The organism is Bacillus nakamurai (genome assembly GCF_001584325.1).
Lineage (GTDB): Bacteria > Bacillota > Bacilli > Bacillales > Bacillaceae > Bacillus > Bacillus nakamurai.
Genome location: NZ_LSAZ01000004.1, coordinates 1 through 115,343, shown reverse-complemented (window position 1 = coordinate 115,343; position 115,343 = coordinate 1). Strand labels below are relative to the sequence as shown.

At 45.3% G+C, this 115,343-nt stretch carries 106 protein-coding genes and 15 pseudogenes (1 of these 121 running past the window's edge); 83 read left to right on the top strand and 38 right to left on the bottom strand.

The genetic code is table 11. The features are described 5' to 3' along the window. The 3 genes from AXI59_RS02835 to AXI59_RS02825 form a co-directional block, all read left to right on the top strand. Nucleotides 1-1,046, top strand: the 3' portion of a protein-coding gene (locus tag AXI59_RS02835) for an ABC-F family ATP-binding cassette domain-containing protein (protein WP_061527324.1). 844 nt of this gene lie to the left of the window's left edge; the window shows 1,046 of its 1,890 coding nt (coding positions 845-1,890); its start codon lies off the left edge, out of view; its stop codon occupies nt 1,044-1,046. A 121-nt stretch (nt 1,047-1,167) separates the two neighbouring features. Continuing rightward, a complete protein-coding gene (locus tag AXI59_RS02830) occupies nt 1,168-1,590 on the top strand; it encodes a MerR family transcriptional regulator (RefSeq protein ID WP_061527323.1) in 423 nt (140 codons plus the stop codon). 63 nt (nt 1,591-1,653) lie between these two features. Further along, nucleotides 1,654-2,844, top strand: a complete 1,191-nt coding sequence (locus tag AXI59_RS02825) for an MFS transporter (protein WP_061527322.1) — start codon at nt 1,654-1,656, stop codon at nt 2,842-2,844. Between the two features lie 99 nt (nt 2,845-2,943). Here the strand turns inward: AXI59_RS02825 and AXI59_RS02820 are convergent, their stop codons facing one another. Continuing rightward, entirely contained in the window at nt 2,944-4,500 is a 1,557-nt protein-coding gene (locus AXI59_RS02820) for an ABC-F family ATP-binding cassette domain-containing protein (protein ID WP_061527321.1), read from the bottom strand. A 168-nt stretch (nt 4,501-4,668) separates the two neighbouring features. Here AXI59_RS02820 and AXI59_RS02815 point away from each other — a divergent pair, with 168 nt between their 5' ends. Next, complete coding sequence (locus AXI59_RS02815) at nt 4,669-5,799, top strand: DEAD/DEAH box helicase (protein ID WP_061527320.1); 1,131 nt, start codon at nt 4,669-4,671, stop codon at nt 5,797-5,799. Nucleotides 5,800-5,831: 32 nt separating this feature from the next. Here AXI59_RS02815 and AXI59_RS02810 read toward each other — a convergent pair. After that, a pseudogene (locus AXI59_RS02810) lies at nt 5,832-6,807 on the bottom strand (NADP-dependent oxidoreductase). A gap of 135 nt (nt 6,808-6,942) precedes the next feature. On the opposite strand from AXI59_RS02810, the gene AXI59_RS02805 reads away from it, so the two are divergent. Continuing rightward, the gene (locus AXI59_RS02805) at nt 6,943-7,488 is read left to right on the top strand and encodes a GNAT family N-acetyltransferase (protein WP_061527346.1); all 546 of its coding nucleotides are present in this window, start codon (nt 6,943-6,945) and stop codon (nt 7,486-7,488) included. 112 nt (nt 7,489-7,600) lie between these two features. Here the strand turns inward: AXI59_RS02805 and AXI59_RS02800 are convergent, their stop codons facing one another. Continuing rightward, nucleotides 7,601-7,942, bottom strand: coding sequence for a DUF3212 family protein (locus AXI59_RS02800; protein WP_061520291.1), 342 nt, complete (start codon nt 7,940-7,942; stop codon nt 7,601-7,603). A gap of 198 nt (nt 7,943-8,140) precedes the next feature. Here AXI59_RS02800 and AXI59_RS02795 point away from each other — a divergent pair, with 198 nt between their 5' ends. The 11 genes and pseudogenes from AXI59_RS02795 (at nt 8,141) to nosA (ending at nt 20,000) form a co-directional block, all read left to right on the top strand. Continuing rightward, entirely contained in the window at nt 8,141-8,488 is a 348-nt protein-coding gene (locus tag AXI59_RS02795; RefSeq protein WP_061527319.1) for a YflT domain-containing protein, read from the top strand. A 296-nt stretch (nt 8,489-8,784) separates the two neighbouring features. Next, a pseudogene (locus tag AXI59_RS02790) lies at nt 8,785-10,051 on the top strand (pectate lyase). 124 nt (nt 10,052-10,175) lie between these two features. Then, a complete protein-coding gene (locus AXI59_RS02785; RefSeq protein ID WP_061520294.1) occupies nt 10,176-11,612 on the top strand; it encodes an anion permease in 1,437 nt (478 codons plus the stop codon). A gap of 625 nt (nt 11,613-12,237) precedes the next feature. After that, nucleotides 12,238-12,414: a hypothetical protein gene (locus AXI59_RS19935; RefSeq protein WP_167348356.1), complete on the top strand. Its 177-nt coding sequence runs from the start codon at nt 12,238-12,240 to the stop codon at nt 12,412-12,414. 74 nt (nt 12,415-12,488) lie between these two features. Then, nucleotides 12,489-12,968 carry an exosporium glycoprotein BclB-related protein gene (locus AXI59_RS19095; RefSeq protein ID WP_276203555.1) on the top strand — a complete coding sequence of 160 codons (480 nt, stop codon included), beginning with the start codon at nt 12,489-12,491 and terminating at the stop codon, nt 12,966-12,968. 247 nt (nt 12,969-13,215) lie between these two features. After that, nucleotides 13,216-14,820 (top strand): sensor histidine kinase, encoded by a 1,605-nt coding sequence (locus AXI59_RS02775; protein WP_061527317.1) that lies wholly within the window; start codon nt 13,216-13,218, stop codon nt 14,818-14,820. Then, nucleotides 14,817-15,497, top strand: coding sequence for a response regulator (locus AXI59_RS02770; RefSeq protein WP_061527316.1), 681 nt, complete (start codon nt 14,817-14,819; stop codon nt 15,495-15,497). The genes AXI59_RS02775 and AXI59_RS02770 overlap by 4 nt, the downstream gene beginning before the upstream one ends. A gap of 12 nt (nt 15,498-15,509) precedes the next feature. Continuing rightward, nucleotides 15,510-16,472 (top strand): tripartite tricarboxylate transporter substrate binding protein, encoded by a 963-nt coding sequence (locus tag AXI59_RS02765; protein WP_061527345.1) that lies wholly within the window; start codon nt 15,510-15,512, stop codon nt 16,470-16,472. A gap of 196 nt (nt 16,473-16,668) precedes the next feature. Then, complete coding sequence (locus AXI59_RS02760) at nt 16,669-17,967, top strand: Mg(2+)/citrate complex secondary transporter CitM (protein WP_061527315.1); 1,299 nt, start codon at nt 16,669-16,671, stop codon at nt 17,965-17,967. A 51-nt stretch (nt 17,968-18,018) separates the two neighbouring features. After that, a pseudogene (locus AXI59_RS02755) lies at nt 18,019-18,784 on the top strand (MBL fold metallo-hydrolase). Nucleotides 18,785-18,872: 88 nt separating this feature from the next. Continuing rightward, nucleotides 18,873-20,000 carry a nitric oxide synthase gene (gene nosA / locus AXI59_RS02750; RefSeq protein WP_373688993.1) on the top strand — a complete coding sequence of 376 codons (1,128 nt, stop codon included), beginning with the start codon at nt 18,873-18,875 and terminating at the stop codon, nt 19,998-20,000. On the opposite strand, the gene AXI59_RS02745 is transcribed toward nosA, so the two are convergent. Continuing rightward, nucleotides 19,994-20,266, bottom strand: a complete 273-nt coding sequence (locus AXI59_RS02745) for an acylphosphatase (protein WP_061520298.1) — start codon at nt 20,264-20,266, stop codon at nt 19,994-19,996. The two genes, nosA and AXI59_RS02745, sit on opposite strands and share 7 nt — an antisense overlap. Nucleotides 20,267-20,332: 66 nt before the next feature. Here AXI59_RS02745 and AXI59_RS02740 point away from each other — a divergent pair, with 66 nt between their 5' ends. Then, nucleotides 20,333-20,995: an MOSC domain-containing protein gene (locus tag AXI59_RS02740; RefSeq protein ID WP_061527314.1), complete on the top strand. Its 663-nt coding sequence runs from the start codon at nt 20,333-20,335 to the stop codon at nt 20,993-20,995. A 40-nt stretch (nt 20,996-21,035) separates the two neighbouring features. Here AXI59_RS02740 and AXI59_RS19090 read toward each other — a convergent pair whose 3' ends face one another. The 4 genes from AXI59_RS19090 to map form a co-directional block, all read right to left on the bottom strand. Next, on the bottom strand, nt 21,036-21,170 hold the full coding sequence (locus AXI59_RS19090) for a YflJ family protein (RefSeq protein WP_064485271.1): 135 nt from the start codon (nt 21,168-21,170) through the stop codon (nt 21,036-21,038). A 179-nt stretch (nt 21,171-21,349) separates the two neighbouring features. Next, the gene (locus AXI59_RS19930; RefSeq protein WP_167348355.1) at nt 21,350-21,505 is read right to left on the bottom strand and encodes a hypothetical protein; all 156 of its coding nucleotides are present in this window, start codon (nt 21,503-21,505) and stop codon (nt 21,350-21,352) included. Between the two features lie 82 nt (nt 21,506-21,587). Next, nucleotides 21,588-21,899: a DUF3243 domain-containing protein gene (locus tag AXI59_RS02735; RefSeq protein ID WP_061520300.1), complete on the bottom strand. Its 312-nt coding sequence runs from the start codon at nt 21,897-21,899 to the stop codon at nt 21,588-21,590. 56 nt (nt 21,900-21,955) lie between these two features. Next, entirely contained in the window at nt 21,956-22,705 is a 750-nt protein-coding gene (map, locus tag AXI59_RS02730) for a type I methionyl aminopeptidase (protein WP_061527313.1), read from the bottom strand. A 164-nt stretch (nt 22,706-22,869) separates the two neighbouring features. On the opposite strand from map, the gene nagE reads away from it, so the two are divergent. Next, nucleotides 22,870-24,246: an N-acetylglucosamine-specific PTS transporter subunit IIBC gene (gene nagE / locus AXI59_RS02725; RefSeq protein ID WP_061527312.1), complete on the top strand. Its 1,377-nt coding sequence runs from the start codon at nt 22,870-22,872 to the stop codon at nt 24,244-24,246. Nucleotides 24,247-24,378: 132 nt separating this feature from the next. After that, nucleotides 24,379-24,825: a YfmQ family protein gene (locus AXI59_RS02720; protein ID WP_061520303.1), complete on the top strand. Its 447-nt coding sequence runs from the start codon at nt 24,379-24,381 to the stop codon at nt 24,823-24,825. A gap of 38 nt (nt 24,826-24,863) precedes the next feature. On the opposite strand, the gene ltaS is transcribed toward AXI59_RS02720, so the two are convergent. After that, nucleotides 24,864-26,801 (bottom strand): lipoteichoic acid synthase, encoded by a 1,938-nt coding sequence (ltaS, locus tag AXI59_RS02715; protein ID WP_061527311.1) that lies wholly within the window; start codon nt 26,799-26,801, stop codon nt 24,864-24,866. 234 nt (nt 26,802-27,035) lie between these two features. Between ltaS and AXI59_RS02710 the strand changes: the two genes are divergently transcribed. Continuing rightward, complete coding sequence (locus AXI59_RS02710) at nt 27,036-27,413, top strand: DnaJ family domain-containing protein (RefSeq protein WP_061520305.1); 378 nt, start codon at nt 27,036-27,038, stop codon at nt 27,411-27,413. A 10-nt stretch (nt 27,414-27,423) separates the two neighbouring features. Here AXI59_RS02710 and AXI59_RS02705 read toward each other — a convergent pair whose 3' ends face one another. From AXI59_RS02705 to AXI59_RS19085, 3 genes and pseudogenes are all read right to left on the bottom strand, one after another. Continuing rightward, the gene (locus AXI59_RS02705) at nt 27,424-27,855 is read right to left on the bottom strand and encodes an Hsp20/alpha crystallin family protein (RefSeq protein WP_061527310.1); all 432 of its coding nucleotides are present in this window, start codon (nt 27,853-27,855) and stop codon (nt 27,424-27,426) included. Between the two features lie 14 nt (nt 27,856-27,869). Next, nucleotides 27,870-28,112 carry a spore germination protein gene (locus AXI59_RS02700; protein WP_061527309.1) on the bottom strand — a complete coding sequence of 81 codons (243 nt, stop codon included), beginning with the start codon at nt 28,110-28,112 and terminating at the stop codon, nt 27,870-27,872. Nucleotides 28,113-28,125: 13 nt separating this feature from the next. Continuing rightward, nucleotides 28,126-28,384: pseudogene (locus tag AXI59_RS19085) on the bottom strand (spore germination protein). A 276-nt stretch (nt 28,385-28,660) separates the two neighbouring features. Between AXI59_RS19085 and treP the strand changes: the two are divergent. The 4 genes from treP to AXI59_RS02680 all read left to right on the top strand — a co-directional run bounded on the left by treP (nt 28,661) and on the right by AXI59_RS02680 (nt 33,376). Beyond that, on the top strand, nt 28,661-30,076 hold the full coding sequence (gene treP, locus AXI59_RS02695) for a PTS system trehalose-specific EIIBC component (protein ID WP_061527308.1): 1,416 nt from the start codon (nt 28,661-28,663) through the stop codon (nt 30,074-30,076). Nucleotides 30,077-30,150: 74 nt separating this feature from the next. After that, complete coding sequence (treC, locus tag AXI59_RS02690) at nt 30,151-31,836, top strand: alpha,alpha-phosphotrehalase (protein WP_061527307.1); 1,686 nt, start codon at nt 30,151-30,153, stop codon at nt 31,834-31,836. A 23-nt stretch (nt 31,837-31,859) separates the two neighbouring features. After that, the gene (treR, locus tag AXI59_RS02685) at nt 31,860-32,576 is read left to right on the top strand and encodes a trehalose operon repressor (RefSeq protein WP_061527306.1); all 717 of its coding nucleotides are present in this window, start codon (nt 31,860-31,862) and stop codon (nt 32,574-32,576) included. Between the two features lie 134 nt (nt 32,577-32,710). Continuing rightward, nucleotides 32,711-33,376 carry an NAD(P)H-dependent oxidoreductase gene (locus tag AXI59_RS02680; protein WP_061527305.1) on the top strand — a complete coding sequence of 222 codons (666 nt, stop codon included), beginning with the start codon at nt 32,711-32,713 and terminating at the stop codon, nt 33,374-33,376. Between the two features lie 55 nt (nt 33,377-33,431). On the opposite strand, the gene AXI59_RS02675 is transcribed toward AXI59_RS02680, so the two are convergent. The 3 genes and pseudogenes from AXI59_RS02675 to AXI59_RS02665 all read right to left on the bottom strand — a co-directional run bounded on the left by AXI59_RS02675 (nt 33,432) and on the right by AXI59_RS02665 (nt 40,003). Then, nucleotides 33,432-34,208: a YibE/F family protein gene (locus tag AXI59_RS02675; protein ID WP_061527304.1), complete on the bottom strand. Its 777-nt coding sequence runs from the start codon at nt 34,206-34,208 to the stop codon at nt 33,432-33,434. Then, the gene (locus tag AXI59_RS02670; RefSeq protein WP_420806827.1) at nt 34,205-35,341 is read right to left on the bottom strand and encodes a YibE/F family protein; all 1,137 of its coding nucleotides are present in this window, start codon (nt 35,339-35,341) and stop codon (nt 34,205-34,207) included. The genes AXI59_RS02675 and AXI59_RS02670 overlap by 4 nt, the downstream gene beginning before the upstream one ends. Before the next feature lie 387 nt (nt 35,342-35,728). Beyond that, nucleotides 35,729-40,003, bottom strand: a pseudogene (locus AXI59_RS02665) (multifunctional 2',3'-cyclic-nucleotide 2'-phosphodiesterase/3'-nucleotidase/5'-nucleotidase). Between the two features lie 221 nt (nt 40,004-40,224). Here AXI59_RS02665 and AXI59_RS02660 point away from each other — a divergent pair. Next, the gene (locus AXI59_RS02660) at nt 40,225-40,740 is read left to right on the top strand and encodes a type 1 glutamine amidotransferase domain-containing protein (protein ID WP_061520312.1); all 516 of its coding nucleotides are present in this window, start codon (nt 40,225-40,227) and stop codon (nt 40,738-40,740) included. Nucleotides 40,741-40,963: 223 nt separating this feature from the next. Here the strand turns inward: AXI59_RS02660 and AXI59_RS02655 are convergent, their stop codons facing one another. From AXI59_RS02655 to AXI59_RS02635, 5 genes and pseudogenes are all read right to left on the bottom strand, one after another. Beyond that, complete coding sequence (locus tag AXI59_RS02655) at nt 40,964-41,974, bottom strand: LacI family DNA-binding transcriptional regulator (RefSeq protein WP_061527303.1); 1,011 nt, start codon at nt 41,972-41,974, stop codon at nt 40,964-40,966. 130 nt (nt 41,975-42,104) lie between these two features. Further along, nucleotides 42,105-42,988: pseudogene (locus AXI59_RS02650) on the bottom strand (shikimate dehydrogenase). Between the two features lie 46 nt (nt 42,989-43,034). Continuing rightward, a complete protein-coding gene (gene aroD / locus AXI59_RS02645) occupies nt 43,035-43,796 on the bottom strand; it encodes a type I 3-dehydroquinate dehydratase (protein WP_061527302.1) in 762 nt (253 codons plus the stop codon). Nucleotides 43,797-43,822: 26 nt separating this feature from the next. Beyond that, a pseudogene (locus tag AXI59_RS02640) lies at nt 43,823-44,995 on the bottom strand (MFS transporter). Between the two features lie 310 nt (nt 44,996-45,305). Beyond that, on the bottom strand, nt 45,306-45,521 hold the full coding sequence (locus tag AXI59_RS02635) for a DUF1128 domain-containing protein (protein ID WP_082791708.1): 216 nt from the start codon (nt 45,519-45,521) through the stop codon (nt 45,306-45,308). 155 nt (nt 45,522-45,676) lie between these two features. Here AXI59_RS02635 and AXI59_RS02630 point away from each other — a divergent pair, with 155 nt between their 5' ends. The 3 genes from AXI59_RS02630 to AXI59_RS02620 are packed head-to-tail and all read left to right on the top strand — an operon-like array spanning nt 45,677 to nt 47,342. Continuing rightward, on the top strand, nt 45,677-46,147 hold the full coding sequence (locus AXI59_RS02630; RefSeq protein WP_061527301.1) for a low molecular weight protein-tyrosine-phosphatase: 471 nt from the start codon (nt 45,677-45,679) through the stop codon (nt 46,145-46,147). 14 nt (nt 46,148-46,161) lie between these two features. Beyond that, nucleotides 46,162-46,491: a hypothetical protein gene (locus AXI59_RS02625; protein ID WP_061520318.1), complete on the top strand. Its 330-nt coding sequence runs from the start codon at nt 46,162-46,164 to the stop codon at nt 46,489-46,491. 11 nt (nt 46,492-46,502) lie between these two features. Beyond that, entirely contained in the window at nt 46,503-47,342 is an 840-nt protein-coding gene (locus AXI59_RS02620; protein ID WP_061520319.1) for a YihY family inner membrane protein, read from the top strand. Between the two features lie 185 nt (nt 47,343-47,527). Here the strand turns inward: AXI59_RS02620 and AXI59_RS02615 are convergent, their stop codons facing one another. Then, nucleotides 47,528-48,706 carry an MFS transporter gene (locus AXI59_RS02615; protein WP_061520320.1) on the bottom strand — a complete coding sequence of 393 codons (1,179 nt, stop codon included), beginning with the start codon at nt 48,704-48,706 and terminating at the stop codon, nt 47,528-47,530. Nucleotides 48,707-48,864: 158 nt separating this feature from the next. Between AXI59_RS02615 and cax the strand changes: the two genes are divergently transcribed. Then, nucleotides 48,865-49,917, top strand: coding sequence for a calcium/proton exchanger (gene cax / locus AXI59_RS02610; protein ID WP_061520321.1), 1,053 nt, complete (start codon nt 48,865-48,867; stop codon nt 49,915-49,917). Nucleotides 49,918-49,987: 70 nt separating this feature from the next. Further along, the gene (locus AXI59_RS02605) at nt 49,988-50,782 is read left to right on the top strand and encodes a YfkD famly protein (RefSeq protein WP_156476214.1); all 795 of its coding nucleotides are present in this window, start codon (nt 49,988-49,990) and stop codon (nt 50,780-50,782) included. Nucleotides 50,783-50,809: 27 nt separating this feature from the next. On the opposite strand, the pseudogene AXI59_RS02600 reads toward AXI59_RS02605, so the two are convergent. Then, nucleotides 50,810-51,643, bottom strand: a pseudogene (locus AXI59_RS02600) (mechanosensitive ion channel family protein). Between the two features lie 6 nt (nt 51,644-51,649). Then, nucleotides 51,650-52,771 (bottom strand): radical SAM/CxCxxxxC motif protein YfkAB, encoded by a 1,122-nt coding sequence (yfkAB, locus tag AXI59_RS02595; RefSeq protein WP_061527299.1) that lies wholly within the window; start codon nt 52,769-52,771, stop codon nt 51,650-51,652. A gap of 145 nt (nt 52,772-52,916) precedes the next feature. Between yfkAB and AXI59_RS02590 the strand changes: the two genes are divergently transcribed. Both AXI59_RS02590 and pdaA read left to right on the top strand, forming a co-directional pair. Then, complete coding sequence (locus tag AXI59_RS02590) at nt 52,917-53,102, top strand: SE1561 family protein (protein WP_003155558.1); 186 nt, start codon at nt 52,917-52,919, stop codon at nt 53,100-53,102. A 99-nt stretch (nt 53,103-53,201) separates the two neighbouring features. Next, nucleotides 53,202-53,993, top strand: a complete 792-nt coding sequence (pdaA, locus tag AXI59_RS02585; RefSeq protein WP_061520325.1) for a delta-lactam-biosynthetic de-N-acetylase — start codon at nt 53,202-53,204, stop codon at nt 53,991-53,993. 36 nt (nt 53,994-54,029) lie between these two features. Here pdaA and AXI59_RS02580 read toward each other — a convergent pair whose 3' ends face one another. The 3 genes from AXI59_RS02580 to corA form a co-directional block, all read right to left on the bottom strand. After that, nucleotides 54,030-54,890 carry an NAD(P)-dependent oxidoreductase gene (locus AXI59_RS02580; RefSeq protein ID WP_061520326.1) on the bottom strand — a complete coding sequence of 287 codons (861 nt, stop codon included), beginning with the start codon at nt 54,888-54,890 and terminating at the stop codon, nt 54,030-54,032. 52 nt (nt 54,891-54,942) lie between these two features. After that, nucleotides 54,943-55,590 carry a hypothetical protein gene (locus AXI59_RS02575; protein WP_420806828.1) on the bottom strand — a complete coding sequence of 216 codons (648 nt, stop codon included), beginning with the start codon at nt 55,588-55,590 and terminating at the stop codon, nt 54,943-54,945. A 67-nt stretch (nt 55,591-55,657) separates the two neighbouring features. Then, nucleotides 55,658-56,617 carry a magnesium/cobalt transporter CorA gene (gene corA, locus AXI59_RS02570; RefSeq protein ID WP_061520328.1) on the bottom strand — a complete coding sequence of 320 codons (960 nt, stop codon included), beginning with the start codon at nt 56,615-56,617 and terminating at the stop codon, nt 55,658-55,660. 109 nt (nt 56,618-56,726) lie between these two features. Here corA and AXI59_RS02565 point away from each other — a divergent pair, with 109 nt between their 5' ends. After that, the gene (locus tag AXI59_RS02565) at nt 56,727-57,602 is read left to right on the top strand and encodes a DNA-3-methyladenine glycosylase family protein (protein ID WP_061527297.1); all 876 of its coding nucleotides are present in this window, start codon (nt 56,727-56,729) and stop codon (nt 57,600-57,602) included. A 107-nt stretch (nt 57,603-57,709) separates the two neighbouring features. Beyond that, nucleotides 57,710-59,110, top strand: a complete 1,401-nt coding sequence (rlmD, locus tag AXI59_RS02560; protein WP_061527296.1) for a 23S rRNA (uracil(1939)-C(5))-methyltransferase RlmD — start codon at nt 57,710-57,712, stop codon at nt 59,108-59,110. A gap of 229 nt (nt 59,111-59,339) precedes the next feature. Here rlmD and AXI59_RS20260 read toward each other — a convergent pair whose 3' ends face one another. Together AXI59_RS20260 and AXI59_RS20255 are read right to left on the bottom strand one after the other, a co-directional pair. Beyond that, nucleotides 59,340-59,576 carry a hypothetical protein gene (locus AXI59_RS20260; protein ID WP_240491478.1) on the bottom strand — a complete coding sequence of 79 codons (237 nt, stop codon included), beginning with the start codon at nt 59,574-59,576 and terminating at the stop codon, nt 59,340-59,342. Continuing rightward, complete coding sequence (locus tag AXI59_RS20255; RefSeq protein ID WP_231878400.1) at nt 59,573-59,782, bottom strand: helix-turn-helix domain-containing protein; 210 nt, start codon at nt 59,780-59,782, stop codon at nt 59,573-59,575. The genes AXI59_RS20260 and AXI59_RS20255 overlap by 4 nt, the downstream gene beginning before the upstream one ends. 460 nt (nt 59,783-60,242) lie before the next feature. Between AXI59_RS20255 and AXI59_RS02550 the strand changes: the two genes are divergently transcribed. Then, on the top strand, nt 60,243-60,611 hold the full coding sequence (locus AXI59_RS02550; RefSeq protein ID WP_061527295.1) for a hypothetical protein: 369 nt from the start codon (nt 60,243-60,245) through the stop codon (nt 60,609-60,611). A 139-nt stretch (nt 60,612-60,750) separates the two neighbouring features. Here the strand turns inward: AXI59_RS02550 and AXI59_RS02545 are convergent, their stop codons facing one another. After that, complete coding sequence (locus AXI59_RS02545) at nt 60,751-62,148, bottom strand: S8 family serine peptidase (protein WP_061527294.1); 1,398 nt, start codon at nt 62,146-62,148, stop codon at nt 60,751-60,753. A gap of 456 nt (nt 62,149-62,604) precedes the next feature. On the opposite strand from AXI59_RS02545, the gene AXI59_RS02540 reads away from it, so the two are divergent. The 18 genes and pseudogenes from AXI59_RS02540 to AXI59_RS02490 all read left to right on the top strand — a co-directional run bounded on the left by AXI59_RS02540 (nt 62,605) and on the right by AXI59_RS02490 (nt 78,935). Next, nucleotides 62,605-64,377, top strand: a complete 1,773-nt coding sequence (locus tag AXI59_RS02540) for an ABC transporter ATP-binding protein (RefSeq protein ID WP_061527293.1) — start codon at nt 62,605-62,607, stop codon at nt 64,375-64,377. A 26-nt stretch (nt 64,378-64,403) separates the two neighbouring features. Then, nucleotides 64,404-67,001: a class III lanthionine synthetase LanKC gene (lanKC, locus tag AXI59_RS02535; RefSeq protein ID WP_061527292.1), complete on the top strand. Its 2,598-nt coding sequence runs from the start codon at nt 64,404-64,406 to the stop codon at nt 66,999-67,001. A gap of 91 nt (nt 67,002-67,092) precedes the next feature. Then, on the top strand, nt 67,093-67,212 hold the full coding sequence (locus AXI59_RS20810; RefSeq protein ID WP_197464666.1) for a class III lanthipeptide: 120 nt from the start codon (nt 67,093-67,095) through the stop codon (nt 67,210-67,212). 52 nt (nt 67,213-67,264) lie between these two features. After that, on the top strand, nt 67,265-67,393 hold the full coding sequence (locus AXI59_RS20145) for a class III lanthipeptide (protein ID WP_197464667.1): 129 nt from the start codon (nt 67,265-67,267) through the stop codon (nt 67,391-67,393). Between the two features lie 27 nt (nt 67,394-67,420). Continuing rightward, nucleotides 67,421-67,540, top strand: coding sequence for a class III lanthipeptide (locus AXI59_RS20140; protein ID WP_187265387.1), 120 nt, complete (start codon nt 67,421-67,423; stop codon nt 67,538-67,540). 20 nt (nt 67,541-67,560) lie between these two features. Further along, complete coding sequence (locus AXI59_RS20135; RefSeq protein ID WP_205632580.1) at nt 67,561-67,692, top strand: class III lanthipeptide; 132 nt, start codon at nt 67,561-67,563, stop codon at nt 67,690-67,692. Between the two features lie 143 nt (nt 67,693-67,835). Continuing rightward, a complete protein-coding gene (locus AXI59_RS20130) occupies nt 67,836-67,967 on the top strand; it encodes a class III lanthipeptide (protein WP_205632580.1) in 132 nt (43 codons plus the stop codon). A gap of 233 nt (nt 67,968-68,200) precedes the next feature. Further along, nucleotides 68,201-68,365: a class III lanthipeptide gene (locus AXI59_RS20805; RefSeq protein WP_373688984.1), complete on the top strand. Its 165-nt coding sequence runs from the start codon at nt 68,201-68,203 to the stop codon at nt 68,363-68,365. Between the two features lie 62 nt (nt 68,366-68,427). Continuing rightward, entirely contained in the window at nt 68,428-68,712 is a 285-nt protein-coding gene (locus tag AXI59_RS02530; RefSeq protein WP_061527291.1) for a YfzA family protein, read from the top strand. Nucleotides 68,713-70,046: 1,334 nt separating this feature from the next. After that, nucleotides 70,047-71,030 (top strand): tRNA dihydrouridine synthase, encoded by a 984-nt coding sequence (locus tag AXI59_RS02525; protein WP_061527343.1) that lies wholly within the window; start codon nt 70,047-70,049, stop codon nt 71,028-71,030. A 266-nt stretch (nt 71,031-71,296) separates the two neighbouring features. After that, nucleotides 71,297-71,749 carry a DUF6884 domain-containing protein gene (locus AXI59_RS02520; RefSeq protein WP_061527290.1) on the top strand — a complete coding sequence of 151 codons (453 nt, stop codon included), beginning with the start codon at nt 71,297-71,299 and terminating at the stop codon, nt 71,747-71,749. Between the two features lie 33 nt (nt 71,750-71,782). Next, nucleotides 71,783-71,911: pseudogene (locus tag AXI59_RS20800) on the top strand (hypothetical protein); the annotation flags it as partial. 238 nt (nt 71,912-72,149) lie between these two features. Next, nucleotides 72,150-73,151, top strand: a complete 1,002-nt coding sequence (gene acoA / locus AXI59_RS02515) for an acetoin:2,6-dichlorophenolindophenol oxidoreductase subunit alpha (protein ID WP_061527289.1) — start codon at nt 72,150-72,152, stop codon at nt 73,149-73,151. Between the two features lies 1 nt (nt 73,152). Then, nucleotides 73,153-74,181, top strand: coding sequence for an acetoin:2,6-dichlorophenolindophenol oxidoreductase subunit beta (gene acoB / locus AXI59_RS02510; protein ID WP_061527288.1), 1,029 nt, complete (start codon nt 73,153-73,155; stop codon nt 74,179-74,181). Between the two features lie 14 nt (nt 74,182-74,195). Beyond that, on the top strand, nt 74,196-75,377 hold the full coding sequence (locus AXI59_RS02505) for a dihydrolipoamide acetyltransferase family protein (protein ID WP_061527287.1): 1,182 nt from the start codon (nt 74,196-74,198) through the stop codon (nt 75,375-75,377). Between the two features lie 15 nt (nt 75,378-75,392). Next, on the top strand, nt 75,393-76,772 hold the full coding sequence (gene lpdA / locus AXI59_RS02500; protein ID WP_061527286.1) for a dihydrolipoyl dehydrogenase: 1,380 nt from the start codon (nt 75,393-75,395) through the stop codon (nt 76,770-76,772). Nucleotides 76,773-76,877: 105 nt separating this feature from the next. Beyond that, nucleotides 76,878-78,686, top strand: a complete 1,809-nt coding sequence (locus AXI59_RS02495; protein ID WP_061527285.1) for a sigma-54-dependent Fis family transcriptional regulator — start codon at nt 76,878-76,880, stop codon at nt 78,684-78,686. 66 nt (nt 78,687-78,752) lie between these two features. Further along, nucleotides 78,753-78,935 (top strand): H-type small acid-soluble spore protein, encoded by a 183-nt coding sequence (locus tag AXI59_RS02490; protein WP_061520338.1) that lies wholly within the window; start codon nt 78,753-78,755, stop codon nt 78,933-78,935. 28 nt (nt 78,936-78,963) lie between these two features. On the opposite strand, the gene AXI59_RS02485 is transcribed toward AXI59_RS02490, so the two are convergent. Continuing rightward, nucleotides 78,964-79,290: a YnfA family protein gene (locus tag AXI59_RS02485; RefSeq protein ID WP_061520383.1), complete on the bottom strand. Its 327-nt coding sequence runs from the start codon at nt 79,288-79,290 to the stop codon at nt 78,964-78,966. 119 nt (nt 79,291-79,409) lie between these two features. Between AXI59_RS02485 and AXI59_RS02480 the strand changes: the two genes are divergently transcribed. From AXI59_RS02480 to cyoE, 11 genes and pseudogenes are all read left to right on the top strand, one after another. Next, on the top strand, nt 79,410-80,405 hold the full coding sequence (locus AXI59_RS02480) for a zinc-dependent alcohol dehydrogenase family protein (RefSeq protein WP_240491477.1): 996 nt from the start codon (nt 79,410-79,412) through the stop codon (nt 80,403-80,405). Nucleotides 80,406-80,579: 174 nt separating this feature from the next. Then, nucleotides 80,580-81,929, top strand: coding sequence for a maltose-6'-phosphate glucosidase (gene glvA, locus AXI59_RS02475; RefSeq protein WP_061527284.1), 1,350 nt, complete (start codon nt 80,580-80,582; stop codon nt 81,927-81,929). A 68-nt stretch (nt 81,930-81,997) separates the two neighbouring features. Continuing rightward, the gene (locus tag AXI59_RS02470; protein WP_061520340.1) at nt 81,998-82,759 is read left to right on the top strand and encodes a MurR/RpiR family transcriptional regulator; all 762 of its coding nucleotides are present in this window, start codon (nt 81,998-82,000) and stop codon (nt 82,757-82,759) included. Nucleotides 82,760-82,773: 14 nt separating this feature from the next. Then, complete coding sequence (locus AXI59_RS02465) at nt 82,774-84,360, top strand: alpha-glucoside-specific PTS transporter subunit IIBC (RefSeq protein WP_061527283.1); 1,587 nt, start codon at nt 82,774-82,776, stop codon at nt 84,358-84,360. A 149-nt stretch (nt 84,361-84,509) separates the two neighbouring features. Then, on the top strand, nt 84,510-86,243 hold the full coding sequence (locus tag AXI59_RS02460; protein WP_061527282.1) for an ABC transporter ATP-binding protein: 1,734 nt from the start codon (nt 84,510-84,512) through the stop codon (nt 86,241-86,243). Next, a complete protein-coding gene (locus tag AXI59_RS02455) occupies nt 86,224-88,041 on the top strand; it encodes an ABC transporter ATP-binding protein (RefSeq protein ID WP_061527281.1) in 1,818 nt (605 codons plus the stop codon). Before AXI59_RS02460 ends, AXI59_RS02455 begins: the two co-directional genes overlap by 20 nt. A gap of 167 nt (nt 88,042-88,208) precedes the next feature. Next, a complete protein-coding gene (locus AXI59_RS02450) occupies nt 88,209-88,613 on the top strand; it encodes a DoxX family protein (protein ID WP_061520344.1) in 405 nt (134 codons plus the stop codon). 16 nt (nt 88,614-88,629) lie between these two features. After that, nucleotides 88,630-89,487, top strand: coding sequence for a catechol 2,3-dioxygenase (catE, locus tag AXI59_RS02445; RefSeq protein WP_061527280.1), 858 nt, complete (start codon nt 88,630-88,632; stop codon nt 89,485-89,487). A gap of 118 nt (nt 89,488-89,605) precedes the next feature. Beyond that, the gene (locus AXI59_RS02440; RefSeq protein ID WP_061527279.1) at nt 89,606-90,523 is read left to right on the top strand and encodes a helix-turn-helix domain-containing protein; all 918 of its coding nucleotides are present in this window, start codon (nt 89,606-89,608) and stop codon (nt 90,521-90,523) included. A 128-nt stretch (nt 90,524-90,651) separates the two neighbouring features. Next, nucleotides 90,652-90,933: pseudogene (locus tag AXI59_RS20120) on the top strand (MFS transporter); the annotation flags it as partial. Between the two features lie 448 nt (nt 90,934-91,381). Further along, a complete protein-coding gene (gene cyoE, locus AXI59_RS02430) occupies nt 91,382-92,323 on the top strand; it encodes a heme o synthase (RefSeq protein ID WP_061527278.1) in 942 nt (313 codons plus the stop codon). A 37-nt stretch (nt 92,324-92,360) separates the two neighbouring features. Here the strand turns inward: cyoE and AXI59_RS02425 are convergent, their stop codons facing one another. Continuing rightward, entirely contained in the window at nt 92,361-92,912 is a 552-nt protein-coding gene (locus AXI59_RS02425) for a PadR family transcriptional regulator (RefSeq protein ID WP_061527277.1), read from the bottom strand. Nucleotides 92,913-93,118: 206 nt separating this feature from the next. Between AXI59_RS02425 and AXI59_RS02420 the strand changes: the two genes are divergently transcribed. From AXI59_RS02420 to bstA, 4 genes are all read left to right on the top strand, one after another. Then, nucleotides 93,119-93,721: an NAD(P)H-dependent oxidoreductase gene (locus tag AXI59_RS02420; RefSeq protein ID WP_061527276.1), complete on the top strand. Its 603-nt coding sequence runs from the start codon at nt 93,119-93,121 to the stop codon at nt 93,719-93,721. Then, entirely contained in the window at nt 93,712-94,803 is a 1,092-nt protein-coding gene (locus tag AXI59_RS02415) for an acyltransferase family protein (RefSeq protein WP_061527275.1), read from the top strand. Before AXI59_RS02420 ends, AXI59_RS02415 begins: the two co-directional genes overlap by 10 nt. A gap of 112 nt (nt 94,804-94,915) precedes the next feature. Continuing rightward, the gene (locus AXI59_RS02410; RefSeq protein ID WP_061520351.1) at nt 94,916-95,188 is read left to right on the top strand and encodes a ribonuclease inhibitor Barstar; all 273 of its coding nucleotides are present in this window, start codon (nt 94,916-94,918) and stop codon (nt 95,186-95,188) included. A 34-nt stretch (nt 95,189-95,222) separates the two neighbouring features. After that, a complete protein-coding gene (gene bstA, locus AXI59_RS02405; RefSeq protein WP_061527274.1) occupies nt 95,223-95,765 on the top strand; it encodes a bacillithiol transferase BstA in 543 nt (180 codons plus the stop codon). Here the strand turns inward: bstA and AXI59_RS02400 are convergent. Continuing rightward, nucleotides 95,725-97,055 (bottom strand): annotated as a pseudogene (locus AXI59_RS02400) (MFS transporter); the annotation flags it as partial. The gene bstA and the pseudogene AXI59_RS02400 sit on opposite strands and share 41 nt — an antisense overlap. A gap of 105 nt (nt 97,056-97,160) precedes the next feature. Here AXI59_RS02400 and mprF point away from each other — a divergent pair. The 3 genes and pseudogenes from mprF (at nt 97,161) to AXI59_RS02385 (ending at nt 101,374) form a co-directional block, all read left to right on the top strand. Next, nucleotides 97,161-99,734, top strand: a complete 2,574-nt coding sequence (gene mprF / locus AXI59_RS02395; protein WP_061527273.1) for a bifunctional lysylphosphatidylglycerol flippase/synthetase MprF — start codon at nt 97,161-97,163, stop codon at nt 99,732-99,734. A gap of 96 nt (nt 99,735-99,830) precedes the next feature. Beyond that, nucleotides 99,831-100,713, top strand: a pseudogene (locus AXI59_RS02390) (PhzF family phenazine biosynthesis isomerase). A 76-nt stretch (nt 100,714-100,789) separates the two neighbouring features. Then, the gene (locus AXI59_RS02385; RefSeq protein WP_061527272.1) at nt 100,790-101,374 is read left to right on the top strand and encodes a nitroreductase family protein; all 585 of its coding nucleotides are present in this window, start codon (nt 100,790-100,792) and stop codon (nt 101,372-101,374) included. A gap of 38 nt (nt 101,375-101,412) precedes the next feature. Here the strand turns inward: AXI59_RS02385 and AXI59_RS02380 are convergent, their stop codons facing one another. The 3 genes and pseudogenes from AXI59_RS02380 to AXI59_RS02375 form a co-directional block, all read right to left on the bottom strand. After that, entirely contained in the window at nt 101,413-101,604 is a 192-nt protein-coding gene (locus tag AXI59_RS02380) for a YfhD family protein (RefSeq protein ID WP_003155508.1), read from the bottom strand. A 68-nt stretch (nt 101,605-101,672) separates the two neighbouring features. After that, nucleotides 101,673-101,783 (bottom strand): YfhE family protein, encoded by a 111-nt coding sequence (locus AXI59_RS19075; RefSeq protein ID WP_003155504.1) that lies wholly within the window; start codon nt 101,781-101,783, stop codon nt 101,673-101,675. A 30-nt stretch (nt 101,784-101,813) separates the two neighbouring features. After that, nucleotides 101,814-102,736 (bottom strand): annotated as a pseudogene (locus tag AXI59_RS02375) (TIGR01777 family oxidoreductase). 92 nt (nt 102,737-102,828) lie between these two features. On the opposite strand from AXI59_RS02375, the gene recX reads away from it, so the two are divergent. The 3 genes and pseudogenes from recX to AXI59_RS02360 all read left to right on the top strand — a co-directional run bounded on the left by recX (nt 102,829) and on the right by AXI59_RS02360 (nt 105,269). Beyond that, on the top strand, nt 102,829-103,620 hold the full coding sequence (gene recX, locus AXI59_RS02370) for a recombination regulator RecX (RefSeq protein ID WP_061520356.1): 792 nt from the start codon (nt 102,829-102,831) through the stop codon (nt 103,618-103,620). Between the two features lie 6 nt (nt 103,621-103,626). Beyond that, nucleotides 103,627-103,941, top strand: coding sequence for a YfhH family protein (locus tag AXI59_RS02365; protein ID WP_061520357.1), 315 nt, complete (start codon nt 103,627-103,629; stop codon nt 103,939-103,941). A gap of 139 nt (nt 103,942-104,080) precedes the next feature. Then, nucleotides 104,081-105,269, top strand: a pseudogene (locus tag AXI59_RS02360) (MFS transporter). A 134-nt stretch (nt 105,270-105,403) separates the two neighbouring features. Here the strand turns inward: AXI59_RS02360 and AXI59_RS02355 are convergent. Next, the gene (locus tag AXI59_RS02355; RefSeq protein WP_061520358.1) at nt 105,404-105,556 is read right to left on the bottom strand and encodes a small, acid-soluble spore protein K; all 153 of its coding nucleotides are present in this window, start codon (nt 105,554-105,556) and stop codon (nt 105,404-105,406) included. A 123-nt stretch (nt 105,557-105,679) separates the two neighbouring features. Between AXI59_RS02355 and AXI59_RS02350 the strand changes: the two genes are divergently transcribed. From AXI59_RS02350 to AXI59_RS02325, 6 genes are all read left to right on the top strand, one after another. Beyond that, nucleotides 105,680-105,949: a YfhJ family protein gene (locus AXI59_RS02350; RefSeq protein ID WP_061520359.1), complete on the top strand. Its 270-nt coding sequence runs from the start codon at nt 105,680-105,682 to the stop codon at nt 105,947-105,949. 135 nt (nt 105,950-106,084) lie between these two features. Continuing rightward, complete coding sequence (locus AXI59_RS02345; protein ID WP_061527271.1) at nt 106,085-106,618, top strand: SH3 domain-containing protein; 534 nt, start codon at nt 106,085-106,087, stop codon at nt 106,616-106,618. Between the two features lie 101 nt (nt 106,619-106,719). After that, nucleotides 106,720-107,028: an SdpI family protein gene (locus tag AXI59_RS02340; protein ID WP_420806826.1), complete on the top strand. Its 309-nt coding sequence runs from the start codon at nt 106,720-106,722 to the stop codon at nt 107,026-107,028. Then, nucleotides 107,021-107,881, top strand: a complete 861-nt coding sequence (locus tag AXI59_RS02335) for an alpha/beta fold hydrolase (RefSeq protein WP_061527270.1) — start codon at nt 107,021-107,023, stop codon at nt 107,879-107,881. The genes AXI59_RS02340 and AXI59_RS02335 overlap by 8 nt, the downstream gene beginning before the upstream one ends. A gap of 216 nt (nt 107,882-108,097) precedes the next feature. Further along, nucleotides 108,098-109,078, top strand: a complete 981-nt coding sequence (locus AXI59_RS02330) for a glycosyltransferase family 2 protein (RefSeq protein WP_061527269.1) — start codon at nt 108,098-108,100, stop codon at nt 109,076-109,078. 36 nt (nt 109,079-109,114) lie between these two features. Further along, nucleotides 109,115-111,700: a YfhO family protein gene (locus AXI59_RS02325; protein ID WP_061527268.1), complete on the top strand. Its 2,586-nt coding sequence runs from the start codon at nt 109,115-109,117 to the stop codon at nt 111,698-111,700. Here AXI59_RS02325 and AXI59_RS02320 read toward each other — a convergent pair. After that, nucleotides 111,697-112,680, bottom strand: coding sequence for a metal-dependent hydrolase (locus AXI59_RS02320; protein WP_061527267.1), 984 nt, complete (start codon nt 112,678-112,680; stop codon nt 111,697-111,699). The genes AXI59_RS02325 and AXI59_RS02320 overlap by 4 nt on opposite strands. Nucleotides 112,681-112,904: 224 nt before the next feature. Between AXI59_RS02320 and mutY the strand changes: the two genes are divergently transcribed. After that, nucleotides 112,905-113,999: an A/G-specific adenine glycosylase gene (mutY, locus tag AXI59_RS02315; RefSeq protein WP_061520365.1), complete on the top strand. Its 1,095-nt coding sequence runs from the start codon at nt 112,905-112,907 to the stop codon at nt 113,997-113,999. On the opposite strand, the gene AXI59_RS02310 is transcribed toward mutY, so the two are convergent. Continuing rightward, nucleotides 113,990-114,214, bottom strand: coding sequence for a hypothetical protein (locus tag AXI59_RS02310; RefSeq protein WP_061520366.1), 225 nt, complete (start codon nt 114,212-114,214; stop codon nt 113,990-113,992). The two genes, mutY and AXI59_RS02310, sit on opposite strands and share 10 nt — an antisense overlap. An 85-nt stretch (nt 114,215-114,299) precedes the next feature. Here AXI59_RS02310 and fabL point away from each other — a divergent pair, with 85 nt between their 5' ends. Both fabL and AXI59_RS02300 read left to right on the top strand, forming a co-directional pair. Next, the gene (gene fabL, locus AXI59_RS02305) at nt 114,300-115,052 is read left to right on the top strand and encodes an enoyl-[acyl-carrier-protein] reductase FabL (protein WP_061520367.1); all 753 of its coding nucleotides are present in this window, start codon (nt 114,300-114,302) and stop codon (nt 115,050-115,052) included. An 85-nt stretch (nt 115,053-115,137) separates the two neighbouring features. Beyond that, nucleotides 115,138-115,290: pseudogene (locus tag AXI59_RS02300) on the top strand (gamma-type small acid-soluble spore protein); the annotation flags it as partial. Between the last annotated feature and the right edge of the window lie 53 nt (nt 115,291-115,343).

The window sequence follows — 115,343 nt, the reverse complement described above, 5'->3', positions numbered from 1 at the left end:
AACAAAAAGCGAGAGTGGACAGAGCGGAGGCGCTTAAGGAGCAAAAAGGGCCCGCCGTATCCGGTTCACTCGACTTTGCAATAGGCTCCCACCGTCTCGGCAAACAGGTGATTGAAGCCGAGAACGTGACGATAACCTATAACGGACAAGCGCTCATCAGCCAATTTAACGAGCTTGTCATACCGGGAGAACGAATCGGCATCATCGGGCCGAACGGCATCGGAAAAACAACGCTCTTAAACAGCCTCGCCGGGCGGATTGAGCCTGACATCGGCCGCATCATCATCGGGCAGACGGTAAGAATCGGCTACTACACCCAAGACCATAGTGAAATGAACGGTGACATGAAAGTCATTGAGTATATAAAAGAAACCGCAGAAATCGTCAAAACGGCCGAAGGCGATATCATCACCGCGGAACAAATGCTCGAACGATTTCTGTTCCCGCGACCGATGCAGCAGACGTATATCAGAAAGCTGTCAGGCGGGGAAAAACGGCGTCTGTACTTGCTGAACGTTTTGATGCAGGAGCCGAATGTGCTGTTTTTAGATGAGCCGACCAATGATCTGGACACAGAGACATTAAGCGTGCTTGAAGATTATATCGGCCAGTTCCCGGGCGTCGTCATTACAGTATCCCATGACCGCTACTTCCTTGACCGCGTCGTCGACCGCCTGATCGTGTTTGAAGGACAAGGCATCATTTCCCGTTTCCAAGGTTCGTACAGCGAATTTATGGAAGAAATGAAAACGAAGAAAACGGCGGAAAAACAGCCCGCTGAAGAGAAAAAAACTGAGGAAGAAACGAAGAAAAAGCGTAAAAAGCTTTCTTACAAGGATCAGATTGAATGGGACGGCATCGAAGACAAGATTGCCGGACTTGAAGAAAAGCATGAGCGTCTGGAAGCGGAAATCGCCGAAGCGGGAAGCGATTTCGGAAAGATTCAAGAACTGATGGCGGAGCAGGCTAAAACGTCTGAAGAACTTGAAGCGGCAATGGAACGCTGGACCGAATTGTCACTGATGATTGAAGAGCTCGAGAATTAAAAGGAGCCGGTATGACCTAAGCCAGGGACATACCGGCATTTTTTTATTCCAAAAGTTTACGTTTACGTTAAGGTTCAAATGGTGTATAATGATAACAGATACGACAAGAGGGGGATTCACCTTGGAATGGATGAAGATTGATCAAGTTGCCAAAAGAAGCGGATTGACAAAACGAACCATTCGTTTTTACGAGGAGATTGGTTTAATTCCTGCTCCTAAACGGACAGAAGGCGGCGTGCGGCTTTACTCTGAAGATGACATGGAGGAGCTTGAAAAAGTCACCAGCACAAAAGAGGTGCTCGGTTTTTCACTTCAGGAGCTTCAGCAGTTTATGGAGATGAGCCGTCAGCTGGAATTAAACAAAGAGGGGTACTTGTTGTCACTGGATCCGAAGGAACGGAAAGAAAAGCTGGAAGAGATTCAGCACGCTTTGAATCACCAGCTCGATATGATTGATGAGAAAATCAGCACATTCCAAAGTTTTAAAGAGCGCCTTCACGGGATGAAAGACAAAGCTGATCGTGCGATTCAATCAATCGAATGATGCTGCTGCAAACGCTATGTGTATAGCGTTTCTTTTAATGGATCAAATTGGAGGTCTGATAAAATGGATAAATCACCAGAAGTCAATCAGAAAACAGGTTTGCTGAGCCAGCCGAAAGCAGTCTGGGCTGTCGCTTTTGCCTGTGTAATTTCGTTTATGGGAATCGGCCTGGTCGATCCGATTCTTCCGGCAATCGCCGCACAGCTGCATGCTTCACCTAGTGAAGTATCTCTGTTATTTACAAGTTATTTGCTCGTCACCGGATTTATGATGTTTTTTTCCGGCGCGATTTCAAGCCGGATCGGTGCGAAATGGACGCTGCTTCTCGGACTTATTTTTATCATTGTGTTTGCGGGGCTTGGCGGAAGCTCAGGCTCGATTGCTCAGCTTGTCGGCTATCGCGGCGGCTGGGGACTGGGGAACGCCCTCTTTATTTCAACCGCGCTTGCCGTCATCGTCGGCGTATCTGTCGGAGGAAGCGCGAACGCCATTATTTTGTATGAGGCGGCGCTTGGACTCGGTATTTCTGTAGGACCTCTGTTAGGCGGCGAATTGGGCAGCATGTCATGGCGCGCTCCGTTTTTCGGCGTTTCCGTCTTAATGTTTATCGCCTTATGCGCGATTTCTTTGATGCTGCCGAAAATCCCTAAGCCGGCTAAGCGCGTCGGTGTGTTTGACGCAATGAAGGCGCTGAAATATAAAGGCCTGCTGACCATGGCGGTATCCGCGTTTTTATACAACTTCGGATTCTTTATTTTACTTGCGTATTCACCATTTGTGCTTGATTTGGATGAACACGGACTCGGTTATGTCTTTTTCGGCTGGGGATTATTGCTTGCCATCACGTCTGTATTTACAGCGCCGGCCTTGCATAAAGCACTCGGCACCGTCCGCTCGCTCGTCGTCTTATTTATCGCTTTTGCTGCGATTTTAATGATAATGGGCATCTGGACGGAGCACATGGTGCTTATCATTACCTGCATTGTCGTCGCCGGCGCGGTGCTCGGTATGGTCAATACGATTATGACTACGGCCGTCATGGGTTCAGCCCCTGTCGAGCGCTCCATCGCATCTTCAGCCTACAGCTCTGTCCGCTTCATCGGCGGAGCGATTGCGCCGTGGATTGCAGGAATGCTGTCAGAACACTTTACAGCCCACACACCGTACCTCGTCGGAGGCGTTGTCGTGCTGGCCGGTATGCTTGTCCTGCTTACGGGACGCAAGCACCTTGCCGGAATAAAAGCCGGACATTAAGAAAAAAAGGAACTTCCGCAGAGCGGGGGTTTCTTTTTTATAAACGGAATAAGCCGCAGTAAAAAACCCGCCCTTTAAGCAGGGCGGGTTTTCATGTGTTTATAGCACTTTCGTCGTCCAAGATTCACAGTTCCACGTTTCCGTCGCGATGTCCATGTAGAAGTCCGGTTCGTGGGAGATGAGCAGAATGGAGCCTTTATATTCTTTCAGTGCGCGTTTCAGCTCTTCTTTCGCATCGACATCCAAGTGGTTTGTCGGTTCGTCAAGCACAAGCAGGTTTGTTTCTGAATTGATCAGCTTGCATAGTCTGACCTTTGCTTTTTCTCCGCCGCTGAGGACAGAGACGCGGCTTTCAATGTGTTTTGTCGTCAATCCGCATTTTGCAAGAGCGGCGCGGATTTCATATTGGGTAAAGGAAGGAAATTCACTCCATACCTCTTCGATGCACGTATTGTTGTTTGTCTCTTTCACTTCCTGCTCGAAATAACCCGTGTATTGATGCTCGCCTCGTTCGACCGTGCCTCCAAGCGGCTGGATTTCCCCGAGCAGGCTCTTTAACAGCGTCGTTTTCCCGATGCCGTTTGCGCCGTACAGGGCGATTTTCTGGCCGCGCTCCATTCTGAGGTTCAGCGGCCGGGAAAGCGGGGCATCGTAGCCGATGACTAATTCCTTCGTTTCAAAAATGAGCTTGCCTGAAGTTCTCGCAGGCTTGAAATGGAATTCGGGCTTCGGTTTTTCCGCCGCCAGCTCAATCATATCCATCTTATCAAGCTTCTTCTGGCGGGACATCGCCATGTTTCTCGTGCTGACGCGCGCTTTGTTGCGGGCGACGAAATCCTTCAGCTCAGCCACTTCCTGCTGCTGTTTTTTGTAGGCGGCTTCAAGTTGCTGTTTTTTCACTTCATATACTTCCATGAACTGATGATAATCCCCGACATAACGGGTCAGCTCCTGATTTTCAACATGATAAATCAGATTGATGACGCTGTTTAAAAACGGAATGTCGTGAGAAATTAAGATAAACGCGTTTTCGTATTCCTGCAAATAGCGTTTCAGCCATTCAATGTGCTGTTCATCAAGGTAGTTGGTCGGTTCATCCAACAGCAGAATTTCCGGTTTTTCCAAAAGAAGCTTGGCGAGAAGCACCTTCGTGCGCTGGCCTCCGCTTAAATCGGTGACGTCACGGTCAAGCCCGACTTCGTGTAAACCCAGGCCCCGGGCGATTTCCTCCACTTTACTGTCGATGACATAAAAGTCGTTATTCGTCAGGGCATCCTGAATGACACCGACTTCTTCAAGCAATTGCTCAAGCTCATCGGGGTCTGCTTCGCCCATTTTGTTGTAAATCTCATTCATTTCCGCTTCCATGGCAAACAAGTAATGGAACGCGTCTTTCAGAACGTCGCGGATCGTTTTGCCCTTTTCAAGCACAGTATGCTGGTCAAGATAGCCGACGCGGACGTTTTTTGACCATTCGACTTTTCCCTCATCAGGCTCAAGTTTTCCGGTAATAATATTCATAAACGTTGATTTTCCTTCGCCGTTTGCGCCGATTAAGCCGACGTGTTCCCTTTTTAAAAGACGGAACGATACATTGTTGAAAAGCGCGCGGTCACCGAAACCGTGGCTTAAATCCTTAACAGATAAAATACTCATTTTTACACCTCTATCGTTATCGAACACGCTGATGTCACGTGTATTTCTCATTTATGATTATAAAGGAGGAAGCCGTTTGTTAAAAGGCTTGGAAGGAAAAAGAAAATTGCGTTTGCAGCGCGCATTTGAGATACTATGGAGTAGATTTTAAGAATTGAGGAGAACGACATGACGCAAACTTGGCCATTTTTACAACATACACAATCATTCATCACCGAAAACTGGGAAGCATCAGGTTTTCAGGAGCCGACCGCCATTCAGGAAAAAGCGGCACAGGTGATCATGGAGGAAAAGGACGTCATCGCCGAGTCCCCGACGGGAACGGGAAAAACTTTGGCGTATACACTTCCGGTTTTGGAACGGATCAATCCGGAGCAAAAGCATCCGCAAGCCGTTATTTTAGCGCCTTCACGCGAGCTTGTCATGCAGATTTTTCAAGTGATTCAAGATTGGAAAAAAGGTTCAGAGCTGCGGGCTTTGTCTTTAATCGGCGGGGCAAACGTGAAGAAGCAGGTGGAAAAGCTCAAAAATAAACCTCACATCATTGTGGGGACACCGGGCAGGGTGTTTGAATTAATCCGGGCGAAAAAGCTGAAAATGCATGAGGTCAAGACGATCGTCCTTGATGAAGCCGACCAGCTCGTCACGCCAGAGCATAGGGAGACGATGAAAAACATCATTAAAACAACGCTGAAGGATCGCCAGCTTTTATGCTTCTCAGCCACGTTAAAACAAGACACAGAAGAGGTGCTCAAAGATATCGCCCATGAACCGGCCGTGCTGAAGGTTGAACGGAATACGGCAGAAAAAGGGCAGGTCAAGCATCAGTATATCGTTTGCGATCAGCGGGATAAGGTCAAGCTTCTGCAAAAGCTGTCACGGCTTAACGGCATGCAGGCGCTCGTGTTTGTCAGAGATATCGGGAATTTAAGCGTGTATGCGGAAAAGCTAACCTATCACCACGTCGATCTCGGCATTTTGCATGGAGAAGCGAAAAAAATGGAGCGGGCCAGCATTTTATCAGCGTTTGAACAGGGTGAATTTCCGTTGCTTTTGGCGACAGACATCGCAGCGCGCGGCCTTGACATTGACGATCTCCCGTATGTCATTCACGCGGACATTCCGAATGAAGACGGGTATATTCACAGATCGGGCCGGACGGGACGAGCGGGCAAAAAAGGAACCGTACTCAGCCTTGTTACGCCGATGGAAGAATCCAAACTGAAAAAAATGGCCAAATCACTCGGAATTGAGCTGAACGAGGCTGTCTATTCAGGCGGAAAGCTATCGGAGAAATAAAAAACGGGGGGCGCACTGCCCTCCGTTTTTTATTATACTTTGATAAGCTGCTTGCCTTTATTTTCTCCTTTAAATAAGCCGAGGAACGCGTCGGGAATATTGCTGAAGCCTTCTGTCACCGTTTCTTCATCATGCAGCTTTCCGTCCTTCAGCCATTCAGCTAATTGCTTTGCGCCTTCAGAAAAGCGGTCTGAGTAATCACTTGCGATAAATCCTTGCATGAGCGCTTTTGATTTAATCAGCTTCGCTTTTGGCATTGTAGGAAGAAATGGCTCCGCAAACCGGGATGCGGGCAAAGTCGTTCAAAAGGTTCATGACCGCATCTGAAATCGGCCCGCCGACATTGTCAAAATATACATCGACCCCGTCAGGACAAGCGTGAGCCAGCGCTTTTTGAATATCCTCCGCGGTTTTATAATTGATGGCTTCATCAAACTGCAGCTCATTTTTTAAATATGAAATTTTTTCATCAGAGCCGGCAATGCCGACGACCTTCGCGCCTTTTATTTTGGCGATCTGCCCGACAGCTGATCCGACGGCTCCGGCAACGCCTGAAACGACAACGGTTTCTCCCTTTTTCGGACGGCCGATGTCCAAAAGGCCGAAGTAAGCGGTTAATCCGGTCAGCCCTAAAATACCGAGATACGCTTGAGCCGGCGCGATGCCGGTGTCAACTTTGCGGAGGGCGGACTCACTGACTGCTGAATACTCCTGCCAAGCAAGAGTTCCTATGACAACATCGCCTTTTTTCAGCTTGGCGCCGTCTGAGATGACCTCTGCAATGACGCCGCCTGTTAAAGCCTCATTTAAGGCAAACGGTTCGACATATGATTTTGTATCCTGCATACGACCGCGCATATACGGATCAACAGAGACATAAAGCGTTTTTACAAGCACTTCGCCGTCTTTCGGTTCAGGGACGGAAATGGTTTCAAAACGGAAATCGTCATGAACGGGAACGCCTTCAGGCCGTCTTGCCAATTGAATTTGCTGTTGGGTTTCTGGCATACTGCATCCTCCTGTCAAAACGTGTATTTACCCCAAATGTAACATGGATCGTTTTCGGAATACAAAAAATAAACCGTCTGGAGACATGAAAAGAAGGGTGATAATTTGTTAATATGTGTAAAAGGTGAAGGTTACATGTTTCCATCATTAGAAACTGAAAGACTGATATTAAGAGAAATAGAAAAAGATGATGCGGAACAGATTTTCGCATGTTTTTCAAATTCAGATGTAACACGCTATTATGGACAAGAACTTTTTGAATCAATTGAGCAAGCTGAAAAATTGGCCGAACTGTTTAAACATCAGTTTAACGAAAAAAGAGGAATACGGTGGGGGATTGGAAGAAAAGATGCTGAAGGAATAATAGGTACAGTTGGTTTTCATGCTTGGGTGCCTAAGCATAGAAGGGCTCAAGCAGGCTATGAGATCCACCCGGAGTATTGGAGGAACGGATATGCTTTTGAAGCGGTGTCGAACGTTCTTTCTTATGGGTTTGAAGTTATGAAATTATGTCGAATAGGCGCTGTTGTATTCCTTGATAATGCTCCCTCTCACAAATTATTAACTAAGATGGGGTTTCAAATGGAAGGTGTCTTAAGGGGATATATGAATCAGAACGGTATGAGCCATGACACGAATGTTTACTCATTACTTAAAGAGAATCATCCATCCCTGCCATAACAGCTGGTTTTTTATTACATAAAAAAGAAGCTTCAGAGAGCTTCCTAATGATTCGTATGCAAAGCTGTCATGGTCATGATCTATCATCAGGCAATGGTTTTAACCGAAAAATTTATAGAAATAATTGATAGACATCGGTGTATTTCTCATGTTCTAAATACGCGTAGGCGTTTGCCTTTGAAGAATCGAGCATATCAAGGGTGATAAAAGGACGGAGCGCGGCCAGATAGGCTGACAGTTTTCCTTGGATTTCATTCGGAAGAACGAATTCGATATCACCAATATTCATAATAATCGAGAAAACAAAGTCAATATTAATATGAAAGGTTTCCTCAGCAAAGTCTGCAAGCTCCTGTACGCCATCAGGACAGAGGGTCTGCCGGCGGAATACCTGTTTCACTAAATCACTCACAACCCAAGCGTTGAATTGCTGTTCCGGTGAAAAATATTGGATAGGGAACCACCTCCTGCTTGATTAGCGCGTGAGAAATTTTATTTTTCTGATAAAAATTGCTTCCTCAACTGTAACATGTCCTGAAGACAAATATCCACTGACAATCTGCCCGTTTTTTAACGGAACTCTCTTTCTCCTGTTTGATTAATGACGGAGCGGGTAAACACCTAATATACAAAACATAAGGGAGGACTTACAATGAAACCGGTAGTAAGAGAATATACAAATGATCAAAAGCTGATGCAGGATGTGAAAGAGCTGCAGCAATTGGGTGTCGCAAAAGAGGATGTATATGTGCTTTCTCACGATGATGACAGAACGGAACGCCTGGCTGACAACACTGACGTCAACACCATCGGCGCTAAAGAAACAGGCATTAAACACGCGGTCGGCAACATGTTTAATAAAAAAGGCGACGAGCTTCGCAATAAAATGCACGAAATCGGCTTTTCAGAAGAGGAAGCGTCTCAATTTGAAAAGCGCCTAGATGAAGGAAAAGTGCTTCTCTTCGTAACGGATAATGAAAAAGTAAAATCATGGGCGTAAGCTGATCCAATCCCAAGGGGTTTTTCTATCCCTTGGGATTTTTTTGCGGTTTCCGCAAAAAACGAAATTTACATTTGGCAAGGTTTGCGGTTGGAAATATGCTGCAATAACATTCATGAAATCGGTTTCAGAAGAGAAAAAGTCTCAATTTGTGGGGATTTTATTGCGGTAACCGCAATAAAATCGAAATTCAATTTCAGTAAGTTTTCGGTGATGATTTCAATGTTATTTGGTACAATTCGATTGCAATAAATTGGAATAAGCTTTTACAAGGAAGCTTGGGGGGAACACAATTCATGAAAAAAATGCTTTTTATGCTGGCGGTTTGTTTATGTATGATTCCTGCGGGTGTCCATGCCGCTGATCCGGACCGGCAGACGTTAGGATCAAATGACGGCTGGGGAGCTTATGCCGGCGGAACAACCGGCGGTGCGAAAGCCTCTTCATCCAATGTGTATACTGTAACAAACAGACAACAGCTTGTTTCTGCATTAGGGGGAAGCGCCAACAGCACGCCGAAAATTATTTACATACAAGGTACAATCAATCTGAATACGGATGATCATAACAAAGCGCTTGGTTTTAACGAATATAAAGATGCGGCTTATGATTTCAATGCCTACCTGAAAGCGTACGATCCGGACAAATGGGGGAAAAAAGCGCCGTCAGGCACTCAGGAAGATGCCAGAAAGCGATCACAAAAAAAACCAGAAGGCAAGAGTCGTGATTGACATTCCTTCAAATACGACCATCATCGGTTCAGGCTCAAATGCCAAGGTGACAGGCGGGAATTTTAATATAAAAAGCGGAGTCGATAATGTCATCATCCGCAACATTGAATTTCAAGACGCTTATGATTATTTTCCGCAATGGGACCCGACTGACGGCGACAGCGGCAACTGGAATTCGGAATATGACAATATCACCATTAACGGTGCCACGCACATCTGGATAGACCATTGTACATTTAATGACGGATCGAATCCCGACAGCGGTTTTCCCCACTATTACGGACGAAAATATCAGCACCATGACGGCCAGACGGATATATCCAACGGGGCGAACTATATTACACTGTCCTATAATAAATATAATGACCATGATAAAGGCTCCGTCATCGGAAATAGTGACAGCAAGACGTCAGATGACGGAAAATTAAAGGTGACCATTCACCATAACTATTACCAGAACATCGTCCAGCGCGCACCGCGGGTCCGATTCGGTCAGGTTCATATTTATAATAATTTTTACGAAGGCAGCAAAAGCGCTGCATATCCCTTCAGCTATGCATGGGGCGTAGGCCATTCGTCAAAAATTCACGCCCAGAATAACGCTTTTGAAGTTCCGGGACTATCTGCCAATAAAACAATCAGCGTCTTCAGCGGCGGAAAAGCGCTTCATGAAGACGGCACCCTTTTGAACGGCGCAGCGATTAACGCGTCAGCCGCCAACGGATTAAGCCAGTTTGTCGGTTGGGCACCGTCACTGCACGGCTCAATCGGTTCAGCTGCAAATGTGAAATCAGATGTTATATCTCAAGCGGGTGCGGGTAAACTAAAATAAGAAACAAGAAACACAAAGGAAAATATTCCTTTTTGTTTTTTAATTAACAAAAACGTTTATTAACTTAGTTAAGTAGTAAAATGGGATAGGGGATGGAAGTTAACAAAATAGGAGGAGACCTGTAATGGCTTCAGAAAAAGACGCAAAAAAACAGCAGGCAGTGAAATTAATTCCTTTACTTATTACTGTTGCTGTGGGATTAATCATTTGGTTTATTCCCGCGCCGTCCGGACTTGAACCTAAAGCATGGCATTTGTTCGCTATTTTTGTCGCAACAATTATCGGCTTTATCTCCAAGCCCTTGCCAATGGGCGCAATTGCTGTTTTTGCATTGGCAGTTACCGCGTTAACGGGAACGTTATCAATCGAAAATACGTTAAGCGGCTTTGGAAACAAAACAATCTGGCTGATTGTCATCGCCTTTTTTATTTCCCGGGGATTTATTAAAACCGGACTGGGCGCCAGAATTTCTTACGTATTCGTACAAAAGTTCGGGAAGAAAACACTCGGGCTTTCTTACTCACTGCTTTTCAGTGATTTAATTTTATCACCTGCCATTCCGAGCAACACGGCACGGGCGGGCGGCATTATTTTTCCTATTATCAGATCATTATCCGAAACATTCGGATCAACACCGGCAAACGGAACAGAACGGAAAATCGGAGCTTTCTTATTAAAAACCGGTTTTCAAGGGAACTTGATCACGTCTGCCATGTTTTTAACGGCAATGGCGGCAAACCCGCTGATCGCAAAGCTGGCCCACGATGTCGCAGGGGTGGACATCACATGGACAAGCTGGGCTATTGCGGCAATTGTACCGGGATTGGTGAGCTTAATTATTACGCCGCTTGTGATTTACAAGCTGTATCCGCCGGAAATTAAAGAAACACCGGATGCGGCCAAAATCGCAACAGAGAAACTGAAAGAAATGGGCCCTTTTAAAAAATCCGAGCTGTCCATGGTCATCGTCTTTTTATTGGTTTTGGTGCTTTGGATTTTCGGAGGAAACTTTAATATCGACGCGACGACAACGGCTTTAATCGGTTTATCCGTATTGCTTTTGTCTCAGGTATTAACTTGGGAGGACATCAAAAAAGAACAAGGCGCATGGGATACGCTGACTTGGTTTGCGGCGCTTGTGATGCTGGCGAATTTCCTGAATGAGCTCGGCATGGTGTCCTGGTTCAGCAATATGATGAAATCTTCCGTTTCCGGTTTCTCATGGATTGTGGCATTTATGATTTTAATCATTGTGTATTATTACACCCACTACTTCTTTGCGAGTGCAACCGCACATATCAGTGCCATGTATGCAGCATTTTTAGCTGTGATCGTGGCGGCAGGCGCTCCGCCGCTTTTGGCAGCGCTCAGCCTGGCGTTTTTCAGCAACCTTTTCGGTTCAACGACGCATTACGGCTCAGGAGCGGCTCCGGTCTTTTTCGGAGCGGGCTATGTATCGCAAAGCAAATGGTGGTCCATCGGATTTATTCTGTCGATCGTCCATATCATCACATGGCTTGTGATCGGCGGTTTATGGTGGAAAGTATTAGGTTTGTGGTAAGAAGAAAAAGGCAGACGCGGTCTGCCTTTTTTTTTTTGAACGAAGAGATTGATGCATTCACAATGTATAAACCGCCTGAGTACCATAAGGTATGAGGTGATTTTATGAGTACGAAACGAAACAATCCGTTCAATGGGCAAAGCTCTCATTATAAATATATGAGTCGTCATGTGAAGAGCAGGTACAAAGAGCATTCGCATAGATATAATGAAAAAAATTCTGATAGCTATTCTCACATAGAAAGTGATAAAACCCCTGTCTCTGCAGAAAAGTATCCTGCACTTTGCTCTCCTAATTGTGTATAAGGACCTCCGGGGAAGAGAAACAACAGCAACAGCTCTCAATATCGATTTTAACAGCATTCATTTTCCGACAAGCTTATGAAAATAGCAGACTGATATTTTGAAGGTGAAAGGCCTGACTTATGCATGGTTAGGTCTTTTTTTCTTTAAATGCTGTGCAGCATGCAACCTTAAGACCAGTTAAAAATTCAAACATTGGAATAGGGATTTTGCCACACCATTTTTCTTTGTGAAAAAATTATGCAAGAAGAGGTGGTTAATAAGAAAAGGAGACAGTTGGTATAACAGACACGATTCTTGGGATTGCGACTGCCGGCATTGTAATGATTGTTGCTATCATTCTCAAAATGAAAGAAGAAATCAAAGGTGCAGTTACCGTAATCGAGCACATTGCTGTGAAGGATGCTGTTGCGGAAACTCTTGCAGTCATGAAAGATGGTGTCCGTGCTGTCATCCACATCATTATCATGCAAGAGGAGCCACGGGATCCACTGGTGTAACCGGAACAACCGGAGCCACGGGAGCCACCGGATCAGGGGCAATCATCCCGTATGCATCGGGCCTTCCTACCGCCTTGACAACCATTGCCGGCGGATTAATCGGGACTGTCAGTCTTGTCGGTTTCGGAAACTCCGTAACAGGGGTTTCTGTCGGAGGGGGAGGTGCAATCGACCTTACCGGAGCCGGAGGGACGCTTCTTAACTTTGCGTTTTCAGCTCCGAGGAGCGGAACGATTACCTCAATCGCCGGATATTTCAGTACCACCGCAGCTTTATCACTAGTCGGTTCGACGGTCACAATAACGGCACAATTATATAGTTCCACTGTTCCGAACAATACGTTCACACCCATTCCCGGAGCGGCCGTCACCTTATCTCCTCCTCTCACCGGTATATTATCTATAGGCACCATCAGCAACGGAATCACGACAGGATTAAATATATCGGTAACACCGCAAACCCGGTTGTTAATGGTGTTTTCAGCAACTGCGACAGGTCTTTCTCTTATTAACACAGTAGCAGGATACGCAAGTGCCGGGGTTACGATTACTTGAGTGAGGATGTCCATCTTCATAGAAATTCTTCTTAAGACTGACTTTGTTCAGTCTTTTTTGATGGGTACATATTGATATCAGCCTAGGTGATTCCAGTTGAAATAATCAGTTTTATTCCTAAAGTAAAAATATACCTTTCAACACTCTTTTGAAAAATCACAAGAGAAAAAGATCACGAAGATTCTTAAAAATGAGAAAAAACGTTTAAAAAATGGTATCATTTTAGGAAGAAAGGACGGCTGGTGCTGTGATAGAAGAGAAGCGGTTTTATGTCTCTCTGCAAATGAAAATCGCCGGTTTAATCGCGGCTTTATTAATACTTGTTATCGGTACTCTTACTGTCATTTTTGCCTTTCAGCAATTAAACGAGGGCCAAAAACAGGCTGAACAGCTGGCGGTACAAACGGCCAAAACCATTTCATACATGCCGCCTGTAAAAGAGGCCTTTCAGCTTGCGGATAAAAATGCTTTTCAAAAATTAGACGTAATAGAACAAATGAAAGAGCAGGCAGGCGCGCATGCCGTCTATATCACTGATCAAAAGGGAAACATTACATTTCATTCGGCCCGCAGCAGCATTCCTGACGGGAATGAAAAGCTGCAAAATAAAACCGTCATGTTCGGCGGATCACCCGTATCAGACGGGATGAAGGCTGTGAGGGGAAGCGCGCCGGTTATTTTGGAAGAACAGGATCATAACGAAGTCGTCGGAACGGTAACGGTCGAATTTTTACAAGATGAAATTGAAAAAGGAATCAAGGAGCATCTTTGGAACTTAAGCTATTTTGCATGTTTGGTGCTCCTCATCGGAATCGGGGGAGCGGCTGCGCTCGCAAAAAGTATCCGCAAAGATACACTCGGCCTTGAACCGCATGAAATTGCATCGCTGTACAGAGAGCGTAATGCGATGCTTCTTGCCATAAAAGAAGGCATTATCGCCGTAAACAAAGACGGGGCGGTAACGATGATGAATTTATCGGCCGCCGGCATGCTGGATCTTCCCATGCCGCTGATCGGCCGTCATATAGAAGAGATCATGCCTGACGCAAAGCTGTTGCCGGTTTTGGCCGGGGGAGAAGCGGCTCCGAATCAGGAGGTGCGTGTCGGTGATAAAGTATTGATATTGAACATCAAAGAAATGAGACAGGCCGGACAAGATTATGGGGCGGTCATAAGCTTCCGTGAAAAAACAGAGCTGAAGAAACTGATCGGCAAGCTGACTGAGATGAAAAAATACTCAGAGGATCTGCGTGCGCAAACGCATGAATTTTCGAATAAGCTTTATGCCATACTTGGTCTGCTGGAGCTTGGGGAATACGAAGAAGCCATTGAGCTGATCAAGGAAGAGTACGCCATTCAAAATGAGCAGCATGAAATCCTGTTTCAAAACATTCATTCACAGCGGGTCCAAGCCATATTATTAGGAAAAATGGGAAAGGCCTCTGAGAAAAAAGTTCAGCTGTCCATTGATGAAAACAGCTTTTTGGAATCGCTGCCAAAGCATGTAGGCTCTTCCCAGCTCATTACCATCATCGGAAATGTAATCGATAACGCATTCGAAGCCGTCGCTGATAAAAAGGTGAGAAAGGTCTCCTTTTTCATTACCGATATCGGCAGGGATATCGTCATAGAAGTATCCGACTCAGGTGACGGCGTGCCGCAGGATAAAATACAAACCATTTTTCAAAAAGGGTACTCTTCAAAGGGGACGAAGAGGGGTTACGGTTTAGCCAACCTGAAGGAAGCCGTTAATGAATTGCAAGGATGGATTGAAATTTCGAATCAAAAAAGCGGCGGTGCAGTATTTACAGTGTTTATACCGAAAGAAAGGCACAAGGGGGAATCCATGTGATTAACATCGCGATTGCGGAGGACGACTTTCGAATAGCGCAAATCCATGAAAAATTTATCGAACATCTCGATGGATTCAGTGTTATCGGAAAAGCCGTAAACGCCAAAGACACTATGTCGTTACTTGAGAAACAGCAGCCGGATCTGCTGCTTTTGGACATTTATATGCCTGACGAGCTGGGCACCGCTTTGCTTCCGCTGATCCGCCGCCGGTTTCCTGCCGTTGATATTATCGTGGTAACCGCGGCGACCGAAACCCGGCTGCTGCAAGAAGCACTCAGATCTGGCATTTCTCATTATTTGATTAAACCGGTCTCGGCACATAAATTTACACAAGTGCTCCTGCAATATCGTGAGAAAAGAAAATGGCTTCTCTCGCAAACGGAGCTGAGCCAGTCCGTTGTTGATCTGTATTTCGGGAGTGACGCAAAAGAACAAAAGCAGCTCCATGATCTGCCCACAGGGATTAATTCGATCACACTTCAGAAAATAAAAGAAGCGCTCCGCACGGCTCAAAAAGGGATGACGGCCGAAGAGCTGGGCGAAAAAATGGGGGCGTCCCGGACAACGGCGCGGCGTTACGCCGAGTTCCTCGTTTCCCAAGAAGAAGCGCTCGCGGAATTGGAGTACGGCATTATCGGCAGGCCGGAACGGAAGTATTATTTAGCAAATGAGTAAGGGATGGGAGAAATGAAGCGGTTGGGATTGCTTCTCATCATGATAATGGCGCTGGTCTCTTTTGACGGACGAAAAACCGCAAGCATCCATTTAGCCGACGGGCCGATTGAGATTGTCGTTCCGGCTGATCCCCAAGGGGGATGGGACGCAACGGCAAAAGCCGTGCAATCGGTAATCGAGCACGAAGATATGTTAGGCCGGCCGGTAAGGATCGTCTACAAGCCGGGCGGGGGCGGCGACATCGGCTGGAAGTATGTAAACGAACGAAAAACCAATATTGTCAGTATGAACTCAAGCCTGCTTTTGAGCAATGAAATTCTGGGACAGAGCCGGCTGAAGGCCGCCGATTTTACACCATTAGCAATTATTGCAAAGGAATGGCAGACTGTCGCGCTTCCGAAAGATTCAAAGTTCAAAAGCGGAAAACAGCTGCTGGATGAAATTAAGAAACATCCCGGCGCCGTAAGAATCGGCTTTGCGCCGGGGCTTGGAAATGATGATCAGCTTTCCTTTGCCAGAGCCGCAGAAATGGCTGGCATTTCTGCGTTTGATATCCGCTTTTTTCAATACGGAAGCAGTAAAGATGTCATTAAAGCGCTCATCAGGCACGACATAGATGCCGCTTCAATGACGATCTCAGAAGCAAGAGACTCCTCTAAAAAAGGCGATATCACGTTAGCTGCCGTCACATCTGACAAAAGGCTCTCCGGCTTTAGCGATATTCCGACATGGAAAGAACAGGGGGTGCCGTTTGTCTTCGCACACTGGCGAGGCATCATGGGGCCGAAAGGGATGACAGAAGGTGAAATAGCCTATTGGGATCAGGCTTTTAAAAAGGTTGCCTCATCGGCAGAGTGGAAGCAAAGGATGAAAAGGGAGGATTGGGAAAGCTTTTATAAAAACAGCAGCGAAGCAAAACATTTTTTAGAGGAGCAAACGGAGTTTTATAAAGAAATGATGAGCAGTGAAAAATGAGCATTCGCATTGCAAGCGGAATGCTTTTTTCATTTGGGAATGAACAAAAAGAACAAAAAGGTTATAAAAAATTAAAAATCTTTAAAACCCAAAATATTTACTTCAATATCTAAATTTCATAAGATGACAAAAAGGCAGGATAAAGGGGAATCGGGCCTTTGGAATGTAAGCGTATTCATAATAAGGGGGATATACTGTGTTAGCAATCTTAGGCTTTCTTATGATGGTTGTCTTTATGGTCCTGATCATGACAAAACGGCTCTCGGTTTTAACGGCGCTTGTATTGACACCGATCATCTTTGCATTAATCGCCGGATTTTCATTTCATCGTGTCGGCGAGATGATGATCTCAGGTATTGAACAGGTTGCGCCGATTGCAGTCATGATTATGTTTGCAATTCTTTATTTCGGCATTATGATTGATACCGGTTTATTTGATCCGATGGTTGCCCGTATTTTAAAGCTTGTTAAAGGCGATCCGTTAAAAATTGTTGTCGGGACCGCCGTGCTGACAATGCTTGTCGCGCTCGACGGCGACGGCTCAACGACGTATATGATCACCACAAGCGCAATGCTGCCTCTATACTTAATGCTCGGAATCCGTCCGATCATTTTAGCGGGAATCGCCGGCGTCGGCATGGGGATCATGAATACGATTCCATGGGGCGGAGCGACGCCGCGCGCGGCGAGTGCGCTTGGGGTGGACCCGGCTGAGCTGACAGGGCCGATGCTTCCGGTCATTGCCAGCGGCATAATATGCATGATCGCGGTTGCTTATGTGCTTGGAAGGGCTGAACGGAAACGCCTTGGGGTCATTGAACTGAAGAAGCCGTCGCATACAAATGAAACCGCAGCGGCAGTGGAGGGTGAATGGAAGCGGCCGAAATTATGGTGGTTCAATTTATTGTTAACGCTTTCTTTAGTCGGGTTTTTAGTTTCCGGAAAAGTAAATTTGACGGTGCTCTTTTTGATTGCATTTTGTGTCGCGCTGATTGTGAATTATCCGAAGCTTACTGATCAAAGGGAACGCATATCAGCCCATTCCAGCAATGTGCTGGCGATCGGTTCCATGATTTTTGCGGCAGGTGTGTTTACCGGAATTTTAACGGGAACAAAGATGGTTGATGAAATGGCCATTTCACTCGTATCGCTCATTCCGGAGCAAATGGGCGGATTTATTCCGGCGATTGTGGCCTTAACGAGCGGCATCTTCACCTTTCTGATGCCGAATGACGCGTATTTTTACGGCGTGCTTCCCATTTTGTCAGAAACAGCCGTGGCATACGGTGTAGACAAGGTGGAGATTGCGAGGGCTTCTATTATCGGCCAGCCGATTCATATGCTCAGTCCGCTCGTGCCGTCTACGCATTTATTATGCGGGCTTGTCGGGGTATCCATTGACGAGCATCAGAAATTTGCGATGAAATGGGCGGTTCTCGCCGTAATTGTGATGACGGCGTGTGCGCTTATCATCGGTTCGATCACGATTTTTTAACATAAAACAAGCGGTTCGTCACACACTAAAGGCATCATAGGAGGTGCCATGATGAGTGATCCGTTTATGCCGCTCTTTTCGGCCAGAAGCGGCGCCGGTTTTCAAGCCGCAGAAGGTGTTCACGGGCTGACCGTGCAAATTGCGAATGTCTATTTTATTCAAAACCCCGCTGCTCCCAATGAAGTGATCTTGGTTGACGCGGGAATGCCGCAATCTGCGGATATGATAACAAAAGAAGCAAAACGGCTGTTCGGCAGCGATTATCAGCTGAAAGCCATCATTCTGACACACGGCCATTTTGACCATGTCGGGGCTATGGAAGAGCTGCTGAAGCTTTGGGATGTGCCGGTGTACATTCATGAGAAGGAGCGGCCTTATGTCACGGGGAAAGCGGATTATCCGCCTGCCAAGCCGGACGCTAAAAAGGGACTTGTCGCAAAGCTGTCGCCGCTTTTTCCGCGCCATGCGATTCAGATCCAAATGTTCAAACGCTGTCCCCAGACGGATCTGTCCCGTTTCTGAAAGAGTGGAAATGGGTGTATACCCCCGGCCATATTTCGTTATTTCGAGAGAAGGACCGTGTCCTGCTTGCCGGCGATGCCGTGATCACAGTCGAACAGGAATCGCTTGCAGACGTTGTCACTACGGGCCTCCAGCCTACTTCACCATAGATACGAAGACGGCGGCAGCTTCTATTCAGAAGCTGGCGGAGCTCAAGCCGGAAGCGCTCCTTACAGGGCACGGCATACCGATGACGGGAAAAAACTACCGTGAGGAATTGCTTACATTAGCAAAAAATCTTGCATCTGTTTTGTAAAACCACCTGCGTTTATCACAGGTGTTTTTCTAATATCTTTCCAGTATGATACAAAAAAACCATTGTGTTCACTCCTAAAAACGGTACAATGAAAAGCAGATGTCAATTGAAGGAGAGAGTTTTTTTGAAACATACGGAATTACTCTGGAATGAGGCAAAGGCGTTTATAGACGTTTGCTATCAGGAGCTGGGAATAGAATCGCAGATTAATACGCGCCTTCACGCGGTTAAAGATGAAATAGTACGGACGGGAAGTTATGTTCATACGCCGGAAGAACTTGCACACGGGGCAAAAATGGCATGGCGGAACAGCAACCGCTGTATCGGACGTTTGTTTTGGCAATCGCTGAATGTTATTGACAAACGCGGCGTGAAGACGAAAGAAGAGGTGCGTGACGCCTTATTCGAACACATTGAAACCGCCACAAACGGCGGGAAAATAAAACCGACGATTACTATTTTTCCCCCTGAACGCCATGGCGAAAAACAGGTTGAAATTTGGAATCATCAGCTGATCCGCTATGCGGGGTACGAGACGGAAGAGGGGAGAATCGGCGACCCTGCTTCGGCCGTGCTGACTGCTGTTTGTGAAAAGCTCGGCTGGCGCGGAAAACGGACTGATTTTGACATTTTGCCGCTGATTTTCCGGATGAAAGGGGACGAGCAGCCTGTTTGGTATGAGCTGCCTCAGTCACTCGTGAAAGAAGTGCCGATCACACATCCGGAAATCGAAGCCATCGCTGATCTGAATTTAAAGTGGTACGGCGTGCCGATCATCGCTGATATGAAGCTGGAAATCGGCGGATTGGTTTACAACGCTGCGCCTTTTAACGGCTGGTACATGGGAACCGAAATCGGCGCGCGGAATCTCGCCGATGAAAAACGATACGATATGCTGAAAAAAATCGCTTCAGTTATAGGGATTTCATCAGACTTGAATACCGATCTGTGGAAGGATCAGGCTCTTGTGGAGCTGAACAAGGCGGTGCTGTATTCATATAAGAAGCACGGAGTCAGTATCGTGGATCATCATACGGCGGCAAATCAATTTAAGCGTTTTGAAGAACAGGAGGAAGACGCGGGCAGAAAACTGACGGGAGACTGGACCTGGCTGATTCCGCCGATCTCGCCGGCCTCCACCCACATCTTCCACAAATCATATGACAATACGATTGTGAAACCGAATTATTTTTATCAGGATAAACCTTATCAGTAACTGATGGTAAAGGTGCGGTATCCTTCGAGGCTGCGTGATTCTGTGACCGTTACGTTTGTGACGTTAGAGAAGGGGCTCCCTTTTCTGACTGCCTTGACAAAGGTTTTTAACGATTCTTCAGGACCTTCAGCCAATATTTCGACACGTCCGTCATCGAGGTTTTTGACCCAGCCGGCTAACTTTTGTTTGTCAGCTTCCATCTGTACGAAATATCGAAAACCTACGCCCTGAACCCGGCCGTCTGCAATCATACGATATTGAAGCATGGAAAAACCACCTTTTTCTTACTATGATAAAGAAAGCTTTTTATTTTCGCAAAGGATGTGAATGAGATGCGGCCTGTTTCTTACTCTGTATTATCTATCAATCTCGGAAAACCCGAGCTTCATGAATTCGCCGGCAAACAAGTCGAATCCGGCATCGTCAAGCGTCCAGCGGCCTCGCCCGTGATGCTGTTGAAAACGCATTTTGAAGGGGACGGACAAGCTGATCTGAAGCATCACGGCGGTCCTGATAAAGCGGTTTGTGTGTATCCGGCCGAGCATTACCCCTATTGGGAAAACGCCTTGGGGAGAAAACTCCCGGCTGCCGCATTTGGCGAGAATGTAACGGTAAAAGGGCTGCCAGAGCAAGACGTGTGGATCGGTGATGTGTTTCAGCTGGGCGAAGCGGTTGTCCAAGTGAGCCAGCCGCGCCAGCCTTGTGTCAAGCTCGCGCTGAAATATGAAATAAAGGACATGGTGCTCCAAGTCCAGAAAACGGGCTTTACCGGCTTTTATTTCAGAGTGCTTGAAGAAGGGCGCGTCGATCCCCGTCCTGAGCTGAAACGGTTGTCCAGGGGGAAAGAAGGCATTTCCGTTTGGTATGCGAACGAAGTGAACTATCGTGGTAAACATAATCTGTCTGCGATCGAAGAGATATTAAGGGAAGAGGCACTGTCAGAAAGCTGGAGGGCATCTTTTCTGAAAAAAAGGGACAGGCTGCTCGAAGTATAAATGAAAAAAGCCGTGCTGTTAAAAGCACGGCTTACACACGTTATGATTGTTTTTTCGTTTCGAGCAGAGTGGCAAGAAAATAGGTTTTAAAGCTTTGAAGCTTTCTTCCTTCATAGTGGGTAATCCCTTTTTTCTTTAATTCTGCTACATACCAGCCTTTACTGCCATAATGCATGTCAGAAAACTCCTTTCCCCGCTCTCCCGTACAGGAGAGTTTCTTCAGTTTTTGCCAAACTTTTGGCATTGTAACATCTATAAAAAGACGCTGAAAACGGATGAAGCAAAAACTGAGACTTTCGATTCAGAGATGGTAAGCTTTCTTACATATATATGTGAAGGGCTGTCTTTTCATGCTTAATGGCCGGTTAATTTTAACAGCACCGTACCGAGAGTCATAATGCCGAAAACGACGCCGAAATAAATCAGCAGCCCCTTCTTTTTTTTAACCCCGTAAACGGTCAGAATGATGCTTTCGATAAAGAAAATCAATCCGAAGATAATAAACCACATGTTGAGAAATGGCTCCTTTCGCAGACATATATCCAGTGTAGCACATCTCTTGTCAAGGAGCATAAAAAGCCGGACACTGTCATCAGTGCCCGGCAAGTTTGACTAAAAGCTGCGCTAAATGCTGTTTTTCGTTTTCATCCGCAATCCGCCACAGCTCCTGTAATAGCTTTTCTTCCGCATTATGGGGCTCCTCGTGCTTTGCGAGATAGTCCCCGAGGATGGCGGCGCTTTTTGTGATTTTACTGTCATCTAAGCCTAATTTTTTGCCGACAGAAATTTTCTGGTGCAAGTATGCCTTGAACTCCTCGAAATCCTCTAATATCTGCTGTTTCGTCACGCCGTGCATGGCGTGTATCTCGTTTTCAATTTGGATTTTTTCTTTGTCTTTTTTCATGCGTCTCCCTCCTTCGGGTTAGTTGTTGTATACCTGTTTCGGAGGGAGATCAAACATTATAGCGCTGTTAAAATGATCGGTTTGTCTTTTGTAATCACGATTGTATGCTCCACTTGGGCGACAAGGCTTTTATCCGGCGTTTTATAGGTCCAGCCGTCTCCCGCTTCCACAATCGTTTCGGCCTTTGTTGAGATAAACGGCTCAAGCGCGATGACTGTGCCGTTTTTGAACAGCGCGTTATCAAACGGATCATAGTAATTCATAATGTGGTTCGGCGCTTCATGCAGGCTTCTGCCGATGCCGTGGCCCGTCAGCGTTTTGATGACCGTAAAGCCGTTAGAGCGCGCTTCATGATAGACGGCTCTGCCGATTTGGTTTTGCCGCTTGCCGGCTTTCGCCTGTTCAAGCCCTTTTTCAAACGCAGAAGCTGCGCAATTGCAGAGCTTTTGCAGGAGTTCGTCACCTTCGCCAAGCACAAACGAAATACCCGTATCAGAGTAAAAACCGGCGAACTCCGCTGAAATATCAATATTAACGAGATCTCCCGCTTTTAATATTTTGGAGGCGCTCGGAATGCCGTGCGCCACCTCATCATTTACGCTGATGCACGTGACGCCGGGAAAGTCGTACTCCTTCTCCGGAGCGGAAGCGGCACCGTGCTCGTCAAGCACCGCCTTTCCAATCAGGTCAAGGTCTTTTGTGCTCATGCCGGGCTCCGCTTTTTTCTTCATTTCTTCGCGTGCCAGCGCCACGATTCTGCCGATTTTTTTTAGGCCTTCTAATTCTTGATCGTTTGTTACAATCATTGTCATTCCCGCTTTCTATTTTTAATCATCTGATTCAAGCTTACCACAACTGCTTTATAAATAGAAAACCAACAAGACTTGTCACAAAAAGATAAGGAAAATTGGTATAGATAACTAGTTATCTTATATGGTATATTTGAGAAAAAAGAAGGGGGATGGGAGTTATGCTTCATTTTTTGCAAAAACTTGGGAAATCTTTTATGCTTCCGATTGCTGTTCTGCCCGCAGTGGGCATCATTTTGGCCATTGGCAGGGAGGACTTATTAAATATTCCGTTTATTTACGCGGCGGGGACAGCGGTATTTGATCATTTGCCTTTAATTTTCGCGATCGGTATCGCCATCGGCATTTCCAAGGACAGCAACGGGGCTGCTGCTTTATCAGGAGCAATTTCCTATACTATGCTGGATGCGGCTGTTAAATCAATTAACAATACGAATAACATGGCCGTTTTTGGGGGAATTATCGCGGGATTGATCGCGGGGTACACGTATAACCGTTTTAAAGATACGAAGCTGCCTGAATATCTCGGGTTTTTCAGCGGACGCAGGCTCGTTCCGATTGTAACGGCCGTTATCACCATCATTTTGGCGGGGCTTTTAGGGTTTGTCTGGCCGCCGGTTCAGTCGGTCATTACGTCATTTGGAGAATGGATGATCGGGCTTGGCGGAATCGGAGCGGGAATTTTCGGATTTTTTAACAGACTTTTAATTCCATTCGGGCTTCATCATGTGCTCAACAATATTTTTTGGTTTCAGTTTGGCGAGTTTCACGGAAAGACGGGGGACTTGGCCCGCTTTTTTGCCAAAGATCCGACAGCCGGCACATATATGACGGGATTCTTCCCGATTATGATGTTTGGGCTTCCGGCTGCATGTCTTGCGATGATTGCGGCGGCTAAGCCAAGTAAACGCAAGGCGACGGCGGGAATGATGATCGGTCTCGCGCTGACCGCGTTTATCACCGGAATTACAGAACCGATTGAATTCGCGTTTATGTTTTTATCTCCGCTCTTATACGGGGTGCATGCTTTATTAACCGGTTTTTCGTTATTTATCGTAAATGTTCTCGGTATACGGTCCGGTTTTTCATTTTCAGCGGGGGCGATTGATTATCTGCTCAGCTACGGCATCGCGGAAAAACCGCTGCTATTGCTCGTCGTCGGACTTTGTTATGCGGTATTATATTTTGTCGTTTTCTACGTGCTGATCAAAACGTTAAATCTTAAAACGCCGGGGCGGGAAGATGATGAAGATGAAGAAGAGGTGCTCGGCGAGGATACGGCCGGTGCTGTTCAGGAGAATGTAATGCTCAAGGGGCTCGGCGGAAGACAAAACCTCGAGACCATTGACCACTGTGCGACACGTCTCAGACTGACAGTGCGGGATACGTCCCTCATTGATGAAGGTGTTCTTAAAAAAGCCGGGGCAAAAGGGGTTATCAAAACCGGAAATAAAACGGCACAGGTCATTATCGGGCCGAACGTTGAATTTGCCGCGGAGGAACTGAGAGAGGCTGTGCGGCGTGCCGATCAGCTGTAATACACAAGCCGGATCATCCATTTGATCCGGCTTTTTTCTTTGGAAGCCATATTAAGTTTCACAAAATGTACAAAAAACAACTGACCGTCCTATGTTACGATTCATGTAGAAACATAATGGAGATGATGAAAGGTGACATGGATTGCAGTAGTTTCTATTATTGTCATTAGTCTTATTAAGATAGTGCTGACGTGCCTTCCGACCGGCGCTGTGGAGTGGATTCTCCGTAAATTTGAAATTCATTCGAAGCTCACTGAAGCGTCTGCCACCGTATCCTGCGGCGGAAAACGCTTAGAAGGCGAAGACAAAAGCAAGGTTATTCATGATTTGAACGAAGCTGTTTTTTTAGAGCGGCATTATATATACCCGGGTGATGAAGAGCTTTACTTACATCCGAAAAACGGAGCCGCTCCGCTTGTCATTGAGACGAAAAAAGGCAAAAAAGACGTTACGCTGTTTGTGTACAGCTACGAAGACCGCGTGGATGTCGTCAAACAGCAAAAGAAGAAAATAGTTGCGTATTCCCTTCTTTCCGACAGCCTTCAACAGCGCTCTATGGCCGGAGCAGGGAGCTTATAACATAAAAAAGCCAGATCATTTATTGATCTGGCTTTTGTTTATTGATTTTGATCATCTGATGAAGAATCATCACGTTTCGTATAATCATATTGTGTCGGGTCTACCTTCTTGAATCCTTTAGGCTGATAGAAACGAAGAAGATCGCCGTTGATGATTTTGTCAGACATTTCGAGCTCAGTCTTGACGAGAGAGTCTTCTTTTTTGTCAACTTCTGAATCCTTCAAGAGTCGGCCGGTTTTTGTATCATAATACTTGCCGGATACTTTCGTATAGTTTGGCGAAATGAAGTCGCCGTTACGGAACGGAATAACCTCCCGATGCTCTTTCGATAAGATGTCAGAGCCTGACATGAGATAATCCTTCGTATCCACACCGAGCAAATGCAGGACGGTCGGTGCGACATCGACATCACCGGAATACTTATGAATCTGTCCGCCTTTGACGCCCGGAGCGTGAATAAAGAGCGGAACCCGCTGAAGCTGGGCATTGTCATAATCGGTAATTTCATCTTTGCCGAGTACTTTCGCCATCGCTTTATTATGGTTTTCAGAGATGCCGTAGTGGTCTCCGTACATGACGATAATGGATTTATCGTACAGGCCGTCTTTTTTCAGGTCGTTAAAGAATTGCTCGATTGACTCATCCAGATAGTTGGCGGACTGGAAGTAGTTGTTGACGACAGAATCGCCAAAGTCTCCTGCCGGGAAGTCCGTGTCTTCTTTATCCATTCCGAATGGGAAATGGTTGGACAGCGTAATGAACTTCGTATAGAACGGCTGCGGCAGGCTTTTGAGAAGCGGCATGGATTCTTTGAAATACGGTTTGTCTTTCATGCCGTAGTTTTTCGTGTTCTCTTCGCTCATGTCATAATAAGCAGAGTCAAAAAACTTATCGATGCCTTCCGCTTTGTACATTTCATTACGGTTCCAGAATGTCTGCGTATTTCCGTGGAAAGCGGCAGACGTGTAATTTTTGCCCTTCAGTATTGCGGGAACCGACTGAAGCGTGTTTTGTGCTTTGTTTACGAATACTGAGCCTTGCGCAAGCGGGTACAGAGAGTTTTCCATCATAAATTCCGCATCGGATGTTTTACCTTGTCCCGTTTGGTGGAAAAAGTTATCAAAGTAGAATGTGTTGTTATCATGCGCCAATTTGTTTAAAAACGGCGTGACTTCTTTGCCGTCAATTTTGTAATCGATGATAAAGGATTGCAGAGACTCTAAGGAGACGTAAATGACGTTTTTCCCTTCGGCTTTGCCGAAATATACGTTGTTCGGCACGTCATAGTTGGCCTTCATATAGTTTTCCACATCCGTCACATCGCTTGAATCGGCAAGCGCGCGCTGGCTGTTTGATTTCACATTCTGTACGGCGTCGTAAATCGTAAAGTTGTACGTACCCAAATACTTTACCAAATAGTTTCGGTCAAATGAGCGCGTCAGAAGCTCAGGACGGTCGGATTCCGCAACGGCCAGGTTGATTAAGAACACAAGCACCGCGGAAGCCAAGACGATTCTGAATGATTTTTTAGTCGTTTTCTCAGCCGGTTTTTTCATCTTAATGGCTAAAATAATCAAAATGACGGTATCAAGGAAGTAGAAGACGTCAGTCCATCTCATTAACGAGAAAGCACTGCCTCCCAGCTGGCCGCCGTTTGTTTTCGCCTGCATGAGAACCGGAATGGTTATAAAATCATTAAAGAATCTATAGTACACGATATTTGCGTAAAGCAAAAAAGACATTAAAAAATGAATCGCAATAATGGCTGTCTGCTGTAATTTTTTCTTGAACAGAAGCCCAAATCCAAGAAAGAACAAGCTGGAGCTTAACGGATTCACAAAAAGCAATATTTTCTGGATCGTGTTGTCTATGCCTAAGTTAAAGTTTAAAATATAAGCAGCATATGTCTTCACCCATAATAACACGACCGCTATCAAGAAGAAGGCAAGTCCTCTTTCTTTTATAAATGTTTTCATTGTTACACTCCTTTTTTCCGATCACGGTTTAAACGGAACGATAGAAAAAACGAACGTAATCAATATACCATGAAACCAGCAAATAGAAAAGGTGGAAAAGGCGCATCGGAAAAGTGGCGAAAAACGCTGTCGCATAAGCGGTTTGTCTGAAGAATGCTGTCTTTGAAATTGAAGAAAAGGGATAAATTGGTTATGTTATAATATCTCATCATCGAAAAAAAGAGGTGAACAGATATGGATATTGCCCATATCGTTGCTGAAGATAAAATCAAGCGTGCCATAAAAGACGGAGAATTTCAGAGCATAAAAGGAATGGGACAGCCCCTGCCGAAAGACGATGCCGCACATCTTCCGGAATCGCTCAGAATGGGCTACCGCCTTTTAAAAAATGCCGGAATGGCAGAGGACGAGGGGGCGCTGAAAAAAGAGCTGATGACGTTAGACCATTTAATTGCGAAGTGCCGTAATGAAACAGAACTTGAGCATCTCGAGAAGAAACGGACGGAAAAACAAGTCAGACTCGATCAGCTGATTGAGAAAAAAGAGATGTTCTCAAAACCCGCATCCTCTCATTATAAGGAGAAAGTATACAAGCGGTTCGGACGTCCGTAACCGCTCTTTTTCACATTTTCTTATAACAAGGAATGTGCTTCACGAGCCTCGGATAAGAAATGTGCAATAAACCGTTTACACATTGCGCCTGCAAGAGCTGCGGCTCAGCCGGTTCAGGGAGCTGAATCGTTTCATCAAATTCCCCGTATTGCCTTTTTCGCCTCAGCTCCATTTTTGCGGGAAAAAGAGGCGTGACCGTTCCTTTAATGTTCAGCTGTGTTTTTGATATCAGCCTCATTGTCAATTCTTCTTCATATACGCCGGGCATCTCAATAATAAGAAAGTTGTATTGTTCATCCTGATAGACATCGTAAATCAGGGTGTCTTGTTGTGAGGCGAAAAAATCCTCGGAAGATTTTTGTTTCAGGACATTGGTCCAAAAGTCGCTTGGCTTATGTTCATTCGTAATCTCAAGCCACTTCCTCATTTTTTCGAGATCCATAACGGCAGACTCCCCTAAATTTGATTTGCAATCGGCATCGATGGGTTCGCAATCTGGTCTTGGTCGCTGACATCAGGATCAAGATGGCCCGAATTTAAACATCCGGCCGGGGGCGAAAAATCTCCTAAGGAAAAGTTCGCGCCGACAAACTTACTGTTTGCGGTGTGGCTGTTTTGCACCGTCTGGCCGATATCAACGTTTCCGTTTTGCGTTGCGCCGTTTACCTTTATATTGGCGACGTTAATTTGGTAAGGCATATGAAAAACTCCTTTAATCTATAATGGGCGGCACCGGAGTGATATTTGCGGTATCTGCGGTTCCGATAGCCGTCTGGTCGTTTACATCCGGATCATTTAAGAAGTTCTCCTATTGATTCTATAGGTGACGTATCGCCGAATGAAGAGTTAAGCCCTTGTGATTTATTATTTGTGGTGGGACTGTTGTATGCCGCGTCCCCGATCGTGATAGATCCGTTGCCTGAAATACTGTTAATCTTCAAATAGTACAGGTTGATAACAGTGGATGGTATCTCTTCGCACCTCTTTATCTTAGTTGTACAGTTCTGTATGCTTCTTGCGCTGCCGTTGTGAATCATCGTGCGGACAGGCATTCCATATAAAATAGCGATTAAGGTCCCGGCGCCAGAGGGGCTTTTTTTAATGGCCTAAGGCCTTTTGCAGTATATTTGTGATGAAAGCGCTATAAAAATAGATTGACGACATGTATATACAGCATTACAATAGAGTCATAAACATGTATATACAAGTTTAGAAAACAAAATGAAAACGGTTACGGAGGGGTTGGCATGAGTGAGCTTAACCGATCTGCACGGCAGATTGTCGATGCCGTCGGCGGAATCGGCAATATTGCGGCGGCAACTCATTGTGTTACGCGTTTGCGGTTTGCGTTAATAGATGAAAGCAAAGTGGATCAAAAAGTGCTTGATGAGATAGACGTTGTAAAGGGCTCGTTTGCTGTGAACGGGCAGTTTCAAGTCGTGATCGGGCAAGGAACCGTGAATAAAGTGTATGCAGAATTGGTAAAGGAAACGGGGATCGGCGAAGCGTCGAAAGAGGAGGTGAAGAAGGCCTCCGAGCATAAAATGAACCCTTTGCAGCGTGCGGTGAAAACGCTTGCGGATATTTTTATCCCGATTTTGCCAGCCATTGTGACGGCGGGGCTTTTAATGGGGCTTAACAACATATTAACGGCGGAAGGCATTTTCTTCAGCTCGAAATCCATCGTTCAAGTTTATCCGCAGTGGGCGGATCTCGCCAACATGATTAACCTGATTGCGGGAACGGCTTTTACCTTCCTGCCGGCATTAATCGGCTGGTCGGCGGTGAAGCGGTTCGGAGGAAGTCCGCTCTTGGGCATCGTGCTCGGGGTTATGCTTGTGCATCCTGATTTGCTGAACGCGTGGGGATACGGGGCCGCCGAGCAAAGCGGCGATATTCCGGTTTGGAATCTATTCGGCTTAGAAGTTCAGAAGGTCGGTTACCAAGGACAGGTGCTTCCGATATTGCTTGCGTCGTATTTACTTGCCAAGCTGGAGCTCTTTTTGACAAAGCGGACGCCTGAAGGCATTCAGCTGTTAGTCGTCGCGCCGGTGACGCTTCTGGTGATCGGTTTTCTTTCCTTTGTCTTGATCGGTCCGATTACATTTGCGATCGGAAACGCATTGACATCAGGACTGATTGCGGTTTTCGGAAAATTCGCAGCTCTTGGCGGCCTATTGTACGGGGGCTTTTATTCCGCGCTTGTGATCACAGGCATGCATCACACGTTTCTTGCGGTTGATCTGCAATTAATCGGTTCAAAGCTCGGCGGTACGTTTTTATGGCCGATGCTTGCCCTCTCTAATATTGCGCAAGGCTCGGCCGCGCTTGCAATGATGCTGATTCTCAAAGATAAAAAACAAAGAGGCCTTTCGCTGACGGCCGGAATTTCCGCTTATTTGGGCATTACGGAGCCGGCGATTTTCGGCGTAAATCTGCGCTACAAATTTCCGTTTGTGATCGCCATGATCAGCTCAGGGATCGCCGGGATGTTTATTTCCGTAAAAGGGGTTCTGGCAAGCTCAGTCGGTGTCGGCGGGGTGCCGGGCATTTTCTCCATTATGAGCCAGTACTGGGGGCCATTTGCGATCGGAATGCTGATCGTGCTGATTCTCCCGTTTGCGGGAACGTACGGGTATGCGCGGCTGAAGCAAAAAAAATAGAGGAATCTCGGGACGCCTTCTTTTCAGGCTGTCCCTTTTCCCTTTCAACTCAAACTTTACAGGCGGTGATGATAATGAAAACAGTAAAAACACCATGGTGGAAAAAGGCGGCAGTGTACCAAATTTATCCGAAGAGCTTTAATGATACGACCGGAAACGGTATCGGCGACCTGAACGGCATTATAGAAAAGCTTGATTATTTAAAAAAACTTCTGATTGATGTCATTTGGCTTACGCCGATTTACGATTCTCCTCAGCATGATAACGGCTATGACATCCGCGATTATTACAGCATCTATAAGGAATACGGAACAATGGAGGACTTTGAACGCCTGCTGGATGAGGCGCATCAAAGGGGAATAAAGGTCGTAATGGACCTCGTTGTGAATCACACATCTGTTGAGCATCAATGGTTTAAAGAAGCCATATCTTCAACTGACAGCCCGTATCGGGATTTTTATATTTGGAAAGATGCGAAGGATGGCGGTGATGCGCCGAACAATTGGGAATCAAAATTCGGCGGCTCCGCATGGAAGCTCGATCCGGCATCGGGACAGCATTATCTGCATCTTTTTGACGTATCTCAGGCTGATTTGAACTGGGAAAATGAAGAGATGAGAAAGCAGATTTATGAGATGATGCATTTTTGGTTTCAAAAGGGGATCGATGGCTTCCGGCTTGATGTCATCAATCTTATTTCCAAGGATCAATCGTTTCCTGACGCAAAGAACGGCCGAGACGGTCGTCCCTACTATACCGACGGCCCGCGTGTACATGAATATCTGCATGAGATGAATCAAGCGGTGTTTTCCAAATATGACAGCATGACAGTCGGCGAAATGTCCTCGACAACGGCTGAACACTGTGTCCGGTATACAAATCCGGCAAATGAAGAGCTTGATATGACCTTTAACTTTCATCATTTAAAAGTGGATTATCCGAACGGCGAAAAATGGGCGCTCGCTCCGTTTGACTTTCTGAAGCTGAAACAGATTTTGACGTTTTGGCAGACGGAGATGCATAAGGGCGGGGGCTGGAATGCATTATTCTGGTGCAACCACGATCAGCCCCGGGTCGTTTCCAGATACGGCGACGACGGCGTGTACCGGAAAAAATCCGCCAAAATGCTCGCGACGGCCATTCATATGATGCAGGGCACACCTTACATTTATCAAGGCGAGGAATTCGGCATGGGCAATCCGAAGTTCGATGACATCAGCTCATACCGTGACGTCGAATCACTGAACATCTACAAGCAGATGAAGGAAGAGGGAAAGCAGGAGGAAGACATCATCGCCATTTTAAAACAAAAATCAAGAGACAATTCGAGAACGCCCGTTCAATGGAACAGTGAGCCTCACGGCGGTTTCACGACGGGAACGCCGTGGATACCTGCGGCGGATGATTACCGGGAAATCAATGCTGAATCGGCTTTGAAAGATCCGGATTCGATTTTCTACCATTATCAAAAGCTCATCAGGCTCAGAAAGGATTATGACATCGTAACCGACGGAACGTTTGAACTGCTGGCTGAAGACGATCCAGCTATCCTGGCGTATGTCAGACACGGAAATAATGAAAAGCTGCTGGTGGTCAACAACTTCTATGGAAAAGAAGCGGAATTTACGCTTCCGTTTGACGATTTGGATGGGTGGCGGTATACCGTGCTTTTGACAAATGATGAACCGAGAGAAGGCAGCCAGAAACAATTGACGCTCCGCCCGTATGAGTCGATCGTTTATCATCTCACCAAACCGTGATACACTAATCTGGGTGGTCATAAATGAAAGTGAATAAATATATCACAATCTATAAAGATATTGTGCAGCAAATCGAAAGCGAACAGCGGAAGGCTGAAGACATTCTTCCGTCTGAAAATGAATTGTGCAATCAATACGGCACATCAAGAGAAACCGTCCGCAAAGCGCTCAATATGCTGGCGCAAAACGGCTACATCCAGAAAATCAAAGGAAAAGGCTCTGTCATTTTAAACAGAGAAAAAATGCAGTTTCCCGTTTCGGGCCTCATCAGCTTTAAGGAGCTGGCGGAGACGCTCGGAAAAGAAACGAAAACAACGGTTCACCGTCTCGGGCTGATTTTGCCTCCGGCGTCCGTCGCGAAAGAGCTTCAGCAGGAGACGAATGAAGAGGTATGGGAAGTCGTCAGATCGAGGCGCATTGACGGGGAACATATCATCTTGGACAAGGATTACTTTGTCAAAAAGCATGTGCCGCTCTTGACGAAGGCCATTTGTGAAGAGTCGATTTACGAGTACCTTGAAGGAGAGCTCGGCCTTTCCATCAGCTATGCGCAAAAGGAAATTGTCGTCGAGCCGGCAGCGGAGGAAGACCGCGAGTATTTGGACCTTGGCGGATACAGCCACATGGCGGTTGTGAAAAACCGGGTGTTTTTGGAAGACACTAGCCTCTTTCAATATACAGAAAGCCGGCACAGGCTTGATAAGTTTCGGTTTGTCGATTTTGCGAGAAGAGAAAAATAAAAACGGTCTGCTCCGGCAGCCCGTTTTTTTATTAAGTATCAAAATGGATACTATCCAACAAAAATGTGCGTACTGGTACTTTCAAAAATAATGGCTACAATAGAACATAACATCAGCTAAAGGAGAGATACCATATGTCAGAAAAAAAACAGCAAATCCTTGACGCGTATCAATTCAGACACGCCACAAAGGAATTTGACCCGGAGAAAAAAATTTCAGAAAGCGATTTTGAATTCATTTTAGAAACGGGAAGATTGTCTCCGAGTTCACTCGGACTGGAGCCTTGGAAATTTGTCGTCGTCCAGAATCCCGAGCTTCGTGAAAAACTTCGTGAATTTACATGGGGCGCGCAAAAGCAGCTTCCGACCGCCAGCCACTTTGTGCTGCTGCTTGCCCGGACGGCTAAGGATATTCGCTTTGACTCCGACTATGTCAAAAACCATTTGAGACAAGTCAAAAAAATGCCGGATGACATGTATGAAGGCTATTTAAGCAAAACTGAAGAATTCCAGAAAAATGATTTCAATCTGCTTGAATCCGACAGAGCCATTTTTGACTGGGCATCAAAACAAACGTATATCGCACTCGGCAATATGATGACTGCCGCTGCGCAAATCGGCATCGACTCATGCCCCGTTGAAGGCTTCAACTACAAAGAAATTCACCGTATCCTTGACGAAGAAGGCCTCTTGGAAAACGGAAGCTTCGACATCTCCGTCATGGCTGCATTCGGTTACCGGGTCAGAGAACCGCGTCCGAAAACAAGATCTGCCGTTGAAGATGTGGTGAAGTGGGTGTAAAAGAAAAAAGCCGCTCGATATGAGCGGCTGAAGGCTGCCGAGAACATCCCGGCAGCTATTTAATTGTCTTATTGTTCTTAGTTGTTTTTTCTAAAAAATAGGCGCTAATCCAAGATGTAATGGGAATGATCAGACCTATCCCGATTCCGGCACAAAGTATAGTGACCATTTCAGCACTAAACACTTTTGAGTTCACTAATTTTCCAAAAGAATACGATAAGTCTTTAAACCATAAAAGCAGTGCTAAATAGTTTCCAAAAAAAGCGAAGAATAATGTATTTGTATTTGTTCCTAAAATATCTCTTCCGATACTTAATCCAAACTTGAATAAATCTTTCCTGCTTATGAATGGTTTATGAATTAATATTTCGCGCATGGGAGATGTAATAGAAATCGCCACATCAGTAATTGATCCTATTGTGCTCATAATAATCATCGCGGCAGTAATTTTAACAAAATTAACCCCGACAAAAAGAGTGAATATGCCAAGATCCCCTAATTCCTCTTCACCAAATCCTTGAATCATCGTCTTTTTTGTTACGGCGAGAATAAAAAAGAGTAAAATAATAATTGTGATCAATGTAGAAATAAATGCTGTAATGGTTTTGATGTTCACTTCATTAATATAAAAAAGGGTAACACAGCTAATTACAGTCGATGAAATCAATGTTAAGATAATCGGATCTATATGCGGGTCTGTCATTAGAATAATGGTGAGGAAAAGCACAGCAAAGTTTAAAAATAAAGCAATAAAAGACCTCGCTCCTTTTTTTCCTCCGATTAAAATCATCAATACAAATAAAATGGCTGCAAGAGATACTAATACATTCATGATCTTGCCTTCTTTCGTTTAACAAAGAAAATAGAAGTATACAGACCCAACGGAATGGTTAACACAATTCCGATACCTCCGGCTAACGCCCTGGCTAATTCCAATGAAATGTTCATAGATAGGGTGAAGCCGATTGGCGAATCATTCTTGAAATACAATACCATCATTGGGATGGCGCCGCTTATATAGGCGAAAAATAGAATGTTTGTCATGGCGCCCATAATATCTTTTCCAATTTCCATCCCTGAACTCTTAAGTGCTTTTATTGATATAGCGTTATTTTTTTCATATAACCCAAAGATAGATGAAGACATTGTAATGGCCACATCCATTACTGCTCCTAACGAACCAATACATACTCCCGCCATAAACACAGTTTGATAAGGACGAGTCAGATATTGCATCTCTTCAAATCGAAGACCTTTACCTGAAGTTAATACCATAACTGCATAAGCAATGAATAGTGAAATAAACGTTCCTAACAGGGTCGCAGCTATAGCTGCATATGTTTTTTCGTTAAAACCATTAACAAGTAACAAAGATATGGCAGTAAATATAATAATGCTTATACAACATATGAAGGTTAAACCTATGCTTGGATTATGCCGGTATAAATCTAATGCATATGATAGCAAAACGGCATTAAACCCCAAGCTGATAATAGAAAATAAACCTTGTTTTTTTCCAACGATAAGTAAAGTGAAAATAAAAATCCAGACGACTGCCAAAAGCTGTTTATCACGTTTTTTGTCTATTATGCTTCCAGTTAAATCTTTATTTTCTTTTGTATTCTTATCAATTGAAACAAACAATTCATTTCCGACATGATATTCTTGATCATTAGCTCCAGATGATGAATACTGATTAGTCAAATGGATGAGCTGACCTTTTTTCTCGCCATTTGTAATCCGAGCTATTATATGCTGTGTGAAAAGCCTATCTTTATTTTTATGCATATCCTGCATTTCAGTTTGATCTACCAGCTTCGTTTTGGTGACTTTGGCGATTGGACGTTCGTAAAATGAATCATTTTGATTGACGAAAACAACAGAGGTGACAAAGCAAAGCGCTATTATGATATAAAACAAAATTTGTTTGTAAGTTAATTTGTTTAATATTCCTCTTTTAATCAAAAACAACCCTCCATATAGGGGCAGTACCCTCCGATGAGACCGCCGTGAGTATAGAATAAACTTGATATTATACATGTACAGATGTAATTGGCTTTATCTTTACCAATTTGTCTGTATCGCGGAATGCCTCATATTTTATCATTCAGCTATACTGTTGTCGAATCTGATCCAAAAGAACTGAATTGTTTTATCTCTATAATGTCTTCGTGGGGTACTATTAACAATAAGTGGAAAATATGAGAGGAGGGCGGATTTACAAACGCAGAAGATATGGCTTCAAAATAAATCGCTCGAATTTATTTGCAAAACAGATTTTGATGTCTGCACAATATTAAAGCTCTCCTAATATTACATTAGGAGAGCTCAGCTTGCAGAGCCGCTCTTTTTTTATGCCTGGCTTGCCTTTTTTCCTTTTCTTCTCTGATACAGATAAAGTGCTGTACCGAGGGCGCTGATGATAAATCCGGCAAATAGGATGGAATACATGGTTGTAGCGGTGTCAGGCAATAAGCCGCCCGGCAAATGTCCGCCGGGTTTGGCGCCGGAAGAAGGCTGCTTTCCGAAACCATTATCTCCGCTTGTCGGCGGTGCGCTCTTTGCATTCGCATTTAATACCGTATATTCGCTGAAGTGATTGGTATAGCCCGTGGCGATATCATGTGAGACCGAGCCATTGTCTGTTTTCGTATAGATTTTCTTTTTCCGGTCTACATGATAAATGCTCGGATGGTTTGCTTTTTTCATATTGTCAATGCGCAGGGTGAGCTTGACCGGCGCTTTAAATGTTTTCACTTCTTTGTTGTTTTGTTTCATATTAAAATCGTACACATTTGACAGAGAAGCTTTCATTTTTCCTTTTGGCGTCACGCCGAACCGTGTGTCGGCCGCGCTCACATTGGCCATCGGCATTTTCATGCTGAACTTGTCATGAAAGATTGTGAGAGAAGGATCGGATTCCCTATCCTTTAACAGGCCGATCTGCTTTTTGGTCACTTTCAGGTCAATCGTTTTTTTGGCGCCGTCAGTTTTATCATAATAGACAATCGGTGTGTTGGCGTTTTTCGCATAGACGGAAAACGCGGCATCATTTTCAAGCGCCCACGTTCCGTCTTTTTGTTTCGTCGGAAGATAGACTTCCTGGATGCGGCCGTCTACTTTCGGTTCGACCTGTTTCCCTAATTTTTCAAGCTGCTCCGTGAAAATTTCATAGTCGACAAAGCCCAGATCTTCCTTATGGGAAGCCTCGTTAAAAACGGAATAGCCGTCTCCGCCGGCGCCGACAAAGTTATTGGTGGCGACCCTGTAGGTCTTGTCATCGGAAATAGGCTGTGTGCTGCCGTCATCCTGCAAGGCTGCAACGTTAAGAACACGGTTACCCGGCTTATGATTCAGTGTGAACGTATAGGTCAGTCCGGAAACTTGAGGGAAGGCGCCGCCTTCAGCTTCAATACCGCTTACCCCTTGTTCCAGCGCTTTTTTAATTTGTTTTCCGGTTAAATCCGAAACGTAAAGCGTATTGCCGAACGGCATCACATTCAAAACCTCTCCGAGTGTGATGTCTCCTTTGTCAATCCCTGCGCGGATTCCGCCTCCGTTTGTGATGGCGAATTGAGCGCCCGCGGCTTCCTTCGCTTTTTGCAGCATGCCGTCAGCAATGAAGTTGCCGAGGTTTGTTTCTTTTGAGCGGACATGCTTGCGCTGGCCGTCAAGCGCTATTTTTGTATAACCGACTTTTTCATTTTTGACCGACACGAGCTCGTTTTTAAAAGTATCGAGCTCTTTTTTCATGTCCGGATCTTCTTTTGTCTGTTCGTCAATCGGAAGAGCATGCAGCGCGGATTGTGCGGGCTGTACGACGCCGTTTTGATCGAACGCGACATCAACCCGCCCTAAATATTCGCCATATTCCTTCGCTTGGGCCACAATGGTCGGCTCTTCGTTTTTAACAACCTCCATTTTGTCAACCAAGGTATGCGTATGTCCGCCGACGATTAAGTCAATGCCCTTTACTTTTTTGGCCAGATCGAGATCGCGCTGATGGCCGATATGGGTTAAGGCGATAATTTTATTCACATGTTCTTTGTCTTGAATGTCTTTTACCGTTTTTTGCGCTGATTCGAAGGCGTCATTAAACACAATGCTTTTTCCGGGACTTGAGGTGGTTGACGCGTCTTCTGTCGTTAAGCCGAATACAGCGACTTTTTCGCCGTTGACATCAAGCAGAATGTACGGATGGATGCCTGCTTTTTTCTTTTTCTCCGCTGTAAAAGTGTCCGGCTGTTTGATAAAAGGACTCAGCTTTGCCTCTTTGGAGACATCAACGTTTGCGCTGACGATCGGGAAATCCGGCGCTTGAAAATTGTATTTGCCTGCCGGATCAACGGCGCTGCCGTTGCCGCTGAGGAAGCTGGCGAGAGCAGTCGGGCCTTTATCGAACTCATGGTTCCCGAAGGTCATCGCGTCATATCCCATTTTGTTCATCATTTTCAAATCGGCCAGCCCTTGCCATTTTGTAAAATAGAGATCGCCGGAGAATACATCTCCCGCATCCAGCAAAATGCTGCGGTCCGTTTCGCTTCTGATCTCCTTGATTTTCGTCATCCGCCTTGCTGCGTTATCCAGGTGGGCGTGCGTGTCATTTGTATGCATGACTGTGAGTTTCCACGTATCATCTTTCGGCGGGTCTGTGCCGGGGTTCTCATCTTTGAATTGCAGTTTGTACTGTCCGTAGCCTGCGTTTTTTGATTCGCCGATATAGGCGACGTCGTCTGCCCGATCGGCAAAAGGTTTCGCTGACAGAGAGGATTCAAATGTAAGGTTTGTCCCTTTGACCGGCAGGATGGACCAATTATTATCGGCCTTCGGATTAATCGTTTTCTGCTGGATAATATAATCCATTAATACTTGTCTGTTTTCATCAGCTGATGAGTAAACGATTTTATCATTGCTCAAGTGAGGGAAGCCGCCGCCCCCTGAAGCGCGGTAATTGTTTGTGACGATAAGAAATTCCTGATTCGCGCTGACGGGTTATCCTTGGTAAGAAAGATTGACAATCCTGCTTGAATCAGGATGAATTACCGTTCCGTTTTCGTTGTACTTGGCCGGCTTGGTGACATCGACCTGATAGGTGACGCCGTCAATGACATCAAAATTATAAGAGCGGTAACTGTCATTCAGAAGCGCTTGGCTGCCGCCTTTTGCGGCGTCAATCTGATTAAATTGCCCCGCGGACATTTCAAGCCAGTCTTTGACTTCGCTTCCGTTCAGTTTTACGATTTGAACCGTATTGTCATACAGGTATAAATCACCGATATTTTTAATGGCAAGATCGCCGGCTGCAATATTGGTGTAGTAGCTTGAACCGTTTCGGCCGCCGGCCTTAAACGGAGCGCCTGCCGAAAGGATGGGCAGATTTTTATATTCCGTATCCTTCATCTTGTTTTCGGCATACCATTTTTGCGCGTCTGTCACGATTTGAATGGACGGATCGTCTTTAACTTGGGCGAAAAAGCTGTTAATATCGGTTTTTGTTTGGCCGACGGGTTCTCTAATGTACTTCAGTGTGTTTTCATGCGTGTTCTTCACGGTGACGACGGTTTCGTTTTCCGCTGACACGCTGCCGGCGATTGGCTCGATACTGCCTTTTGAATCAGACACATGCCATGCGCCGTCTGTTTTTTCGAGCTTGAGGTCGATGACGCCTAAATATTTGCCCCAGCTGCTCGACATCACAACAGGAATTCCGTTAATTGTTCCTTTATCCACGTTGAATTTATCAATGCCTTTGTATTCCGCATCAGGGAAAAGCCCGTGCTGGTGGCCGGATACAATCGCATCGATTCCGTTTACTTTTGCTGCCAGGTCAAAAACGGCATTTTCCGCTCCGGCAGATTGCGCCTTTTTTTCAATTCCGCTGTGCGCAAGGGCGATGATGACATCGGCGCCTTCAGCCTTCATTTTCGGAATGGTTTCTTTGGCGGATTCGACAATGTCCTGCACCTGAATGCGGCCCTCGAGATTTTTTTTATCCCACGTCATGATCTGAGGAGGGACAAAGCCGATATAGCCGACTTTTACCTGCTGCTTTTCTCCGTTTTCATCCGTCACGGTTTTGTCTTGAATGACATACGGCGTAAAGCGTTTTTCGCCGCTCATTGTTTTAATATTTGCGTTGACGATCGGATAATCAGCGCCTTTGATTGTGCCGTCTAAAAAGTCGAGCCCGTAATTAAATTCATGATTGCCGAGTGTTCCTGCATCATAGTGCAATTGGTTCATCACTTCAATAATCGGATGGGTCTTCGCGCCTGAGATAATATCATTTTTCTCATATTTTACGGCGTATTCTCCAAGAGGGTTCCCCTGGATCAAATCTCCGTTATCGACAAGCAGTGTGTTCGGGTTTTCCTGCCTGTGTTTGGAAATCAGCTGCGCCGTTCTGGCAAGCCCGAATTCAGTTGTTGCTTTGTCGCTGTAGTAATCGTAATCCATCATATTGGCATGAACGTCAGTTGTCGCTAAAATACTGAGATTCACGCGGGAGGATTTGTTATCTTCTGCTTTAATGGGTGATGTTGGGAGGATTAGACTAAGTATCATAACTAGGGGCAGCAGAATACGGAGTGTCATATTGACGCTGCATCGTCTGTTCTGTATTCTCACCTGTTCTCCACCTTTCAACAAATTTTGTATGCAGTTCCATTGTAAGAATATTTCGTGAAAGTTTATATAGATTTCATGATGATTCTTGTAAAAAGAAGAAAAATGAGGAAAATGACCTATGCAAAACCGGATGATGAGGGCCGTGCCTTGTATGTTTTACTTTAGTGTGGCCGGGGTACATTGTTTTATGTAGACTTCATCAACCAGGAGGTAGTATAACTATGGGTAAAAAAATTGCAGTTGTGTTAACAGACTATTTTGAGGATGTCGAGTATACTGAGCCTGCAAAAGCTTTTAAAGATGCAGGACATGAATTGACAGTCATTGAACAGGAAAAAGGAAAAACAGTAAAAGGCAAGCAAGGGGAAGCGGAAGTGAAAGTGGACGCGTCCATCGATGATGTCAATCCGAAAGACTTCGATGCACTGCTGATCCCAGGCGGATTCTCACCGGATATGCTTCGTGCGGATGACCGCTTCGTTCAATTTGCTAAAACGTTTATGGACGATAAAAAACCGGTATTCGCCATTTGCCACGGCCCTCAGCTTTTAATCAACGCGAAAACATTGGACGGGCGCAAAGCGACGGGGTTCACGTCCATTCGGATTGATATGGAAAACGCCGGCGCGAACGTGGTGGATGAAGAAGTCGTTGTCTGCCAAAATCAGCTGGTCACAAGCCGTACGCCAGATGACATTCCGGCATTTAATCGCGAATCTTTAAAATTACTTGCTTAACATAAAAGCGGGACGCCCTTTAGGCGTTCAGGCTGTCGAGAAAATCTCGACAGCCTTTTTGAAATTTAATCACACAATATACTGGTCTGATCCCATAGGCAGGCACACAATATATTGTGTCTCGGAACGAAAGAAATTAAAAGAATGAGGGTTTCTTTGCCATACGTCTTCAAAACCCCCACTTTCTCTTTAATCTGGACGCCCTTTAGGCGTTCCGCTTTTTTTATGAAGATTCTCTGACGACCAGCTCAGGCGACAGGATGATGCGCTGTTTTTTGTGCTGGGAATGGGTAAGTTTATGATGCAGCAATTGAGCGGCTTCCTTGCCTGACTGCCGCGGAAATGAAGAAACGGTTGTGAGAGGGGGATAGGAAATCTCAGCTTCCGGCACGTCATCAAATCCGACAATGTCAATATCTTCTCCCGGTATGAGCCCGGCCTGTCTTACCCCTTGCATCACGCCGAAAGCAACCAAATCACTGAAGCAGAAAATCGCGGAGGGACGAGCCGGCTGACGGAGCAGCTTCATCACGGCTTCATATCCTTCCTCGCGGGTCGGAGCGCTGTCGATCACAAATTCATTCCTTACCTCAAGATTCGCCTCATGGAGCGCTTTTTCAAAACCTTTCATCCGTTTCGTCCATGTGGAAGAGTTTTTCACTCCCCCGAGAAACGCAATGTCCTTATGGCCTTTTTCTATTAAATGATGAACGGCTTTATAGGTTCCTTCCTCATAATCAGCTCCGACAAAGTCACAGTCGGCATCGGCAATTTCCCTGACGGCGAGCACAACCGGAATATCAAGCTGCTCAAGGCGTGCCAGCGTTTCCTCGGCTGCTCCTGAAACAGGGCACAAAATCAATCCGCCGACCCGGTGTTCCAGCATGGTTGAAATAAGCTGGTCCTGCTTGGCGACAGAATCGAATGTCGTTCCTAAAAGCACCGTTAACCCGACGTCTTCCAGCGTATTTTGCACACCGATCAGAAACTCTGAGAAAAACGTATTGGAAATGTCAGTAATGATCAGTCCTACAGTCGTCGACGTCTGTGATCTTAAATTCGCGGCGACCCGATCATATACATAACCCAGCTCCCGCATGGATTGCAGCACTCTTTCGCGGGTCGCTTCTGAAATTCGCGGATTATTCCGGACGATCAGAGAGGCGGTGGATGTTGACACGCCTGCATGCTCGGCCACTTGCTGAAGTGTCACCCGTTTTTTTTGTTGTTTCATACGTCGCATTCCTCACTTGGTATGGATTCTTACAATCATTATAATCGTTTTCTTGCCTGAGAAGAAAGGGGAGAGGGTGAATGAAAAAACGCCGGGAGACGATGTGTCTCTCAGCGCTTTGGATAATTTCTTATTCAAACATCTGCTCTTTAATGTATTGGACCGGCATTTCCCGGCCTGTCCAATATTCAAACGCCATGGCGCCCTGCCAAAGCATCATGCCGAGGCCGTTAATGGTTTGGCAGCCGGCTTCTTCAGCTTGTTCGAGCAATTTAGACTTCACGGGGTTGTACACAACGTCTGTCACAATCAGATCCGGGCAGAGCATCGAAGTATCTTCAATGACGCTCAAGCCTTCCAGCGGCTTCATGCCGACGCCCGTACCGTTGGCGAAAATGTCGCTTGATGCGATTTCGGCACGCAGCGCTTCTTTATCTTCGAGCGGGAAGATATTCGCTTTACAATGAGAACCTTTCATATCCTCATTAATCATGCGGACATTTTCTTTCGCTCTTTCGAAAAACGCGTCATTGCGGCGAAGATTGAAATTTCGCCGAGGCCTTCCAATGCGGATTGGATCGCAATCGGAGTAGCCGCGCCGCCGGAACCGACAAGCGTCATTTTTTTGCCTGTAATGTCAATGCCGTGTTCTTTTAAGTTGCGGACGTATCCCATTCCGTCTGTGGAATGGCCGATCAATGTGCCGTTTTCATTGACGACGGTATTAACCGCCCCGGTGAATTTCGCTGAATCGGCGAGTTCATCAAGGTAAGGAAGGATGTTCATTTTGTTCGGCATTGATACGTTAAAGCCTCTTACGTTTAATGCACGCATGCCCGTTACCACATCTTGAAGCTGTTCATTCCCGACTTCAAAAGCGAGGTAAGCGTAGTTCAGCCCTAATTTTTTAAATGCCAGGTTATGCATCGTCGGAGATAATGAGTGTCCGATCGGTGTGGCAAACAATCCGATGAGTTGTGTTTTTCCGTTAATGCGTCCTAAGTCTTTCTTCATGATGTATTCCTCCGTTAGTCAATTCATCTGTTTTTCAGGTCCTGAATTACATGTTTTTATTTAATATAGTTAATACACTGCGCAGTTCATCAACAGGAATCTGCCCGGGCGCAGATGCTTCTTTGCCTGCGCCGAACGTGCACGCGGAGCCGAAGACTTCCCCGGCAAGGCGGCTGATCAGGCCTGTTCCGGCCATAGACATTGTGATAATCGGCCGGTCTGCGTATGCCTTTTTCATCGTATGTGTGGCATCCAATAATACGAAGACATCCTCCGTTGATTGCGGCATCACTGCAATTTTAGGAATGTGCGCGCCGTATTCCTGCATTTTGCGCAGGCGGGAGATGATTTCTTCTTTTTCCGGTGTTTTATGAAAATCATGATTCGACATGACGACGTATACACCGTTCGCTTCCGCTGCTGCCACAATCGATTTTACTTCGGCTTCACCCGTGAACAATTCCACGTCAACGAGGTCAATCTGCTTCGTTTCAATCGCTGTTTTCACCAGTTCAACGTAAAAACTGTCTTCAATGACTTTATTTCCGCCTTCTTTATGGCTTCTGAAAGTGAAGAGCAAAGGTGTGTCACCGGCCGCTTTTCGTACTTTCTGAATCATGTTCTTAACGGCATCTAAGCTATCAACATGCTCGTACACATCAACCCGCCATTCAATTATGTCAGGATGAAGTGAATTAACGTCTTCGATTTCTTGAAGAAGTTCTTTCTCGCCGGCTGCCATTAAAGGCACAATGATTTTCGGAAGCCCTTCCCCGATGACCGTGTTTTTGATTGTAATGGAATTCATGATAAATCCTCTCCCTTAAAAAATAGTCAGGCTTTCATCACTTGTTTAAAGCGGATGCCGATAAACAAAGCGAGAAGGACGCTGACGATGGCAATCCCGATATCAAGCAGGAATACAGGCGTCAGACCCGCCGCTTTTGAAATCGCTCCTGTTACAAGCGGAATGACAATAAAAGATAAGCTTGATGCTATATTAACAAAAGATGTGATGGTTCCTTTATTTTTAGGGAATAAAATGGCCATGACCGTCATCGCCAATTGCAGAATGCCCGCAGTCGAAAGGCCGATGACAAATGAGATGATGATGGATACGGCCGGCTGATGAATAGAAATGAGAGCAGGCAGTGCAACGGCTGCAATCGCCGGATACAACACCATCACCGTAATCGGTTTAATGACCCTGTTTAATAACACCGCCAGCAAAATAACAGAAACAAGTGAGCCGATGCTGTAATAACTTAATAATGTTACTGCTTGTACTTCAGGCATGCCTAAAACAGATTGCCCGAACTTTGGAAGCCATACTTGAACAAGCATAAACAGCGCGGTGGATGTAAAACCTAAAATGATAATGGCAAGACCTTCGCGCCAAATAGACGGCTGTGTCTTAAATTGATTTTCTGACGGGACAGCTTCGGCAGCTTCGCCATCTTCTTTTTGTTTATGATTCGGAAACGGAACCTTTAACAGGAAAAATCTGTTTAAGAAGAAAATAATGCGCGGAACGAAAAACGTCCATCCGTAAAATAAATGCCTGTCCGCAACAAACGCGATAAAGAACGGAAGTACGGCTGCGCCGATGGATACAAATGCCTTAATTAACACAGTCGCCGATCTGGCGTTTTTCGGAAACCCTTCAATGAGAGCCGGATATGTTCCTGAATCTAAGAAAGAGTTGGCGATCCCCGCGCAAATGGCAAAGATAAAGGCAGCCGTATAGTTTGTGGAAAGCGGAATACCGATAAGGAAAATAAGATAAATAAACGCGCCCGCCACGATAAACGGCCGTCTTCCGAATGTATCCGAGAGTTTTCATGCGAACAGGAGCGAAATCAGCTTTCCGATTCCGATGGCAGATACCAAGTAGCTGACGCCGGCTGCTGAGGTATGGAGCTGTTTTGATAATGACTCCATATTAGAAGCGATGATGATATTGATCATGCCCAACAGGAAATAGTTGATGTAAAGCCCCGCTGCCATATTGGTGATGACATCCCCTAATGTAGTTAATTAAGAATTAAATCATTATTTTAACTGATATGAGAAACAATCCCCTTTATTGAACCACTGCCTTTCTTTTGTAAATTGGATTGATAAAACAGAATATGCGGACGAACACAATTCCTGCTGTGAACACAAATAAATAGGCAGGTATATCGTTCTACCAACTTTCAGAGCTATCATACTCCTTCTTTTTTTTATGTCAAATTCATGAACATTATTTTTTTACTTTTTTAAGCAGGAGGCATAAAAAAAGACCCGCCGCTTTTTCGGCAAGTCCGCATGAAAACTATTTCCGAAGAGAGGCGAGATCTTGAGCAATGGCCTGCATTTCACTCGGGCTGAATGACTCTTTTTTCATCACCATTTGATGAAGGTATGTCAGATCCTCGATTTTTTCATCGCTGAAGTCTTCGGCTTTGATGACGCCGACATTGAGCATGTTAAGTTTTTGCGAAATGTCTTCAATCATTTGGTTTAATGTTTCTGTTTGTTGGCTCGGCAAATTCATGCATCCTTTCATGACCGTATTCGTATCCTTTATTCTAACAGAATTCATTTGGAATAAAAGTTTATTTCCGAAAGGGTGAAAAAGTTGCTAAGATGATGGTAAGGTTTCTGATCCTCAAAATATGGGGAAAGAATAGGGAGGTTATCGATATGATACATGTGCTGTTTGTCTGTTTAGGAAACATTTGCCGGTCACCTATGGCAGAGGCGGTATTTTCTGATATGGTGAAGAAAAACGGGCTTGAAGGGGAGATTAAAACGGATTCAGCAGGAATCGACGCTTGGCATACGGGAAATCCGCCGCATGAAGGAACACAGGATATTCTCAAGCAAAAAGGGATCAGCACAAGCGGCATCACAGCAAGGCAGGTGCGTGAGTCTGATCTGACCGATTTCGATTACGTCATTGCGATGGATGCGGAAAATATCGGGCACTTGCGCAGCATGGCCGGTTATAAAAAAGCGGCCAAGATCGGCCGGCTACTTGATTATGTAAAGGATGCCGACCTTGCGGATGTTCCTGATCCGTATTACACCGGGAATTTCAGCGAAGTGTACGCTTTGATTGAATCAGGCTGCCGGCATTTGCTTGAATCCATTAAAAAAGATCATCATTTATAAGGGGGATAAAAAAAATGAAACAAAAACGTATGTTGGCTAAAGCGATGCTGATCGGCGCTGCCGCAGGCGGAGCATTATCCCTTTTACATAAGCCGACAAGAGAAGCATGCTCCCGCAGTATGCAGATGTGCAAAGAGCGGGTGAAGCTTTACCGAAGTGACTCGGCCTTATTAAGAGAGGACGCGGCGGCAAAACTCGCTGAAGCAAAAAGAATCGCTAATACACTGTCGAATGATCTGGATTTTTTAAACAGGCAGATTACCGAGCTGAAGAAAACGACACCGAAAGTCATTGAGCTGTTGAAAGAAACGAAGGAGCATTTTTCCAAAAAGACGATGAATTGAGGTGGGATGTCATGAGCTTTATAAAGGAGCTGTTCGCAAGGTTTACTCTGCACGAAGGACAAAGTAAATCTGCGGAGCTGGCGTATTTTTTTCTTCTGTCTTTGTTTCCGTTAATGATTTTTATGCTGACGCTCACCGCTTATCTCCCCATATCAAAAGAAGACGTGCTCGGCGCAGTTGATCAATATGCGCCTGACAGCGCAATGTCAATGGTGAAATCCATTGCGGAGCAAACATTAAACAACCGAAGCGGCGGGCTTTTATCATTCGGGATTATCGCCGTGCTTTGGTCGGCCTCTAACGGAATGAACGCCATCGTAAGGGCGTTTAATCATGCATATGAAGTCGAAGAAAACCGCTCATTTATTATCATTCGCCTAACCTCAATTTTTTTAACCATTGCGATGGTGATCACGATTTTAATCGCGCTTTTGCTGCCTGTATTCGGCAGGGAAATCGGTCTGTTGGCCGCTGATTTTATCGGCGCCCCCGATCTGTTTTTAAATGTTTGGTCTGTTGTCCGCTGGGTGATCAGCCCGCTCATTCTTTTAATTGTGTTTACGGCGCTTTACATTTTCGCCCCGAATAAAAGGCTGTCTTTCCGTTTTGTGCTTCCCGGCGCTGTTTTTGCCGCTGCCGGCTGGATTATCGTCAGCATGCTGTTTTCATTTTACGTAGGCACCTTTGCGAACTACAGCGCGACATACGGGAGCATTGGGGGAATTATTGTTCTTATGATCTGGTTTTATTTAACCGGAACCTTACTGATTTTAGGCGGAGAAATCAACGCGCTTTTACATAAACGTAAAAAGTTTCCTGATGAAAATCCCTATCGTGAGCGCAAACTATAAGGGAACGAAAACATTCAAATCTAAAAAACGGAGGGGATCGTTCATGACCAAGCATACTAAAAAAGGCGGAAGCCACAATAAACAAAATTCAAAAAACGGTTCAAAGAATAAAACAAGCGGAAGCGCTAACGGACAAAACGGATACCACTAGAAAAAATCCGCCTGAACATATCAGGCGGATTTTTTTATGAAGCGGAGGAGGAATAACGGTTATCCGCCGGCGTCTGCTTCGTTTTTCCGAAAATGAGCGCAAGCCAAATACCGAGCAGGATCACCGTAATAAAGTAAAACAAATTGGCGCTTTCAAACCGCTGCATGTACCAGCCCCCGGCCACAGGGCCGATCATGCTTCCGAGACTGAAAGAAATGCCGCAGAGCAAATTGCCCGCCGGAAGCAAGTGGGACGGAAGAAGATCGCTCATATAGCTGATGCCGAGGGAAAACATGGAGCCGACCGCCATCCCGGCCATGAAAAAGCAGCCGCCGATAACATGCGGAGACGGAAACAATCCGGCAGTGAAAAAGCATAAGGCGCCAACGATCAATATGACAAGCAGGACGTGTCTTCTCCCGAATTTATCACTTAAGATACCGAGCGGAAATTGGAACAAAATGCTTCCGAGCGCAAACGCGGGCAATATCAGCGCCACAGCATCAATGGAAATGCCCAAGCGCAAGGCGTATACGGGAAAGCTCCCATTCAGCGCCGTTTCTAAAAAACCATAGCCGAATGCCGGCAGAAAAGCCACCCAGCCCAAAAGCACGGCCCGGTAAAAACGTCTTGCGCTGTTGTCACCTGATGTTTCATCAGGGCTGGCCGCGGGGAACTCATTACGTAAGAAAAACACAAACAGCCAGGCAGCGAGGCTGATACAGCCTGAAACGATAAACGGCAGCGACGGACTTGCTTTCACGAGAGGCACCATAAACGGTCCGAATGCAAATCCAAGGCCGAATGACAGCCCGTACAGCGAAATATTTCTGCCTCTGTTTTGCGCCGTTGATCTTGAGGTCACCCACGTCTGCGTCGAAAAGTGAAGCATATGATCCCCGATTCCGACGAGAAGGCGCAGTAAAAACCATATCCATATGGATTGAAGCCAAATGAAACTGAATAAGCTTATGATGACAAGAAATCCGCCTGTTACAATCAGCGGTTTGAACCCAAGCTTTCTAAGCGGGGCCTCCATGAACGGCGACGCCAAAAGGACTCCGATGTATAGGGCGGTGGCGTGGAATCCGTTCATGGCGGCAGATTCTCCATTCGTTTCAAAAATGACGGAGATGACCGGCAAAAGCATTCCTTGGGAAAACCCGGAGATCGAAACAAGCAGGATCAAAATAAAGAAATGCAGTCGAGACATGCGTATTTCTCCTTCACTAGTATCTTTCTTGATCGTACACCGATTTACGCCGGGCGGCAACCTGAAAATGCCAATTGAGCTTTTCCCGGGAAGTGTAATCGAGGATGTTTTTGAGAAGGATATAAAAATAATCATTCGGAAAAGGAGCCCATGAAAACATGAATCGGATTTTTTTCTTTACAGCCGCAGCAGGTGTGCCGCTTTCGGTTATCGGCAGCCTGATGCATTGGCCTTCAGCTATTTTGTTTATCATTTATTGTGTAACGATTATCGCGCTTGCAAGTTATATGGGGCGGGCGACTGAATCGCTGGCCATTATAGCGGGCCCGCGGATCGGCGGTCTGCTGAATGCCACGTTCGGCAATGCGGTAGAGCTGATTATTTCGCTGTTTGCCCTAAAGGAAGGGCTGACGGGCATTGTCCTCGCTTCACTGACCGGTTCGGTGCTCGGCAACCTTCTTCTCGTCGCCGGGCTGTCATTTTTCATCGGCGGACTGAAATATAAGCGGCAGGAATTCAATATTCATGACGCCCGGCACAATTCCGGCCTGTTAATTTTTGCGATTATTGTGGCTTTTGTCATTCCTGAAGTGTTTTCGATGGACATGGGAGAAAAAAGCAAGCTTAATTTAAGTGTCGGCATCAGTATCATTATGATTCTCCTGTACGTTGCGGCCCTTTACTTCAAGCTTGTCACGCACCGCGGCGTGTACCAGCCGAACCAGCCCGCAGCCAAGGAAGAAGAAAAGCCTGAATGGTCGGGGAAAAGGGCGACAGCCGTCTTATTTGCGGCCACCGTCATTGTCGCCTATATTTCTGAAAATCTTGTCCACACGTTCCATGCGGTTGCCGAACAGTTCGGCTGGAGCGAGCTGTTTATCGGGGTCATTATCGTGGCAATCGTCGGGAATGCCGCAGAGCACGCATCGGCCATTATTATGGCCTACAAAGATAAAATGGATATCGCCGTAGAAATTGCAGTCGGCTCAACGCTGCAGATCGCGATGTTTGTGGCGCCGGTTCTTGTGATTTGTTCTGTGTTCTTCCCCGTGAGCATGCCGCTCGTCTTTACGCTGCCTGAGCTTGTCGCAATGATATCATCAGTCCTATTAATGACCATGATTTCAAACGACGGCGATTCAAACTGGTTTGAAGGCGCCACGCTCCTTGCTGCTTATGTCATTATGGCAATCGGATTTTTTCTGCTTTAACCTGTAAAAAGTGCGGATAACAACATTAAGGGAGGAAAAGACTAAAGGAAAATGCTATAGAAAGAGTGATATGATGAAAAAGCTAATTCATGCCACACTTATTCTGCTGTTATCCTTTAGTTTTTTCGGTGTACCATCTGCTGACGCGAAAAAACCGTTTAAGGTTCCGAACTCTGTCGCAAGCATTTCAAAGGAAAACACCTATCCGAATGCTTCCCAGGACCAGCCGATGCTTCAGCCGAGTAAACTGGCTAAGGAATTGTTAGATACATCAGAAATCAACATCGAGAATCCGCATCTGATTAAGATGCTGAACGAATCCACGATATCCGGTTCACCGCTTGCCGTCGGTTATCGCGCGACAATATTTCTCGGGAAATGGGCGCTCGGATATCAATCAAATGAAACCGTCGCCAACTGGCAATACAAAAAAATCAATACGAACAGAGTTGATAACCGGGGCGGACAGCAAGCAGCGGAAATCACATACACGCAAGAGCAGCAATATAAAATCAAAGGCGGCCTGACAGCGAAGGTGCCGAACGCGGAAGATGTCAAAAGCATGATGATGCAAAAGGCAATGAAAAAAACGAACATGCCGCTCGCATTTGAAACGGTCATCGGCGCTGGCACAAAACGCGACCAAATCTATAAAATCTCACCGCAACGGCTCGGCTATTTACATACGTATGCTCCTGCGGTTAACGAAAAAGGGAAAGTGACGTACGGTGAAGTTTATTTGGTGCTGAAAGGCAGCAAACGGAAACTTGTCGTGAAAAATGTAACCTCACAAGGCATAGGCGCGTGGATTCCGGTGCAGGACCATCTGACTTTCGGTTTTCAGATTACCGCGCAGCCAAGGTAAATAAAAAAGCTGATTCCTGCTTCGGAATCAGCTTTTTTCCATGCGATACGTTTCTTCAAGCAATTGCACGTTGTTTTTGTACAGCTCACGGGCGAGGACCCGTCTGACCGTCAGGCTCGCTGTAAAATAATCTTTGTCGTCCACCATGCCTTTTACGGTAAATTCAATGCCTCTCGTCACCTTATTTAAGCTCATAATCCCGTGTACTTGAAACGGTTCCGCCGCGTTCAGAAATTCATCCCGCTTGAGCGAATCACGCAGTTCATCGTTGAGCATGTCGCAGGCTTTTTCTAAAACGGCGTATACCCGCTCGGGGTCCTCCTTGAAGCTGATGACCACCGATTCGGTAATCCGCATGAATTCGATGTTATAGTTTTGAAGCTGCCTGACCTCACCGTTTGAAATCGTGAGCAGCTTGCCGCTCCATTCACGGATTTGCAGCGAGCGGAGGCCGATTTATTCGACTGTGCCGTTGAATAGATTGTTGATCGTGACATAATCGCCTTTATGAAGCTGGCGTTCATAAATTAAAAATACGCCCGCCAGAATGTCTTTAATTAAGGACTGGGCCCCAAAACCGATCACGATACCGGCAACGCCGGCCCCGGCTAAAATTCTGCCGAAATCATGAACAAATAAAGAAATGACGTAAAAGATAAACCCTATCGTCGCCGTATACTGTGTGATGGAACGGACGAGGCTCTCAATGGTTTTCCCTTTCCGCTCCTCTAAGAAATCAGTGCGTTTAAAAAACAGCTGCACAAAGCGGTTGATGATAAATACGCCGGCATACAGCAGCAAAGCGACGATAATCACTTCCACCACTTTGCTTTTCAAAATGCCCATAACCGTTGTTTCCATATTCTTTTATCTCCTGGCTTGCCGTAATGAAAAATCTGTATCCTGATAATAGCTGTTTTTGACGAGAACGTTCGGGCCGAGGCACCGGACATTAGCGCAGTGGCAGTTCAGCTCTTTGCTCAGCTTTGTTTCTCTCCACTTGTCGTAAGCTTCAGGAAGGCTGTCTGTCTGAATGTTGCCGAGCGGCGGTGTATCGCCGAAATCCGTCACGATGATATTTCCGTCGAAAATATTGACATTCAGGCGTGAACGGCCGTCCGGGTCGTTTCTGACCGTTACGTTTTCAGCTTCGCGCAGGCGTCTGAGGAGCTTCTGGTCCTCGTCATCCGGACTGCAGGCGTAAAACGGCAGCGTGCCGAACAGCATCCATGTCTTTTCATCGCGAATGTCCAGCAAATGATGAATGGCCTGTCTCATTTCTTTCAGGCTGAGTGATTCAAGAGCGCTGGCAAAATCACTCGGATACATCGGGTGGACTTCATGGCGCTGGCATTTCATCTCTTCCGTAATTTGACGGTGAATATGCCCGATATGAGGCAGTGTTCGTTTGTTCAGCATCGTTTCCGCTGATACCATGACACCGGCTTCGACAAGCGTGCGGCTGTTTTCAATCATTTTGTCAAAATAGCGCGCGCGCTGCCCGAAGGTCGGTTTTTTATCCATCATCGCAAATCCGATCTCGGCAAAATCCTCCACCGTACCCCAGTTGTGAGAAATGTGAAGGACGTCCAAATAAGGGATAATCCATTCGTAGCGCTCGATATCAAGCGTCAGATTTGAGTTTATTTGAGTGCGCACACCGCGTTCGTGCGCGTATTTTAAAAGCGGGACAACATATTCTTTTACCGATTTTAACGAAAGCATAGGCTCGCCGCCTGTAATGCTGATGGAGCGTAAAAGAGGAATTTCTTCAAGCCGCTTTAATAACAGGTCAATTGGCAGCGCATTCGGATCTTTAGGCTGCAGCGTGTAGCCGACGGCGCAATGCTCGCATCTCATATTGCATAAGGTCGTCGTCGTAAATTCGACGTTCGTGAGTTTCATATCTCCATACTGGTCCACATCCATGTACGCTTCCCAAGGATCGTACTCCGGCGTAATCGGACGCAGTTTCGTGTTTTGTGTCATGACTATCTAACTCCTTTATAAATGGGCATACTAACGCCTGCCAACTGTTAATTTTAGACCTGATCCATCAAGATCGCAAGTAGCGAAGCGATTGAAAAACGGCAAAAAATGCGCTACCATTATAAAAAATGAATGGAGTGAAAGCATGGGGAATGCAGTAAACAGCAAAGATCAGCAGCTTGATTATTTAAAGAACAGACTCGATATGTTCATGAATGTCATTGATTCGTTAGACCCTGAATCGACTGATGTTGAAGATATAGACCGGCTCATCGGGATGCTTGATGACCTGGAAGCGAAATACGAACGCTTTAAAAAGGATTGGGAATAAACCTCGGCAGACGCCGGGGTTTTTTCTTTCCATAATGCGGCTGTATAAAAGGGGAAGGGCTTCTGCAAAATAAGGAAAAATGCAGAAGGAGTGCTGGTCATGAAATGGTTTTGTTCAGTATGCTGCATGGCCGTTTTACTTGCAGGCGGAATCAAAAGCGCGGATGCCGTGCCGAATGAACCGATTAGTTGGGGATTTAAACGCAGCGTTAATCATCAGCCGCCGGATGCCGGCAAACAGCTGGACAATCTGGTCAAAAAATATGATGCCTTTTATTTGGGCAACACGAAAGAAAAGACCATTTATTTAACATTTGATAATGGATACGAAAATGGGTATACCCCGAAAGTGCTTGATGTCTTGAAAAAGCATCACGTCACGGGAACCTTTTTTGTCACGGGCCATTTTGTGAAAGAGCAGCCCGGTCTGATTAAACGGATGTCTAACGAAGGCCATATTATCGGCAATCATTCTTTTCATCACCCTGATTTGACGACAAAAACGGGGGATCAGATTCAAGACGAACTCGACTCAGTGAGCGAGGCGGTTTATAACATCACCAGAAAGCGGGACAACCTATATCTGCGCCCGCCGCGCGGCGTATTCAGCGAATATGTGCTGAAAGAAACAAAAAGGCTCGGATACCAAACCGTATTTTGGTCCGTCGCGTTTGTCGATTGGAAGGTCGACCAGCAAAAAGGGAAGAAATACGCCTACGATCATATGATGAAGCAGGCGCACCCCGGCGCAATCTACCTCCTTCACACCGTCTCAAAGGACAATTCAGAGGCGCTTGATGATGCGATTACTGATTTAAAGAAAGAAGGATACACGTTTAAAAGCATTGATGACCTCATGTTTGAAAAAGAAATGAAGCTGCCGCGGCTGTAATAAAACACCTCTCCATTTTAACGGAGAGGTGTTTTGTCATTTCACGCATTTAATTAAAGCGGCCCAGTCCAATTCGCCGAGCCCGTTTTCTATCCCATGTTCGAAATGGGATTTTGCCAATTCCGCAAGAGGAAGGGGAAGAGACACTTTTTCAGCCGCAGCAAGCGCCAAATTTGTATCCTTCAGCCCCAGCTTCATCTTAAAGCCCGCCGGCTCAAATGTCTGTTCGGCCATGATTGTTCCGTAATTTTTATACACGGGGGAGCGGAACAGCGAGTTGGCGATCTCTAAAAATTGCTTTTGTTCCAAGCCGTATTGTTCCGCCAAAAGGAATGATTCAGATAATGCCTCAAGCATAGAGACGAGTAGAAAGTTGGTGCTGATTTTGGCGGCATTTGCTGTTTTTGCCTCTTCCCCGGCATCAAATACTTGCTGTCCCAAGCTTTTGAGCAGAGGTTCCGCCTTTTTTTTCGCTTCTTCCGGCCCGGCTATGATGATGCGGAGATCGGCGTTTGCCGCGGCGTCGGGACGGCCGAGCACAGGAGCGGCAATAAAGGCTTGGCCTCTGCTGGAATGTGCCGCAGAAAGCTGTTCTGACAGCGCCGCGCTGATGGTGCTCATCGAAATATGAATGCCGTTTTCAGATAATCCGGCGATAATGCCGTCAGCCCCGAAGGTAACGTCTGTCAAGGCATCGTCATCCGCCAGCATTGAAAGCACAATGTCCGCATGTTCAGCTGCCTTTCTGGGTGTTTCCGCATAATCGGCCCCTTTTTCCAACAGCTCTGCCGCTTTTTCTTTCGTCCGGTTATACACAGTCAGGCTGTACCCGGCTTTCATCACATTTTCTGCGATGGGGCGTCCCATATTGCCGAGTCCGACGATAGCGATCTTCATTTGATTGTCCCTCCAATTAGAATGATTTACCATCATTATACATGCAAAATATTTATTCTGCGGTGTACCGATGTGCTGGCGTAACTTTTACCTCAGGCTTTGAAGTCCATCCGGCGTCCGATGCGGCTGCGCCTTCGTAAATACCCGTAAACCGTGTCTTGATGATTGTTTTTGAACGGGGCTGAACAGTAAACGTTTTTGATTTGAATGTTACGCCCTTTATGTCTTTTGATAAATCCGGGGTAACAGAAATGGTTTGTTCCTCTTTTCCATAATGATTGATAGAAAGGGTGCAGTTCATGCGGGCCCTTTTTCGCTCGATGATATGACTGCATTCGCTCCGGTGCTTCAGATATTCGACAGCCTCTGTTTCTGGCGTTTTCGGTTTTAAGAAAAAGGCGATTTCTTCGCTGACAGGCCTGATACAGGAAGCAGCCCCCATACTGAGGAGAAAAAGAGAAAAAGCAGCGGTGGGAAGAGTCCGCCTGAACAGAATGGAACACCATATCAATGCCCCGAAGTAGAGCACGATGCCGGGAATGACGGAGATATGTGTCCCTGTCTTTGACCAGGCGGAAAAACCGAGAGACTGAAAGATGTAATCAGCTATCGTATAACCGTTGTACAATGTGACGGAGGAAAAGAGACTGACAAGAAGGAGAAAGAGTGAAACGGTTTTTTGAGAAAAGAATGTAATGATGATTACCCCTTCCGTTTTTTACCATATTATCATGTGTCATCAAAAAAAAGAACAGCCTCAGCCGTTCTTACTTGAAAATTTTAAACCATCCTTTTCGGGCAAACCAAAACAGCATGGCAGCCACAAGGGCGGCCATAACGCCCAGCACGATAAAATATCCGTATTTCCAATGAAGCTCCGGCATGTTGTCAAAGTTCATGCCGTATACACCTGCAATAAATGTCAGCGGGATAAAAATGGTGGAGACGATAGTCAGCGTCATCATAATGGCGTTCATCCGGTTTGAGTTCAGCGTCCCATAGCTGTCCCGCAAATCAGACGTCATATCACGGTTTGATTCAATCAGCTCCGCCAGTTTTAAAAGATGATCATAAATATCGCTGAAATATGCCTTTGTTTCGCGGCTTTCTTTCACATGGTCGAGACTCAAAATCCGGTACATTAAATCGCGCATCGGGATGATGGTCCGTCTGAGGTGCAAGAGATCAGTCCGCAAATCAAACACTTCATTCATTAATGTGCCGTATGACTTATGAGTCCGGCTGTCCTCAATTTCATTCAGCCGGTCTTCAATTTTGTACAGCACTGGAAAATATTCATCGACAAGCTGATCCATAATCATATATGTAATGTGTCCGGGCCCTTTTTTGACAATCTCCGGAGAAGCAAGAAGCCGCTCTCTGACCTTTGAGATGCCGAGCGATTCATGTAAATGAAAACTGACGACGTAACGATCCGATTGAAAGATATCCACCTCTTCCGTTTCCAGCGTATCCGGGTTCAGGGCGTGGAGCACGTAAAAACGGTAGCCGTCATAGTGGTCGATTTTCGGCCTCTGCATATGCTGAAAACAATCTTCAATCGCGAGAGGATGGAAATGAAAATAATCTCGTAACAACGCGGTTTCGTACACCTCCGCACCGAAAAAATCAATCCAGTACCATGCGATGTCCGGTTGTTCTATGCGTGATAAGGGGATATTTTCTAATATCTGATTGTGTGTTGTAATTGCGGTAATGTGTATCATAAACAACCCTCCGCCTGCCATTATAGCATGCGGCGTTATGAAGAAAAGTATACGAATGGCCTCTTCGCCGCTTCATGATATACTGGGACAAAAAGGGGTGATTCGTTCGATGTGGAAAGAAACCGTCTCCGTTACGCCGCCGTATCATTTTGACCGTGTGCTGAAAAGGCTGTCACTCGATCCTCTGAACGCCGTGGATCTCACGGAGAGATCAGTAAAGGTGCCGGTCAGAAGCGGTGCCGGGGAATTATGCATCGTAACCGTACGAGCCGAAGGAACCGCGGCAGAACCCGTCTTTCAGGTCAGCGGCGAAACAAACCGGCTGGAGATGATGGAGCGGATAAGGGAGATTTTTCAATGGGGAAAATCGCTTCAAGCCGTTCACGACCATTTCTCCAAAACCAATCTGTCAGCGCTTTTTGAAGAGCATGCGGGGACGCCACTCGTGCTTGAGTACAGTGTGTACAACTGCCTCATGAAATGCATCATACACCAGCAGCTTAACCTGTCTTTCGCCTTCACCTTAACGGAACGGTTCGTCCATGCCTTTGGCGAACAAAAGGACGGCGTCTGGTGCTACCCGCAGCCGGAAACCGTAGCGGCGCTTGATTATCAGGACTTGCGGGAGCTCCAGTTCAGCATGAGAAAAGCGGAATATGTCATTGACACCTCACGGCTGATCGCAGACGGAACACTCAATTTATCAAAACTTCCCTTTTTATCGGATGAAGACATCATGAAAAAACTGATCACAATCAGAGGCATCGGGCCGTGGACCGTGCAAAACGTGCTCATGTTCGGCCTTGGCCGTCCTAATCTGTTTCCTTTAGCAGACATCGGCCTGCAAAAAGCGGTCAAACGCCGCTTCGGCCTCGCTGAAAAGCCGTCAAAAGAAATGATGCTTGACGTGAGCAGGGAATGGGAGCCGTATTTAAGCTATGCGTCCTTGTATTTGTGGAGGAGTATTGAATCATCTTCTCCCTGAAAAATATGATGGAAGTGCCGGCTGCGTGTTATACTAGAAAGATGTGATGTTTTAGCCGATCACTTTCCAAATACGGAAAGCTTCATATAGAAACGGAGAGAAATAACGTGAACCAACAACATAAAAAGACGCCCGTCGAGCTGAAAGCCGGACAGACATTTCCGCTGACGATCAAACGCCTCGGCATTAACGGAGAGGGCGTCGGCTATTTCAAGAAAAAAGTCGTCTTCGTGCCCGGCGCGCTGCCAGGCGAAGAGGTGGTTGTCGAAGCGACAAACGTCCAGCCGAAGTTTTCAGAAGGACGCATCAAAAAAATCCGCAAACCATCTGAGCACCGCGTCACACCGCCGTGTCCGGTGTATGACCAATGCGGCGGCTGCCAGCTTCAGCATCTTGCCTACGCCCAGCAGCTTCGGGAAAAACGCGATATCGTCATTCAGTCTTTGGAACGCCATACCAGATTTGACGTCAGTAAGATGGACATTAAAGAAACGATCGGCATGGACAATCCGTGGAATTACCGGAACAAAAGCCAATTTCAAGTCGGCCGTTCCCAAAGCGGCAGCATCATTGCCGGATTATACGGGCTCGATTCACATAAAATCGTCCCGATTAAGGAATGCATTGTCCAGCATCCGGCGACGAACAAAACAACTGGTATCGTCCGCCGCATATTGGAAAAACACAACGTATCTGTTTATAACGAACGGACCAAAAAAGGGGATGTCCGCACCATCGTGACGAGAGTCGGTTTTGAAACAGGCGAAGTGCAGGTCGTGCTTGTCACGGCGAAAGAGACACTGCCGAATAAAGACGAGATCGTCAAAGCCATTCAGAACCGTCTGCCCGAAGTGAAATCGATTATTCAAAACATCAACGGCGCGCGCACATCCGTCATTTTCGGGGACAAAACAAAAGCGCTTGCCGGAAGCCACGCCATTCAAGAGGTGCTCGGCGACGTGTCATTCGAACTGAGCGCACGGGCTTTCTTCCAGCTCAACCCTGAACAGACGGTCAAGCTGTATGACGAAGTTAAAAAAGCCGCGCGCCTCACAGGAAAAGAAAAAGTCGTTGACGCTTACTGCGGCGTCGGTACGATCGGCATGTGGGTCTCAAGCGGAGCGAAAGAAATCCGCGGCATGGACGTCATCAAAGAATCAATCGACGACGCCAAGAAAAACGCCAAAAAACACGGCATCAAAAACGCAACCTACGTCACCGGAACCGCCGAACACTGGCTCCCGAAATGGACAAAAGAAGGCTTCCGTCCTGACGTGGTCATCGTCGACCCGCCGAGAACGGGCTGCGACAGAACATTTTTAGATACCATCAAAAAAGTAAAACCGAAACGCTTCGTCTACGTATCCTGCAATCCTTCCACACTGGCGAAAGACTTGCAGGCGCTGTCGAAGGACTATCGCGTCGAATATATTCAGCCTGTGGATATGTTTCCGCAGACGGCACATGTGGAAGCTGTGGCGAAGCTTGTTTTGAAATCGTCTAACTAAAATAAACAATTTTTAATTAGATCTGGATTTCGGCAGAATGAACATTGCCGATTTCCGGGTCTTTTTCATGGGCAGCCTTTGCCCTGACTGTCTTTTCTCAATTTTATCTTCCTTCTTTTCTCGGAGATCTTTATTTTAACTGACGAAAAGAGTTGAAAAAACGTGTGGAAACCCTCATTTTTTAGATCAATTCCTAAAGTTGTAACATTATTCAACTGTAAAGTATCTATCATGCCAAAGTAGTAGGCTGCTCTAATAACACATTCTTTTTTCCGTTTGGAAACGGCATTACAGACAAAATATGAAGAGCTTGTTGTGAGCCAGAAGTAATAACAAGTCGTTCAAGTCTCGTGAATACTTGTAACTCCCGTAAATATTTTGTAAACTCCTTTCTTAAAGAATAAAGCCCCTGTTGCTCACTATATGTGAATAATTGCTCCTTATAATGATCTATCGCTTGATTCATACAATGTTGAAAGTCTCCATAAGGCTAATGCGTTTATCCGGACCAGCAGATAAAAAATCAATATGATCTTTATTTGGACTAGGGGTTTGATAATAGTCAACAACGTAATAACCACTTTTTGGCTTAGCATAGACAACATGCTGATGCTCTAGTTCTAGTAATGCCTTTGCAACTGTATTTTTTGTGCATTGGAATTGTTCAGCAATTACCCTGATAGAAGGTAATTTTTCTCCTGCTTTAAACTGCCATTCTCTATTTGTTGTTTAACCCATTCTAAGAACGCCATATATTCTCCTTTGCATCTGTCCTATGACAGATGCATTTTTTCATGTATTAATAATAGTTGGCATCGTTACATTATGCTTAATTAGCTAATTGTTTACTATGATTATGAAATGATTTGTTAAGGGGGAATTTGAATGGAAAGCAATATAAAAAGAGGTCTGATAATTGGATTTATTGGAGTGGTTTGTTTTAGTTTACATTACTTGCTACAAGTATCGCTGTCCCTATTTTGGTGAGACAATTGTTGGATTGGGTAGGACAGCAAAGGGCTGCATACGTGGATTTGTAAGTATGATTGGGAATGGTATTACAAAGTAACACCGAGAATCAAGCCGAATAAAAAGAGAAAAGCACTGTTGATTGGGAAGAGAGAGATAAAGAGTGTTTGAGGCTGCTAAAGAAGCAGTAAGAATTATTTTACAAAGAGAAGGAAAACCAACTAGAGTGAGCCCTGCAAATTTTAGGAGAACTTTAGGAGTTGGTTCATGGTTCCGTAATGAAAAATTAGTCCGTACACAAAATTACATAAAAAAAGTAGAGGAAAGTATAGAGGGATTTAGGCTAAGTAAGGTTAAGTGGGCTATTGAAGATAGATTAAAGCAAGGGAAAGATTGGTCTGTTTATAAGGGGCTGTTACATGCTGGGTTTAGTGCGGATAAAGAAATCAACAAGCTTGTAGCTAAAGAATTGAATACTCAGGCTGAAATAAAATATGACACAAGCAACTTAGTAATAGTAAGTTGCTTGTGAAATCAACTTGTTTAGTTATTCTCAATATCTCGTAAATACGGTTTATTTCATCTCTAGCTTCATCATCATTATCGTCTAGTAATCTTTTTTTATTAATCAAAGTATTTTTAGTGAAAGTTCGATAACTGCTTAATATCTTCTATCTCTCAATATTAAGCAATGATTCGTAAGCATTTACGATACCGCTACCTACTTCATTCTTATCTAAGTTTTCAACGTGGTCTGTGTTCTGATATAAGTTTTCTTCAACCTTACGACTTGGCATCTCCTCTCCGTATTTTTCGTAGTATTCTGTCTTTAATAGGGCAACTGTAGCAGTTACTATTGGAGCTGCTACACTTGTCCCTAAAGTAGGTTCATATCCCTTTTGAAAGCCTAGTGACTTACTTAGCGGAGTTTGCGGGATATTTACAGGGGAAGTAGTCCATACCAAGCTATATAGATCAACCTTATTTGTATCCAGAAAACTTGGGTCAAGATCACCACCTGGAGCTGCAATTGAGATGTTTTTTCCATAATTTGAGTAAGAAGCTTTTGTATTTTGCGCTGTGGTGGCAGATACAGTAATTACATCCTTATCTCCACCAGGAAGATGTAGGATATTGTCCTTTGGTTTACCTAATTGTTGTGCAAGTTTTTTTGAATTTGAGATATCATATCCATGGTTTCCAGCTGCTGCAACAATTAAAGTATTGTGTTTTCTAGCGAATTTAAAAGCTTTTTCAAAAAGTTTTATAGTCTCTCTATCTTCTTTATCTTTTTTTGATAAGAAAGTAGATAAACTTAAATTAATTACGTCCATATCATCTTCCGTAGCTTTAACAATTGCGCTTATAACCCAACTTGTTTTAGATTTACCGTTTTTATCAAATACTTTATACGGCACTAAACCAAGATTTGGTCCAACTCCTTTTACATCCCCATTAGCAGCAATTATCCCAGCCACAGAAGTTCCATGCCCATAAAAGTCTTGTGTATTATCTTCAACTGGAACAAAAGACTCTCCAGTATCTACAATATTATTTTTGAGGTCTGGATGATTGAAATCTATGCCTGAATCGATTATCCCTACTTTTGTATTATGAGATCCTTTATTTATATGATAACTTCGATAATCATTTGTAACTTGCTTGATATTCCATAACCAACTGTCATAAAGAGTGTCATTATCTTCCGTGAATTGTGATGAAAGTGCCACTTTAGCAGGAATCTGTTTACTTTTATCAGGAAGAGAAATCTCTTTATCCTCAATAATTGCTTTTGCGTCTAATTTTTCTTTAGCAATATCTTTGATTGCTGAAAATTGGCTTGGTTTTATATTATCTATTACCAATAAATCTAGTTCTTTAATATAATTTGTTTCTATATTTGAATACTTTTCCTGAACCTTGTTTATTGTCGATTCACTTATTTTTGAATCGAGGTTAATTATGATAGATTCATCATAATTTGATTCTCCAGCATGAGAGCTAATAGGCTGTAAACTGGATACAATTACAAATATGAAAACCATCGAAATTCTTCTTAAATTCTTCATTTTTTTATACTCCTTTCTCTTTATACATTTCATTAAATATTAATATTGTATATAATTTACCTCCCTTCCAAAAAATGAAATATAAGTATATTCAATTCAAGTTTATAAAATATAAGTAAATCAGTCAATGCATATTTTTCTAATTAGCAGTAATTATCCCGAAAAATTTCCCTTTAGTATGATTAATTTAAATTTCTTTTTATTCTTTTATACTACGCCTATGGTTTTGCGGGCGAAAATCACTAAGAGTAAATATACATTTCATAATATACATGAGTAGAATAATGCGAAACTAAAGACCTGTTTTTTTATAATTTGTAAAATTATATATTGACTTACAGTTATTAAGTGTGAAATATTGTTTATAGGAAAATTAGGAAAGATATGGCGTATGTCATTTCAAGAGTCATTCGATATAAAAAGTTGAAACATTGGAATTAAACGGAAGAGGTGAAAATGATGACCAACCCCAATTTTAAATCGAAAGAGTTTTTCTTCTTACTGAGAAAAACCAGACCGAATATAAGATTATTTATATTGGCAATATTTTTAAGTGGATTAAGCGCAATAGCTTCTACCTTAGTGCCTCATTATTTAAAAAGTCTAATAGACTATTATAATATTCTTGAAAAGATCAATTTGTGGGACCTTTTAGGACTGCTGGGAATATTTTTAAGTAGCGGAGTAATTGGGGCAGTTGGTAGTTATATGTTAAGTGTAGTAGGATATACCGTTGTTGCAAATCTCAGAAATTTATTATGGGAAAAGATAGTTATACTACCTATAGAATTTTACGATAAGAATCGTTCTGCGGATATAGCAAGTAGATTTGTTAATGATACTACGGTGATTTACAACTTAGTAAGTAACTCTTTATCGCAATTTATCAATGCTATATTAATAGTGCTTTTTTGTGGATTTTGGTTGTTTTACTATGATTGGCAATTGACACTAGTGATTATCGTAGCAATTCCAGTTTATTTATTGATTTTTATACCTTTAGGAAGAATTTTATCTAAATTATCTAAAATGACACAAAGCTTAACAGGAGAATTAAATGTAAGAGCTGTTGAAACAATATCCGCAATAAGACTGATTAAATCTTCAACTGCAGAAAAGTTACAAGTAGAAAGAGGGAAAGAGGATATTGAAGCTTTAAGAAATATAGGCCTAAAGCAAACAAAATGGATGGTTATTTTAAACCCTATCATTAATTTAATGATGATGCTTATCATTATTAGCATAATTGGATTCGGAGGGGTTAAATTAGCCAATGGAAGTTTATCGCCAGGAACCTTTATAGCATTTCTGACACTTTTGTTCTATATCATAGGTCCACTTAATAACTTTGGGTTATTCTTTACTCAAATACAAAAGACGATAGGTGCAACAGAAAGAATTTCTCAATTGATATACGAGCAAGGAGAAGATCAGCATAAAGGAAAAGAATTAGCGGAAACCTATAAAGATTTAGTGATTGATAATTTATCATTTTGCTATGGTAAAGAGGATAAAGCATTTTCCTTGAATAATATTAATTTAATAATAAAAGGGGGAAGTGTTAATGCCTTAGTAGGTCCAAGTGGTAGTGGTAAAACCACAATCATCTCTATTCTGGAAAGATACTACAAGCCTAATAGCGGAAATATTTATTTTGGTGAAGAGAATATTGAGTTATTTTCATTAAAATCATGGCGTAGCCAAATAGGATATGTAGCACAGAATCATGATTTAATAAGCGGTACTATTAGAGACAATCTCATCTTTGGTTTAGAAAATCCCCCAAATGAAAAAAGAATAGTAGAAGCATGTAAGAAAGCATATGCATGGCAATTTATAAGTGAATTGCCTAACAGTTTAGAAACTAATATTGGAGAAAAAGGTCTGAACTTATCAGGAGGACAACGACAAAGAATTGCTATTGCGAGAATGTTTCTGAAGGATCCAAATATAATCTTTTTGGATGAAGCAACTGCAAGTCTTGACAGTCATTCTGAACGAATTGTGAACGAAGCAATGAAGAAGCTCATGAAGGATAGAACCGCTATTATAATAGCACATAGGTTATCCACCATTATAAATGCTGACAATATCATTTTTATGGAAAACGGTGAGGTGACAGGTCAAGGGAATCATTGGGAGTTAAAGCGTAGTCATAAATTGTATCATCAATTCTGTGAGCAGCAGTTTAAAGAAGATAGTACCGATCCATTAGTATTAACCAATTAAGAGCGCTTAAGAGAGGCGAGAACAAAATGGACAAAAAATTAGTTTATTTCCAACACATGAGTGAAGATTCAAAATACTATATAGATAAAAGCCCAAATGTAGAGACTGATCCATACGAAGTACATAATATGCCAAATTACTATACTGTTAGTACAGAATATAAATCACCGTGGAAGTTTTATAATAATCCAAATCATACCCTCAAAGAACAAGGCTGGAAAATACACGTAAGTGCGACAATGAATAATGCTCAGGATATATTAGAAGTTGTGAGTCAAATTATATTTAAACATCAGATACCATTTAAGCATATTAAAGATAAACAATCTTTATTTAATATGAATTCAAAGCATGGTAATCGAACTTCATCTGGAAAATTTATTGCTATCTATCCTTCCTCTAATAACATGTTCTTCGGGTTATTGAATGAACTTTATGAAGAATTAAAACATTACGAGAATGGACCATACATACTAAATGATAAATCATGGAAGGATAGCAATATATATTACCGATACGGTGCATTTAAGAATATTTACAATGAAAGAGGAGAACTTTGCATTAAAGACGAAAAGGGAAATCTAATCCCAGATAATAGGCAGCCGTATTATAAAATACCTGAATTCGTAAGTGATTTTGATCAGTATTTAGATACCAAGAATAACTTATTAGATACTCAAGATGTAAGTAATTTTAATGATTATGAGTTCCAAGGAGTCCTTAGGTTTAATAATGGCGGCGGTATATATACTGGAATAAGGAAATCAGATGGAAAAAAAGTAGTAATCAAAGAAGGGAGACCTAAAGTAGGGTTAGATGGTCAATTTAATGATGCGATTGATAGATTGAATATAGAATACGAAGCATTAAATAAACTTACAGAAGTTGAAGGTGTTGTTAATGTGCTTGATTACTTTAAAGCATGGAAGCATGTATTTTTAGTCGAAGAATTTGTAGAAGGTGTAACTCTTCAATCATGGTGTGCAATCAATTATCCGTTCAACGTTGAGAATGATAAAAATGAATACATTAGTAAGGTAAAAAAAATAATTAATAGCTTGATAAAAACAATTAAACTAGTGCATAGTAAAGATGTTGGTATGGGAGATTTACAACCCCAAAATATAATGATTACTCCCGAATCAAATGTTAAGATTATTGATTTTGAGGCTGCTAGTGCTCTCTCTGAAGAAAATGGAGCGTTGCAAACAATTGGCTACACAAATAAGAAAAATAAGAATCATAAGGAGCGTGATTGGTATGCACTAAAGAAAGTTTTAAGATTTTGTATTCTGCCAATAGGTCCAGTTACTGATATAGAAGAAAGCATTAAAATGAAACATGATATGTGGATAGAGAATGAATTTGGCAAAGATGTCTATCAATATGTTGTAAATACAGAAAATCTATGTGACAGATACTTATCTGACACCAAAGAAAAGATATTCAAGAATAATTACGACAATAAAATACAAAAAGAAATGGACATGTCAAAAGTTATAAAAGGATTGAGAAACAGCATAGAGAGTAATATTTTGCCCAACAGCTCGCTAATTCATGGCGATGTACGGCAATTTGTAATGCCATCTGGAAAGTTAAATGTTCTAACTGGAGGAACTGGAGCTGCATTGGCATTGTACAGATCTGGAAACGTCAACAAGCGAGTTCGGGATTGGATTGAAAATGTTTTACTTAAAAAATTGAATGTACTTGATGATGATATTGGGTTATTTACAGGACGAGCTGGTATCGCAACAACATTGTATGAATTGGGATACATAGAGCAAGCTATGGACTTATTCAATAATCTGTCATATGAAGATATGAAAGATATTTCATTAAGGTCAGGATTGTCGGGAATAGGTCTTTCATTAATTAGCTTATACTTGGAAGAAAATAATGATGACTTTTTGGTTAATTCTGAAAAAATTGCTGATCAGATAGAAAATAGGATTATTGAAGATGATAAATTATCAGCGACTGATTTTGCAGCAGTACCTATAGGTTTGATTGATGGTTGGTCAGGAATATCTTTATTCTATGCGGCATTATATTCAGTTACTAAGAAAGAAAAATATTATTTAAAGTCAAAAGAATATATTGAGTGGGATTTAAAACATTGTAAGGTAGATGAAGAGACGAATACTTTGCAAACATACGATGATCGAAACCCTCGATTATTACCCTATTTATCAGGGGGATCAATCGGAGTAGGGGTTGCTATTTGGTATTTAAATTATGTAACGAATAATAATTTATTTAGAGAAGAATTAGAGCAAATAATCAATTTAAATAAAGTAAGGATTGCATATAGTGGTGGATTGTTTGATGGGATCGGTAGTTTCTTGTTAATCCCGCCAATGACTAAGGAAAATAATGAAATCAGTCAGCATATTGAGCTGGCATTGAGAAAACTAGAATTGTTTCTTATCCGCAAAGATGATCAAGTATTATTCCCTGGAAACTTCAGTTTTCGTTTAGCAGATGATTACTACTCCGGAAGTGCTGGCATAATATTGGGCATAAACTCTATCCAGTTCTCAAATCCGTTATATTGGTTGCCAATAATAAAAATTGATAGTTTCTTAAAAAAGACTAAAAAAGAATTGTTATTAAACAATTAAAACTCTAACACTTATAGTTCGATGATAATCATTGAAGATTGGAATTAAAGCAGTTAATATACAGAACTTATGAAGGAGGTGAGAAAAGAAAATGAAAGAGGTTCTAGAACTTCAACAATTTGATGAAAAATCTGAAGTAGAGCCTGCGGCATGGACTGTTACTCTAACAACTATTTCAGTTACATTATCTACCGTTAGCAATCATTGCTAATGAGAGATGAAGCATAATCTAAGAAAGAGTACTTGAAAGGAGGTGAAACCAAATGAAAGATGTATTGGAACTTCAACAACTGAATGAAGGAACTGACGTAGAAGCTGCAAAAGGCAAAGGTGGCTTACTTACACTAATCACAACGATAGTTGGCTCATCTACTATTAGCAACAACTGTTAAGGATAATTAAGAGGAGTGGATGAACAAATGAATGAAGTACTAGAGTTGCAACAATTGAGTAAAGGTTCTGAAGTAGAAACAGCTGGGTGGACACTTCTAACAACACTCATCGGCACATCTACTATTAGCAATAGTTGTAATAAATGATAAAAAGGAGGTGAAACCGAATGAGAGATGTATTGGAACTTCAACAACTGAATGAAGGAACTGACGTAGAAGCTGCAAAAGGCAAAGGCGGCTTACTTACACTAATCACAACAGTAGTTGGCACATCTACTATTAGCAACAACTGTGGATAAAAGACAAAACGTAACAAAAAAAAGATTTTCTGCGTACTTCAAGTGCTGAAGTAGGAACAATGGATGGGCACTTCTAACAACACTCATTGGTACATCTACTATTAGCAAAGTTATAATAAATGATAAAAAGGAGGTGAAACCGAATGAGAGATGTATTGGAACTTCAACAACTGAATGAAGGAACTGACGTAGAAGCTGCAAAAGGCAAAGGCGGCTTACTTACACTAATCACAACGGTAGTTGGCACATCTACTATTAGCAACAACTGTGGATAAAAGACCAAACACACTAAAAAGTATGCTTGGTTGTTATACATTATATGAAAGCCTAAACAGGAAAAGGACCCCAATCCTTTTCCTGTTTCTAAAAAAAGGAATAAATTTAGTTTTCATATAAATTCTTCTTACTATCCCATACTTCTTATTTATTGTCAATGGAAAATGAATGAAGTGACTTAGTTCTTAATTTATATGTAGAACTAAATTCAAAAATGCTAAATTTATAAAACATGAAGAATGGAGGAATAATAATGAATAACGTATTAGCATTACAACAATTAAATAAAAGTGCCGAGGTGGAACCGCAAGTGGGACCAACGATAACAACTATTACAGTAATACCTACAATGGTTATATCCTTAATAAGTAATTATTGCGACAATCATGCTTCATAATATAATGATTTTAGATTAACACTTGGCTAAAAAGTATTGCAGAAAAGGAAATGGATAATTAAATGGATAATGAATACAAAAAACGACCGTTTTATAAAAGAAGTTGGTTTCACACGTTTTTGGCATTTTTAGTTTCACAGCTTTATTTTAATTTTGTAGCATTAACGGGATGGGGTCCTAAGTATAGAGAAATGAATGGATTCCCAGCAAACATAGTTGAACTAGATTTCTTTCAAAAATATCTTTCATTCTATGATAATCCATGGTTTAATATTGTTACTGTTTTCTTGGGAGTTTTCACTATTATACAAATAATTGCAGGTGTAACAAAGGATATTCGAAATTAAAGCAATAACTTCTGATGCCTTATTTAATTATGAAAGAAAATGAACACTTTCTTATTAATCTTATGAGTGAAGACTGCGACACTTAGTCAGCAGTCTATTTTTATTGGTTCTGAATCAGGATTACCGAATCATAACCTTATACAAATATATAAATAAATTACTGGTTTTAGTATAAGACTGGAAAAACATTCCCTTGATAGAAATATAATTATAGTGGTCAGCAACAACATATATAGGGATTTCTGTGGCGTCTTATAAATGTAGTTATTTATCTTTTTTATGCGGATATTCTATTTATAAGTAATAACTTTAAAACTAAAAAGTTATAAAGATATTAACATTGATTAACATATGGGGTTTGAAAGGCAATCGACCCTTAGTACATATACTGTATTGGATAAAAGCAATCTTTATTAGGTTGCCACTTGTTGCGTTGGTTATTTCTTAACCATGAGCAAATCCCAACTGGTCCATATTGAAGTTCTTGAATTCTTTTAAGTAAGAGTTTATTTTCTCTTCTCATCCTCTTTACTCCATGTGATTCTCAAGTGGTAGCAAGCGGTAAGTTAAGGCTTTTTTCTTTTTACATTCTCTTGAGTACTCAGATATACCACCCCCAACTCAATTTGCTTAATCAAATTATCTCTTGAAATTTTCCGCAAATGATATTGAGATACGGATATGGTGTAGCGTTAAATATTTTTTCTTCGATAACAGGACAATTATTTTGCATTGGTAATAGGGAGAACTCATATGATATTCTATTTAGGTTGGAATACTTTTTATCCAAAAAGTTCAAAAGTAAGGCTTCTAAGAAAGATGAAGGTTAATAAACCACAATATAAATAAAAAAAATAGGTGTAGATAATCATCACACTTTTTTCTCTCTCGAACCTATTATAAGGTTAAGGAGTTGACTGAGTTGATCAGAAATGAACTATATGGGGATTATGTAGTAGCAAGGAACTAATAGTAATTAGTGAAAAGATGCTAAATAAATCAGTAAACTTTAATGACTCACGATTTAATATTTTTACTAAAGAAGAATGAGAAGTATTTGAAAAGATTTATAGAGAACATATGAGAATAATCTATGGGGATAATTATAGCGACACTCTAGTACGTTAACTCAATTAAGGTGTTCTATCAGATCTATTCTATTTCAGTTTGCTTTTTCACTTTTTAACGTGTAAAAAGTGAAATGTTCAAAATTTACTATCGTTTGATAAGAAATGCTTTCGCGTGCTATAAGTGTAAAAGGAAAGTATGGTCAGTTTTTAAATTTTTGGAAAAAGGTTTGGCTGTGTCCCATCATGAAAGGATATGAATTTATTATGATAGATAATTTCTGGCGTGAATTGCCACGGCCATTTTTTGTGCTGGCACCAATGGAAGATGTGACGGATGTTGTTTTTCGCCATGTCGTGAGTGAAGCAGGCAGGCCTGATGTGTTTTTTACTGAGTTTACAAACTCAGAAAGCTATTGTCACCCGGATGGAAAGGATAGTGTGCGCGGCCGTTTGACTTTCACGGAGGATGAACAGCCGATGGTTGCCCACATATGGGGAGATAAGCCTGAAAACTTTCGTCAAATGAGCATTGGGATGGCGGAATTAGGGTTTAAGGGTCTGGATATCAATATGGGCTGTCCTGTACCTAATGTGGCGGGGAACGGAAAGGGAAGCGGCCTGATTTGCCGTCCTGAAGTTGCAGCCGAATTAATACAAGCAGCGAAAGCAGGAGGATTGCCTGTTAGTGTGAAGACCAGACTTGGCTACACGGATGTAGACGAATGGCGCGGCTGGCTGACACACGTATTGAAGCAGGATATTGCCAATCTTTCCATTCATCTGCGTACCAGAGCGGAAATGAGCAAAGTAGATGCGCACTGGGAACTGATTCCGGAAATCAAGAAACTTCGTGACGAGATAGCGCCAGATACCCTTTTGACGATCAATGGGGACATCCCTGACCGGGAAACCGGCTTAAAACTTGCTGAACAATACAGCGTTGATGGAATTATGATTGGACGAGGTATTTTTACAAATCCATTCGCCTTTGAAAAGGAGCCGAGAGAGCATAGCAGTAAGGAATTGCTTGATCTTTTAAGGCTGCATCTGGATCTTCACGATAAATATTCAAAGTTAGAAGCCCGTCCATACAAACCTCTTCCTCGCTTTTTCAAGATTTATCTCCGCGGATTTCGAGGAGCAAGTGAATTAAGAAATCAATGCATGAACACAAAGTCAACAGATGAAGTGCGTGCATTGCTCGATGACTTTGAGAGAAAGTATCTTGATGGGTTGGAGCAGCAGTGACATAAACAATTCCTCATCCGGCCCGGATTTCAGTACGAATTCCGGGTCTTTTTGTGTTCAGCCTACCAGCCTGCCTTTTCTCGAATCCTTCTCTAATCGTGAAGCAAAAAAGGTGAAAATGACATCCTGATTACAGAAAGCACAGATCTATGTCCCGTTCGTCAAGGGTTTCTGTCTGCCGAGAAGTGACCAGCCCCTTGTTTAGTCATGCAGAAATAAGCAGATAATGGTACATTGATATGAGAAACTAATAAGGGGAGAGAAAAATGAAACGACTATGCATCATCCCCTGCGGCAAGAAAAAAATATGGGACATCCATCCAGATACAGGGCCGATAAGGGCGGAAGACGCTTATCTCAGCCCGTTTCATCAGGCGTGCGAGCGGTATGCGAAAGCGTTTTTCAATGAGTGGGTGATTTTGTCGGCGAAACATGGATTCCTTCGTCCTGATGATACCGTTCCCGAAAATTACGATGTTACTTTTGGAACAGGCCATCCGGAGATCATGACAGCGGAGGAGCTGCGCCGCCAATTTTATGAAAAGGGCTTTTCTAATACAAAAGAGCTTGTCATGCTTGGCGGGAAAAAATACCGAAGCGTCCTAAACTCCGTCATCGGAGAACATCAGCATCTCAGCTGGCCTCTGTCCTCGTACAAAGGCATTGGCTACATGCTTCAAGCGCTGAACCGGGCAGTTGAAGAAAAGCAAGAACTGTAGCACAGCATATCAAGGACAGAGTGTGAACATGAAGAAAAGGGATATACATACGCAAACGGCACGATAGACTGCATGCAGAAGGGCGGGGGCGGCAGTTTCGGTTATGTCAAATATTCAATTGATTTCCTTCCGACATTAAGACAAAAGGGGCAGAAGAATTAAACAGTTAAAAGATTTCCGAGGAAATAAATACGTCGATCATTGTCAAAGACCGGGTGATGTCCGGTCTTTTTTGTGTGCCTTAAAACGAGACAAATGGATCAGATCGAGACAAAATGAGACACCTGTCTCAAACTGTCTCACAGTGTAAAAACAAAAACATTGATTTTACGGGCTCAAAAGGCTGGCACACTTCTTGCATTTATTAATGTGAACCCTAAATAGAAGGAGGCGCACAAAAATGGAATTGTTAAAACGAGAAGGCTTGTCATTAACTGAGGAAAAAGCGCTGTGGATGTACCAAAAGATGCTGGAAATCAGGGGCTTTGAAGACAAAGTTCATGAACTGTTCGCACAGGGAGTGCTTCCCGGATTCGTCCATTTGTATGCCGGTGAGGAAGCGGTAGCTGTAGGGGTGTGCGCTCATTTACATGATGGCGACAGTATTACAAGCACGCACAGGGGACATGGCCATTGTATCGCCAAAGGCTGTGATCTGGATGGCATGATGGCGGAGATATTCGGGAAAGCGACCGGACTGTGTAAAGGAAAGGGCGGTTCTATGCACATTGCCGATCTCAATAAAGGTATGTTAGGGGCAAATGGAATCGTCGGGGGCGGATTTACGCTCGCATGCGGCTCAGCGCTCACCGCTAAATATAAACAGACTAAAAATGTAAGCGTTTGCTTTTTTGGGGACGGAGCAAATAACCAAGGCACCTTCCATGAAGGGCTGAACTTAGCGGCAGTATGGAACCTTCCTGTCGTATTTGTTGCCGAAAACAACGGCTACGGCGAAGCCACAACATTTGAGTACGCGTCAGCCTGTGATTCAATCGCCGATCGGGCGGCTTCCTATAACATGCCGGGGGTCACGGTGGACGGAAAAGATATTTTAGCAGTTTACCAGGCAGCCGAGGAAGCGATAGAAAGAGCAAGAAACGGCGGAGGCCCGTCTTTGATTGAATGTATGACTTACAGAAACTACGGACATTTCGAAGGAGATGCCCAAACTTATAAAACAAAGGATGAAAGGACTGAGCATCTGGAAGAAAAGGATGCGATTCAAGGCTTTAAAAACTATCTTTTAAAAGAAACAGATGCCAATAAACTGTCAGACATTGAACAGCGTGTCAGCGAATCGATTGAAAAAGCCGTCTCGTTCAGTGAAGACAGTCCATATCCGAAAGAGTCAGAGCTGTTGACAGACGTCTACGTGTCATATGAAAAAGGGGGAATGTGAGATGGCGAGAGTCATAAGCATGTCAGACGCAATCAATGAAGCAATGAAGCTTGCGATGAGAAGAGACGAAAATGTGCTTTTAATCGGTGAGGATGTCGCCGGGGGAGCGGCTGTCGATCATTTACAGGATGATGAAGCATGGGGCGGTGTGCTGGGAGTCACAAAGGGGCTCATACAGGAATTCGGACGCAGCCGAGTGCTGGACACACCGATTTCTGAGGCGGGCTACATGGGTGCGGCTATGGCTGCGGCATCAACCGGGCTGAGACCGATTGCGGAGTTGATGTTTAATGATTTTATCGGCACGTGCTTTGACCAGGTGATCAACCAAGGGGCGAAATTCCGCTATATGTTCGGCGGAAAAGCGCAAGTGCCGATTACCGTCCGCACCACATACGGAGCAGGGTTCCGGGCAGCTGCCCAGCATTCACAGGCGCTGTATGGCCTTTTCACCAGCATCCCGGGTCTGAAGACGGTTGTTCCGTCCAATCCGTATGACGCCAAAGGCCTGCTGCTGGCGGCAATAGAAGACAATGATCCGGTGTTCTTTTTTGAAGACAAAACATCCTACAGCATGAAAGGCGAGGTGCCGGAAGGATATTATACAATCCCGCTCGGAAAAGCGGATATCAAACGTGAAGGCGGCGACATCACGCTGTTTGCAATCGGCAAACAGGTCAATACCGCGCTTGAAGCGGCTGCACAGCTTTCTGAGAAAGGCATCGAGGCAGAGGTGCTTGATCCCCGAAGTCTGTCTCCTTTGGATGAGGAAGCGATTTTCACATCGTTAGAAAAAACAAACCGGCTGATCATCATTGACGAAGCCAATCCGCGCTGCAGCATCGCTACGGATATTGCTGCGATTGTCGCCGACAAGGGCTTTGATTTGCTTGATGCGCCGATTAAACGAATTACAGCGCCGCATACACCAGTACCGTTTTCGCCAGTGCTTGAAGATCGGTATTTGCCGACATCAGAACAAATTGTCAGCGTCACGCTTGAATTGCTTGGCGAGCCGGCAATGAATTAAAGGAGGGATATAGTATGGCTGTAAAAGTAGTGATGCCGAAATTGGGAATGGCGATGAAGCAAGGGGAAGTATCAGTCTGGAATAAAAAAGTCGGCGATCCGGTCGAGAAAGGAGAAAGCATCGCCAGCATCAATTCTGAAAAAATCGAGATGGAGATTGAGGCGCCGGAAAGCGGCACGCTTCTTCATATCAAAGTAAAAGAGGGGGAAGGAGTTCCGCCGGGAACCGCCATCTGTTATATCGGGGAAAACGGGGAAGAGGTGCAGGAGAAGGAAGAAGTCCAATCCAAAAGCCATGAAGAACCGAAAACGGCACCTGAAAAAAGTCACGGTTTCGCCGTTAAACAAACACACACAAACCGAGTCAAAGCATCACCCGTTGCCCGAAAAATGGCGGAGAAGGCCGGATTACAGCTCGACACGCTGAAAGGGACGGGGCCCGGAGGCAGGATCGTCAAAGAAGACGTGATAAAGGCAATAAAAACGGAATCAAAACCGCACACAGCACTGCCTGAGGGAAAACCGGTCACCGCGATGAGAAAGGTGATCGCAGAGCGGATGCACAAAAGCCTGCAAAACAGCGCTCAGCTGACAATGACGATGAAAGCAGATATGACAGAGCTGATCAAATTGAAGCATCAGCTTGCCGAAACAGCGAAAAAGCGCACCGGCGTCAAGCTGACTGTCACGCATTTCGTATCCCGGGCCGCAGTGCTTGCGTTACGGCAGCACCCTGAGCTGAACAGTTCCTATCAAGAGGAGCGGATCATCACCTATCCCCATGTTCATCTCGGAATGGCAGTGTCTCTTGAAAACGGACTCGTCGTGCCGGTCATCCGCGATGCGGAAAAGCTTTCTTTCCTTGACCTTGCAGACCATATCTCGAAAAACGCACGCCGGGCGCGGGAAGGCAATGCTTCTGGCGATGATCTGCAAGGCTCTACTTTCTCTATCACGAATCTCGGCGCTTACGGCATCGAACACTTTACCCCGATTTTAAACCCGCCGGAAACGGGCATTCTCGGAGTGGGTGCGAGTTATGAAGCGCCGGTGTACCGCGGGGAAGAGCTTGTGAAAAGCACCATTCTGCCGCTGAGCCTCACTTTCGATCATAGAGCGTGTGACGGCGCCCCGGCGGCGGCTTTTTTGAAAACGGTGAAAGAGCTTCTTGAAAAACCGGCTGGATTGATTTTATAGAGAGAGGTGAAGACATTGACACTAGCCATTATCGGCGGCGGCCCGGCCGGGTATGCAGCTGCCGTGACAGCTGCAAGGAAAGGCATGCAAGTCGTTCTCATAGACAAAGGCCCGCTTGGGGGCACGTGTCTCAATGAGGGCTGTATCCCGACCAAGTCGCTGCTGGAAAGCGCAAATATCCTTGATAAAATCAAACACGCGAATACATTCGGCATTGAACTGCCGCAGAACATCACCGTCAATTGGGCCCGTATGCAGGCACGCAAGCGGCAAATCGTCAATCAGCTCGTTCAGGGTATTCAATATTTAATGAAGGCAAATCAAATCAAAGTCATCAGCGGAACGGCTTCCTTTCTCTCAGACAAAACATTACTGATAGAAGACGGCGGAGGGGCAAAAGAGATCTTGGAAGCCGACAAAATCCTGATCGCTTCAGGGTCTGAACCGATGTCATTGCCGTGTGCCCCTTTTGATGGCGGCTGGGTGATTGACAGCCAAGGCGCCCTCTCTCTTAAACAAATCCCTTCCTCGCTTCTCATCGTCGGCGGGGGCGTGATCGGCTGTGAGTTTGCTTCTTTATTCAGCAGACTCAAAACCAAAGTGACCGTCATTGAAATGGCTGATCAGCTGCTTCCGGCAGAAGACGGGGAGATCGCCGCAGCTTTTGAAGAAACATTAAGAGAAAGCGGAGTTGATATCCAGACGGGAGCCGCATTGCAGCGGGTTGATCAGGCAAGTAAAACCGCGGTATGGACGAAAGACGGGAAGGAAATCGAGGCCCGTGCCGATCACATTCTGATTGCGGTCGGCAGAAAACCGCGCCTGCAAGGGCTGCATCTGGAGCAGGCCGGCATCCGTTTTTCCCTGGGCGGAATTGAAGTAAATGAGCACATGCAGACAAATCTTCCGCATATTTACGCTTGCGGCGATGCGGCAGGCGGATTTCAGCTCGCCCACGCCGCTATACATGAAGGAATGGCTGCCGCTTCACATGCTTCCGGCCGAGATACCGCAGTGAATATGCGGGCGGTGCCCCGCTGTATTTACACTTCGCCGGAAATGGCCGCCATCGGGCTGACAGAAAAACAGGCCAGAGAGCGATACGGAGACGTGCATATTGGAGAATGTTCGTTTTCCGCTAACGGAAAGGCCTTAATTAAAAATCAGCATGGCGGCAAAATGAAAATCATTGCCGAACCGGAATTCGGAGAAATTGTCGGCGTGTCAATGATCGGGCCTGACGTCACTGAATTGATCGGGCAGGCAGCCATGCTGATGAACGGCGAAATGACGGCTGATATGTCAGAACATTTTATCGCCGCACATCCGACCCTTTCGGAAACCCTTCAAGAAGCGCTCTTAAACGTAACCGGTCTTGCGGTTCATTCAGTTTAGCGAATAAACCTTCTGAGATTCAGAAGGTTTATTTTTATTGAAAGCGCTTTATTTTTCCCCTACAATAAATGAAAAGATATGATTGAACAGGGGGGAGCGAATAAAATGAATGTCATCCGGAATGATTTGCAAACCTGGAAGCGATTTGTGAGAGAGGGCGTGCTTGACGAGGCCCGCATTCAAAAACGGGTCGCCGCCTCGTGGCACCGCTGCAAACAAGCGGACGTTAATCCTTATCTTGAAAAGGGCCCGAACGTGCTGCCGGCAGAAAATCTTGAAAGGCAGGCCGAAAAGCACGCGTTATTCTTAGCGGCCTCCATGCCTTATGCAGAAAAGATAAAACAGGCGATGCAGGAAATGGAAATGATGGTTCTGTTGATTGATGCCGACGGCGTTGTCCATTCAGTCGACGGCCATCTCCGCACAATCAATGAAGCGAAACGCATTAATTTCTTAAAAGGCGCCCGCTGGACCGAAACCGCAGTCGGCACGAACGCAATCGGCACGGCCCTTTATACAAAGGAGCCGGTCGTTATTCACGGCTCTGAACATTATTCGCTCGCTTCCCACCAATGGAGCTGTTCCGCCGCGCCGATTCGTTATGAAGACGGGAGGCTTGCCGGCGTCATTGACATTTCCTGCCCCGCCGCCTGCGCCCAGCCTTTTATGCTGGGAATTGCCGCCTCCATCGCTTATTCGGCGGAACGGGAACTCGCCCTCAAGACCAAGATGAAGGAGCTTGAGATGATCAATCAATTTGCCGGACTCGCCCAGTCACACGATCCGATTGTCCTTTGTAATGAACACAGCCGAATCATCGGGGCAAGCCGGCCGGTTCAAAACTTCATCGGAGAGCAGCTGTCTGAGCTTGAGGAACAGGGCTTTCACATCAAACAAGCGGTGCAAGAAGAGAACGGCTGCACATGCTTTTACCTATCCAAGAATGAAAAAAAGCCCGCTTTTGTTTTCAAAGGAGCGGCGGGGAAAAGCCGTTCATCCCGCAGCATGCTGAGGCAGCTGGAGCTTGTGGCTCAAACAGACGCGACGGTTTGTCTGACCGGAGAAACCGGGACGGGGAAGGAGGTAGCCGCCAGGGCGATCCATGACAACAGTTCCCGAAAAAACGGCCCGTTTGTTGCCGTTAATTGCGGAGCCATACCTGAAAAATTGATTGAAAGCGAACTGTTCGGCTACACGGAAGGCGCGTTCACGGGAGCGAAACGGAAAGGCCATAAAGGGGCATTGCTGAAAGCCGATAAAGGCACGCTTTTTCTCGATGAAATCGGAGAAATCACGCATGCCATGCAGGTTGCCCTATTAAGGGTGCTGCAGGAACGGAAAGTCACCCCGGTCGGCGGGACAAAAGAGATTCCCGTTGACATCAGAATCATCACCGCCACCCACGCTGACCTGACACAGCTTGTGAAGAACAAAAAACTGAGAGAAGATTTATTCTATCGGCTGCACGTCTGCCCGATTCACCTCCCGCCGTTAAGGGAACGCACAGATGACATTCCCGGTCTCTTTTACCAATTCAAGAAAAACAGCAACTGGGCGGGCGAGCTTCCGCAGGAATTTTTAGACATATTAAAGAGCCGGGAATGGCCGGGCAATATCCGGGAATTGTTTAATGTATTTGAACGTCTTTCCGTCATGTTCCCGGACGGCCGGTTATCAAGCCGCCCCCTCTCATCACTGCTCGAAGCATCGGGGCTTGCGCCTGCACAGCAGTCCTCTGATTCGGGCAAAGCCCCGACGTCAGCCATTCGGGAGCATATACAGAAAAACATCATCATAAACGCCCTCGAATCCGCCAAGGGAAATGTCACGCTGGCCGCAAAGATGGCGGGCATCCCGCGCAGCACATTTTACAAACGGCTGAAAAGATTCAAGCTGTCTGCCGGGCAATGTTAAGAAAAACAGCATACTTCCTTTGCCTGCCGGACACTTTATGTGTGTGGCGTAAAGGAGGTTTGAGACATGAATACACAACGCGCAAAAGACATTGCCGAATCCGCTGCAATGGCGTATGTGACATATGAAGGAGTTCCTATTTATATTCAGCATGTCAACGAAGACAAGGAAACAGCACGCATTTTCCCTATCGGCAATCCTCAGTTTGAGCAAGAAGTGCTTCTTTCGGATTTACAAGAACATTTTTAAAAAAGGCCTGCTGATCACAGCGGGCCTTTTATCCTCTCGGCGCAAACAGCATGATGCCGACGCCGAGAAGACAAATCAGCGCTCCGGCACAGTCGTACAGATCAGGCGTTTTCCTGTCGACGAGCCATCCCCACAGAACGGCAAGCACAATAAATACTCCTCCGTATGCGGCATACACACGGCCGAACGAAGGAAATGATTGAAATGTCGGGATCACGCCGTAGGCAATCAGAATGAGCGCTCCCGCAATCCCGTATCCGACGGGCTTCATTTCCCTCAGCCACAGCCAAATCAAATACCCGCCGCCGATCTCGGCAAGCCCGGCAGCGATAAACAAAACAATAGTAAACAGCATGACAGCACTCCCGCTTTTTTCATTTCCTTTTATCATAAGAATTTCGAGAGCACTTTGTAAACATTGACTTACTTTTAAAAAAAGAGCATTCTTAAAAAAACGCCACAAAGGAAGGGATAATGTTGGAGAATGCTGCTTTACTATATAAAGCCTTTGGAGACCCATTAGAACAATTACAGCTTTGCCAAAAAGACAAGGCGCCGCTTCAAGCTGATGAAGTGCTCGTTAAAATGCTTGTAAGCCCGATTAATCCTTCTGATTTGATTCCGATCAGCGGGGCATATTCACACCGTATCAAACTCCCTGCGACGGCCGGTTATGAAGGAGTCGGCATTGTTATCGATACAGGCGCAGATGTATCACAAGACATGATCGGCAAGCGGGTTGTGCCGGTGAGAGGTGAAGGCACTTGGCAGCAATATGTAACCGTAAAAGCTAAGTATGCCATCGAGGTGCCGCCTGTGATCAGCGATCATGATGCATGCCGGCTGTATATCAATCCGCTGACGGCATGGCTGATTTGTAAAGAAACACTGGACATACAACCGAATGATCTGCTGCTGATGAACGGCGGAGGCACTTCAATCGCCTTGATCTTTGCCCAGCTTTCGAGGGTGCTCGGATTTCGGCTAATCGCCATCGCCCGAAATGAAGGCAGCGCAAAACAGCTTCAGGCGTTTGGGGCATGGAAGGTTATTGATGCCTCCAAAGGGCATGTGACAGAAATGATCGCTGATGCATGCAGCGGCAAGGGGGCTGATTATGCGATTGATGCTGTAGGCGGTGCAGACAGCGAAATATTGGCAGGCGGGTTAAAACCAAACGGCATGCTAGTCAGCTATGGACTGCTTTCAGGAATTCCGGCAGATTGGAAAAAACTGCACGAAACGTATCACTTGTCTCCCAAGCTGTTTGCTTTACGGCTTTGGAATGAACATCACACCGCCGAAGCATACCGCCGCCGCTTTTCAGAGGTGATTGATCTGTTTGCCAAGGGGGATTTAACTATGAATGCTCCGGCCGCCGTATTCCGCTTTGAACGATATAAAGAGGCATTACGCTGCAATGAGCTGGCGAAGGGAAAAATCTTGCTTGATTTCAGCTCATCCAGTTGAAAAAAAGGCTGCAGAGCATTGCAGCCTTTTTGACTTGAGCTCCCTGAGAAATTTCCCGCTCTTTGAGAAAAATAACTAAAATTGATCAAATGACCTAACTCTCCAAATTACGGTACAGGGAGGTTCGTCCCATGATATAAATAAAATGTAAACGTTATCAAGGGAGGTCTTCATATGACAAATAAATCTTTCTCAATCGTCATTGCAGGCGGCGGCAGTACATTTACACCGGGAATTGTATTAATGCTTTTGAATCATCTGAAGGAGTTTCCGATCAGAAAGCTGAAACTTTATGACAATGATAAAGAAAGACAGGAACGGATTGCGGGTGCCTGCGAGGTCTTTATTAAAGAAAAAGCGCCGGACATTGAATTTTTGGCGACAACTGATCCTGAAACGGCCTTTACAGATGTGGACTTTGTCATGGCGCACATCCGAGTCGGAAAATATGCAATGCGCGCGCTTGATGAACAGATTCCGCTGAAGTACGGAGTGGTCGGGCAAGAGACATGCGGACCGGGAGGAATTGCATACGGCATGCGTTCAATCGGCGGCGTTTTGGAGATTCTCGATTATATGGAAACCTACTCTCCTGATGCATGGATGCTGAATTACTCCAACCCTGCGGCAATTGTGGCCGAGGCCACACGGCGCCTCAGACCGGATTCAAAAATATTGAACATCTGCGACATGCCTGTCGGAATTGAAGACCGGATGGCGCAAATCCTCGGATTGTCCTCAAGAAAAGAAATGAACGTCCGTTATTACGGCTTGAACCACTTCGGCTGGTGGACATCAATCACTGATCAACAAGGCAATGACTTAATGCCGAAGCTGAAAGAGCACGTCCGCGAATACGGCTACATTCCGAAGACGGAAACTGAACTGACGGAAGCGAGCTGGAATGACACATTCGGAAAAGCGCGTGATGTGCAGGCAGCCGACCCGGATACGCTTCCAAACACGTACTTGCAATATTATTTGTTCCCGGACGATATGGTGAAAAAATCAAACCCGGACCATACGCGGGCAAACGAAGTCATGGAAGGGCGCGAAGCCTTTATCTTCAGCCAATGTGCCATGATTACACGTGAGCAGTCGTCAGAAAACAGTGAAATTAAAATTGACGATCACGCTTCCTATATTGTCGATCTCGCCCGGGCGATCGCATACAACACCGGGGAGAGAATGCTGTTAATCGTTGAAAATAACGGCGCGATTGCAAACTTTGACCCGTCCGCCATGGTTGAAGTGCCTTGTCTCGTAGGCTCAAACGGGCCGGAGCCGCTGACGGTCGGAAACATTCCGCAGTTCCAAAAAGGGCTGATGGAGCAGCAGGTTTCTGTTGAAAAACTGACGGTTGAAGCTTGGGAAGAACGGTCATTTCAAAAGCTGTGGCAGGCGCTGATCCTGTCAAAAACAGTGCCGAATGCCCGTGTGGCAAGGCTGATTCTTGAAGATTTATTGGAGGCCAATAAGGAATACTGGCCTGAGCTTGATGTGAGCCCGTCTCATATTTCCTAATGACAATCTTCCCCCGTTTTCTTCATCTGTTATTCTATATAATAGAAAGAAAACGGGGGGATTTTGGGATGCGGCTGGAAGAACTGATCAATCAGCATTACGGTAAACTAAATGATAACGATTTTTATATTTTAAAATATATATTGAATCATAAGCATACGTGCTACCGCCTTGGCATCAATGATATGGCGAAAGCCTGCAATGTTTCGCGCTCTTCTATATTGCGGCTTGCCCAAAAACTCGGCTTCAGCGGCTACAGTGAATTTCGTGTATTTCTGAAGTGGGAGGATCAGCCTGAAGAGGGTGAGAGTATGAGCTTTGAAAAGCTGCTGGACGATATTGAAGCCAATCTGAAATATGTGAAGTCAAAAGATATGACAGAAATGTGCCGGCTGATAGACGAAGCAAAGCGGATTTTCGTTTACGGATCGGGCACGGCGCAGAGGGTGTGTGCCCGGGAGCTGCAAAGGATGTTTGTATCCCGGCGGAAGTATCTGATTTTAATACAGGATAAAACAGAATTTGAACTCATGCGTGATGATTTTAATGTGGATGACTTATTCATTATTATTTCCTTATCCGGCGAAACGCCTGAACTGATACCGCAGGCAAGGGCCCTGTCCGCAAAGGGGGTTCCGTTTATTTCAATCACCAACCTGAAAAACAACGTACTGGCCCAAACGACACCGCATAATCTTTATGCGACAAGCAAGCCGGTGATGTTAAGCGATAAAACGGAAATTGTAGCGTTTGTTCCTTTTTTTCTTGTGGGTGAAGCGCTGTTCCGCGCATATGTTGATTACAAAGAGCTTGAAAATTTTGATGAATAACGGGAGGTTGCGATATGATGCAAAAAGTTCAGCGCTTCGGCAGCGCGATGTTTGTGCCTGTTTTGTTATTTGCATTCTCCGGCATTATTGTCGGTCTGAGTACGCTCTTTAAAAATAAAACACTGATGGGGCCGCTGGCTGATCCTGACGGGCTTTGGTATCAATGCTGGTACGTCATTGAACAAGGCGGCTGGACCGTCTTTAATCAAATGCCGCTTCTGTTTGCGATCGGCATACCTGTGGCTTTAGCGAAAAAAGCACAGGCGCGGGCTTGCTTGGAAGCGCTTACAGTTTATTTGACATTCAACTACTTTATCAACGCGATTCTGACGGTATGGGGCGGGGCTTTTCATGTCGATATGAATCAGGAGGTCGGCGGAACGAGCGGCCTGACGATGATTGCCGGTATTAAAACGCTTGATACGAACATTATCGGAGCGATTTTTATTTCTTCCATTGTCGTCTACTTACACAATCGCTTTTTTGATAAGAAACTGCCGGATTTCCTCGGTATTTTCCAAGGGTCCTCGTACATTGTCATCATCTCTTTTTTCATTATGATACCGATTTCACTCGCGGTTGCTTACGTATGGCCGATGGTTCAGTCCGGCATCGCCTCGCTGCAAAGCTTTCTCGTTGCGTCAGGGGCGCTTGGCGTATGGTTCTACACGTTCTTAGAGAGGATCTTAATTCCGACCGGGCTGCATCATTTTATTTACGCCCCGTTTGTTTACGGGCCGGCTGTGGCTGAAGGCGGCATTGTCACCTATTGGGCGCAGCATCTCGGCGAATACTCTCAATCTGCCAAACCGCTGAAAGAGTTATTCCCGCAAGGCGGTTTCGCGCTTCACGGCAACTCAAAGATTTTTGGCATCCCGGGCATCGCGCTCGCCTTTTATGCCACGGCTTCAAAGGAGAAGAAAAAAATTGTCGCCGGCCTGTTAATACCGGTCACGCTGACATCGATTATTGCCGGCATTACGGAGCCGATTGAATTTACATTCCTGTTTATTTCGCCTTTTTTATTCGCAGTGCATGCATTGCTTGCCGCTTCCATGGCAACCGCCATGTATATGGCCGGTGTCGTCGGAAATATGGGCGGGGGCTTGATCGAAGCGGTGACGCTAAACTGGATACCGCTTGCAAGCAGCCACGGCTTGACGTATGTGTATCAGATTTTAATCGGATTATCCTTTACCGCCATCTACTTTTTCGTTTTCCGATTCCTCATTCTCAAATTTAATATCGCTACGCCGGGAAGGGAAAAAGAAGAAGGGCAGGAAACAAAGCTGTATTCTAAAAAAGAGTACAAAGAACGAAAGCAGGCCGCAAAAGAAACAGCCGCGGCGGATGAAACAGAACGGGATACGGCGGCTTTGTATATTGAAGCGCTGGGCGGAAAAGACAATATTACGGAGGTCACCAATTGCGCCACCCGCCTCCGTGTCAGCGTAGCGGACGATTCAAAGGTCAAAGACGACAGCGCCTTCAGGGAGCTGGGCGCCCACGGCGTCGTCAGAAAAGGCAGGGCGCTTCAGGTCATTATCGGGTTAGGCGTGCCGCAAATGAGGGCGCGCATTGAGGATCAATTGAACGGATAACAGAAAAAACCTTCCTGTCCGGGGAAGGTTTTTCGTTTGGCATTTTTTCCGTATGGCGGATATCACAAAATGAAAGACCAAAATCCTTTATTCATTCGCCCTAAAGGCATAAAATAATAGTATTGAACAAAGGATTTGGAGGCTCACACATGTCAAAGGCTTTATCATATGTAAAACCGTATTCTCTTTTAGCCGGAATTGCTCTTTTGCTCATGCTCATCGAGCTTGCGGTAGAGCTGATGCAGCCCCTGCTCATCGGGAAAATCATCGACGAAGGAATTTTAAAACAAGATTTGGGCACTGTCTGGCTGTGGGGCGGCGTGATGATCGGGCTGACCGTTATTTCATTTGTGTCAGGGATTTTAAACTCCTTTTATTCCGCCCACATCAGCCAGAGCTATGCGTATGATACGAGAAAAGGGATTTTTCAAAAAATTCAATCCTTCTCTTATTCGACGTTTGCGCAATTTTCATCCACATCCTTTATCACAAGGCTGACAAATGATGTGACACAGGTCCAAAATATGATCTTTATGAGCCTTCGGTTTATGCTCCGGGCGCCTTTAATGATTGTCGGAGGTATTATCCTTTCACTGACCGTTAATGTGAAGCTCGGGTTTTTCCTCTTGATCACGGTTCCGATCTTGATTTTGTTTTTGCTTTGGGTGCTGAAAAAAGGCGGCGCGCTGTTTCGTTCCGTGCAAAAACGGCTCGATCAAGTGAATACGATTATGCAGGAGAATTTGACCGCGATTAAGCTGATCAAAGCGCTCCTTCGGGCAAGCCATGAAGTGAAACGTTTTTTGAAATCCAATACGATGCTGATGCAAAAAACGGTTTCCGCTTTTCGTCTCGTTGAAGCGGCGATGCCGATTTTAATGCTGTTAATGAACATGTGTATTTTGTTTATTCTATGGTTCGGCGCCCGCAGCATCGATCAGGGCGGGGCGCAGGTCGGCGATGTCGTCTCCGTGATTAACTACGCGACGCGGATTACCGGCGCATTATCAGTATTTCCGTTTCTTATTATGGTTTTTTCCCGGGCAAAGGCTTCGGGCGAAAGAATCGGCGAGGTGCTGGAAACAGAGGGCGATGAGGGGAAAGGGAGCATCCTGGCTGAACCGCTGAAAGGCGGCATTGAATTTCAGCAAGTGTCCTTCCGTTACCCTGAAATGGAAAAAGATGCGCTTCATGACGTGTCCTTCTCCGCAAAACCGAAGGAAACCATTGCCATCATGGGGGCGACAGGTTCAGGAAAATCAACGCTCTTTCAGCTGATTCCGCGGCTGTACAAAGCAGACTCCGGCGCTATTTTCATTGACGGTAAACCGATCGGCGGATTTTCCGCTCACGGGCTGCGCAGCGAGATCGGCTACGTCCCGCAGGAAGTGCTTCTGTTTTCCGGGACGATTCGGGAAAATATTGCCTGGGGACGAGAGGATGCTTCACTAGATGAAGTAATTCAAGCCGCCAAGGACGCGCAAATTCATGAAACGATTATGAAGCTTTCAAATGGATACGACACGGTGCTGGGTCAGCGGGGCGTCAATTTGTCAGGCGGGCAAAAGCAGCGGATTTCCATTGCGCGGGCTTTTATCCGCAAGCCGTCCATCCTGCTTTTGGACGACAGCACAAGTGCGCTTGATCTGCAAACGGAAGCCATGCTTTTGGGAGCGATCAGAACCTATGAATGTACGACACTCATTATCACGCAAAAAATAACGACAGCAATGAAGGCGGACGCCATATTATTGCTTGAAGACGGGGAGCTGCTTGCCAAAGGCACGCATCAAGAGCTGATGGCACAGTCTCAGCTGTACCGGCAAATTTACGAATCACAGTTTGGAAAGGAGGGAGCGGACGGTGCAAAAAGACATTCGTAAACCTTTCCGATATCCGAAAATACCGCTCACCTCGAAGGAAGGCGCCAAAAAACGGGCAAAAGTAAAGGATACAAAAGGGACGCTGCGAAGAATCTGGTCCTATTTAGCCGAGAAAAAAGGGCTTTTGACACTCGTTATGGTGATGGTGGTCATCAGCGCCATCTTCGGTCTTCTCGGACCGTTTGTGATCGGGAGGGCGATTGACCATTTTATCGTCGGTCGCACAACAAACGGATTATTGCCCGTTCTTTTTATCCTTCTTGGGATTTATATCGTCCAGTCACTGTCTTTATGGTTTCAGAACTATTGGATGATCAATATTTCTCAAAGCACGGTATTTAAAATGCGGAGCGAGCTGTTTACCCATCTGCATGAGCTGCCCATTCCGTTTTTTGACAAGCAGCGCCTTGGCGACTTAATGAGCCGGGTCACAAATGATATTGAAAATGTCAGCTCAACATTAAATACGTCCGTTATCCAGGTGTTATCGAGCGTGATTACATTCGTCGGAACAATTGCTGTCATGCTGTACATGAGCCCGCTTTTGACGCTCATTACACTTCTGGTTATTCCGATCATGTTCATCAGCATCAAATGGATCACCAACCGGACGGGCATGCTGTTTAAGCAGCAGCAGAAAAACCTCGGCGAGCTGAACGGTTTTATCGAGGAGTCGATCTCAGGGGCCAAGGTCATCAAGGCATACTCGCGGGAAGACCGCATCACCGAGGAATTTTTAGAAAAAAACGCCGCTTTAAAATCATCAGGATTTTGGGCGCAGACAATTTCAGGATTTATTCCAAAAGTGATGAACTCGTTAAATAACTTAAGCTTTACGATTATTGCCGCGATTGGCGGGCTGTTTGCGCTGAAAGGGTGGATCTCAATCGGTTCAATCGTAGTATTTGCCGAATACTCGCGGCAGTTCACACGCCCTTTAAATGATCTTGCCAATCAGTTCAATACGATGTTATCTGCCATTGCGGGGGCTGAACGCGTTTTTGACGTGCTGGATGAAAAAGAAGAGCGCCAAGATGAGGAGTATGCGCTGTATCAGCCGATGACAACGGGAGAAATTGAATTTCGCGATGTCTCCTTCGGTTATGAGGAGGGCAGCCCGATCTTAAAGCACCTTTCCTTCAAAGTTCCAAAAGGACAGTCCATCGCGTTTGTCGGCCCGACCGGAGCGGGGAAAACAACAGTCACGAGCCTGATCGCCCGCTTTTATGAGCCGAACGAAGGAAAAGTGCTTATTGACGGAACAGATATTAAAAAGTTGACAAGATCAAGCCTGCGAAAAAACATGGGGTTTGTTCTTCAAGATTCGTTTCTGTTCCAGGGCACCATCAGGGAGAATATCCGCTACGGACGCCTGGACGCTTCTGACCAAGAGGTAGAGGAAGCCGCAAAAGCAGCCAATGCCCACAGCTTCATTGAACGGCTGCCGAAAGGTTATGATACGGTTCTTACCCAAAACGGGGCCGGCATCAGCCAAGGACAGAAGCAGCTCATTTCCATTGCGAGAGCTGTTTTGGCAGACCCGGTTCTCTTGATATTGGATGAAGCGACAAGCAACATCGATACAGTGACAGAAGTGAAAATACAAGAAGCGCTCGGCCGTTTAATGGAGGGCAGAACAAGCGTCATCATCGCCCACAGGCTGAACACGATCCAAAGAGCCGATCAGATTCTTGTGTTAAAGGACGGAGAAATGGCTGAAAAAGGGAGCCATGCAGAACTTCTGAAGCAAAAAGGATTTTACAATGAGTTATACGAAAGCCAGTTCCATGAATCATAAATAGGGAAAAAGGCCTCCGGCAAAGTGCGGAGGCCTTTTTTTGCGCTGATCTATAGTACTTTTAAGTTATTTTTAGATAAATGTAACGAAATTACTTGACGTAAACAAGTTATGTATATATACTAGCTTACATAAAGTAAGTGATAATAATTTTCAAGGAGGATTTTATGAATAAATCATTCGAAGCAGGTACATTACTTTTAAGGGTTGTTACAGGTATTATCTTTTTTGTTCACGGCTTATCAAAATTTCAAGGATTAGAAGGGACCATGCAATTTTTCCAAAGCATCGGACTTCCCGCCTTTTTGGTTTATGTGATCGCAACAATTGAATTAGCCGGCGGCGTTCTGATCTTTTTCGGTTTGGCGACACGCGTTATCGGCGCGCTGTTTGCCATTACGTTAATCGGCGCTATCTTTACGGCGAAGCTTTCGGCTCCATTTATGGGCGGATCAGAATTTGACTTCATTTTATTAGTAGCGTCTGTTCACTTAGCTCTTTCAGGAAGCCGTCTGCTTGCACTCGACCAGCTCCTTTTCAAAACAAAAAAGGGAGAAAATTTCTCAGCATAAGAAAGAAGGCATTCAAATGACCGGCATTCATAAAGATACAACAATCGGTTATGTCAAACTGACGATCAAAAGCCTAGAGCGCTCGCTCGCCTTTTACCAACATGTGATCGGCTTTCAGGTCGTCTCACAAAGGGATCATACCGCAGAATTATCGGCTGACGGAAAACAAGTGCTGCTGGTGCTTGAAGAAAACCCGAGTGCCGTCGTCCTGCCTGAACGAACAGTCACCGGCCTTTACCATTTTGCGATTCTTCTTCCTGACAGGAAAGAACTCGGCATTGTGCTGGCCCGGCTGATCGAAAACGGCATTGCGCTCGGTCAGGGTGATCATGCCGTGAGTGAGGCCCTTTATCTGTCTGACCCGGACGGAAACGGCATTGAAATTTACGCCGACCGTCCCCGCAGCACGTGGCGGCGCGATTCTGAGGGCAACTATGTCATGACGACAGCGCCCGTCGATGTCGAAGGACTGCTCGAAGAGGCCGGAGCTGAGCGGGAAAGCCGGCTGCCGGAAGGAACCGTCATCGGCCATATTCATCTGCATGTCACTGATTTACAGGAAGCAAAAGCCTTTTACACCGATGTACTCGGCTTTGACATTGTCGGCAATTACGCAGGCATGTCCGCCTTGTTTATCTCGGCAGGAGGCTATCATCATCATATCGGCCTGAATATTTGGGCCGGAAAAAACGCGCCGCCGAAACCGGCGAACGCCAGCGGACTGGACTATTACACCATCGTGCTGCCGCATCCGGAAGAGCTGTCAAGGGTGACAAAAGCGCTGACAGATGCCGGCTATCCGATTGAAGAAAAACAAGAAGGCATATTCGTCAAAGATCCGGTTTCCGGGGCGCATATCGCGTTTACACTATAAAATAAAACACCTTGCTGCTTACATGCGCAAGGTGTTTTATTTTTCTGAAATTTTCTTGAAAAGGACCGGGAAAGAGGATAATCTGAGATAAAAATGCTTGGCCTAAGGAGGAGTATCATTGAATTGGAACCAGCTTATTTCAGGTAAAATCGCGTTAAACCAATATGTACACCATGCAAAAGAAAATGGGGCGGCTTTTCATATTCATTATTGGGGAGCTATGCCGAAGCATTATAATAATCTTATCCATAAGCACTCCTTCTTTGAAATCACCTTTGTCGTCAGCGGAAAAGGCCAATATGAAGAAGGAGAAAAAACGTATCCTCTCCAAGAAAATACGATATTTGTCACCCGTCCCGGCGTTATCCACCAAATCAAAAGCGAAACGGGCTTAAGCCTTCTTTATGTCGCCTTTGAATTAATCGGCCCTGCCTCAAGTGAGGAGTGGATCAGGGTGATCGAAGAAGTCAAACAGACAGCCGAAGCCGTCATCCCCGTCAAAGAGGATGAGCCGGCCGTATTGCTTTGGAAAACATTAATGCTGCAAGCGGCCCGCCCCGGTCAGGCATTTGGAAAAGAAATTCTGACAAGTATGGCCTGCTCGCTTATTTTGACATTGCTGCAAACCGCAGCTCCCCTGCCGCCTCTCATTTCTCATCAGGAATCAATCGAAACATCTTCTGCTCTGCTTACGCAAGTCAAACTTCATATTAAAGACAATTTATCGCAGCCGTTTCTGCTGGCCGGCGTCTCAAGCCACTTTCATATCTCGGGCCGCCATCTGTCCAGGCTGTTTGTATCGGAAACGGGCGTCAGTTATTCCGACTTTGTCCGGCATGAAAGGGTGAAACAAGCGGCTTCCCTGCTTAAATCAACGGACTTGTCCATTAAACAGATTGCCGAAGAGGTCGGTTTGACCATCCACTATTTTACGAGAGTGTTCAAGGCGCAGATGGGCAGCTCTCCCGGACAGTTTCGCTCTCTATATAAAAAGACGAATGTCACAGTCTATCAAAAAGAGCAGCCGGGCCTCTAACATGTCTCGAAAGGGCAAAAACATGTCTCCATAATATAAAGACGAGAGAGCGCGGCTTCCATTATAATTCTCATAAGCAATCAAGAAAGCGTTTGCAAAATCCGGCCGCAAGGAGAAAGGAAAATTCTATGAACAAGGGTGAGTTTCACATGGAAAAAAAGAAGCAGGCGATTGCTGATCAAAAGGTTCTGAGAATGATGACACTTGTGTCGACCTTCGGCGGGCTTCTTTTCGGATATGACACAGGCGTTATCAATGGCGCTTTGCCTTATATGTCGAGTAAAGAACAGCTGAATCTTAACCCGTATACAGAAGGTCTTGTCGCAAGCTCGCTTTTATTGGGGGCCGCATTCGGCGCCATGGCCGGCGGCAGGCTGTCAGACCGGTACGGGCGCCGCAAGACGATTCTCCGGCCGGATGAATTGATGTACGAAGTGCAGGGAAAACCGGCACAAAAGCTCATCAGAGGCATGCCGTATTTAGATGAACTGTGCCTTGCCGAAGAGCGGATGGGGGCTCTTTACACAGAAGGGTTGTCAGAGGCGTGGTCAAATATTTATTTGAAGTTCGCGATCGCGATAGATGTGAAAAACCGCGGTGACACTGACGCGCTGGAGCAGCTGATTTATCCTGATATAGAGGCGGGAATCAACGGCATCCCCTGGATTGAGAATTGTGTCAGTTCCGCAGATCAGGGAGCGGTCTGGGTTGATTTTAAATAGAAAAGAAAGAAGCCGAATTCCCGGGAATTCGGCTTCTTATATTTTAATATTTACAATAATGTGAAAAATAAACAAAAAGAATTGTCATCTCTGATTCTTCCTGCTATGATGGGCGAAAAAAGGGAGAACCCAAAATATGAATTCAAATGCAGTTCGGACAGAACAGCACAACAACGAACCGGCCCGGGTGACCGTCAAGGACTTTATCCTTCTTGCCAAACCGGGAATTATCATATCAAATTCACTCGCCGCATTAGTCGGGTTTTGGATCGCGTACGTAAGCTCTGGCACAACAGGCGATGGTAACATTCTCGTCACCATGCTCATTGCGATGATCGGGACGGCGTTTGTCATGGCGTCAAGCACCGTCTTTAACAACTGCTTTGACCGAAACATGGATGCCAAAATGGCGCGAACCCGCAATCGCGCATCCGTTACCGGAAAAATTCCGCCGGCGGCGATTATCACATTCGGAACCTGTCTGGGTGCTGCCGGACTGGGCATGCTCGCCTCACTCAACATATTGACCGCCATCCTCGGGCTGAGCGCTTTTTTATTATATGCAGTCGTCTATACGCTTTGGTTTAAGAGACATTCTGTATGGAGCACATTCATCGGCAGCTTTCCCGGTGCAGCCCCGCCATTGATTGGGTATTGCGCGCTGACGGGGTATATCGACATGCCGGCGGTGATCTTGTATGCCATCATGTTTTTGTGGCAGCCGCCGCATTTTTGGGCGATCGGAATCAGGCGAAAGGAAGAATACAGGGCCGCGGGCATCCCGCTTTTGCCGGTGATAAAAGGCAACCGCATGACAAAAATAAAAATGATGCGCTATATTCTGATTTTGGCTGCCGTTACGCTGCTTGTGCCTTTTTATGTGCACGTCAGTCCGTTTTACGCGGTATCTGCTTTGATACTCGGGGCCATTTGGGTGTATAAGGGTATCCGCGGCTTTACATCAGCCGATGATATTCAATGGGCGAAGGGGATGTTTATCTATTCGATCGTCTATTTCAGTTTATTGTTTATGATCATGATGGCTGATTCGTTGATCACCGTATTTTTCATGTCGTAAAAAAAGCGGCTCATTGCTGAAGAGCCGCCCGCGTTGTTTATGCTTCTTTGATGAGAGCCAAAATGTGCTCAAGCCAGGATATATAATTCCGTTCACGTTCAAGCGCTTTCGTCAGCACGAGATAATGGCCGAAATCCGGTGAGGAAAACGATTTGGCCCTCTCAGAGGATGCCATCAGCTCATCATAACTGTTTTCCAGATCAGACAGTTTCAGCTTTCGCTTTTGCAGCTGGTCCGTGAATAAATCATCCGCTTCCTCTTTCGTTAAAGCCGAAATAAAATAGGCCTTCAGCATAAATTCATCCTTGACCGTTTCCGGAATCGGCTCCTTTTTCGTCAGCCAGGCAGCAAGTTCACGCTTTCCGCTTTCGGTCAGCGTGTACATTTTTTTCTCCAGCTTCGTCCCTTGAATCGCCGTCCGAAACGTAATAAATCCTTCGTCCGTCAGCTTTTTTAATTCGGGGTAAATCTGGCTGTGCTTCGCGCTCCAAAACTGGCCCAGCTCTTCTTTAAAATAGCTCGTTATATCATATCCGCTCAATTCGCCTTTTCGCAAAAGCCCTAAAATCGCGTATTTTAAAATTCTCATGATGTCCTCCAAGCCAACTCATTTGACAGTTAGTATACCATAGGAAGTTCTGAAACGCAGAAGACCATTACATTCCGTCGGCTTTCAGGAGACAGCGGTGAGCAGCAGGTTAAGATACAGGGGATCTTCAAGACCATGTGCTTACCTCTTTTATATGACATAATGATATAATCATTGTAAAAATATAAAAATACTGGGAGGGCCATATGAACACGGTGATTGTTTACGCAAATCCGGATCAGAACAGTTTCAATGCTGCTATTCTGAAATATGTCAAAATGGCATTAAAGGACAGCGCCCAAAAGTATACGGTTATTGATTTATATGCCGATCAATTTGATCCCGTCCTGCGGTACGGCGGAGAGAAAAGGCGGTCTGACATGAGCCGGGACGCTGAAACAAAGAAATACCGGAAGCTGATGAAAGAGGCGGATCATCTCATTCTCATTTACCCGCTGTGGTGGGGAGGCGTGCCGGCGATTTTAAAGGGCTTTTTTGACAGGGTGCTTGTCGCCGGGGAAGCCTACACATTTGAAAGCGGCCGCGTAAAAGGATTGCTCACCGCAGAGACAGCCCAGGTCTTTTATACGGCGGACTCTCCGAACTGGTACTTAAAATGGTTCCGGAAAAACGCGGACTGGATTACGTTAAAAAAAGGCATTTTGCAATTTTGCGGCATTCAAAAAGTTGAGCGCAATCTGTTCTCAATTGTAAAGGACAGCTCACCCGAAATTCGGGAGAAGTGGCTGCGCCAAACATACGCCAAAGTCCGCCGTGCTTGTGAAAAAGGGGCCGCACTATGCAAATAAAAGAAATCTTCGTCATTCGCTGTCTGTCTTGTTTAAGTGTCGTCCTGCTTCATGTCGTCACGATGGTGCTGATGATTCAAGAGGAAGCCGTCTCAGAAATCGCTCACACTGTAGATTCGTTTCGGACGCTTTTGATGTTCAGCACGCCCGCGTTTATCTTTATCTCGGAATTTCTGCTTGCACGCTCTTATCCGGAAGGCGTTCCCGCAGGGTTTTTAAAGAAAAGGGGGAAGGTCATTTTTGTGCCGTTTCTGTTTATCGCCGCGCTTGATGCGATTTTGATGAAAAGTATAATGGAGGAAGAAAGCGGTTTTATTTCGTTTGTCAGAAAATTCTTAGAAAATGTGTTTTTAGGCAACTTTATCGGTTACTTCATCCTCGTGATTTTTCAGTTTTATATTCTCCACATGCTGCTGCACGGCTGGCTGAAAAAAACGTCTCCCGTATTGGTGCTGTCCGCTTCTTTTGTCATCAATGCCGTGTATTTGACCTATTTTTCATTCATTCAGCCGCCGTCATCAGCCGGGTTGGATTCAATATTTCCGTTCTTTTGGGTGCCCTTTCCGGGCTGGCTTTTCTACTTTTGCCTGGCCTTTTACTGCGGCAAGGAATATAAACGCTTTTTGGCGCTGATCAATCAATACCGCTATGCCGTATATTTAAGTGCCGTCATATCGGCTGTATTAATCGTTGCAGTTTCATATGTTAACAGCGAAGGAACGATTTCCTCAAAACGTCCGGACATTATGATTTACGCGGTCAGTATCATCTTTCTCTGCTTTCATCTCTTTTCAAAGCTGAAAAGGGTGCCTGCGGTTGTGATGTTCATCAGCAGCTATTCTTTTTCCATCTATCTGCTTCACACTTACTTTTTAATCTTAGGCTATCTGCTGGAGGGCTATCTACAGTCCCTTTCCTTACCGGCGGCCATCCTCCTGCTTTTTGCGATCTGCACGGGAGGCCCCATTTTAGTGTCATGGATATTGAATAAGTTTACATACGGGTATCTGTTTGTCGGGAAAATTTATCAGCCGAAACAGATCCGTAAAAACACGGAGGCGCATCGAGGTCACACAGGCTGAAAGACCCGCCGTTCTCGCTTATACGGATTGGAGAGTGCGTATACAACATCCGCCACTCTCTCAGAAGAAGATGCTAAACTGATAGAGTGAGAAAAAGAGAAAGGAGACAGCCATGAACAAAGCAGTCATTAATGGGGAACAGATCAGAGATATGAGCGACCTTCACCAGGCATTAAAACAAGAACTCCGCCTTCCCGAATACTACGGTGAGAACCTTGACGCCTTATGGGATTGTCTGACCGGATGGGTTGAGTACCCGCTCGTGTTGGAGTGGAGGCAATTCGAACAAAGCAAACGGCATACAGGGGACGGGGCCGAAGCGGTGCTGCAGGTTTTTCGTGACGCAAAAGCGGAAGGCTGCGACATTACCATCTTACTTTCTTAATCGTCTATCAACGCTTATAGAGGGAGGAAACAATATGAAAACAGAGAATCTGAAGTTTCCGATAGGAGAATACAAGCCGGCCGAATTCATTTCAGCCGAACAGAGACAGGAGTGGATCAATACTTTGGAGCATGCGCCGGCGAAGCTTGAACATGCGGTCATCGCAATGTCAGACAGCCAGCTTGATACGCCGTATCGTGATGGGGGGTGGACTGTCCGCCAAGTGGTTCATCATATGGCTGACAGCCACATGAACGGTTATATCCGTTTTAAATTGAGCTTAACCGAGGAAGAGCCGGCGATCCGCCCGTATGATGAAAAATGCTGGGCTGACCTCCATGATTCCAAAACGGCAGATTGCGGAGCTTCCATCGAGCTGTTAACGATTTTGCACAAAAGATGGGCCGATCTGCTGCGCTCCATGACTGATGCCCAATTTAAACGTACATTTTTCCATCCTGCAACGAAAGAGACGACAACACTCGAGAATGCGCTCGGTTTATATGTCTGGCATTCTGAGCATCACATCGCTCATATTACGGAACTTTCCCGGCGGATGGGCTGGCATTTGTCTTAGATGATGCCGGTTTGCGAAAAAACGCCAGAATACAGGCCGGCACAATCGTGCATAACGAAATAACGGCGGCTGCGGCATAGAGATGATGATAGCCGCTTGCGACGCTTGCTTCAACGGCATCGGCCGCCGCTTTTTTGACGGCGGGGAAGGGGAGTCGGCTGACCTGTTCCTGTACGGATGAAAGCCCGCCTCCGATATCTGGCATGTGTGCTTGATCTGCCGGAATGCCGTTTTTGTCTAAGCGGTTTCTGATGTCATCTCCGATCCGATCAAAGCCGGCTGTAATGAAGCCGGCATAGAGGGTCGGAGCGAGCGTCAGGCCGACCTGCCTGACCAGTGACAGCGTACCCAGCGCCGTTCCTTTAGTCGCACCGGCAGCCTCAGATACAAGCACGTTCAGCGGCGCCCCGAGCAAAAAGCCGAACCCGATCCCCGCAATGACACTTGCGATAACAAACTCCCATTTCTCTGTTACCCACAATGGAAATAAACTGAAGCCGGCGCCTGCGATCAAGCCTGATAAAACGGCTGAGAAAACCGGGCCTTTTTTATCGGTCAGCGCTCCGCCCAGCCATGCGCCGATGCCTGATGCCAAGGCAAGCGGCGTCATCCAATAACCGGCTTTTTCCGCAGAAACGTGCAGATATTGCTCTGCATATGACGGAATAAAAATGACCGCAGCAAGCAGTCCTCCCGACAAAAATCCGATCACAAGCGTCCACTGAAATACTTTGTTCTGAAGAAGCGAGTAAGCGAGAATCGGATCACCTCCCCGGCTTTCGACCCGCTTTTCATACCGCAGCAAAGAAAAAAAGAGAAGCACGCCGGCCGCGATAAATCCGAATACCTTTACATTCCCCAAGCTTTCCAAAAGAGTAGCTCCGTTAAGATTCGTAATGCCGATCATGCAGGACAAAATGGCGAGAGACAGCATCATCGCGCCGATAAAATCAAGCCTTTTTGTTTCAGGCTCTTTCGTTTCAGCAATAAACAATCCGCCGAACACAACCAATCCAGCGGCAATCGGCAAATTAATCAAAAACAGCCAATGCTACGACCCGCTTCAATCAAGCAAAAAACTGCCGATATTAGGGTCATCGCTCCTAACAGCCCGAGCGCTTTTCCCTGTTTTTCCTTCGGCAGCACCGCGAGAATATGTGAGCTGCCGATAATGAAAATCCCGCCCCCGCCAAGGGCTTGAATCAGCCTTGACGCTAAAAACATCGGAAAGCTCTGGCTGAGTGCGACAAGCAATGAGCCGAACCCGAACAGCCCGACTTTGAGAAAGAAAGTTACAGACGAGTTTTGTTTGTATAGGAGGTGGTAGTGTATAATATGTTGGAGATTATTGGGGGAATTATAATAAAAATAGCTTTTATATGATTGGAGAGAACATTGCTGACTAAAAAAAATGCCTTATCGATATTAAAAGTGTTATTTCCTATTGCCGTTTTGCTTTTAGTCATTTATCAATCAAAGAAGGAATTGACGGACCTTTCCTTTAAGCGCACGCTTTACATTATTAACGGCATCGAGCGGTATGACCTGTTTATTCTCGTTGTGCTCGGCTTGCTTGCGGTCAGTGCGATGTCCTTTTATGATTTTGTGCTGAAACGCACGCTGCGCCTCGACATACCGAACTGGAAAGTGTTCAGGGTATCCTTTATCGCCAATTCCTTTAACAACGTGCTTGGGTTCGGCGGTCTGGCGGGTGTCGGACTGCGGACGATGCTTTACAAGGAGCATACGAAGGATGTTAAAGGTTTGGTCACAGGCATCGCCTGGCTCACGTCATCAGCGCTCCTCGGCCTGTCCGTCTTCAGCATACTGACCCTCGCAAGAGTGCTGCCGGTTGAAGAAATTACCGGGGAAAAGCCGTGGATGTGGATCGTCGTAGCCGGGGTGGCGCTTATTGTGCCGGCCGCCTTGATCGCCGCAATAATCAACAATAAAAAAGCGGCGGGAGAAGATGCTGAAGCAAAGCCGAGGCATCCGGTCTTTTCTTACATCGGCGCTTCGTTTGCCGAATGGTTTGCGGCAGCTGTCGTGATGTATTACTCGCTGCTTGTAATGGGTATACAGGCTGATGTCCGCCATGTGTTCGGCGTATTTGCTATCGCGGCCATCGGCGGAATCATCAGCCTTGTGCCGGGGGGATTGGGCTCGTTTGATTTGCTGTTTCTGCTCGGCATGCAAAACATGGGCTACCCGCAGGAGGCGGTGGTGACATCCATCGTGATTTACCGTATCGTGTATTCGTTTATTCCGTTTGTATTCGGGCTGTTCTTCGCGGCCGGTGACTTGACGGAAAATACGCTGAAGCGGCTGGAAACGAATCCGCGCATGGCTCCGGCCGTTGAAACGACAAACGTGCTCTTAGTGCTTCAGCGCGCCATTTTAATCAGAGTGCTTTACGGCTCGTTATCGCTGATCGTATTCGTATCAGGACTTGTAGTGCTTGCTTCTGTTGCATTGCCGATCGACAGGGAGACAGTCATTCCCCACATTCCGCACCCGGCGCTGCTTGCATTTAACGGCCTGTCCTTAAGCGCGGCATTGATCCTTTTGATCCTGCCGATTGAATTATACAAACGGACGAAGCGCTCTTATTCAATGGCGGTTACTGCGCTTGTCAGCGGATTTGTTTTCAGCTTTTTAAAAGGAATGAATATCAGCGCCATCTTTATTTTGCCGGTCGTCATCGTCTTGCTTATGCTGATGAAACGGCAGTTTATCAGAGAGCAGGCATCCTATACGCTCGGCCAGATGGTATTTGCGGCCGCTCTGTTTATCGTCGCGCTGTTTAACTACAACATCATCGCGAGTTTTATCTGGGATAGAATGAACAGGCTGCTGCGCCACGATTACTTCGTCCATAACAATTCGCACATTACATATGCGACCATTACGGCCATTGTCGTTGTGCCGCTGTTTTTCTTCATTTTTACGATGGTTTATCATAAAAGGTCGAAGCCGATCGGTGAAGAAGCAGATCCTGAGCGGCTGAAGTCATTTCTGGCGGAGGAAGGCGGAAATGCGCTCAGCCATCTCGGATTCTTAGGAGACAAGCGGTTTTATTTCTCAAGCGACGGCAAAGCGCTTTTACTGTTCGGGCAAATTTCCAGAAGGCTTGTGGTGCTCGGCGATCCGTCAGGACAAAAAGAATCCTTTCCGCTCGTCATTGAAGAATTTTTGAACGAAGCGCATAAGCAAGGCCTGACTGTCATGTTTTATCAGATCGAACGGGAAGACATGGGATTGTACCACGATTTCGGCTATAACTTCTTCAAGCTTGGAGAAGAGGCCCTTGTCAATATGGATGCCTTCACTCTGTCAGGAAAGAAAAAGGCGGGGCTGAGGGCGATTAACAACAAATATGACCGTGAAGGCTATACGTTCCATGTGGACGATCCCCCGTTTTCATCCGAGTTTATCGCCAAGCTGAAAGACATTTCAGATGAATGGCTCGGACCGAAAAAAGAGAAGGGCTTTTCTCTCGGCTTCTTTGACCGGGACTATTTGGAACAGGCGCCGATTGCTTATATGAAAGACGCTGAAGGGGAGATCATCGCGTTTGCGAATCTCATGCCGATGTATCAGGAAGGCGAGATATCAGTCGACCTTATGCGATATCGGAAAAACGCCCCTAACGGCATTATGGACGCGCTCTTTATCCGTCTGTTCCTTTGGGCGCAGGAAAAAGGCTATACCACCTTCAATATGGGTATGGCGCCTTTGTCAAACGTAGGAACGGCCAATACGTCCTTCTGGTCGGAAAGAATCGCAGCCGTTATATTTAACAATGTCCGGTACATGTACAGCTTCAGCGGACTGAGGGCGTTTAAAGAAAAATATAAACCGGAGTGGCGCGGAAAATACTTGGCATACCGTAAAAACAGATCGCTGTCCGTCACAATGATCCTCGTCACCCGTCTCATCGGAAAAAATAAAGTAAAAAGACGCCGGTAAAAAGGCGTCTTTTTTTGTCTTTTGATTAACTGAAAATTCTAATTATATTCTGTTATACTGGATAAAGCGGCGATAAGGAGAAAGGATGGCTGATGTATGAAGCAGGCAACCGTATTACAATATGAAGCATTTACTGATGTGCCTAAAATGGGAAATCCGGCGGGAATTGTCTTGACGGGGACGGTTATTCAGATGAGGAGATGCAGCGGATCGCCAATATGGCCGGATACAATGAAACATCGTTTCTCTGCAAAAGCACGGCAGCCGATGTGAAAATCCGCTACTTTACGCCCGGCCGCGAAATGAATTTATGCGGCCATGCTACCGTTGCTTCTCTCTATGCATTAATTGAAAAGGGAAGGCTTCAGTCCGACCAAACATACACCATCGAAACGAAAGCGGGCATTCTTCCCGTGGAAGCTTCTGAACGTGTCGGGCGGATGTATATCACGCTCGAACAGGCTTCTCCTCAATTTCTGCCATTTACGGGGGACAAAGAAAAACTGGCGGCCTCGCTCCGCATCACGGCTGCGGACTTTCATGATCAGCTTCCGATTGTATATGGCTCAACGGGTATTTGGACACTGATCGTTCCGTTAAAAACACTTGAAGCCTCACAAGGTATGGTGGCGGACAACAAACAATTTCCGGATATTCTGCACGACCTTCCGAAAGCAAGCGTTCATCCGTTCTCAATTGAAACGGTTCATCCGGAGAGTGATCTGCACGGGCGTCACTTTTCTTCCCCGTTTTCGGGTACGGCGGAAGACCCGGTTACGGGAACAGATCCGGCGTCATGGGGGCATATATGAGAAAATACGGAGGTTCGGATGCTGCCACGCTGACGGTCGAACAAGGCCAAGAAATCGGCAAAGAGGGAAAAGTGGAAATTAATATTAGTGAGGAAAACGGAGAGGCCAAAATAAAAATGACGGGAACTGCGGTTTATGCCGAATCAATCCATCTTCAGCTGCCATAACGGTTTACAAAAAGCCGTGCTTTCCGTTATATTATAAATGATAATCATTTTCAATTGAATAGGAAGGTGAATCGGCATGCCGAAAACCGAACAATTACACCAAAACTCAAGTCTTAAAAACACCATCAGAAACAGAAGATCCATTCGGTCATTTAAACCGGAAACCGTATCTGCTGATGTCATATTAGATTTGCTGGAAACCGCAGTCTACGCCCCAAACCACAGACTGACAGAACCGTGGCGTTTTATCTATGTGGCAAGTGAAGCGGGAAAAGAGAAGCTTGCAAACAGCTACGTCTCATTTTTCCGAAAGATTAAGGATGATTTTAACGAGGAAAAAGAACAGAACATGAGAAAAACGCTCGGCGCCGTTCCGGGATTTTTGCTGGTCGTTTTAAAAGAAGATGAAAACGAATTTACAAGAAACGATGATTTTGCGGCAGTAAGCGGCATGATTCAGAACCTTCAGCTGCTCGCTTATGAAAACGGCATCGGAATGGTATGGAAAAGCGGCAGAATCCTTTATGACAAACAAGTGCATCAAGACTTCGGCCTTGCGGACAATGAACGCTTTGCCGCCATCATCCAAACGGGCTATCCCGACGAACAGCCTAAGGCGAAAGAACGGACACCGGCAGGCCGCCTGTTCACAGAGCTTTAAAAAAATCCCCGTCTCATAAAAAGGCGGGGATTTTGTCATTAGCGTGTTTTGCTTTTGGCTCTGTTGTCAGCGGCTTTCATCCGCGCCTGTGCTTCGCGGTCGGCGGAATCAGCAAGCTCGCTTGAATATTCCTCATATGTGCCGTCAGTCTCGCGTTTCAGAGCGTCAGGAACTTGAGGAAGCTTTTGTTTGTTTTTATCACGGTTTTTGTGAGTATGATTTCTGCCCATATCAAATGCCCCCTAAAAAGTGATATCAAACAAACATAGTATTTGTCATACCGGGATGTTTATACGGCTTACTTCCGCTTGGCTGCTCTTTCCGCCTTTTTGAATTCACCGGAATAAAGAACTTCCTGCATTTTTTTCAAGTTGGCTCCCTGCTGATGTTTTTCGCGCTTCTTTTCCATAAAAGAAGACCTCCTTCAAACAGAATACCATTAGGATTGGCTTTTATTACCGTTTTTATGCAGTAATAGCTCTTTTAAAACGAAATCAAGCTCTGCATACATAAATCGAAAACCGGCCGTCATCGCCTGTTTGGGAAGTGCACGCTGTCCTTTTACGATCAGCAGGCTCATGTCACCCAATGCCTTAGTCAAAAAGAATTCAGGAACGGGAATCCAGTGAGGGCGGTGCAGGACGCTTGCGATCGTTTGCCCGAACTGTTTCATTTCAACGGGATTGGGTGACGTGACATTCATCGGTCCGCAGATCTCGTCATGCTCCGCCGCATAGGAGATGAGTTCAGCCGCATCTTCCACATGAATCCATGACAGCCATTGGCGTCCAGAGCCGATCGTACCTCCCGCAAATAACTTATAAGGAAGAACCATCAGCGGTAAAGCCCCTTTTTCGCCGAGCATCACACCGAATCTGGCATACACCGTCCTGATGCCGAGCGCCTCTATTTTTGGCCTTCCCGCTCCCACATATGAGCAGTATGGCTGAGAAAGTCTTCATTAGACGCGGGAGATTGCTCAGTGAACGTTTTGTCCCTGCTTGTGCCGTAGATGCCGGCCGCGCTCGCCTGAATCAGCGTATGCGGTTTTTCCGGCTGGTGCTGAATGAGCCGTCTGACTTCCCTTGTCGCTTCAACGCGGCTTGAGATGATTTGTTCTTTCGTGCTGTCCGTCCAGCGGTCAAAGATGGATTTTCCGGCAAGGTTCACCCATATATCAATAGGGGAAAGCTCGCGCTCAGGCGCCGCATTCTCAGCCAGCCATTGAATATATGTCACATTTTTTTGTTCGGTTTCTTTCTGTTTTCTTGATAAAATAAAGACATGATGTCCCTTGCGGGTAAACACATCTGTCAGAGGCCGTCCGAGAAAACCGGTGCCGCCTGTCATCGCGATATTCATATCCATCTCTCCTTACACATGTATAGATACACTTTACCTCATTTCATAAAAAGAAAAACGCCTGAACACCGCGGGCGGGAAAGGAGACCGGGATGCCGTTTATTACGAAAATATCGACGCAAAAGAAAAATACCGAACGCTTTAACATCTTTCTCGATGAGAAATACGCATTCAGCGTTGACGCGGATGTGCTCGTCCGCTTTGATCTGAAAAAAGGAAAAGAAGTGGACGAGCTTGACATCCTTGAAATCCAGCACGGCGATGATGTGAAAAAAGCCTTTAACCGCGCAGTTGAATTTTTATCGTACAGGATGCGCTCAGAAAAAGAAGTGAGAGACCATTTGAAGAAAAAAGAAACACCGGACACGGTGATTGCCGAAGTCATCCGCAAGCTGTACGATTACAGCTATTTAAATGACAAAGAGTTCGCCGAGGCTTATGCGAGCACCCACAAAAAAACAAACGGCAAAGGGCCTGACGTTCTGTTCCGTGAGCTGAAAACGAAGGGGATAGACGACGATACCATTAAGGAGACGCTCAGCGCATTCACAGTCGATGAACAGATTCAAGAAGCGCTTAAACATATCGGGAAAGTTCTAAAAAAAGATAAAAAGCTGTCAACGAAAGAGATAAAGCAGCGGGCGCAAATGCAGCTGCAGCGAAAAGGCTTCTCCTTCGACGTCATCAATGCGGCTTTGGAGCAGACCGAATACGAAAATGATGACGAAGCTGAAATGGAAGCCTTGAAGGCGCATGCCGAAAAGGCGATTCGTAAATATCGCTATGACGGTTCATATGAAAGCGGAATGAAGGTAAAGCAATACTTATTCAGAAAAGGATTTTCGCTTGATAACATTGACCAATTTTTGCAGGAAGAGGAGTAAGCCTACATGGAAAAACGATACAGCCAAATGACGCCTCATGAATTACAGACAGAAATCGCAGGACTGACTGAACAAGCAAGAAAAGCAGAACAGATGGGCATTGTAAACGAGCTGGCGGTGCTTGAACGGAAAATCACGATGGCAAAAGCCTACATGCTGAACCCGGAAGATTTCATTCCCGGCACGGTGTATCAAATAGACGGATCGAACGATACATTCCATATCGAATATGTAAACGGTGTTTTTGCTTGGGGCTGCAGAACTTCGTCACCGGATCAGGAAGAGGCGCTGCCGATTTCCGTTTTACAAGAAAAAAGATAACATAAGGGGCCGCTCGGCCTCTTTTTCTATTCAGCACATTCGTTTCAGGTTTTAGTAAAAAATAATTGAATTCGCCTTACATATCTTTTAAGATGGAATTCGTTGTTTTTTATCAAAAAGGAGGCGATTTGCGTTGAATATCAAAGTGAAGCAGCCATCTGTTAAATTAATCATCTTTGTGTTAATGATTTGTACCTTTTCCATCGGGTATACGGAATATGCTGTCATGGGTATTCTGACGTCGATTGCCGATGACTTTCATATACATGTATCTTCTGCGGGCATGCTTGTAACAGCCTATGCGGCAAGCGTCTGCCTGACAGATCGTAACGATTTTTGCAGTCAAACTGCCGAGAAAACCGGTGCTCCTCGGATTGATGGGCATCTTCGTCCTCGCGAATCTAATGAGCGTTTTCGCGCCTAACTTTGCTGTTTTGGCGATTTCCAGAGTTTTATCCGCTTCAATCCACGGGGCATTTTTTGCGATTGCCATGGTATTTGCAAGCGAGATGGTGCCGCCTGAAAAACGCGCGGCGGCAGCGGCTTCTATGAACGGCGGTTTAACAGTGGCACTGATGCTGGGCGTTCCGTTCGGCTCCTACTTAGGCGATGCGCTTAACTGGAGAGCTGTCTTTTCCATTATTACCGTCTTGGGCATTATCGGATTTATCGGCCTGATGATGACCGTTCCGAATCGAAAACCGAAAGTGATTCCGATGTTGATGAATGAATGGAGTGTTTTTAAGCATAAGCAAGTGATCTATTCCTTTGCCATCACCATTCTGGGTTATTCAGGCGTGTTTATTGCTTACACGTTCATCGAACCGATTCTCAGAAACTCAGCCGGATTCGGCACAGTCGGCATCACGGGCGCTCTCTTTGCTTACGGCCTGGGTGGTGTGGCAGGTAATTTCTTCGCGGGAAAAGTGCCGCTCCAGTTGCTGACGCGCACGATGATCGGCGTCATGATCGGCTTAATCGGCGTATTGGCGATCTTCCCGTACGTTGCTGTCTTTCCTGCCGCAGCCGTATCAGCGACATTTTTATTCGGCGCATGCGCATTCGGCACGCCGCCGCTTTTACAGACGAAGGTGATTTCATCATCTGAAAGCGGCACAACCATTGCCGCGGCGGTGAGCGTTTCCGCGTTTAACCTTGCCAACGCGCTTGGCGCGTGGATCGGGGGATTGATTCTGAGCGGAACAGGATCTTACTCATGGCTGTTTGCCGGCGGCGCGCTGATGACGGCGCTCGGCCTTGTGCTCTCAACCTTCGCCCATCAGTCAGAGAAAAAAGACGTATACGAATACCAAGTTCATAAAGGGTAAAAAAAGCTTGCCGGTGATGTCTGTCCGGCAAGCTTTTTCAGCCTTGTTTGTATTTTAGCGGCATCATGACTTGAAGAGTGTTTTTTATCACAAAAAGAGACCGGGACACAATCCCAGTCTCATCACTGTTTTTCTTATCGTCTGCCGGACGCCCTCATCCGCTCTTGCGGGTGCGTATTCGTCGATCCGTCCGCACGTTTCGAAGCGAAGTCATCCTTTGCCCGCGGTTCGCCTTCAAACTTATTATTGTTTTGATTAGGAAATCCTTTTGCTTTGTTCCGGACCATTTGTTTTCCCCCTCGGCCAATATCAAAAGGTTGCGCCTTCTGAACTGAAGACGTAAAGTTAGTATATGCCTATGACAAGCTGTGTAAAAGCAGCAGGTTTTCCCAAGGAAAGGAGACAGAGACATGAATACATATATCGATAAACTGACGAATTTGCTGCTTGAGAAAAATGAAATGCTCAGCTATTTACAAGCACGGACTTGGGTTGAGCTTTTATGGGGAGATTTCGAAGCGACTTATGCAAAAGCGGGACGCCCTTATCAAGGAGAGCAAATGACAGAACGAGTCGTCAAGGAATGGATCGAATCATACGGCAGCAAGCTTCACATGTTCCAAAGCATGCGGGAAGACGTTTCTCATTATTTGGACCAAAGCAGGGGGCTCCTGCATTAATATAAAATGTCGGTCCGCCGGATACATCCGGCGGGTTTTTTTCATGTTTTACAAAAGATATGGGAAAATCATGTTTGATGACTCGCTGAATGTGGAAACGTTTAATAACTTGTTAAATAGCGGGGAGGAACCGAAATGAACATGAAAAAAGGGTTAACCGCATTTATTCCAGCCGCCGGACTATGCTTATTTTTAGCGGCAGGCACCGTCTTTTTTGATCCGGCAGCAAATGCAGCAGCGAATCAGCAAACAAAAATAGACAGCACGGCAGGTACATATATCATCAAAGCAGGAGAACTCAACGTCCGCACAGAACCAAATACACAAGGGCGGATTTTAGGAACGCTCCGCTCAGAGGATGCCGTAAAGATTAAGCAATTTAAAGGCGCAGACTGGGCCAAGATTGAATATAAAGGGCAGGAAGCCTATATCTCAACTCATTTTCTGATGAAACAGCCGGTGAAGGCAGTAACGGCGAAACAAACCGCTTTTTATTCACCGACCTTGGAAAGCGGAAAAACCGATTCCATTAAAGCCGGTGAAACGGTGACGCTGCTCGGCTGGGGATTCAGTGAGGACGGCGGATTTGACCGTAATTGGGCGTACGTGACATACGGCGGAAAAGCAGGCTACGTGAAAACTGCGGATGTAAGCCGATTAAGTAAGTAGGCAGGCGCATTGCCTGCTTTTTTTCTGAAACAATTTCCCTTTCCTTACGTAAGAATGAAAAAGGAGATGGACATATGATCGGTTTTATCTGAGGCATGCTGATGGCGGCCGCGGGCGTCTTGGTCAAATGCTTTCCCCCGAGGTCGATAAACAGCTTGTACGGCTATCGGACGAGGCGCTCCATGTCGAGCGGAAGCCAATGGAAAGAAGGGAATCGCTTCAGCGCGAGCCTGATGATTATATTCGGTCTGTTTGCGGCGGCTGCGGGGATTGCCAGTGAAAGATTCATTCCATTCAATCAGCCCTTCAGCCTGATCCTTCAGGTCACTTATTTGGCCGCAGCCTGTGCACTGACCATTTCAATGACAGAAAGAAGACTGAAAAACAGGGGAGGAGAGCGGAATGAATGACATCACCTTTCAATTTATAGAAACGAACGGCATTACGCTGCACGTTGCTTCAGCCGGCCCGAAAGACGGCCCTTTGGCTGTGCTTTTGCACGGGTTTCCGGAATTTTGGTACGGCTGGAAGAACCAAATCAAACCGCTTGCGGACGCCGGATATCATGTGGTTGTGCCCGATCAGCGCGGCTACAATCTCAGTGACAAACCGGTCGGAATCGGACATTATGTGATTGATGCGTTAAGAGATGACATCATCGGACTGATCACGCATTTTTCTTTAGAAAAAGCCATTGTGATCGGACATGATTGGGGAGGAGCCGTCGCTTGGCATTTGGCGTCCACACGGCCGCAATACGTTGAAAAACTGATTGCAGTCAATATTCCGCATCCGGCGGTTATGCGGAAGGTCACTCCTTTCTATCCGCCGCAATGGAAAAAAAGCTCCTACATTGCTTTTTTTCAGCTCCCTGAAAAGCCCGAGCGCAGATTATCAGAAGACAATTACCGCGTATTGGATCACGCTATCGGCTTATCTGAACGCCCGTCGCTCTTTTCTTGTGAGGATGTTCAGAAATACAAAGAAGCCTGGGGCAGAAAAGGCGCGCTCACGGCCATGCTTAACTGGTACAGAGCGATCAGAATCGGCGGCTTAGGTTCAGCCGTGCCGATTGCAATGCCTATCCCGTACCGGTTAATCTGGGGCATGAATGACCGCGCATTAAGCAAAAAACTCGCCAAAGAAACAAAAAGACAGATTCCAAACGGCGAATTAATTTTTATCGACGATGCCTCTCATTGGGTAAACCACGAAAAACCAGACATCGTCAACCATCTGATTCACGAATATCTGCAACGATAAAGTCTGTATGCCGTACAGACTTTTTCTTTTTTTTCTCATATCTGCAGGAAAACATGACAAAATAAAAATATATAACCATGAAGTGAAAAATTTATCATTCACTGTAACAAAAAAAAGGTTTAAACGACTTTAAAAAAAGGAATAGCCTAACTGAAGTTTTGCGGACAATTCCTTTAGGGCCATATTAAAAAAGAATAATACAAAGAAGGTGCCTTCATGAAACAAGGGTTAATCTCAATTATTATTCCGTCTTACAATGAAGGAAACAATGTCAAACTCATTCATGAATCGTTAAAGAAAGAGTTTCAAACGATTCACTATGACTATGAAATTTTCTACATCAACGACGGAAGCGCGGATGACACACTTCAGCAAATAAAAGAACTGGCCGCAAGAAACCATCGGGTCAAATACATATCCTTCTCCCGTAACTTCGGGAAAGAAGCTGCTATTTTGGCAGGCTTCGAGCACGTGCAGGGCGAAGCGGTTATCGTGATGGATGCGGACCTGCAGCATCCGACGTATCTGCTCAAAGACTTCATTCAAGGCTATGAAGAAGGGTATGACCAAGTCATTGCCCAGCGCAATCGAAAAGGGGACAGCCCTGTGCGTTCTGTGCTTTCCTCACTTTATTATAAATTTATTAACAAAGCGGTTGAGGTTGATTTGCGTGACGGTGTAGGAGATTTCCGCCTGTTGAGCAGGCAGGCCGTAGACGCCCTCCTGAAGCTGAGTGAAGGGAACCGTTTTTCAAAAGGGCTGTTTTGCTGGATCGGATTTGATCAGAAAATCGTTTTTTATGAAAATGTCGAGAGGCAAAACGGCACCTCAAAATGGTCGTTCAGCAATCTGTTCAACTACGGAATGGACGGCGTCGTTTCCTTTAATAACAAACCGCTGAGAATCTGTTTTTTCACCGGCATTCTGATTTTACTATTGTCGATTGTTTACATTGTGGCCACCTTTATTCACATTCTTACAAATGGGGTGTCTGTACCGGGCTATTTTACGATTATTTCCGCCGTGCTGTTTTTGGGAGGCATCCAGCTTTTGAGCCTCGGCATTATCGGGGAATATATCGGCCGGATTTATTATGAAACAAAAAAACGCCCGCACTATTTAATTAAAGAAGCGAATATCACATACGGAGATCAAAATGAAACGAATTATACAAAAAAGCGCAAGTGGAACCATTGACGCAGCTCCGCTCTGTGCCAAGGCTGGAGATGTTTTATGAAAAAAGCGAATATCATCATGTTTGCGGCCAGTGTGCTCATTGCGGTGCTTGCCCATGTTTTCTTTTTAAAAGAGTGGACGGCCGGGCGCTATATGACGGGCTCGGGAGACGGAATTGCCCAAATGGCCGTGTTCAAAAAACTGCTGTTTGAACAATACATGCATGGCCAGCTGTTTTACAGCTATTCATTCGGACTGGGCGGGGGAGTGTACAGCCAGCTCGGCTATTATTTTTCTACTTCTTTTCTTTTTCTTTGTATCTCTGCCGTTGTCTGCATTTTACAGCTTATTCATTTGACCGGTCAGGCCGACGCACTGTTTTGGGCCCAGGCATCCGTCTTTATCAGCATTGCCAAGCTCAGTTTTATCATCTTCACAGCGGCCTGTGTCTTTCGATATCTCGTCAAACAGCAGGTGCCTGCATTTATCGGCGCCGTTTTGTACGGCGTTTCGATTATCTTCTTCCGGCACGAAGTCTATTGGGACTTTTTCACCGACAGCATGCTGTGGCTTCCGATGCTCGTTTACGGAACAGAAAAAATTATCAGGGAGCAAACGCCCGCGTGGTTTATATTTGCCTGCGCGCTGACCTTGATCAACAATTTTTACTTTGCGTATATTAACCTGATTTTTATCGGCATTTACATTTTATTCAGATGGATGATCCGCCTTGAGGAAACGGAGGCGGGCAAACTTGCCCAATGCAGAATGTTTATTTTATCCGGCTTGCTGGGCTTCGGAATAAGCGCGGTGTCCTTTATTCCTGTCGTGTACGGTTATCTGAATAATCTGCGTCCTAAGTATACACAGTATATTGATTGGCTCGATTTTTCCGATAATATTTTATTCTCAAGCCGGATTATCATACTGCCGGCAATTTTTTTGCTTTTCTTATTTACATTCCCTTTATACAAGTATCGTTTGTTCCGCTTGTTTGCGGGGATCAGCCTGGTTTATATTCTGTTTCATTTCAGTCCGTTCGCAGCAAGCGCCTTTAATGGATTTTCAGCTCCGCAAAACAGGTTTGAATACGTCCTATGCTTTACGGTTGCTGGTGCGGCTGCGGCCGGGCTTTCCAAGCTTTCTGAAGTAAGATTGAAGGATATACTGGTTTCGGCCGTGCTTGCCGTTCTGCTTTATTGGAACAATGTGAGGCGGCACAGCCTGGATATTACCGAGCCGGCCAATTTATCTATTATTCTGCTTCTGGCGCTGACCATTGCGGCTCTTTTGGCCGCAGCGACTGCGGTGAAACGGGGGATGCCGGCCGTTTACGCCATCGTTATCCTGACGGCTGTGCTTACGGCAAATACATATGAAAAGTACGCTTTGTCAGAAGGCGGAAAGCTGTATACGGTGTCAAACGCATTTCTGACAGGTGATGACTATAAAGGCAGTGAGCAATCCGGGCTTATTCAGCGCCTGCAAAAAAAAGACCCGGATCCTTACGCACGTGTGGATTGGATGAACGGCGTTTTCAATAACACGCCGATCATATACGGATTCAACGGATTCAGCGTATACTCCAGCATTTTAAACCGCAATCTGCTGTCTTTTTATTGGAATGACCTTCAAATCGACATGGGCAGAGAAAGCGTCAGCCGCTATGCGACATTAGGGAACCGGGCGAATTTATACAGCCTGCTTTACGGGAAATATTATATGACGGAAAAAACAAACGAAGCCAATGTCCCGTACGGCTTTACAAAAATCATGGAATCTTCCCGCTACGCGGTCTATCAAAATCAATATGTGCTTCCGTTTGTCCGAACAGCCGATCATGTGTATAAGGAGCGCAATCTGGAGAAAGCGCCTGCGCTTGTACGAGAACGGGCGATGCTTGACGGAATCATAACCGAATCCGGAGGAGACAAAATGAAACAAGCCCCGGAGGCGCAGAATTTGATTCGCGATTCAAACGTAACAGCCGAGGGTGCGGATTATCATGACGGCATACTGACGGTAAACAGGGACGGCGGCGGTCTGAACATCACTCCGCATTCGCCATCAAAGACTGCCGGAGATTACTATGTCAGCTTTTATTTGGAAAACAAGGCGAAAGACCAAGGCTTCACATTAAAGGTGAACGGCTACACAACAACGAGAAAATCAAATAAATCCATTTACAAAACTGGTGTCAACGACCTCACCATCAGAGTGCCGAAAACAAAAACAATAAACATCCGTCTGCCGAAAGGAACGTATCAGCTTGACAGTCTGGCGCTGTACGAAGAAAATTACCAGACGCTCAAAAGAGCTTACAAAAAAGCTGAAAAAGAAAAACAGGCTGACATCAGCTGGCGCGGAAATACCCTGCATATCGCGTATCAAAATACCGCCGATGCACCGTATATTATGCTTCCCATTCCTTATGAAAAAGGCTGGGAGCTGACGATTAACGGCAAAAAAGAGCAAATTGAAAAAGTAGATTACGCCTTTATCGGATTTAAGGCGCAAAAAGGGAAAAACGACATTGAATTAACCTATTATCCGCCTTATTTCAAACCGTCTTCAGCCGTTTCCGTCATCAGTCTTGTTCTTGCAGTCATATATGCGAGAAGACAAAAAAAGCCCGGCTCTTAAACAGAGCCGAGCTTTAATTTTTTCTGGAGCTTTTCCTCGCTGAAGATCCAGCCGGTGTAAGAGGAGAGAAGTTCTAAATCATGGCTGAGATGCACGATAGCGACAAAAGGATAGTGGCCTTTGCTGCGATAGCGCAAATCGATAAAACGCACCTCATAATGATCTTTAAAGGTATCAATCTCCCACCTGTACACAGGAGAAAATGAAAGAAAGGCTGCAATGTTTTCATCCTGTTTCGCGGCTTTCATCACATCTGTTTCCGGAACGGGCACCCGGTTGAATGTATCCAATATCACCACGTGGCCGTCAAGGCTTCTGCCGACATAAAAGGCATGCGCCGTCGTCACGGCAATCCGCCACTGCCTGAACTTCATCGTCGGCGAAATAATGATGGTTTCAATATCTTCTTCAATCATTTCACGAAGCCTTCGTTTAATCCGCAGCTGCATCAAAAGCCTGATGACATAATATCCGGCAAGAATGATATACAGCATCAAAAACGTAATGCCCGGATGTCCGCCTATATACCATACGGCAATCGCGGCCAAATGGCTGATGAAAATAAACGGATCAAAGGTATTTATTAAACCGAGCGCCACCCATTTTTTCGAAAAAGGGCGGATGGCCTGCGTTCCGTAAGCATTAAAAATATCGACAAACACATGCAATACGACAGCCAGGAGCGTCCACAGCCACAAATGCAAAAAGTTTGCCTCCGGGTAAAATAAGAACAAAATGCCCGGGATCAAAAGCGACCAAATCAATACAGCGGGAATAGAGTGCGTGAAGCCTCTGTGATTTCGTATATAAACGGCATTATTTTTCAGCTTTAACACAGTATCAATATCAGGTGCCTGAGAGCCCGCAAGCGCTGCGATCATGACTGCCTGAGACATGGGGGTATGCATGCCTACGGCTGGGTCAAGAGTGGCGAGTCCGCCAAGCGCGATGCCCATGACAACGTGAGTGCCAGTATCCATTGGTGACCTCCTTGCAGGTGAAAAAATCAGTGAGCCTGCATATTTCGCATTATAAGATATTCCCCATTTTCTGTTTGCCCAATCATGGCGTGTATCAGCCGTTCTCATATGTTTCCGCTTTTTCTTTATCTTTATTTAATGTAACATATTATCGTGATGTGCCCTTAGTGTACACCAAAAAACAGTTTTAAGAAAAGCGGGACGCGACCATCTGAGGAGAAGATATGAACGCACTTGAAGAAAAAATGAAACAAAAAGACATAGACAAATTTCGTGAGGACTTAATTACATGGTTCGAAAGGGAACAGCGAATTCTGCCGTGGAGAGAAAACCAAGATCCGTATCGGGTGTGGGTGTCAGAGGTTATGCTGCAGCAAACGCGCGTAGAAACCGTCATTCCTTATTTTCAGCGGTTTGTTGAGCAATTTCCGACGGTTCGGGCTCTCGCCGAAGCCGATGAAGAAAAAGTGCTCAAAGCGTGGGAAGGACTAGGCTATTATTCCCGTGTCAGAAATCTGCAAACCGCTGTAAAAGAAGTCAACGAGCAATACGGGGGAGTCGTTCCCGCGGAGGAAAAAGAATTTGGCGGGCTGAAAGGAGTCGGCCCTTATACAAAAGGAGCCGTGCTCAGCATTGCATACAACAAGCCGATCCCCGCCGTAGACGGCAATGTGATGCGTGTCATGTCAAGAATCCTTTCCATATGGGACGATATTGCCAAACCTAAAACAAGAACGATTTTTGAACAGGCCGTGAAGGCATTTATTTCACATGAAAAACCATCTGAATTTAATCAGGGCCTGATGGAGCTTGGAGCCATCATTTGCACGCCGAAATCGCCGTCTTGCCTTTTGTGTCCCGTGCAGCACCATTGCTCGGCGTTTGCGGAAGGAACAGAGCGGGAGCTGCCCGTCAAAAGCAAAAAGAAAAAACCGGGAATCAAAACGATGGCAGCCGTTGTTCTGACAGATGAACAAGGTAAGATCTATATTCATAAACGGCCGTCAAAAGGACTGCTCGCCAACCTATGGGAATTCCCGAACACCGAGACCCAAAAAGGAATAAAAACCGAACGGGAGCAGCTTGCATCATTTTTAGAAAAAGACATGGGCGTAAAAGCGGAAATCGGCGAACTGGAAGGCATCGTTGAACATGTTTTCACTCATCTTGTATGGAATATTTCTGTGTTTTTCGGTAAAGTAAAACAAGTGTCGGATACAACAAAACTGAAACAAGTCATAAAAGAAGAACTCGAGGAATACGCATTCCCTGTTTCCCATCAAAAGATCTGGAAAATGGCGGACAGCGTTCAATCATAGGTGACGCGCGTGCCGTGGCCGTAATCTGCTTCATTCCGTTTCAGCCCGCCGCGCGCTTCGATTTCCTGTACCAGTTCCCGGTATTTGGACTGGCCTTCCTCGTTTAGATACGGCATAATTTGCTGGAAAGCATGATGGAAATAGGCAAGCTCTGAGTCTTTCCAATCTTTTTTTGACATCATGGCCAATTCGCCCATATCACGTCCGACATACATAAAAGAAGACCCCTTTCAACAGTTAATATGCTTTTATTGTTTGTTGAATGCAAAGAACTATACGCAGCAAGGAGCTGAGGAAAAAATGGAACAAAATAAATGCGCACTTATCACGGGAAGCAGCCGCGGAGTCGGCAAAGCCGCTGCCATCAGACTGGCGGAAAAAGGATACAACATCGTTATCAATTATGCCCGCAGCAAAAAAGCGGCATTAGAAACAGCCGAAGAAATTGAAAAGCTCGGCGTAAAAACACTTGTGGTTAAAGCAAACGTCGGACAGCCGGCAAAGATTAAGGACATGTTCCGCCAGATCGACGAAGCCTTCGGCAGACTCGACGTATTCGTAAATAACGCGGCTTCAGGCGTGCTGAGACCCGTTATGGAACTTGAAGAAACGCATTGGGACTGGACGATGAATATTAACGCAAAAGCATTGCTTTTCTGCGCGCAAGAAGCGGCAAAGCTGATGGAAAAAACCGGCGGTGGCCACATTGTCAGCATCAGCTCGTTAGGCAGCATCCGCTATCTTGAAAACTATACAACGGTCGGTGTCTCGAAAGCGGCATTAGAATCATTAACCCGCTATCTGGCGGTCGAGCTTTCTCCGAGAAATATCATTGTGAATGCCGTTTCCGGCGGAGCGATTGATACAGACGCGCTAAAGCATTTCCCGAACAGAGACGAACTGTTAGAAGATGCCCGCCAAAATACACCTGCCGGCAGAATGGTCGAAATTAAAGATATGATCGATACGGTTGAATTTTTAGTTTCTTCAAAAGCGGACATGATCCGCGGGCAGACGATCATTATTGACGGCGGCCGTTCCCTGCTCGTGTAATTTTTTTTAAAAAGATGAATAGCCGGATTGCCTCCTGCACATTCTAATGGGCGTGGAGGTGATAACAATGGCAAACTCAAACTACAGCAAAACAGACGCTCAGCAAGTGAAAAAACAAAACCAACAATCAGCTTCCGGTCAGGGTCAATTCGGCACTGAATTCGGCAGTGAAACTGATGTACAGCAGGTTAAAAAGCAAAACCAATCAGCTGAACAAAACAAACAACAAAACAGCTAATCACTGAAACAGAAAAGCACTTCATCTTCGGGTGGAAGTGCTTTTTTTTTTTT

What these genes read in the sequence shown, in the direction of transcription:
- AXI59_RS02825 (WP_061527322.1), top strand. Translation starts at nt 1,654, where the DNA reads ATGGATAAATCACCAGAAGTCAATCAGAAAACAGGTTTGCTGAGCCAG.
- AXI59_RS02820 (WP_061527321.1), bottom strand. Translation starts at nt 4,500, where the DNA reads ATGAGTATTTTATCTGTTAAGGATTTAAGCCACGGTTTCGGTGACCGC.
- AXI59_RS02815 (WP_061527320.1), top strand. Translation starts at nt 4,669, where the DNA reads ATGACGCAAACTTGGCCATTTTTACAACATACACAATCATTCATCACC.
- AXI59_RS02805 (WP_061527346.1), top strand. Translation starts at nt 6,943, where the DNA reads ATGTTTCCATCATTAGAAACTGAAAGACTGATATTAAGAGAAATAGAA.
- AXI59_RS02795 (WP_061527319.1), top strand. Translation starts at nt 8,141, where the DNA reads ATGAAACCGGTAGTAAGAGAATATACAAATGATCAAAAGCTGATGCAG.
- AXI59_RS02785 (WP_061520294.1), top strand. Translation starts at nt 10,176, where the DNA reads ATGGCTTCAGAAAAAGACGCAAAAAAACAGCAGGCAGTGAAATTAATT.
- AXI59_RS19935 (WP_167348356.1), top strand. Translation starts at nt 12,238, where the DNA reads ATGATTGTTGCTATCATTCTCAAAATGAAAGAAGAAATCAAAGGTGCA.
- AXI59_RS02765 (WP_061527345.1), top strand. Translation starts at nt 15,510, where the DNA reads ATGAAGCGGTTGGGATTGCTTCTCATCATGATAATGGCGCTGGTCTCT.
- nosA (WP_373688993.1), top strand. Translation starts at nt 18,873, where the DNA reads ATGAAAAGCAGATGTCAATTGAAGGAGAGAGTTTTTTTGAAACATACG.
- AXI59_RS02745 (WP_061520298.1), bottom strand. Translation starts at nt 20,266, where the DNA reads ATGCTTCAATATCGTATGATTGCAGACGGCCGGGTTCAGGGCGTAGGT.
- AXI59_RS02740 (WP_061527314.1), top strand. Translation starts at nt 20,333, where the DNA reads ATGCGGCCTGTTTCTTACTCTGTATTATCTATCAATCTCGGAAAACCC.
- AXI59_RS19090 (WP_064485271.1), bottom strand. Translation starts at nt 21,170, where the DNA reads ATGCATTATGGCAGTAAAGGCTGGTATGTAGCAGAATTAAAGAAAAAA.
- AXI59_RS19930 (WP_167348355.1), bottom strand. Translation starts at nt 21,505, where the DNA reads ATGTGGTTTATTATCTTCGGATTGATTTTCTTTATCGAAAGCATCATT.
- AXI59_RS02735 (WP_061520300.1), bottom strand. Translation starts at nt 21,899, where the DNA reads ATGAAAAAAGACAAAGAAAAAATCCAAATTGAAAACGAGATACACGCC.
- map (WP_061527313.1), bottom strand. Translation starts at nt 22,705, where the DNA reads ATGATTGTAACAAACGATCAAGAATTAGAAGGCCTAAAAAAAATCGGC.
- nagE (WP_061527312.1), top strand. Translation starts at nt 22,870, where the DNA reads ATGCTTCATTTTTTGCAAAAACTTGGGAAATCTTTTATGCTTCCGATT.
- ltaS (WP_061527311.1), bottom strand. Translation starts at nt 26,801, where the DNA reads ATGAAAACATTTATAAAAGAAAGAGGACTTGCCTTCTTCTTGATAGCG.
- AXI59_RS02710 (WP_061520305.1), top strand. Translation starts at nt 27,036, where the DNA reads ATGGATATTGCCCATATCGTTGCTGAAGATAAAATCAAGCGTGCCATA.
- AXI59_RS02705 (WP_061527310.1), bottom strand. Translation starts at nt 27,855, where the DNA reads ATGGATCTCGAAAAAATGAGGAAGTGGCTTGAGATTACGAATGAACAT.
- AXI59_RS02700 (WP_061527309.1), bottom strand. Translation starts at nt 28,112, where the DNA reads ATGCCTTACCAAATTAACGTCGCCAATATAAAGGTAAACGGCGCAACG.
- treP (WP_061527308.1), top strand. Translation starts at nt 28,661, where the DNA reads ATGAGTGAGCTTAACCGATCTGCACGGCAGATTGTCGATGCCGTCGGC.
- treC (WP_061527307.1), top strand. Translation starts at nt 30,151, where the DNA reads ATGAAAACAGTAAAAACACCATGGTGGAAAAAGGCGGCAGTGTACCAA.
- treR (WP_061527306.1), top strand. Translation starts at nt 31,860, where the DNA reads ATGAAAGTGAATAAATATATCACAATCTATAAAGATATTGTGCAGCAA.
- AXI59_RS02680 (WP_061527305.1), top strand. Translation starts at nt 32,711, where the DNA reads ATGTCAGAAAAAAAACAGCAAATCCTTGACGCGTATCAATTCAGACAC.
- AXI59_RS02675 (WP_061527304.1), bottom strand. Translation starts at nt 34,208, where the DNA reads ATGAATGTATTAGTATCTCTTGCAGCCATTTTATTTGTATTGATGATT.
- AXI59_RS02660 (WP_061520312.1), top strand. Translation starts at nt 40,225, where the DNA reads ATGGGTAAAAAAATTGCAGTTGTGTTAACAGACTATTTTGAGGATGTC.
- AXI59_RS02655 (WP_061527303.1), bottom strand. Translation starts at nt 41,974, where the DNA reads ATGAAACAACAAAAAAAACGGGTGACACTTCAGCAAGTGGCCGAGCAT.
- aroD (WP_061527302.1), bottom strand. Translation starts at nt 43,796, where the DNA reads ATGAATTCCATTACAATCAAAAACACGGTCATCGGGGAAGGGCTTCCG.
- AXI59_RS02630 (WP_061527301.1), top strand. Translation starts at nt 45,677, where the DNA reads ATGATACATGTGCTGTTTGTCTGTTTAGGAAACATTTGCCGGTCACCT.
- AXI59_RS02625 (WP_061520318.1), top strand. Translation starts at nt 46,162, where the DNA reads ATGAAACAAAAACGTATGTTGGCTAAAGCGATGCTGATCGGCGCTGCC.
- AXI59_RS02620 (WP_061520319.1), top strand. Translation starts at nt 46,503, where the DNA reads ATGAGCTTTATAAAGGAGCTGTTCGCAAGGTTTACTCTGCACGAAGGA.
- AXI59_RS02615 (WP_061520320.1), bottom strand. Translation starts at nt 48,706, where the DNA reads ATGTCTCGACTGCATTTCTTTATTTTGATCCTGCTTGTTTCGATCTCC.
- cax (WP_061520321.1), top strand. Translation starts at nt 48,865, where the DNA reads ATGAATCGGATTTTTTTCTTTACAGCCGCAGCAGGTGTGCCGCTTTCG.
- AXI59_RS02605 (WP_156476214.1), top strand. Translation starts at nt 49,988, where the DNA reads ATGATGAAAAAGCTAATTCATGCCACACTTATTCTGCTGTTATCCTTT.
- yfkAB (WP_061527299.1), bottom strand. Translation starts at nt 52,771, where the DNA reads ATGACACAAAACACGAAACTGCGTCCGATTACGCCGGAGTACGATCCT.
- AXI59_RS02590 (WP_003155558.1), top strand. Translation starts at nt 52,917, where the DNA reads ATGGGGAATGCAGTAAACAGCAAAGATCAGCAGCTTGATTATTTAAAG.
- pdaA (WP_061520325.1), top strand. Translation starts at nt 53,202, where the DNA reads ATGAAATGGTTTTGTTCAGTATGCTGCATGGCCGTTTTACTTGCAGGC.
- AXI59_RS02580 (WP_061520326.1), bottom strand. Translation starts at nt 54,890, where the DNA reads ATGAAGATCGCTATCGTCGGACTCGGCAATATGGGACGCCCCATCGCA.
- corA (WP_061520328.1), bottom strand. Translation starts at nt 56,617, where the DNA reads ATGATACACATTACCGCAATTACAACACACAATCAGATATTAGAAAAT.
- AXI59_RS02565 (WP_061527297.1), top strand. Translation starts at nt 56,727, where the DNA reads ATGTGGAAAGAAACCGTCTCCGTTACGCCGCCGTATCATTTTGACCGT.
- AXI59_RS20260 (WP_240491478.1), bottom strand. Translation starts at nt 59,576, where the DNA reads ATGAATCAAGCGATAGATCATTATAAGGAGCAATTATTCACATATAGT.
- AXI59_RS02545 (WP_061527294.1), bottom strand. Translation starts at nt 62,148, where the DNA reads ATGAAGAATTTAAGAAGAATTTCGATGGTTTTCATATTTGTAATTGTA.
- AXI59_RS02540 (WP_061527293.1), top strand. Translation starts at nt 62,605, where the DNA reads ATGATGACCAACCCCAATTTTAAATCGAAAGAGTTTTTCTTCTTACTG.
- lanKC (WP_061527292.1), top strand. Translation starts at nt 64,404, where the DNA reads ATGGACAAAAAATTAGTTTATTTCCAACACATGAGTGAAGATTCAAAA.
- AXI59_RS20810 (WP_197464666.1), top strand. Translation starts at nt 67,093, where the DNA reads ATGAAAGAGGTTCTAGAACTTCAACAATTTGATGAAAAATCTGAAGTA.
- AXI59_RS20145 (WP_197464667.1), top strand. Translation starts at nt 67,265, where the DNA reads ATGAAAGATGTATTGGAACTTCAACAACTGAATGAAGGAACTGACGTA.
- AXI59_RS20140 (WP_187265387.1), top strand. Translation starts at nt 67,421, where the DNA reads ATGAATGAAGTACTAGAGTTGCAACAATTGAGTAAAGGTTCTGAAGTA.
- AXI59_RS20135 (WP_205632580.1), top strand. Translation starts at nt 67,561, where the DNA reads ATGAGAGATGTATTGGAACTTCAACAACTGAATGAAGGAACTGACGTA.
- AXI59_RS20130 (WP_205632580.1), top strand. Translation starts at nt 67,836, where the DNA reads ATGAGAGATGTATTGGAACTTCAACAACTGAATGAAGGAACTGACGTA.
- AXI59_RS20805 (WP_373688984.1), top strand. Translation starts at nt 68,201, where the DNA reads ATGAAGAATGGAGGAATAATAATGAATAACGTATTAGCATTACAACAA.
- AXI59_RS02530 (WP_061527291.1), top strand. Translation starts at nt 68,428, where the DNA reads ATGGATAATGAATACAAAAAACGACCGTTTTATAAAAGAAGTTGGTTT.
- AXI59_RS02525 (WP_061527343.1), top strand. Translation starts at nt 70,047, where the DNA reads ATGATAGATAATTTCTGGCGTGAATTGCCACGGCCATTTTTTGTGCTG.
- AXI59_RS02520 (WP_061527290.1), top strand. Translation starts at nt 71,297, where the DNA reads ATGAAACGACTATGCATCATCCCCTGCGGCAAGAAAAAAATATGGGAC.
- acoA (WP_061527289.1), top strand. Translation starts at nt 72,150, where the DNA reads ATGGAATTGTTAAAACGAGAAGGCTTGTCATTAACTGAGGAAAAAGCG.
- acoB (WP_061527288.1), top strand. Translation starts at nt 73,153, where the DNA reads ATGGCGAGAGTCATAAGCATGTCAGACGCAATCAATGAAGCAATGAAG.
- AXI59_RS02505 (WP_061527287.1), top strand. Translation starts at nt 74,196, where the DNA reads ATGGCTGTAAAAGTAGTGATGCCGAAATTGGGAATGGCGATGAAGCAA.
- AXI59_RS02495 (WP_061527285.1), top strand. Translation starts at nt 76,878, where the DNA reads ATGAATGTCATCCGGAATGATTTGCAAACCTGGAAGCGATTTGTGAGA.
- AXI59_RS02490 (WP_061520338.1), top strand. Translation starts at nt 78,753, where the DNA reads ATGAATACACAACGCGCAAAAGACATTGCCGAATCCGCTGCAATGGCG.
- AXI59_RS02485 (WP_061520383.1), bottom strand. Translation starts at nt 79,290, where the DNA reads ATGCTGTTTACTATTGTTTTGTTTATCGCTGCCGGGCTTGCCGAGATC.
- AXI59_RS02480 (WP_240491477.1), top strand. Translation starts at nt 79,410, where the DNA reads ATGTTGGAGAATGCTGCTTTACTATATAAAGCCTTTGGAGACCCATTA.
- glvA (WP_061527284.1), top strand. Translation starts at nt 80,580, where the DNA reads ATGACAAATAAATCTTTCTCAATCGTCATTGCAGGCGGCGGCAGTACA.
- AXI59_RS02470 (WP_061520340.1), top strand. Translation starts at nt 81,998, where the DNA reads ATGCGGCTGGAAGAACTGATCAATCAGCATTACGGTAAACTAAATGAT.
- AXI59_RS02465 (WP_061527283.1), top strand. Translation starts at nt 82,774, where the DNA reads ATGATGCAAAAAGTTCAGCGCTTCGGCAGCGCGATGTTTGTGCCTGTT.
- AXI59_RS02460 (WP_061527282.1), top strand. Translation starts at nt 84,510, where the DNA reads ATGTCAAAGGCTTTATCATATGTAAAACCGTATTCTCTTTTAGCCGGA.
- AXI59_RS02450 (WP_061520344.1), top strand. Translation starts at nt 88,209, where the DNA reads ATGAATAAATCATTCGAAGCAGGTACATTACTTTTAAGGGTTGTTACA.
- catE (WP_061527280.1), top strand. Translation starts at nt 88,630, where the DNA reads ATGACCGGCATTCATAAAGATACAACAATCGGTTATGTCAAACTGACG.
- cyoE (WP_061527278.1), top strand. Translation starts at nt 91,382, where the DNA reads ATGAATTCAAATGCAGTTCGGACAGAACAGCACAACAACGAACCGGCC.
- AXI59_RS02425 (WP_061527277.1), bottom strand. Translation starts at nt 92,912, where the DNA reads ATGAGAATTTTAAAATACGCGATTTTAGGGCTTTTGCGAAAAGGCGAA.
- AXI59_RS02420 (WP_061527276.1), top strand. Translation starts at nt 93,119, where the DNA reads ATGAACACGGTGATTGTTTACGCAAATCCGGATCAGAACAGTTTCAAT.
- AXI59_RS02415 (WP_061527275.1), top strand. Translation starts at nt 93,712, where the DNA reads ATGCAAATAAAAGAAATCTTCGTCATTCGCTGTCTGTCTTGTTTAAGT.
- AXI59_RS02410 (WP_061520351.1), top strand. Translation starts at nt 94,916, where the DNA reads ATGAACAAAGCAGTCATTAATGGGGAACAGATCAGAGATATGAGCGAC.
- bstA (WP_061527274.1), top strand. Translation starts at nt 95,223, where the DNA reads ATGAAAACAGAGAATCTGAAGTTTCCGATAGGAGAATACAAGCCGGCC.
- AXI59_RS02385 (WP_061527272.1), top strand. Translation starts at nt 100,790, where the DNA reads ATGCCGAAAACCGAACAATTACACCAAAACTCAAGTCTTAAAAACACC.
- AXI59_RS02380 (WP_003155508.1), bottom strand. Translation starts at nt 101,604, where the DNA reads ATGGGCAGAAATCATACTCACAAAAACCGTGATAAAAACAAACAAAAG.
- AXI59_RS19075 (WP_003155504.1), bottom strand. Translation starts at nt 101,783, where the DNA reads ATGGAAAAGAAGCGCGAAAAACATCAGCAGGGAGCCAACTTGAAAAAA.
- recX (WP_061520356.1), top strand. Translation starts at nt 102,829, where the DNA reads ATGCCGTTTATTACGAAAATATCGACGCAAAAGAAAAATACCGAACGC.
- AXI59_RS02365 (WP_061520357.1), top strand. Translation starts at nt 103,627, where the DNA reads ATGGAAAAACGATACAGCCAAATGACGCCTCATGAATTACAGACAGAA.
- AXI59_RS02355 (WP_061520358.1), bottom strand. Translation starts at nt 105,556, where the DNA reads ATGGTCCGGAACAAAGCAAAAGGATTTCCTAATCAAAACAATAATAAG.
- AXI59_RS02350 (WP_061520359.1), top strand. Translation starts at nt 105,680, where the DNA reads ATGAATACATATATCGATAAACTGACGAATTTGCTGCTTGAGAAAAAT.
- AXI59_RS02345 (WP_061527271.1), top strand. Translation starts at nt 106,085, where the DNA reads ATGAACATGAAAAAAGGGTTAACCGCATTTATTCCAGCCGCCGGACTA.
- AXI59_RS02340 (WP_420806826.1), top strand. Translation starts at nt 106,720, where the DNA reads ATGGCGGCCGCGGGCGTCTTGGTCAAATGCTTTCCCCCGAGGTCGATA.
- AXI59_RS02335 (WP_061527270.1), top strand. Translation starts at nt 107,021, where the DNA reads ATGAATGACATCACCTTTCAATTTATAGAAACGAACGGCATTACGCTG.
- AXI59_RS02330 (WP_061527269.1), top strand. Translation starts at nt 108,098, where the DNA reads ATGAAACAAGGGTTAATCTCAATTATTATTCCGTCTTACAATGAAGGA.
- AXI59_RS02325 (WP_061527268.1), top strand. Translation starts at nt 109,115, where the DNA reads ATGAAAAAAGCGAATATCATCATGTTTGCGGCCAGTGTGCTCATTGCG.
- AXI59_RS02320 (WP_061527267.1), bottom strand. Translation starts at nt 112,680, where the DNA reads ATGGATACTGGCACTCACGTTGTCATGGGCATCGCGCTTGGCGGACTC.
- mutY (WP_061520365.1), top strand. Translation starts at nt 112,905, where the DNA reads ATGAACGCACTTGAAGAAAAAATGAAACAAAAAGACATAGACAAATTT.
- AXI59_RS02310 (WP_061520366.1), bottom strand. Translation starts at nt 114,214, where the DNA reads ATGTATGTCGGACGTGATATGGGCGAATTGGCCATGATGTCAAAAAAA.
- fabL (WP_061520367.1), top strand. Translation starts at nt 114,300, where the DNA reads ATGGAACAAAATAAATGCGCACTTATCACGGGAAGCAGCCGCGGAGTC.